The following is a 115,343-nucleotide window of genomic DNA, read 5'->3' as shown; positions in this document are numbered from 1 at the left end:
GGAGGGGACGAGGCCACCGTGGTGACGGAGGGGGCGAGGGCGCTGGAGCTGGCGCGCTCGCGGCGCTTCGACGTGCTCCTCACGGACATGAAGATGCCCGGCATGAGCGGGGCCGCCGCGGTGCACCACATCCGCCAGGTGGACCCGGGACTGGCCGCCGTGGTCATCACCGCCTACCCCGGCGAGGACGACCTGGAGACGGCCCGGCGCGAGGGGCTGCTCGCGGTGCTGCCCAAGCCCGTGCCCATCCCCACGCTCGTGTCGCTGCTGTCCGAGGCGCGCCGGGACGGGCTGGTGGCGCTCGTGGAGGATGACCTGGCCCTCAGCGACAACCTCACCGAGATGCTGCGCTCGCGCGGCTTCTCGTGCGTCACCGCGCGCTCGGTGCTGGACGCGGAGCAGCTGGCCTCGGTGCGGCCCTTCGCGGCGCTGGTGGACCTGCGGGTGCCGGGCGGCCCGGATGGCGAGGCCCTGCGCCGGTTGCGCGAGCGCTTCCCCGCGCTGCCGGTGTTCGTGATGACGGCCTTCCCGGAGGCCCTTCCGGGCGGAGAGCTGCCGGAGCACACGGGCATCTTCTCCAAACCCTTCGACTCCGCCGCGTTGCTGGACGTGCTGGAGCGCGTCCACGCCTCGCAGAGGAAGCAGGCCTCATGAGCGCTCCCTTCTCCAGCCGGCCCCGCGTGCTCGTCGTCGACGACAACGCGGCCTTCCTCGACAACCTCCAGGAGTTGCTCGGCGACGCGGGCTACGTGGTGGAGGGGGCGAGCAGCTGCCGCGAGGCCCGCGAGCGCGCCAGCTCGGGCTTCGACGTGGCTCTGGTGGATTTGCGGCTGCCGGACGGGGAGGGGACGGCGCTCGCGCGAGAGCTGAAGGAGAAGGTGCCCGAGTCCGAGGTGGTGCTGCTCACCGGCTTCGCCACGCTGGAGACGGCCGTGGCGGCGGTACGCGCGGGGGCGTGCGCCTACCTGATGAAGCCCTGCGCGCCCAACGAGCTGCTGCTCACGCTCGAGCAGGCCATGCGCCAGGTGCGCCTTCAGGCCGAGAAGCGCGAGCTGGCGCGCCGCGCGCAGGTGACGGAGAAGCTCGCCGCGGTGGGCACCATGACGGCGGGGCTCTCGCACGAAATCCGCAATCCGCTCAACGCCGCGGCCCTTCAGCTCTCGGTGCTGGAGCGGCGGGTGCGCCGGCTCTCCGAGGCGCTACAGCCCAACCTCCTCGAGCCGCTGCTGCTGGTGCGCGATGAGATCCGCCGGTTGGATCACATCCTCGAGGACTTCCTCCAGTTCGCCCGGCCGCGCGAGTTCCGTCCGGAGCCGCTGGAGGTGAGGATGCTGTTGCGGCGCGTGGTGGACCTGCTGGGCGGCCAGGCGGATGCGCGGCGGGTGCGGCTGGAGCTGGAGGGGGACGGGGGCGCGTCGGTGCTGGGCGAGGAGGAGCGGCTGCGCCAGGTGCTCATCAACCTGGCCATCAACGCCCTGGAGGCCACGCCGGCCGGAGGGCTCGTGCGCGTCTCCGCGGGCCGCGAGGCGGACATGGCGTGGATCACCGTGGACGACTCGGGTCCGGGCATCCCCGAGGAGATCCGCGACCGGCTCTTCGAGCCCTTCTTCACCACGAAGGCGGAGGGCTCGGGCCTGGGGCTGTCCATCGTCCACGCCATCGTGACGCAGCACGGGGGCACGCTGGAGGTGGGCAGCTCGCCGGAGGGCGGGGCACGGCTGCGCCTGCGCCTGCCCCTGGCCCGCTGAGTCAGGCCTCGGCCTCCGGGTTCTCCTCGTCCTCGCTCGGGGCCGGTGCGGGCTTGCCGGCCGCGGCCGCGCCGTACTCCTTGAGGCGGTACTGCACCTTGCGCACGCTGATGCCGAGGATCTCCGCCGCCCGCGTGGTGGAGCCCTGCACCATCTCCAGGGTGCGGAGGATGGCCTCGCGTTCGATCTGCGCCAGCGTGGCGCCCGGAATCAACGACGAGGACGACGAGCCGCTGGGCCGGGGCCCGCGCAGCACGGGCGGAAGGTCATCCGTCGTCAGCTCGTTGCCCGCGGCCAGCACCGCCGCGCGCTCCATGGCGTTCTCCAGCTCGCGGATGTTGCCCGGCCAGTCGTAGGCCAGCAGCGCCTGCAGCGTGCCCGGTGCCAGCCCTCGCACGTCCTTGCCGTACGCGTCGCTGTACTTCTCCAGGAAGTGGTTCACCAGCGCGGGGATGTCGCTCTTGCGCTCGCGCAGCGGCGGCAGCGTCACCGCCACCACGTTGAGCCGGTAGTAGAGGTCCTCGCGGAACCGGCCCGCCTTCACCTCGGCCGCCAGATCCCTGTGGGTGGCCGCGACAATGCGCACGTCCACCTTCAGCGACTGCGTGCCGCCCACGCGCTCGAACTCGCGCTGCTGCAGCACGCGCAGCAGCTTCACCTGCACCGCCGGGGAGATCTCGCCGATTTCGTCGAGGAAGAGGGTGCCTCCGTCGGCCAGCTCGAAGCGGCCCTCCTTGCGGGCCACCGCGCCGGTGAAGGAGCCCTTCTCGTGGCCGAACAGCTCGCTCTCCAGGAGGTTCTCGGAGAGGGCGGCGCAGTGCACCTTCACGAAGGGCTTGTCGCGCCGCTGCGACTCCTGGTGGATGGCCTGGGCGATCAGCTCCTTGCCGGTACCGGACTCACCGAGGATGAGCACCGTGGCCCGGGTGGTGGCCGCGCGCCGCACCACGTCGTAGACGCCCTGGAGCTGGGGGGCCTCGCCGATGATGTTGTGGAAGCGCGTGCGCTGGCGCACCTGCTCGCGCAGGTTCTCCGCCTCGCGCTCGAGGGCGCGCTTCTCCAGCGCCTTGCCCAGCACCACCAGCACCGCGTTGGCGTCCAGCGGCTTGACCAGGTAGTTCTCGGCGCCGGCGCGCATGGCCTCCACCGCCGTCTCCACGCTGGCGAAGGCGGTCATCACGATGAACGTGGCTTCCGAGCCCTGCTCGCGCGCCCTCTTCAGGAAGGTGAGCCCGTCCATCTTCGGCATGCGCACGTCGGTGAGGACGACGGCGGGCGAGACCTCGGCCAGGCGGGAGAGGGCCTCCTCGCCATTGGAGGCCTCGGTCACCTCATAGCCTTCCTCTCCGAGGATGGTGGCGATGGCGCGGCGGGCGTTGTCCTCGTCGTCGACGACCAGGATGCGTTGAGCGGACATGGTGTGAACGGTAACAAGCAATCGCCCGGGAGGGGCGGATTCTCGAGGCCGGGAAGCTTCCCCGTCCCACCCGTCCCGTCAAGGTTCGCGACCCGCCGCCCTCTCTCCCATGAAGCGCCAGGAGCGTCCGTAGAGGCGATCCTCCTCCAGCGCCGCCGCGTGCTGCTCGTCCCAGATGTCGATGATGGGCTCGATGCGGGGGGTGAGCCGCAGCATGGAGCTGGGGAAACAGCGCTCCGGCAGCGCGTCGAAGATGCGCCGCACGAGCATCGCCTCCCGCTCACCCCGCACGGCCACGTGGGGACGGACGATCAGGTCCGTGTAGTGCGGCAGTCCATCCGGCCCATCCACCCGGCGGGCCACCGCGGAGCTCTGGTAGAAAAGAACCTCCACATCCAGGGCACGCGCTTCCTCCAGGAAGGCCGACAAGGTGCGTCCCTCCACCGCCCCCACCAACAATGTCTCCGGGTTCCACTGCCCCTCCAGCTCGGAAGGCTGCCCGGCCAGGGGAATGGCGGGAGCCCGGTCTCCCGAGAGCAGAGCGCCACATCCCCTCTGCCAGTGGAGCCGTGTCTCGTACTCGGTGATGGCCACGTAGGTCACATCGCACCTCCGGGTGTTGCTACCCGGGAAGAAACCTTCAATGTGCGTGCCGTGTGGCCCCGGTCCCGGTGGGCAAAACCGTGAGACGGGCTTCAAGCCAGGGGGCTGATCGCCCGCCCGCTCACTGGGGCCGCACGAGGAGGACGGGCCGGGTGCTGTTCTGGAGGACCTCCTGGGCCACCGAGCCGACCAGCGCCTTGCTCAGCCCCGAACGCCCATGGGTGCCCAGGCAGACGACGTCACAGCCGAAGCGCTCGGCCGCCTGGTTGATGGCCTCGGAGATCTTCCGGCCGTGGACCACCTCCACCCGCGTGGAGATGCCGCGGACGGCCGCCTCGGGGGGGATGAGACCCCGCAGCTCCTCGGTGATGCGCTGCTGCTCGGGCGTGAGCGCCGGGGCCCCGTGGGGCGCGAGGTACTGGGCCTGGAGCGGAGAACTTCCGCCCAGGGGCTCGAGCACGTGCAGCAGGTAGACGGTGCCGCCGGCCGGGACAATCGAATAGGCGTGGCGGATGGCGTTGGTGCCCACCTCGGACAGGTCCGTGGGGGCGAGCACCCGGCGCACCTCGGGGATGGTGAGCGCGGTGGCGGCGCTGGCCGGCACGCACAGCACGGAGACGGGCGCCTCGTGGACGATCCGCTGGGACACCGAGCCGTACCACCACTTGCTCGCCCCGGTGCGCTGGTGGGTGCCCACCACGATCAAATCCGCCTCCTCCTTGCGCGACAGCGCCACCAGCGAGTCCGAGGGCCGTCCGAGGCCCGGATCCAGGTGCACCCAGACCGCCCCGGAGCCGGGCATGTCGCCCAGGCGGGCCGTCAAATCCCGGCGCAGGGCCTCCTCCACCTCGGGCGTCACCTCGGACTCGGGGGTGAGGGGCACGCCATAGCGCACGTGGGCATCGGCGCCCCAGTAGTGGTGGGCGGCCACCACCTCGCAATTGCCGAGCGTGCGCAGCTTGCGCACCCAGGCCACCGCCGCTTCCGAGGGCGGGGTGAAGTCCACGCCCAGCAGGATGCGCAGGCTGCGCTGCCCGCGGCTCCAGGCCTCCAGCGTGCCGGCCGAGCGGATGACGAGCACGGGGCACCGGGCCGCCTGCACCACGCGCTCGGCCACGTTGCCGATGCGCCAGCGCGGCGCCCGCTGCCCGTGGTGGGACATGACGAGGAGCGAGGCGTGGACGAGGGCCGCGTGCTCGACGAGCACCTCGTCCGGGGTGCCCTCCAGCAGGTGGAGCTCCACCTGCGTGTCTCCGGTGCGCAGCTCGGCGGCCTGGGCCTCCATGCGCGAGAGCACCTCGCGGCGCAGCGCCTCGTCCCCCGTGGCGCTGCGGCCCGTGCTGCCGTACTCGGTGACGTGCACCAGGTGGAGCACCTCGCCGCTTCGGCGGGCGAACGCGGCCGCCGCCCTGGCCGCCGTCATGGCCCGCTCCGAGAAGTCCGTTCCGAAGACGATCGACATGGTGCCCCCTGGGCTCTTTTTCATTCGTAGTCGGCGGCGAGGCTCCGGCGGTCCATGTCCTCGATGAGGTGCTGGGCGTAGCGGACCATGTCCGCCTCGGTGAGGATGCCGAGCAGCTCGCCGTCCGATCCCACGACGGGCAGGCAGCCGTACTTGTTGTTCAGCATCACCTTCAGCGCCTCTCGGCTGGGTGTGTTCGGGCCCACCGTCCTCACGTCGCGCACCATCACGTCCGAGGCCCACAGCGGCTGCTGGGCCGGATCCGCTCCGCCGCACAGCGCCGCGGCCTTGAGCAGATCCCGGTGGGTGACGAGCCCCACGAGCTTGCCGTCGCGGACCACCGGCAGGTGGCGGATGCGATGAAGGCGGAGCAGCTCCTGCGCCTGGGCGAGGTTCTGGGTCTCCGTGATGGTGACCAGGTCGCTACGGGTCATCAGCTCTCCGACAATCTGCATACGTGGCTCCGGTCCTCTGGGTGCTGGGTCCTGAAAGAAGCTATTGCAGGTTTGGTTCCAGCGCGGGGTTGCCTGGGGGCCCGCCACGTCGGCTGCCGCACGCACGCTCCGTATGACGCAACGTTTTCGTACCTCCGGGGGCTGTCCGCAGATGCTGCACCCGGCTCCCGTTCGCTTCCTGGAGGACAGGGGCCCTCCAGGCGGTTGAAGCCGGGCACCCCGTGCGCTACACCCTCGCCGTGTCGCTAGGGGTGCCCCCGGAGGGGCTGAGACGGCCGTGGAGCGGCCAACCCTTGGAACCTGAACCGGTTCGTACCGGCGGAGGGAAGCGGCGGGCGCTCCACGCCTCGCCTGTTCCTCTGTCCATGCGGAGGAGATGACGTGAGCGGAGCCTCGAAGAGCCTCAAGGTGGATGGAAAGGTGCTGGAGGGCATCAGCCGGGGGCCCCTGCCGGGCTCGCGCAAGGTGTACGTGCCCGGCGTGCTGCACCCGGAGCTCCGTGTGCCCATGCGGGAGATCAGCCAGACGCCCACCCGCCATGGCCATGGTCCGGACGCGAAGCAGACGCCCAACCCCTCCATCTTCGTCTACGACTCGAGCGGCCCGTACACGGACCCCGACGCCCCGATGGATCTCCGGCAGGGGCTGCCCGCCATCCGGGGCGAGTGGATCCACCGCCGCGGGGACGTGGAGGAGCTGCCGGGCATCACCTCCGAGTATGGCCGCACCCGCGAGGCGGACCCGCGCCTGACGGGGCTGCGCTTCGCCCACCGCCGCAAGCCACTGGTGGCGAAGCAGGGCGCCAACGTCACGCAGCTGCACTACGCGCGCAAGGGCATCATCACCCCCGAGATGGAGTACGTGGCCCTGCGCGAGAACCTCAAGCGCGAGGCCCTGGCCGCCGAGCTGACGAAGCAGCACCCGGGCCACTCCTGGGGCGCGGCGATTCCCCGGGAGATCACCCCCGGGTTCGTCCGGGACGAGGTGGCGCGCGGCCGGGCCATCATCCCGGCGAACATCAACCACCCGGAGCTGGAGCCGATGATCATCGGCCGCAACTTCCTGGTGAAGATCAACGCCAACATCGGCAACTCGGCCGTCACGTCCTCCATCGAGGAGGAGGTCGAGAAGATGGTGTGGTCCATCCGCTGGGGCGCGGACACGGTGATGGACCTGTCCACGGGCCGCAACATCCACGAGACGCGCGAGTGGATCCTGCGCAACGCCCCGGTGCCCATCGGCACGGTGCCCATCTACCAGGCGCTGGAGAAGGTGGGCGGCAAGGCCGAGGACCTCACCTGGGAGATCTACCGCGACACGCTGATCGAACAGTGCGAGCAGGGCGTGGACTACTTCACCATCCACGCGGGCGTGCTGCTGCGCTACATCCCGCTCACGGCCAGGCGCATGACGGGCATCGTCAGCCGGGGCGGCTCCATCCTGGCCAAGTGGTGCCTGGCCCACCACCAGGAGAACTTCCTCTACACGCACTTCGAGGAGATCTGCGAGATCCTCAAGGCGTACGACGTGAGCTTCAGCCTGGGTGACGGACTGCGGCCGGGCTCCATCGCGGACGCCAACGACGCGGCGCAGTTCGGCGAGCTGGAGACGCTCGGCGAGCTGACGAAGATCGCCTGGAAGCACGACGTGCAGGTGATGATCGAGGGCCCGGGCCACGTGCCCATGCACCTCATCCACGAGAACATGACGAAGCAGCTCGCGGTGTGCCACGAGGCGCCCTTCTACACGCTGGGGCCCCTCACCATGGACATCGCGCCGGGGTACGACCATTTCACCAGCGGCATCGGCGCGGCGATGATCGGCTGGTTCGGCACGGCGATGCTCTGCTACGTCACGCCCAAGGAGCACCTGGGCCTGCCCAACCGGGATGACGTGAAGGAGGGCGTCATCACCTACAAGATCGCCGCCCACGCCGCGGACCTGGCCAAGGGCCACCCGGGCGCCCAGGTGCGCGACAACGCCCTGTCCAAGGCCCGCTTCGAGTTCCGCTGGGATGATCAGTTCAACCTCTCCCTGGATCCCGAGCGCGCCCGCGCCTTCCACGACGAGACCCTGCCCGCCGAGGGCGCCAAGGTGGCCCACTTCTGCTCCATGTGCGGCCCTCAGTTCTGCTCGATGAAGATCACCCAGGACGTGCGCGACTACGCGGACAAGGTCGGGCTCAACGAGCAGAAGGCCCTCGAGACCGGCATGGCCGAGAAGAGTGAGGAGTTCAAGAAGACGGGCAGTGAGATCTACCGCTGAGCGCCCGCTGACTTTTCAGGTCTCCTCCCCCGACCCGACGCCCGGAACGTGACATTTCACCCGGGTCTGTCGGAAGATGGGGCCGAGGGGGCTCGGGTCACCACCCGCGCCCCTTTCGTCCCTGGAGGGGAGCGTTTCATGGATTGGCAGCAGCAACAGCAGCAGGCCGGCTTCATCACGGGTTCGCCGCTTCCCACGGCGCAGGAGCGGCAGTGGGCCATGTTGGCCCACCTGTCGACCCTGGCGCCGTACATCATCGCGCTGCCCTTCATCGGCTTCGCGGGACCGCTCGTCGTGCGGGCCACCAAGGGCCAGGAGTCGGCCTGGGTGGACAATCAAGCGAAGGAGGCGCTCAACTTCCAGCTCACCCTGCTGATCGGCTACGCCGTCGCGCTGGTGACCGCCTGCTTCGGCGTGGGCATCATCCTGGGCATCGGCCTGGCCGGGTTCGGCCTGGTGATGGCCATCATCGCCGGTATCAAGGCGAACAACGGAGAGGTGTACCGCTACCCGGCCACCCTCCGGTTGCTGAAGTAGCCCCTCAGCCGCCGATGCCCATCATGGACAGCAGCGAGGCCCCGGCGCCGGGCTCGGTGAAGCGGTGGCCCTCGGGCTTCTCCCCGAGCGCCCCGCGGATGGCCAGGGCGAGCTCCGTATCCGTGGCGCCGCCGCGGATGAGCGCGTGCAGGGGCGCCTGGGCCCGTCCGCCGAGGCAGCTGCGCAAGTCCCCGTTGGAGGCCACGCGCACGCGGTTGCACCCGCCGCAGAAGTTCTGGGTGAGGGGAGAGATGAAGCCCACCAGCCCCCGGGGGGCGCGCCAGTAGCGGGCCGGGCCGGCGGTGGCGGCGCTCTGCTGCTCCTCCTCGGCGGCGAGCTCGAGCCCCGTGGCCTGCAGCCGCTCCACCAGCTCCGCCGTGGGCACCGGCGTGCCCTGGCCGAAGGGCATCAGCTCGATGAACCGGGGCGTCATCCCCCGCGCGTGGGCGTAGGAGACGAGCGCCGGTACCTCGGCGTCGTTCACCCCGCGCATGACGACGACGTTGAGCTTCAGCGAGGCGTAGCCCGCCCCCGCCGCCGCGTCGATGCCCTTCAGGATGGACGCGAAGTCCCCCTGCTTGGAGATGCTCCGGAAGGTGGCCTCGGACAGCGTGTCCAGGCTGATGTTGAGCTGGCTCACCCCCGCCTCGCGCAGGGGCAGGGCCAGGCGCTCCAGGTGGCTCGCGTTGGTGGTGATGGCCACCCGCTCCACTCCGCTCACCGCGGCGATGCGTCCGGCCACCTCGAGGATGTCCGGGCGGATGAGGGGCTCGCCCCCGGTGAGGCGCACCCGGCGGATGCCCATGCGCGCGAAGACGGAGACGATGCGCTCGAACTCCCCGGGCTCCAGCAGATCCTTCTTGCCACCCCAGCTCGCCGGCGAGCAGTACGTGCACCGGAAGTTGCACCGGTCCGTCACGGACAGGCGCAGGTACGTCATGGTTCTCCCCTGGGCGTCCAACAGCGGCGGGGTCAGGGGATCCCTCGTTTGGGGGGCAGGGGTCATAAGGCGGCTCGACTCTTAACCACCATTACCCCCAACTCGCATCCCAATGGAGGCTCTTCTGCTCGGCGGGCGTACTTCGGGACGGTGGGCCGTCCCGAAGTGGACCTCATCAGTCGCGCGGATTGCCCTGGCGTCCGCCAGCCAGCACCGACAGGACCACGGGCTGCTGGGTCCCCGTCGAAGCCGCCGGGGTGGCGGGGGCCGCGGGGGCGGGAGTGGCGCCGCGAGGGCTCGGAGCCGGAGCGGGGTTGCCCGGGCCGGGGATGGTCTGGTCCATGTCGTCCAGATCATCGCTGAGCCGAGCGAGCGTGGCCTCGGCCTCCTGGGCCTGGGACTCGGCCTGCACCAGCGTCAGCTTCCGGTTGTGCATGTCCTCGCGAATCTTGATGAGGCCCTGCTCCCCGATGTCGAGGAAGGCCCGGACGACGTCGCGATCGAACTGGGTGCCGGCGCAGCGGGTGATCTCGGTGATGGCGTTGGCGAAGGTGGTGCCCTTGCGGTAGGGCCGGTCGCTCGTCATCGCGTCCAGGGTGTCCGCCACGGCGAAGATGCGCGCGCCGATGTGGATCTCCTGGCCCCGGAGGTTGCGCGGGTAGCCCTGGCCATCCACGCGCTCCTGGTGCGACAGGACGATCTGCGCCGGCGTGGCCAGGAAGGGGATGTTCTGGATCATCTGGAAGCCGATGTCCGGATGCTTGCGCATCTCCTGCCACTCCTCGGGCGTGAGCTTGCCCGGCTTGAGCAGCACGGCATCCGGCACGCCAATCTTGCCGATGTCGTGGAGGAGCGCGCCGCGGCCGATCTCCTCGAGCTCCTGGCCCTTGATGCTCAGGCGATCGGCGATGGCGTTGGTGTAGCGCACCACGCGCTGCGAGTGGTCCGAGGTCTCGTGCTCGCGGGCGTCCAGCGCCGCCACCAGGGCCAGCAGGGTGGCCTGGTAGGTGTTGGCGATGTCGCGCAGCGCGTTGCGCAGCTCGGTGGTGCGGTCCCGCACCTTGCGCTCGAGCTTCTTCTGGTAGCGCTTGCGCGCCAGCTCGATGCGGCGCTTGGCCAGCGCGCGCTCAATGGCCCGGATGAGATCCGTGAGTTTGGGCGGCTTGAGGAGGTAATCCACGGCGCCGCGGCGCAGGCAGTCCACCGCGGACTCGGTGTCGCCGTAGCCGGTGAGCATGATGACGGAGGTGTCCGGATAGCGCTCGCGCAGCTGCTCGAGCAGCCACAGGCCGTCCTTGCCCGGCATCTTCATGTCGCTGATGACCAGCGGCGTCTCTTCTTGACCGGCGATGTCCAGGGCCATCTCGGCGCCACTGGCCACGACGCAGTTGTATCCCTCCTCCCTGAGGAGGACGGAGATGACGTCGCGCACGGAATCGTCGTCGTCGACGATCAGGATCCGAGGAGGTACGGGAGGAATGGCTTCCACAGTGGGGGATTCTAGGAGGATCGGGCCGCGGAAGGCCAACCCGACGCGGTTTTTCGATTTTCCCGGCTGCCTGGCTGGGTTGTCCGGGGGGGGGAGCCCCCCTGGCGGCTCAGCGGCGGGGGAAGCGATCACAACGGAACGGTGTGAGGTCCACCAAGGGCTTTTCCCCGAGGACGGCCTGGGCCATGAGCTTCGCGGTGATGGGGGCCAGGAGGATGCCGTTGCGGAAGTGCCCGGTGGCCAGGAAGAGGCCGGGCAGGGGACTGGCGCCCAGGATGGGGAGGTGGTCCTCGGTATAGGGGCGAAGGCCCGCCCACGTCTCCTGCACGGGGGCCGAGCCCAGGGCGGGGCACAGCTGCATGGCCAGGGAGAGGATGCGGTGGAGGCCCTCGGCGGTGACGTGCTTCTCGAAGCCGGAGAACTCCAGGGTGCTGCCGGCAATCACCCGGCCATCGGCGCGGGGGATGATGTAGCCCTTGTCGGAGAAGATGACGTGCGAGAAGAGGGGCAGCCGCGTCTGGAACTGCACCATTTGTCCTCGTGCCGGCCGCACCACGCGTGGATCCAACGCGCTGCCCTGCACCAGGCCGGACCAGGAGCCGGCGGCGATGACCACGGCGTCGGCGCGCAGCGTCTCTCCGTCCAGGTCCACGCCCACCGCGCGGCCGCGCTCCTCCACCACCCCGCGCACGTAGCCGGTGCGGAAGGTGGCGCCCACCTTCGCCGCGGCCATGGTGAGGGCCCGCGTGAGCAGCCGGTTGTCCACCTGATGATCATCCGCGTACCGGACGGCGGCGAGCACGTGCGGGGAGAGTTGGGGCTCCAGGGCGCGGGCCTCGGCCGGGTTGAGCAGCTCCACGCGCAGGCCGAGGGAGCGCTGCCAGCCCACCGTCGCCTCCAGGCGCTGCATGCCGGCCTCGTCGAAGGCGAGCGACAGGACGCCACTGGGCAGGTAGTTCACGTTCACGCCGGTGAGCGCCTGCAACTCGGCGGCGAAGTCCGGGTACATGCCCCGGCTGCGCAGACACAGCTCGAGGAAGGGACCCGGGCCCTCGGCCTCGTGCTGGGGGGCGAGGATGCCACCGGCCGCGCTGGAGGCCTCGGCGCCTGGAATGGATCGCTCCAGCACCGTCACCCGCGCGCCGGCCTGGCGCAGTCGCAGGGCGATGCCACAGCCCATCACCCCACCGCCTACGACGACCACGTTGGAGTCACGCATCGGGTCGCTTGTGCTCGCTCCAGGGGGGCTTTGCAAGTGTCCTGAAGCCGGTTGGGTTGACGGGACGGGGGGATTTCCGCTACCTAATGTTCCCGTGCGTCTCGCGTCCCTCCACCATCACCCCGCGCATCATCATCGGCCCCCCGACGGGACCGCTCGCCGTGCGCATGCTTGGGTGAACGCGTAAGACGCCCCCCGATGCACCCGCCGCAGTGAACGGAAGCCCGTCCCACCCAGGACGGGCTTTTTTCGTTTCCGCGCCCGTCCCTCTCCCTCCCTCTCAGGTACCCCACGATGCTGAAGATCGCCCTCCCCAACAAAGGCCGCCTCTCCGAAGAGGTCCGCGAGCTGTTCAACGATGCCGGCCTGGAGGTGAAGATCCGGGGAGAGCGGGCCCTCACCGCGTCGCTCGGCGGCGAGTTCGAGGCCATCTTCGTCCGCGCCCAGGACATCCCCGAGTTCGTCGCCGATGGCGCCGCGGACGCCGGTGTCACCGGGTGGGATCTCGTCTGCGAGTCCGGCCGCGACCTGGAGCTGCTGATGGACCTGGAGTTCGGCAAGTGCCGGCTGGTGGTGGCCGCCCGTGAGGACAGCGGCATCCAGAAGCTCGAGGACATCCAGGACGGAGTGCGCGTGGCCTCGTCCTTCACGCGCCTGACGCAGGAGTTCTTCACCAAGCGAGGCCAGAAGGTGTCGGTGGTGCCGGTGTCGGGCGCCACGGAGATCGCCCCGCACCTGGGCATCGCGGACATCATCGTGGACCTGACCTCCACGGGCTCGACGCTGAAGATGAACGGGCTGCGTGAGGTGGGGACGGTGGTGCAGTCGAGCGCGCGTTTGATTGCCCGCAAGGGACACGCGCCCGAGGCGGCGGCGCAGCTGGAGGAGCTGCGGCAGGCGCTGGGCTCGGTGCTGGCGGCCCGGGGCAAGCGCTACCTGATGGCCAACGTGCCGCGCCGCGTGCTCAACGGCGTGCGCGAGGTGCTCCCAGGCCTCAACGGCCCCACCGTGGTGGACGTGCAGGGCGGGGACTTCGTGGCCGTGCACGCAGTGGTGCCCGCCAAGAGCATCTACCGCACCATCGCCGCCCTGAAGAACCTGGGCTGCGAGGGCATCCTCGTCACCCGTATCGAGAGGCTGATGCCGTGAGCCCCTCCTCCTCCACGCTCAAGTACCGGGGACGCCTCGCGGCGCTCTCCCCCGAGGCGCGCCGCCGCCTGTTGGACCGCTCGGGCGAGTCGGACTCGCGCGTGGCCCAGCGCACCGCGGACATCCTCGCCCGCGTGCGCCGGGATGGGGACAAGGCCCTGCGCGACCTGGCGCGCGAGTTCGACAAGGCGGAGCTCCAGTCGCTCGAGGTGCCGCGCTCGGTGTGCGAGGCGGCGCTGGCCTCGCTGGACCCGAAAGTGAAGGACGCGCTGGTCCGGGCGGCCCGCAACATCGCCAAGGCGCACACGGCGCAGAAGCCCCAGGCCACCGAGGTGGAGACGGAGCCGGGCATTTTCGTGGGCCGCCGGCCGGATCCGCTCGGGCGCGTGGGGGTGTACGCGCCGGGGGGCCGCGCCGTGTACCCGAGCAGCGTGCTGATGGGCGTGGTGCCCGCGAAGGTGGCCGGGGTGGGCGAGGTCATCGTCTGCTCTCCGCCGGGCCCGGATGGGAAGCCCTCGGCGACGGTGCTCGCGGCGGCGGTGCTGGCGGGCGCGGATCGCGTCTTCGCCCTCGGTGGCGCGGGCGCGGTGGCGGCCCTGGCCTACGGCACCGAGAGCGTGCCGCGCGTGGACCGCATCGTCGGCCCCGGCAATGCCTACGTGGCCGCGGCCAAGCTTCAGGTGGTGGACGCGGTGGCCATCGACGCGCCGGCCGGCCCGAGTGAGATTCTCGTGGTGGCCGATAGCTCGGCGGACCCGGAGGCGGTGGCTCGGGAGATGCTGGCCCAGGCCGAGCATGACCCCGATGCCTGCTGTGTGACGGTGGCGGTGGGCGATGTGCTGGCGCAGGCGGTGGCCTCGGCGGTGGAGCGTGCGGCGGCCCGGGCCAAGCGCCAGGAGATCGTCGCGAAGGCCCTGAGCGAGCGGGGCGCGGTGCTGAGCGTGGACTCGCTGGAGGAGGCCTGGCCCTTCGTGGCGGACTTCGCTCCCGAGCACCTGCTCATCGCCACCTCGTCGCCGATGCAGGATCTGCCCAAGGCGCGCAACGCGGGCACGGTGTTCGTGGGCCAGTTCGCCTCGGTGGCCTACGGCGACTACATGACGGGCGCCAACCACGTGCTGCCCACCGCGGGCCTGGCCCGGGCGTACTCGGGACTGAGCGTGCTCGACTTCTACCGGTGGACCACCTGGCAGCGCGTCACGCGCGACGCGGCCGCCCGGCTCGCCGACGACGTGGGCCTGCTGGCCGACAGCGAGGGCCTCTTCGCCCACGCGGATGCCGCTCGCGGCTGGAGGAAGTCATGAGCCTGCCCTCGCGTGCCTCGTACCGGGACATCCCGCTGTACTCGCCCTCGAAGGTGAGGTGCAGCATCGACCTGAGCGACAACACCAACCTCTTCGGCATGCCCCCGGCCGCCGAGCGCACCCTGCGCGAGACGGCCGCCTCCCAGGTGACCCGCTACCCCGTGGGCTACGCGCCGAACCTCAAGCAGGCCGTGGCCCACTACACGGGCGTGGACGTCTCGCGGGTGACGACCGGGTGCGGCTCGGACGACGTCATCGACAGCACCCTGCGCGCCTTCCTGGAGCCGGGCGAGCTCATCGCCTTCCCGGACCCCACCTTCGTGATGATGTCCTATTTCTCGAAGGTGAACGGGCTGCGCTTCGCGCCGGTGCCGCTGAAGGCCGACTTCGACATCGACGTGGACGGGCTGCTCGCCACGGGCGCGAAGCTCATCTACGTGTGCTCGCCCAACAACCCCACGGGCACGGTGGCCTCGCGCGCCGCGCTGGAGCGGCTGGTGGAGAACGCGCCCGGCATCGTCCTGCTCGACGAGGCCTACGCCGAGTTCGCCTGGGAGAGCCACCTGGACCTGGCCTCGCGGCCCAACGTGCTCGTGACGCGCACGCTGTCCAAGGCCTTCGGGCTGGCGGGCCTGCGGGTGGGCTACGCGGTGGGCAACCCCACGCTCATCGCCGAGGTGGAGAAGGCTCGCGGGCCCTACAAGGTGACGGGCCTGTCCGAGCGCATCGCCACCGCGGTGCTGTCCGAGGACGTGCCGTGGATGAAGTCGCTGGCGACCGAGTCCCTGTCCATCCGCGCCCGGCTGGTGGCCGAGCTACAGAATCTGGGGCTGAAGACGCTGCCCACCGAGGCCAACTTCGTGATGGTGCCGCTGCCGGGCGCCCCCGCGGTGGCCGAGCGGATGCGGCAGCGGGACGTGAACGTTCGTGCATTCCAGGGACTGAAGGTCGTCGGGGACGCGCTCCGCATCGGCTGCGGTCCCTGGAACCAGATGGAGGCGGCGCTCGGAGCGCTGCGGGAGGCTCTGCGGTGAGAGTGACGCTTTTCGATTACGGGGCGGGCAACCTGCACTCGCTGGCCAAGGCACTGGCCACCACGCCGGGCGTGGAGGTGCGCGTGCAGGAGGATCCCATTCGAGCGCTCGACACGGACGTCCTGGTGCTGCCGGGCGTGGGAGCCTTCGGCGCGGCGGCGGCGCGGCTGGCACCGGGGCGCGAGGAGATGCGCCGCGCGGTGGAAGCGGGCCTGCCGTTGCTGGGCATCTGCCTGGGCATGCAGCTCATGTTCGACACCAGCGAGGAGGGGGGCGGCCAGGGCCTGGGCCTCTTCCGCGGCCAGGTGACGAAGCTGCGCTCGCGGCGCGTGCCGCACATCGGGTGGAACTCGGTGGACGAGGACACGGCGCTGAAGAGCGCGAAGCCAGGCAGCGTCTACTACGCGCACAGCTTCGTCTGCCGCGCCGAGGAGCCCGGGGTGGTGGTGGGCTGGACGACGCACGAGGAGGACCGTTTCCCCGCGGCGGTGCGGCGCGGGAAGGTGCTCGGCGTGCAGTTCCACCCGGAGAAGAGCTCGGTGGCGGGCGTGCGCTTCGTGCAGGCTTTCCTCACGGAGGTGTGCACGTGATCGCCATCCCAGCCATCGACCTGCGCGAGGGCGCTTGCGTGCAGCTCGTGGGTGGCTCCTACGCCGACGAGCGGGTGCGCGTGAAGGATCCGCTCGACGCGCTCAAGCGCTGGCGCTCGCACGGCTTCAAGACCTTCCACGTGGTGGACCTGGACGCCGCGCTGGGCAAGGGCTCCAACGAGGGCCCCATCGGGAAGCTGCTGTCGTACGAGCCGGGCCTCACCTTCTCGGTGGGCGGCGGTGTGCGGAACACGGCCCGGGTGGAGGCGGTGCTCGCGCTGGGGGCCTCGTACGTGGTGGTGGGCACCAAGGCCATCGAGGACACGGCGTGGCTGCGCGACGTGGCCGAGCGCTTCCCGGGCCAGGTGGTGGTGGCCGCCGACGTGAAGGGCCGCGAGGTGGTGACGCGCGGCTGGACGGCCGGGAGCTCCCTGGACATCGCCCGCGTGCTGGAGACGCTCGAGCCCCTGCCCCTGGGCGGCCTGCTGGTGACGGCGGTGCACAAGGAAGGGCAGATGGACGGCGTGGATCTGCCGCTGATGGAGGAGGTGGCCCGCACCAGCCGCCACCCGCTGCTCGCTTCGGGCGGCGTGACGACGGTGGAGGACTTGCGGTCGCTCGGGCGCGTGGGCGCCCATGGGGCCGTCATCGGGATGGCGCTGTACACCGGCAAGCTGGACGCGGCCGACGTGTCGCGGGAGTTCGCATGACGACCATCGTTCGGGAGACGAAGGAGACGAAGATCACCGTGGACATCGCCATCGGCAAGGGCGTGGCCAGGGTGGACACGGGGCTGCCCTTCTTCGATCACATGCTGTCCACCTTCGCGCGCTACGCGGGCCTGGATTTGACGCTGCACGCTCGCGGCGACCTGCGGCACCACCTCATGGAGGACGTGGCCATCACCCTGGGCGCGGCCGTGCAGAAGGTGATTCCCGCCACCGCGGCCCGCTACGGCGAGCGCACCATCCCCATGGACGACGCGCTCGTGCAGGCCTGCATCGACGTGGGCGGGCGCTTCTATTACCGGGGCCCGCTGCGCAACAAGCTGTACGAGCACGTGATGCGCTCGTTCTGCGAGCACGCCCGGGTGACGCTGCACCTGCGGATTCTCCGCGGCAAGGACAGCCACCACGTGACGGAGGCCGCGTTCAAGGCGCTCGGCATGGCGCTGCGCGATGCCATGGTGGACTCGGGAGTGGTGTTCAGCACGAAGGGCGTGGTCGCCCTGGAGGTGAAGTGAGATGCTCACGCGGCGGCTGATCGTCTGTCTGGATGTGAAGGGCGGACGCGTGGTGAAGGGCGTCCAGTTCGAGGGCCTCCGGGACGTGGGCGACCCCGTCGAATTGGCCATGCGCTACGAGGAGGCGGGCGCCGACGAGGTGACGTTCCTCGACATCTCCGCGAGCAACGAGGAGCGCGGCACCCTGTGGGACCTGGTGCAGCGCACGGCCGAGCGGCTCTTCATCCCACTCACGGTGGGCGGTGGCGTGCGCACGGTGGACGACGTGGGCCGGGCGCTGCGGGCGGGCGCGGACAAGGTGAGCATCAACTCGGCGGCGGTGGCCCGTCCCGAGGTCCTCACCGAGTGCGCCGAGCGCTTCGGCGCCCAGTGCGTGGTGGCGAGCATCGACGCCAGGCGCGACGGGGACCGGTGGCGCGTCTACACCCACGGCGGCAAGAAGGCCACGGACCTGGACGCGGTGGGCTGGGCGCGCGAGTGCGTGAAGCGGGGAGCAGGTGAAATCCTCCTCACGAGCATCGACAGGGACGGGGCCCGTTCGGGGTATGACCTGGAGCTGACGCGGACGATCTCCGAGCAGGTGGACGTTCCGGTCATCGCCTCGGGTGGTGCGGGCAACGCGGAGCACGTGCTGGCCGCGTTGCGCGAGGGCAAGGCGGAGGCGGCGCTGGTGGCGGGCATCCTCCACGACGGCGTCACCACCGTCGGGGCGATCAAATCGCTGCTGAGGCAGAGCGGCCTCGGCATCAGGAGCCTCTGAATGGACGCGCAGTCGTTGATGCAGGCGGCGGAGGAGGTGGCGCGCAAGGCGGGCGATGTGGCGCTCGGCTTCTTCCGCCAGGGCATCCAGGTTCACACCAAGGGAGACGGCACGCCGGTGACGGTGGCGGACCAGACCGCCGAGCGCACCGCGCGCGAGTGGATCGAAGCCCACTTCCCCGACGACGGCATCCTCGGCGAGGAGTTCGGTGAGACGCGGCCCGGGGCGAAGCGCCGGTGGATCCTGGACCCCATCGACGGCACGAAGACGTTCATCCGCGGCGTGCCGCTGTGGGGCACGCTGGTGGCCATAGCCGAGGGCGAGCGGATTCTCGCGGGCGCGGCGTACTTCCCCCCGGTGGCGGACATGCTGGTGGCGGCGCCGGGGCAGGGGTGTTTCTGGAACGGGAAGCGGACGCGGGTGTCGGAGGAGGCGGACGTGTCGCGAGCGGTGGTGCTGTCCACGGACGAGCGCTTCCTCGTGCACCCGGACCGCGGCGCGAAGTGGCGGGCGCTGGCGGCCAAGGCGGCCATCTCGCGCACGTGGGGTGACTGCTACGGCTACCTGCTGGTGGCCACGGGGCGGGCGGAGGCGATGATCGACGAGGTGCTGTCGCCCTGGGACGCGGCGGCGCTACAGCCCATCATCGAGGAGGCGGGTGGAGTCTTCACGGACTGGACGGGGACGAGGACCTCGTTCGGCGGCAATGCGATCGCGACGAACGCGGCGCTGGCCAACCCGGTGCGCGAGCTGCTCGGCGCGGCGAAGAGGGGATGATGTTGGACTTGTCGAAGCTGGATTTCACCAAGGGCAATGGGCTGGTGACGGTGGTGGCGCAGGACGCGCACACCGGGGACCTGCTGATGGTGGCGCACGCGGACCGCGAGGCGTTGGAGAAGACGCTGGAGACGGGCGAGATGTACTACCGCTCGCGCACGCGGGGCCTGTGGCACAAGGGCGGCACGAGCGGCAACGTGCAGCGAGTGGTGTCGCTGACGGCGGACTGCGACGGCGATGCGGTGCTCGCGCGAGTGGAGAAGGCGGGCCCCGCGTGCCACACCGGCGCGGAGACGTGCTTCGGCATCGGCCCGGTGGACGCGCTCGTCGAGCTGGACCAGACCATCGCCCAGCGCGCGGCGCGGGCTCCGGCGCCCGGGGAGAAGCCGAGCTACACGCGGCGGCTCCTGGATGACCGCAACCTGCGCCTGAAGAAGATCGGCGAGGAGGGCGCGGAGCTGGTGACGGCGTGCGCGGACGGGGACAAGGAGCGCGCGACCGAGGAGGCCGCGGACGTGCTCTACCACCTGCTCGTGGCGGTGCGCCCGCTGGGCATCACCCTGGACGACGTGAAGGCCGTGCTCGCGCGCCGGGCCGGGAAGACGCCTCCGCCCTCCAACAAGGCGCAGGGGTAGGGCATGGAGGACATCGCTCCCAACCTGCTGCCCGTCGCGATCTCCCTGTTCCTGTGCATCTTCTCCTTCGCGGGCTCGCGGGCCTACGCCCGGGGCGCGCTGTCCGCCTTCATCGTCACGTTCGTGATGGCGATCCCTGCGGTCGCGCTCTCCGCCAGCGTGGGCTTCAGGAAGCTGGAGATGATGTTCATGCTCACCCTCCTGCTGGCCTTCGCGAGCGCCGGGGCCGGGCTCCTCGCCTTCATCCTGGGATACGCCTCGGCGTCGGGTACGACGGAGGACAAGGGGGAGGGGGCGGGGGTGGAGTAGCGTGCGGCCCTTCCCGAGTCGCGGTACGAGACGGTGTGCGCCATCAACGGGCCGCTGGGGTTCTGCATGCTGCTGTCCCTGGCCGCCTTCCTGCGGAGCCTCGCCAGGACATGGGGCGTGCTCTGGAAGCGCGTCTGGAGACGGCTCGTCTTCGCCGGCTCCATCAGCATGCTGCTCTACCTCTTCCACATCTACTTCGTGTCGGGCATGCGCCTGGCGCTGGAGCGCGTGTTCCCGGGGGCGCCGCTCTCGGTGCACCTGGTGCTCGGGGTGCTCGCGGGGTGCTCGGGTCCCTGGCTTCTGCTGCTCGCCTTCAAGGGGCTGCGGCCCTTCCGCTGGAGCATCGGGCTGTCCCGGCGGAATCTGGCGCCCATAATGGAGACACGGCGGGCACACGGCGCGATGTGAGTAGCCTCCCGCGCGTGCGGCTCACCCGGCGAGCGCGAGCTCCACGCGGCCGAGCTGTTCGTCGGTGGAGGCCACGCGCACGCGCAGCGGCATGCCGATGATGAAGGTGCGCGCGGGGCCCACGAGCGAAGTCTCTCGCGGATCGGGCTGGTAGGGCCCCTCGGGCAGCGAGTCCGCGGGGAGGTTGCACTCCACCAGCATGCCGTCGAGCTGGACGAGCAGGCCCGAGGGCCGCACCCGGGTAATGCGTCCCGAGAACTCGCGGCCCACGTGCGAGGCCATGACGCGGGCCTCGAGCACGCGGTGTCTGTCCTTCTCGGCGCGGCTGGAGGTACGGGAGCGCTCGTTGAGGTGCACCGCGAGCTGCTCGACGGAAGGGTCCTCGTGCACGAAGTCGCGCCGGCCCTGGAGGTACTGCTTGAGGGTGCGGTGGACAGAGAGGTCCGCGTAGCGCCGGATGGGCGAGGTGAAGTGCAGGTAGGCGCGCGCCGCGAGGCCGAAGTGCATGGCCGCCACCACGGTGTAGCGCGAGGGGCCCAGCGAGCGGCGCAGCACCGAGCGCAGCGCGGGCTCGGCGGTGCAGCCGGCGATCTGCCGGTCGAAGGCGGCGAGCGCCAGCGGGGTGAGCCTGCGGCCGAAGCCCGCCGCGAAGCCCGAGTGGTGCGCGAAGGCGGCGAGGTCGGCCACGCGCTGGGGAGCCGGCTCGTCCTGGACGCGGAAGAGGGAGGGCACGCCGCGATCGATGAGCCACCCGGCGATGGCCTCGTTGGCGGCCACCATGAAGCGCTCGACGAGCGTGTGCGCCGTCGTGGGCCGCACGGCCTCGATGCCGGAGACCTCGCCCGTCTCCTCGTCGAAGGTGAAGCGGGCCTCGTCGCGGGACATCTCGATGCCGCCGCGCCCCGCCCGGGCCACCGCCAGCCGGGCCGCCGCCGCGCGGAACCAGGGCATCGCGTCGCGCACGGCCCGCATCGGCTCGGACACCTCGTCCTTGTCGAGGTAGTCCGCCACCTCGGTGTAGCTCAGCTTCGCCCACGAGCGGATGAGGCTCTCGTAGACATCCGCCGCGGTGACGCGCCCCTCGGGGTCGATGCGCAACTCCACCGTGAGGCACAGCCGATCCTCGCCGGGCACCAGGCTGAGCCAGTTCGTCGAGAGCGCCTCGGGGAGCATGGGCAGCATGGCGCCCGCGAGGTACACGCTGGTGGCCCGCTCGCGCGCGGCACGGTCCAGGGCCGAGCCCTCGGTGACGAACCCGGCCGCGTCGGCGATGGAGACGAAGAGGCGCAGCGCGCCGTCCCCACCCGCGGGCAGCACGGAGATGGCGTCATCGATGACGCGCGTGGACGCCGAGTCCACGGTGACGGTGGGAATCTGGCGCAAGTCGCGTCGGCCCCCGAGCGCGTGGGGCACGGAGAGGACCTGCTCCACCTCGGCGTGCACCTGGGGGTCGAACTCCCGGCGAAGGCCGTGGCGCACGATGATGCGCTCGAGCGAGCGGTCCGTGCCCGGCTCGAGCTTGCGCAGCAGCCACGCCTTGCCGTCATCGACGCGCGCCACCACCGCGTCACCGGGTTGCACCTCGACGCCGGCCGTCTCCAGCGGCCATTCCCCGTTGCCCACGTCGCGATCGATGCGCAGGTGCGCCGAGCCCTTGCGCTGCACCACCTCGCCATAGACCTCCAGGCGCGGGCGCTCGAGGAGGGACAATCCGCTCGCGCTCCAGCGGCCATCGGCCGAGGCCGTCACGGTGGCGGAGACGACGTCGTCGGCGAGGTAGGGGTGGAGCTCGGGAGGAGGGATGAAGGCGGAGAGCACCTCGTCGGAGCCGGACGGGTGCACGACGAGGAAGCCGAAGCCACGAGGGTGGACGTCGATGTGGCCGGTGACGGTGCGCGAGGTGGCGGGCGGATTCATGGCGCGGGGATGCTACCCGCCTGGCGCGCGGGGACGAGCTTGTTTCCCTCGCGCCGCCAGGACTTCGGCAGGAGGGCGCGGACCTCCGCCGTGCCTCCGGGCTCCTGGCGCTCCACCCGCGTGGCCTGCTCCTCCGAGGTCACCTTCCAGAGCACTCCCGAGGGGCCTCGGGCTTCGCTCTCGGGCTGCGGCGAGGGCACAGGGGGCGGCTGCTTCGCGGTGCTCCAGGTACTGCCGCCGTCCCGGGTGGTGAGGGCCCGGGGTGGGGCGTTCTCCTCGTTCGTGTCCACCAGCCACACCGTGCCCTGCTGGCCGTCCTTCCAGGCCATCTGCTCGGGCCACTCGGACCAGACGGCCTTGGGCAGCTTGCTCCGGCGCTTCCACGAGGCCCCGCAGTCCGAGCTCGCGAACAGCGTCAGCTCTCCCGGGCCCTCCGTGGTCCAGCCCACCAGTGCGCGTCCCTGGCAGCCCGTGAAGTGCACGGAGAGCACCTCACTGTTCTCCATCTCGGGCAGTACTTCCGTCCAGTGGGCGCCGCCGTCGGTGCTGCGCAGCAGCAGCGCTCGCAAGGCATGCGAGGGAACGGACAAAGTGCCGAAGAGGTACAGGCCCGCCTCGGCCTTCGTGGGGGCCGCGAGCCCGCTGAGGTGCAGCTCGACTTCCTCATCGGGCTCGGCCATGCCCGCTCGCAGTGACAGCGGAGCAGGGGGCGTCGCGGCGAGCAGCGCGCAGAGCAACAGGGGGAGCATCGGGTCTCCTCGAGGTTGTAGAGGTCACGGCGTTCACATCCGCGCCACCACCGAGCTACCGCGTCCCGCGCGCCTCCACCTCGCTCACCGTGAGCTTGCCCTTGTCGGGGAACGCGCTGAGCGCCTCCACGTCCAGCAGCGGCGTCGGCAGCGTGCAGGTCTCCCACTGGCCGGTGCCCCGGAAGCGGCAGGCCACCGGGAGCACGAAGCTCGTCTTCGAGTCCGGATCATTCAGCCCCAGCTCGTCCGAGGTGCGGACGGCGGCGCGCAGGGTGCCCGGGCCACTGGCGCGCACCCGAAGCGCCGAGAGTCCCTGGATGGGCGGCTCGAAGACCGCGCTCAGGGCGCCGTCCTTCTCCCAGCGCGGCGGCGGAGTCTTCGCCGGGGCCAGCTCCACGCCCGTGGCCTCCTGTCCATCGAAGGCCTGCTCCGCGCCTTGCGGGCCCACGGTGCGGCTCGGCTTCAGCACGGTGGTCGTTCCGGCCGGCATCTGCTGGACGAGCTGCGCCAGCGCGGGCACGTCGCCCTGCACCACGGCCGCGTGCAGCACGTTCGCGGGGAGCCGTCCCGCATGAGCGCACGCCGGAGCGAGCTGGGCGAGCAGCTCCCTCTGCGGAACCGACAGCGGATCCGTGGCCAGCGCCGAGGGGGCCAGGAGGGATTGGGTGACCTCGGCGCAGGCGACGGGAGTTCCCGCCGGCCCGGCGTGTTCCAGGTGCCAGCGCACGTTGGCGGAGTCGGCGGGACGGCCCGCGCCCAGTCCCATCACCGCGCGTGTGACGAAGCCCGCACAGGGATTGGTTCCGGCCGGGCAGCGTTGACACAGTGCATCCAGCAGCTCGCGAAGCGGCGACGTGCCAGCGTCGAGCAGGGCACGGGCATCCAGCGCGGCGCCCAGCTCACAGGCGCGTGCCGGAGGCTCGGCGCAGGCGTCGAGCTGCTGCCGGGCCGTCGCGTTGGCGGTCGTATCGGCGGGGGCTTGGATCGCGCCTTCCAGGGCACGGTCCAGGGTGCGGCAGGCCTGGGCGCTCGTGGGGGAGACGGCCTCGTGGGGGGTGGGGGTCGTCTCGATGACCACCGGCTTCGAGGGGGCGGGACGCTCGGCCTGCCGGTGGGAGACGAAGTACAGACGGATGAAGGCCGCCAGGGCCAGCGCCATGAGAAGAAGCGTTCGGAGCGGGAAGCGTCGCAAGGTGCAAACTCCTTGATTCCGGCCGGGAGGGGTGGTTATCAGCGCCGCTCGGGTACATCCACTCCGGAGGCGTTCTTGGCTGAGAATTTCGACGTGGTGATCATCGGTTCGGGCCCCGGCGGGTATGTCGGCGCGATCCGGGCCGCGCAGCTGGGGCTGAAGACGGCCATTATCGAGAAGGACAAGCGTCTGGGTGGCACCTGCCTCCACCGCGGCTGCATCCCCACCAAGTCCCTCCTGTGGTCCGCGGCGCTGCTGCACCACATCCGTGAGGCCGCGGACTTCGGTATCGAGGTGCCTGCCCCGGTGGTCAACTGGGCCAAGGTCCAGGAGCACAAGCAGAAGGTGGTCACCAAGGGTGCCAACGGCATCGACTACCTGATGAAGAAGAACAAGATCACCGTCATCAAGGGCCACGGCCGCATCGCCGGCAAGGGCAAGGTCGACGTCGACCTCGAGGGCGGTGGCAAGCAGTCGCTGGAGACGAAGAACATCATCGTCGCGACGGGCTCGGTGCCCAAGTCGCTGCCGAACGTTCCGGTGGACCACAAGCGCATCCTCAACAGCGACTCCATCCTCACCCTCGACCGCATTCCCAAGAGCCTGATCGTCATCGGCGCGGGCGCGGTGGGCTGCGAGTTCGCTTCCGTCTTCAACCACATGGGCACCCAGGTCTCCATCGTGGAGTACATGCCCAACCTGCTGCCCATCGAGGACGTGGACTGCTCGAAGGAGCTGGAGAAGCACTTCAAGAAGCGGAAGATCGACCTGCACCTGGGCGCCAAGGTGGAGAAGGTGGAGAACACCGCCAGCGGCGTGAAGCTCACCATGACGGTGGGCAACGAGACGCGCGCCATCGAGGCGGAGCTGGTGCTGTCGGCGGTGGGCCGCGCGCCCGTGTCCGAGGACATCGGCCTGCAGCTCACGTCCATCAAGCCCGAGCGCGGCTTCATCAAGACGGACAACATGATGCGCACCACCGAGGCGAACGTGTACGCCATCGGTGACGTGATCCCCACGCCGATGCTCGCCCACGTGGCCAGCGCCGAGTGCGTGCTCGCCGTCGAGCACATCGCCGGGAAGAACCCCGCGCCCATCAACTACGATCTCACGCCGTCGGCCACCTACTGCTACCCCGAGGTGGCGTCGGTGGGCCTCACGGAGAAGAAGGCCAAGGAGCGCGGCTACGACGTGAAGGCCGCCATCTTCCCGTTCTCCGCCGTGACCAAGGCCTCCATCTCCAACGAGGCCTTCGGAATGATCAAGGTCGTCTCCGACAAGAAGTATGACGAGGTGCTCGGCGTGCACCTGGTGGGCCCGCACGCCACCGAGCTGCTCGCCGAGGCGTGCGTCGCCATGCGCCTGGAGATCACCACCGAGGAGCTCGCGCACACGATGCACGCGCACCCGACGCTCTCGGAGATCGTCAAGGAGGGCGCCGAGGCCACCCTGGGTCACCCGATCCACATCTGAGCCGCGGTTCTCTCTTCAGGTAGTGCTCAGGCCGTCCGGGACTCCTGTGTCTCGGGCGGCCTTCGCATGTCCGGGGGCGGGCGCACCTGCACGTGGCCGAGCAGCTCCGCCAGGTCGAACGCGTCGAGCAGTGCGTGCCCGTGCAGGTCGTTGTTGAAGTAGACCCACGCCGTGCGCCCCTTGCGCCGCCACCGGTCCAGGTCGACCGCCACTGGCCACATCGCCTCGCGGCCATAGCGCCCGGCGTAGCGCGAGCCAAACCCGTGGAAGCGCACGTAGCGGAAGCCTCCCGTGATACGCGGGGGAGGCACGGGGACGAGATCGTGCTCGCACACCGCCGCGCCCCAACGGTCCAGCACGTCCAGCACCTCGTCGTGGTACCAGACGGCGTCGCGGAACTCGAAGACGTACTGCACGCCGCGAGGCAGCGCCGCGAGGAAGCGATCCACCTTCGCCGGGTCCGGCTTCTTCATGTGCGGCGGCAGCTGCCACAGCACCGGGCCCAGCTTGGGACCCAGGCGCAGGATGACGCTGAAATAGCGCTCGAGGCCCTCGCCCACGTCCGTGAGCTTCTTCATGTGCGTGAGGTAGCGGCTGCCCTTGCACGCGAACTTGAAGCCCGCAGGAGTCTGCTCGCGCCAACCGTCCACCGCGTCCGCCGTGGGTAGCCGGTAGAAGGGCGCGTTGAGCTCCACCGTGGAGAAGACGCGGGCGTAATAGGGGAGCCAGCGGCTGGCTGGCAGCTTGGGTGGGTAGAAGAAGTCCTTCCAGTGCTTGTAGACGTAGCCGCTCGTCCCCAGGTGGATGGCCCGCATGCCCCTAGAATGGGCACTCCCGCCGTTCCAGGCGGCCGGGCGCCAGCTGCGTGGTCCACTCATCCTTCACGCAAGCTGGGCTTACGGGGCCCGCGAAGGCGCGGAGCCTGCGTGCTCGTGCCTCCGCTGCTCGCGCTGCTCGGAGCCGTTACAACGGGTGAAGTGTCTGGACTCCGGGGAGGGACTGACGCCTCGCGTCAGGGCTTCCCACTTGACCCTGCTTTCCACCCAACCGTAGAAGGCCGCGACCCATGGCTACTCCCGATCGTTTCCCCCTGCCGCAGGTAACCGAGACCACCCGGAAACCCGAGTGGCTGAAGGTGCGCCTCCCCCACGGAGAGGGGTACGAGCGGGTGAAATCCATCGTGCGCCGCACGAAGCTGGCCACGGTGTGCGAGGAGGCCCGTTGCCCCAACATCGCCGAGTGCTGGGGCGGTGGCACCGCCACGGTGATGCTCATGGGCGAGGTGTGCACCCGCGCGTGCCGCTTCTGCCACGTGAAGGTGGGCGCGCCCCCTCCGTTGGATCCCATGGAGCCCATCCACCTGGCCCAGGCGGTCAAGGAGATGGACCTCGAGTACATCGTGGTGACGTCGGTGAACCGCGATGACCGGCCCGATGGCGGCGCGAGTCACTTCGCCTCGGCCATCCGCGAGCTGCGCCAGCACTCGCCCAAGACGATCGTCGAGGTGCTCATCCCCGACTTCAAGGGCGTGGAGCGCGACCTGGCCACCGTGGCCGAGGCCCGCCCGCACGTGGTGGCCCACAACGTGGAGACGGTGGAGCGCCTCACCCCCACCGTGCGTGATCGCCGCGCCACCTACAAGCAGTCCATGAAGGTGCTCGAGTACCTCAAGCAGCGGCCGGAGAAGCTCTACACCAAGTCCTCCGTGATGGTGGGCCTGGGCGAGAGCGACGCCGAGCTGGAGCAGACCTTCAAGGATCTGCGCGCGGTGGGCGTGGACGTGCTGACGCTCGGCCAGTACCTGCAGCCGTCCCAGTACCACCTGCGCGTGGAGCGCTTCGTCACCCCGCAGCAGTTCGCGGACTACAAGGCGCTCGCCGAGTCCTACGGCTTCCTCTACGTCGCCTCCGGGCCGCTGGTGCGCTCGAGCTACCGCGCCGCCGAGTTCTTCATGAAGGGACTCATGGAGCGTGAGCGCCTGGGTCTCCCCGGCAACACCTGACGCCTTCTCAACCCCATCCCGAAACGGACCCCCCCCGACATGGCGATCTTCGAGTTCAAGCTGCCCGATCTTGGTGAAGGCGTGCAGGAGGGCGAGCTGGTCAAGTGGCACGTCAAGGCTGGCGACATGGTCAAGGAGGACCAGACGCTCGCCGAGGTCATGACGGACAAGGCCACGGTGACCGTGCCCAGCCCCAAGGCAGGCCGCGTCGTGCAGACGCACGGCAAGGAGGGCGAGATGGCCAAGGTCCATCAGCTCCTCGCCACCCTGGAGATCGAGGGCGCCGCGCCGGTCCAGGCCTCGGGCCATGGGGCTCCCGCCGCTCACGCGGCTCCGTCCGCTGCCCCCGCCACCGCCGGGGCGATCGCCGCCGCCGCTGCCCAGGGCAATGGCGCGCAGGCCGCCACCAAGGTGCTGGCCACGCCGCTCACCCGCCGCATGGCGGCCGAGCACGGGCTGAACCTCGCGGAGATTCCGGGCTCGGGTCCCCAGGGCCGCGTGATGAAGGCGGACGTGGTGGCGGCGCTCGAGGGTGGCCGCACCACGCGCAACGAGGTGGCTCCGGCCGCCGCTCCCGCCGCCCAGCAGGCCCGTCCGGCCGCTCCGTCCGTGGCCTCGGGCAAGGGTGACGAGCGCATCCCGCTGCGCGGCCTGCGCAAGAAGATCGCCGAGAAGATGGTGCGCTCGAAGTTCACCGCGCCCCACTTCGGCTTCGTCGAGGAAGTGGACTGCACGGCGATCGTCGCCCTGCGCAAGCGCCTCAACGAGACGCTGGTGAACGCCGGGGAGAAGACGAAGCTGTCCTTCCTGCCCTTCATCGTGAAGGCCGTCGTCGCCGCGATGAAGAAGTACCCGCACGTCAACGCCAACATGGACGAGGCCGCCCAGGAGCTCGTCGTGCGCGGCGAGTTCAACATCGGCATCGCCGTGGCCACCCCCGAGGGCCTCACCGTCCCCGTCATCAAGAACGCGGACCGGCTGAGCCTGCGCGAGCTGGCCGAGGAGATCGTCCGGCTGAGCACCGCGGCGAGGGATCGCAAGCTGAAGATGGAGGAGCTGACGGGTGGCACCTTCACCATCACCTCGCTGGGCCAGACGGGCGGCATCTTCGCCACGCCCATCATCAACCACCCCGAGGTGGCCATCATGGGCATCCACCGCATGCGCAAGCGCCCCGCGGTGGACAACAACGGCCAGGTGGTGGTGCGCGAGATGATGAACGTGTCCATCTCCGCCGATCACCGCGTCATCGATGGCCAGGTCGCCGCTGACTTCGTCTACGAGGTCATCAAGTACCTGGAGCATCCGGACATGCTGTTCCTGGCCATGGCCTGACGGCCGGGCCGCCTGCCGGGGGCGCGTGCCTCGCCGGGAGCGCTCGCGCACCGCGCTCCCGGCCTTCGAAGAGGTCAAGCTGCCCCATGGGAGATAACGTTCGCGAAGTCATCCGCGCCGCCCAGGCCGCGGAGCTCGGGGGAGACAAGCCCCGGGCCCTCGAGTTGCTCCGGCGCGCCGCCGACCTGTGCCGGCGCTCGGGCAACCTGCCTCGGGCCGAGCAGCTCCTGCGCTACGCCCTCCGGTTGGACCCTTCCCGCAAGGACCTGGAGGAGGAGCTCGTCCGGCTGACCTCGGCGCAGCAGGCCGAGCCGCCCGCCGTCTCCGAGCCACCCTCCGACTCCGACGAAGAGCCCGGGGTGTGGGTCCTCGAGGAGGACTCGTCGTCGACGCTGCGGGAGGCCCTGCGCGAGGCCGAGCTGGCGATGGATCGCCGACTCAATCCCGTGGCCGCGGCCACCGAGGTCATCCGGGCCGCCGTGCTCAGCGTGGATGTCTCCAGCGTGCAGGAGGCTCGGGCCGAGGCTCCCGTGGATGTCCGCGCTCCCGTGGAGACGCGTCCCGTGGAGGCGCCTCGGAAGGAAGAGCCTCGTCCCAGCGCGGAAGCGGGAGAGGGCGCCTTCATCGAGCGCGGGCCGACGCGGGCGGACCCTTCGCTCGACGCCTGGTGCTCCTTCTGCTGCCGCCCCCGCTCCGAGGTGGGGCCGCTCGTCGCCGGTCCCGCGGGCGCGTTCATCTGCTCGGCCTGCATCGGTGAGTCGGGCGCGCTGCTTGGCGGTGTGGTTCCCATGGCCTCGGCCGCGCGCCGGGCCTCGGCCTCGCGGCGTCCCGTCTCCTTCGAGCTGGTGGGGCAGGAATCGGCCCGCGAGCGTTTCGAGCACGGCCTGGAAGTGGGCGTGCGCCGCGTGCTGCTGCTCGGGCCCGAGGGCTCCGGAAAGAGCACCTGGATGCGCGCGCTCGTGGAGCAGGGGAGGGGCGTGCTCGTCACTCCCGATGCCCTCGACCGCGCTCCGGTGGACGCCATGCTGCTCGTGGAGGACGTGGACCGGCTTCCTCCCGCCGAGCAGACAGTGCTGGCCGCCTTCCTGGCCCGTTACTCCGAGCGCACCGTGCTGATGACCTCCCGGGGTGAGCCGGCGGCTCCGGGGCCCGTGCTCCTGTCGGACTCGGGCCGTCTGCCCGTGACCACCACCGCCTCGCTCTCCGAGGCCGTGCGCGGCGCGCTGCCCGTCGTCCTGTTGGAGCAGGTGCAACTCCTCGTGGCGTTCGAGTCTCCGAGCGTCGAGGACCTGAAGGAGATCGCCCGGCACCGGCTCGCCTCGCGCGAGGACTGCGTGCTCTCGGACGAGGCGCTCACCGCGCTCGCCACCGAGGCCTCCCGCTCACAGCGCTCGGGGCATGAGTTGCAGGCCCTCCTGGCCCGTGTGCCCCCTGGCACCTGGCGCGTGGAGGTGAAGAAGAAGGGGAAGGCGAAGCCGGCCCGAAAGAGCCGGCGGAAGGGATCGTCGTGAACACGCTGACGGTGTACCGGTTCGGCCGGGTCGAATACGAGGATGGTCTCCAGCTCATGAAGCTCTTCGGCGAGGCTCGCCGCCAGGGCCTCTGCGGGGACGTCCTGCTGCTGCTCGAGCACCCGCCCGTGCTCACCCTGGGCCGTGCCGCCAGGCGCGCCAACATCATCGCCAGTGACGCGCGGCTCGCCTCCGAGGGCGTCGACATCTACGAGACCGACCGCGGTGGCGACGTCACCTACCACGGGCCCGGGCAGCTCGTGGGCTACCCCATCTTCCTCCTCCCCGAGGGCCGCCAGGACGTGCGCCGCTACGTGCGCGACGTCGAGCAGTGCGTCATCCGCACCGTGGCCGAGTACGGCATCACCTCGGGCACCATCCCCAAGTGGCCCGGGGTGTGGATCGGCCAGGAGGACTCGCCCGATGCGCGGAAGATCGCCGCCATCGGCGTGCACCTGGCGCGCTGGCTCACCAGTCACGGCTTCGCGCTCAACGTCAACACGCACCTGCCGCACTTCAACCTCATCGTCCCCTGCGGCATCAGCGAGGCGGGTGTCACCTCGTTGCAGAAGGAGCTCGGCCGCGCCGTGCCCATGGCCGAGGTCGAGGAGAAGGTGGCCCGGCACTTCGCCGACGTCTTCGGGCTCGAGCGCGTGGAGCCCGCGCCCCTCACGCGCACCGTGAGCGTCACGCTGGTGCGGGGCAGGGGACCCGAGGCCCGCGTGCTGCTGTTGCGCCGCCGTCCCGAGCGCGGAGGCTTCTGGCAGATCGTCACCGGCCGTCTGGAGCCCGGAGAGCAGCCGCGCGAGGCCGCCGCTCGCGAGCTATCCGAGGAGACGGGGCTGCGCACCGACGTGGTGGACCTGGAGTACCGCCACGCCTTCGCCGTGGGCGCCGTGGTGCCCCCGCGGCTCGTGGAGGAGAACGGCTTCGCCGCCCGGTGCACGGACGACTTCCAGGTCCGCCTCGGCGACGAGCACGACGCGCACGAGTGGGTGGATGTCCCGACGGCGCTCGCGCGGCTGCCGTTCCGCGGGTTGCGCGAGGGCGTGCAGCGCGCCATCAAGGCGTTGTCGGTGTAGGGGGCGCGTGAAGGGAGGGGCGGGCGAGGGGAGCACCCCCGCCCGAGGCCCGCTCAGACCTTCACGGTTTCCGTCTCGATGGCGGCGATCACATCGGGGCGGTGCTTGCGCACGCGCTCGACGAACTCGTCCATCGCGGCGTCATCGCGCGTGGTGTCGTGATGGAAGAGCACCAGCTTCTTCACCTTCGAGGCGTTGGCCGTCTCCACCGCCGACTCCCAGGTCGAGTGGCCCCAGCCAATCTTCGCGGCGCCCTTGCGGCCCCGGTACTCGTCCTCGGTGTACATCGCGTCGATGATGAGCATGTCCGCGTCCCGCGCGAACTCCACCAGCTGCTGGTCCTTCTCGCAGCCGTGCTCCACATCCGTCGCGTACACCACGGACTTGCCGTTGCACTCCACCCGGTAGCCCAGGTTGCCGCCCGGGTGGTTCAGATCCAGCGTGTGGATCCTCGCCGGGCCCAGCTCCAGCGTCTGGCCCGCGCTCAGATCCTTGTACGTCATCTGGGCCTTGAAGACCTGCTCCGCCGTCACCGGGAAGTAGGGCTGCACCATCTGCCCGGCCAGCACCTCCTTCACGCCCTTCCCATCCCGAGGCGCCCCGTACACCGTGAAGGCGTACTTCGGGATGAAGATGGGCGTGAAGAACGGCAGCCCCTGCAGGTGATCGTAGTGGTAGTGCGAAAGGAAGATGGAGGCGCGCGTCGGTCCACCCGTCGCGAGCAGCTCGTCGCCCAGGACACGCACGCCCGTTCCCAGGTCGAAGATGAACAACTCGTCCCCGCATCGGACCTCGACGCAGGGCGTGTTCCCTCCGTAGCGCTGCGTCTTCGGCCCCGGTACCGGGATCGAGCCGCGCACTCCCCAGAAACGTACGTGGAACGGGACTCGCGCCGAAGCGGTCCCCTCTTGTTCGTCCTCAGCCAACCTTTGCTTCCGTGTCGTCGTCGTCCTCGGCGAAGAGCTCAATCAGGTGCCCCGTCCGCTCGCGCTTCGTCCTCAGGTAGTCGACGTTATGCGGATTATGCTCCGTACGCGAGGGAATGCGTCGTCGTACCGGAATTCCTTCTTCCACCAGGCCTGCAATTTTCAGCGGATTGTTGGTGATCAGGTCCACCGAGCGCACTCCGAGCAGCCGCAGCATCTCGGCGGCGATGTCGTAGCTGCGCAAGTCATCCGGGAAGCCCAGCTTCCGGTTGGCCTCGTAGGTGTCCAGGCCCTCGGCCTGAAGCGCGTAGGCCTTGATCTTGTTCCCCAAGCCGATGCCCCGGCCCTCCTGACGGAGGTAGAGCACCACGCCGCACCCGTTCTGGGTGACGAAGTCCAGCGCCCGGTCGAGCTGCTCGCGGCAGTCGCACTTCAGGCTGCCGAACACCTCACTGGTCAGGCACTCGGAGTGCACGCGGACCGGCACGCCCTCCAACCCCTGCACCTGCCCCACCACGAGCGCCACGTGCTCGCGCCCATTGCGCTTCTCGCGGAAGACGACCGTGTGCAGCACACCCCGCCCCGTGGGGACGTCGGCCTCGGAGAACTTCTCCAGAAGAGAAGAGCCTTTGCGGGTCGGGAGAACCTGGGGCGTACGCGAATCGGACATGGATGTTCCCTTCTCTCGCACAACATCTCGGGGGCACAAAATAGATGCGGACCGCGGACGTTCGTTCCTCATGCCCCCCAGGACAGAGGAAGCAATTCCACGGTGTCACCAGTAGCCAGCCTACTGGACGAGCGGGGGAAATGAAGCAGGTGACTGGCCGAGGCCGCGGAGCGCAGCACGCCCGAGGTCTGGGTGGACAGGGGCCGGACCCACAGCTCACCGTCCCGCCAGGCGGACGTCACCCGGACGTAGTGGGCGAGGCCCTCGGGCTTGCGCAGCTCGCCCTCCAGCCGGCCGGACACGCGCGGCGGCTCCACGTCCGGGTGCCCCAGCATGCGGCGCAGGGCGGGGCGGACGAAGAGCTCGAAGGTGACGAGCGACGAGGTGGGGTTGCCCGGCAGTCCCATGTAGACGGTGCGCCCCTTGCGGCCCACGGCGAGCGGCTTGCCCGGCTTGAGGGCCACCCGCCAGAAGTCGCGCTCCACGCCCAGCTTCTCGAGGGCCTCGCGCACGAAGTCGTGCTCGCCCACGGACATGCCGGCGCTGGTGAGCACCAGGTCGTGGCCCTCGGCGGCCGCGAGGTGTTGGTACACGTCCTCCAGCGTGTCCCGGGCGATGCCGAGCACCGAGGGCACTCCGCCCGCGCGCAGCACGGCGAGGCTCAGCGCCGGGGCGTTGGCGTCCACGATGCGGCCCTCGGCGGGGGCGTCCGCCCGGCACAGCTCGTCCCCGGTGGAGAGGATGGCCACCCGGGGGCGGCGCGGCACCGGCACCGTCAGCATCCCCTGGCCCACCACCAGCCCCAGCTCCGGAATCCCCAGCGGCGTGCCCTTCGGCAGCAGCACCTCGCCCTGCCGCGCGTCCTCACCCCGGGGCCGCACGAAGTTTCCCGGTCCCACCGGCTCGAGGATCTCCACCGTGTCCCCACCGGGGGCCAGCCGCGTGCGCTCGCGCATCACCACCGCGTCCGCGCCCGCGGGCAGTGGGGCTCCCGTCATGATGCGCGCGCAGGTGCCCGGGCGGACCTCCTCGCGCGGCGTCTGGCCGGCATAGATGGTTTCTCCCACCCGGAGACGGAAGGGCGGGGTACCTGTCAGGTCGGCGCCGCGCACCGCGAAGCCGTCCATGGCCGAGTTGTCCCAGGGCGGCAGGGTCCGTTGTGCTCGCACGTCCTCGGCGAGGGCCCGCCCGAGGGCGTCCTCCAGCCGGACCCACTCGGGCGGCAGGGGCGTCACCAGGGCAAGCGTGCGGGCACGCGCATCCTCCACGGGCAGCAACGCGGCATCTTCCTTCATGGGTCGGGCTCCCTCGGGGTGATCTCACAGGGATGATCGGCTTTACCCCGGCAATGCGAAACAGGTGTGTAGCGACACGCTGTTTCTGGGATCAAAGTCCCTAGGAATTTCAAGACTTTGTTTGACACTCCTGCTGATCATCGTTACAAGCAAACGTGATCGCGAGGCCCGCATCCGGTCGGGAGCGGTGCGCCAACCCGTTGAGATGACACGGGAATTCTTCAAGGAGACAGCGTCGATGGCCAAGCCCAGGTCCGGGGCCAAGAAGGCGACTCCCGCTACCAAGAAGGTCAAGTCGACGAAACCCGGTGTCCTCAAGTCCGCTTCCAAGAGCGTGGCCAAGGCCGCCGCGAAGTTGGTGACGAAGGCGACCGGAAGCGCGAAGGCGGAGAAGAAGACACCAGCGGAGAAGACCGTCAAGCCCACCGCGAAGAAGACCGCCACCAAGGCCGTCGCCAAGGTCAAGGAAGCCGCCACCAAGGCCGTCGCCAAGGTCAAGGAAGCCGCCACCAAGGCGAAGGAAGCCGCCGCGCCCAAGGGCAAGGAGACTCCCGCCCCCAAGGGGAAGGAGGCCGCCGCGCCCAAGGGCAAGGAGACTCCCGCTCCCAAGGAGGCCGCCGCGCCCAAGGGCAAGGAGACTCCCGCCCCCAAGGGGAAGGAGGCCGCCGCGCCCAAGGGCAAGGAGACTCCCGCCCCCAAGGGCAAGGAGGCCGGGCCCAAGGGCAAGGAGCGGGCGGAGGCCGTGGCGGCAGCGCAGGCCGAGAAGCCGCGCCCCCGCGCCACCAAGCTGCCGCCCCTGGCCGAGCCGCTCAACAAGCGCGACCTGGAGCAGCTCCTCACCGCCGGCACCGGCCGCGGCGTGGTGGGCGAGGGCAGCCTCAAGGGCCGCCTCACGGTGATCGACGGCCTGCCCGGCCTCGTGGTGGTGGGCCGCGACAAGCGCGAGCTGACCTTCATCCTCCAGGGGCCGGATCAGGAAGTTCTGCCGGCGTACCTGGACCACAAGGTGTCCGTCAGTGGTCTCATCAAGAAGACCACCAACTACGGCGGCACCGTGGACGTGCGGAAGTTCTCCGCCAAGAAGCCCGAGGTCGAGGAGCCCACGCCCGAGCCCGTCGAGAACGAGCCCCGGCTGCGCTACCTGTCCCCCGGCGAGGTGTCCCAGGTGATTTCCGCCGGCATGGGCGCGGGCATGAAGGGCTTCGCCTCGCTGCGCGGCAACCTGGAGATGACCGGCGACGAGTTCGTGCTGGTGGTCTCCAACGCGGGCACCCGGCAGCAGGTGTCCTACATCCTCGAGGGCAAGGGCGCCAAGGGTCTGCGCAGGCACCTGGGCCAGACGCTCGCCGTCACCGGCGTGGTGGACAAGTCCTCGGGCTGGGGCGGCCGCATCGACGTGGAGAACGTGGAGCCGCGTCCCTCCGAGGCCCGGCTCACCTCCCGTGAGGGCCTCGAGTCGGTGAACGTGGAGGGCGAGCAGCCAGCCAGCATCGAGGTGAAGCTCAACCACGCCTTCACCGTGCGCCTGCAGGAGCAGCCGGGCTTCACCTGGGCCATCGAGCCCACGGCGGCCAAGCGCTTGGGTCTGCGTGAGGCCAACTTCGAGCCCGGCCCCGAGGGCACCGCCACCCGCGAGTTCTTCTTCACCCCTCGCAACCCCGGCGCCTCCGAGGTCGAGTTCTTCCTCGCCAAGGCCTTCAATCCGGGTCAGGTGGAGCGCTCGTTCAAGCTCACCGTGACCGTCAAGCCCTGAGGGCCTTTCTGGCGCTCCGAGTCACCTACTTCTTCCAGCTCTTCCGCCCGGGGGTCCCCAGTGGGACCTGCCGGGCTTATTTTTTTCAGGGCCCGCCGGGTCCCCCTCTTTGGGAACTCTCGTGACCGACCTTCTTCAAGACGTGCGGCGACACCTCGCCGAGTCCAAGCAGCCCCTCGGCATCAAGGAACTGCTCCGGCTCACCCACCTGCATCCTGGTCAACAGACCCAGCTCAAGCGCACCCTCCGGGACATGGTCCGCCGGGGCGAGCTGACCAAGGAGGGCAAGCGCTTCAGCCTGCAGAGAGAGCGGCCAGCCTCCCAGGGTCCGGCGTCGGACGGTGAGGGCCGGGCGCAACCGCCCCACGTCCGGCGCGGGGGCGAGGAGCAGGCGCCCGGTGGCTGGCGCGGCCGGGAGCGCGATGGCCGTCCGCAGGGCGCCGGGCGCGAGGAGCGCGACGAGCGCCAGCCCGGAGGTCCGCAGGAGGAGGCCCGGCCCGAGCGCGATGCGCGCTTCGCTCCCCGGGGACGGTTCGCGCGGGAGGAGCGTCCCTCGCCTCGGGGCCGTTTCGTGCGCGAGGGCCGCATGGAGTCCGGTGGCCGCTCCGAGCCTCGGGGCGCCGAGCCCAAGGGTCGCATCGAGGAGCCGGGTGGGCCTCCGGCACGTGGCCGCTTCGAGCAGCAGCGGGGCGGGCCTCCGGCACGCGGCCGCATCGAGGAGCGTGGCGGGACTCCGTCGCGTGGCCGCTTCGAGCAGCAGCGGGGTGGGCCTCCGTCGCGCGGCCGTTCCGAGCAGCGGGGTCCCGAGCCCCGGGGCCGCTTCGCGCGGGACGAGCGCCGGCCCGATACCGGGGGCCGTGGTGGTTTCGCGCAGGATCGCCGCTCCGGGCGCGGGGGACCCCCCGGCCGTGAGGAGCGCTTCGATCCCCGGAGCCGTGGCGGACGGGGTGGCCGTGGCGGACGCGCTTCCGGCGAGGGGGTGGAGACCGCCACCGTGGAGGGCATCCTCCACGTGCACCGCGACGGTTACGGCTTCGTCCACCCCAGCTCGGGCGAGGGCGACAACATCTTCCTGCCGCCCCAGGAGGCGGCGCGGGCGCTCGACAATGACCGGGTGCTCGTGGAGTCGTGGGGCCGCCCCGGGCGCATGGAAGGGCGCCTCCTCCGGGTGGTGGATCGCACGCGGCAGCTCGCCGTCGGCACGTACATGGAGCGCGGCCGGCGCGATGCCCTCGTCGTCCCCCACGACAAGAACCTTCAGACCCAGGGCCCCATCCGCGTGCCGCCCACCCAGATGGCGCGCGACGGGGACGTGGTGAAGGTGCGCCTGGGCATTGGCGCGGAATTGCTCGAGCCCGGCGAGGGCCTCTTCGGCGAGGTGGCCGGCTCCATCGGCAAGCCGGGAGACCCGAGCACCGAGGTGCTCTCCATCGCCTACTCGCAGGGCTTCTCCGACGAGTTCCCCCCCGAGGTCATGGACGAGGCGGACGCCATCCGCCCCGTCGTCTCCGAGGAGGAGGCCCGCGGCGAGGGCCGGAGAGATCTGCGGCAGATGGCGCTCGTCACCATCGACGGCGAGGACGCCCGCGACTTCGACGACGCCGTCTACGTCGAGCCCCACCCCCAGGGCTGGCGGCTCGTGGTGGCCATCGCCGACGTGACGCATTACGTGCGCGAGGGCGCCGCGCTCGACGCCGAGGCCCTGCGCCGCGCCACCTCCGTCTACCTGCCGGACCGCGTGCTGCCCATGCTCCCCGAGCGGCTCAGCAACGGCATCTGCTCGCTGCGCCCCGACGAGGACCGGCTGTGCATGGTCGCCGACATGGTGCTCGATATGAGCGGGCGGCTGCTCTCCAGCGAGATCTACCCGGGCGTCATGCGCAGCCACGCCCGCTGCACCTACAACGAGGTGCAGGACGTGCTGGACGGCAAGGACGTCCCGCACCGCAACGCCTTCAAGCCGCACTTCGAGCGGCTCATGACCCTGGCCCGCGTGCTCATGAAGATGCGCAAGGAGCGCGGCGCCATCGACTTCAACATCCCCGAGCACAAGGTCGTCATGGGCGAGGATGGCCTCCCCGCCCGCATGGAGCGCCGCGAGCGCAAGGACAGCCACCGGCTGATTGAAGAGTGCATGCTCGCCGCCAACGAGGCGGTGGCGAAGTTCTTCGCCGACCTGGGCCTGCCCAGCGTCTACCGCTACCACGGTGAGCCCGACCAGGAGAAGCTGGCCATCTTCGCCCAGCTCGCCCAGGCCTACGGCTTCCGCCTCCAGTCCGAGGAGCTCTCCCCGAAGGACCTCAACGCCTTCATGGCCCAGCTGCAGGGCCACCCCGAGGAGCGCGCCCTCAACCAGCTGCTGCTGCGCTCGATGATGCAGGCCGTCTACACGGCCTCGGACATCGGCCACTACGGCCTGGCCGCCGAGTACTACCTGCACTTCACCTCGCCCATCCGCCGCTACCCGGACCTGCTCGTCCACCGGCTGCTCAAGGCGCACTGGGCCCGCGATGGCCAGGAGCGCTCCCCGGCCCAGCTCGAGCGCGAGGAGCAGCGCCTGGAGGACATGGCCTCGCAGAGCTCCGAGCGCGAGCGCGCCGCCATGCAGGTGGAGCGCGAGGTCGTCTCCTACTACGCCGCCCTGATGATGAAGGACCGGCTCGGCGAGGAGTTCGCCGCCACCGTCGCCGGCCTCGTCGAGTTCGGCTTCTTCGTGGAACTCGACGAGGTGCACATCGAGGGGCTCGTGCGCGCCGACTCGCTCGGCTTCGGGACCAAATTCGACAAGACCCTGCACTCGTTCACGCTGCCCGGTGGCTTCCGCGTCCGCGTCGGACAGAAGGCCCGGGTGCGGCTCGTCAACGTGAACCTGGCCCTGCGGCGCATTGAATTCGAGGCCCTGGAGGTTGGCGGCAGGTCCGTGGGCGCCATCGAGGCCGTGGATCGCGAGGAGCAGAAGGCGCAGAAGCACCAGCTGCGCGAGGGGCGCAAGACTGCCGCCCGGGCCGCGCGCGAGCGCGAGCGTCAGGATCGCCATGGCCGTCCCGAGCTCAAGGTGGAGGCGCAGGAGCTCTCCATGGCCGAGGCCGAGGAGCAGCGCCGCCGGGCCGCCGAGGAGACGGCTCCCGCCGCGCGGGTGGAGGCCGAGCAGGTGGCGCCTCCCGCCGTGGCCCGCCGCACCGAGGCTCGCGAGCAGCTCGAGGGGCGCGCCGCCGCTCCGGAGCCCACGGTCGCCGATCGCATCCGTGCCCTCGCCGCGCAAGGCGAGCGGGAAGGGGGCGGGGCGGTCGCACCGGTCAAGGCCGTGCCTCCTACGCGCCGCGGGAAGGCCGCCGCCGTCGAGGAGAAGCCCGCGCGTGCGAACAAGCGGGCCGCCGCCGCGAAGAAGGCTCCCGCCGCGAAGAAGGCTCCCGCCGCGAAGAAGGCTCCCGCCGTGAAGAAGGCCGCCGCGAAGAAGGCCGCCTCGGGCGGGGCAGGGGGCAAGAAGAAGGCCCCTGCCGCGAAGAAGACGGCGCGGGCTCCGGCCGTGAAGAAGGCCCCTGCCGCGAAGAAGACGGCGCGGGCTCCGGCCGTGAAGAAGGCCGCGGCTCCGAAGACGCGCGCTCCGGCCTCCAAGGCCCGCTCCACGGGTGGCACCAAGAGCGGCGCGAAGAAGAAGACCGCTTCCTCGCGCAACGCGAAGAAGCGATAGGGCAGGGCGGTTGAGACCGCCCGTGTCCTAGCTGGTGTCGCGGGGCCTCGGCGGAGTCGTGGCGCGATGAGGCGGACCGCCTGGAGAGCGAAGGGCCGGGCAAGGGGTGCCACGGCCATTCTCCACTCCAGTCGCCGCTCGGGCCAGCGAGCCACGCTGACGCGGGGACGGGGGAACGCTCGACCCAGCACCAGCCGTTCAGCTACCCACCGCTTCAAGCGGGGTAGGTTTCGTGGCCGCGCCTTTGTTCAATGGCCTGGCGGAAAGCCCCGCGAGCAGAAGCCCGGGGCCGGGCTGGGGGACCTTCCACGCATGTTGCAGATCCAGGGCTACACACTCCGGGGCGCCATCAAGGCCACGGGGGCGAACCTCCTGTTCCATGCGGTGCGGGACGTGGATGGCCTGCCCCTCATCCTCAAGACGCCCAGGGCCTCCTCTCCGGGCCCTCGTGAGAGCGAGCGCTACCAGCGGGAGTTCGCCATCCTCCAGCGGCTCCGGGGCGTGGGGGGCGTCACCCGCCCTCACGCCTGTGAGCGGGTCCAGGAGCGCCCGGTGCTCCTGCTGGAGACGATGGAAGGACTCCCCCTGTCCGAGCTCACCGGCGCGCCCCTCGAGCCTTCTCGCGTCCTGAAGCTGGCCATCTCCCTGGCCTCGACCCTGGCGGAGCTGCATCGGCGCGGCGTCATCCACAAGGACATCAAACCCTCCAACATCATCCTCACGCCCACGGGCGAGGCGTACCTCATCGACTTCGGCTCGGCCTCCCTGCACCTCGTGGAGCACGTGGACGCGGGCCCCGCCCCGCTGCTCGAAGGCACCCTGGCGTACATGTCCCCCGAGCAGACCGGGCGGATGAACCGCTCGGTGGACTACCGCACCGACTTCTATTCGCTGGGCGTCACCCTCTACGAGCTGCTCACCGGCAGCCGCCCCTTCCACGGGCGTGATGCGCTCGAGTGGTTCCACGCCCATATGGCCCTGGTCCCCCCCTCTCCGCTGGAGCGGGTGCCGGGCCTGCCCCCCGTGCTGTGCGCCCTCGTGATGAAGCTGCTGGCCAAGGTCGCCGAGGAGCGCTACCAGAGCGCCGACGGACTCAAGGCCGACCTCGAGCGGTGCCAGGCGGACCTGCCGCGGGGCGTGCACGAGGACTTCCCCCTCGGGGTGAACGACTACCCCAGCCGCTTCCAGCTCCCCCAGCGGCTCTACGGGCGGGCCGCGCACGCCGCGGAGCTGCTCCAGGGCTTCGAGCGGGTGGCCCGCGGCGGCCGGCCCGAGCTCATCCTCGTCCGGGGCTACTCGGGCATCGGCAAGTCCTCGGTGGTGCACGAGCTGTACAAGCCCGTGGTGCGCCAGCGCGGCTTCTTCCTCAGCGGCAAGTTCGACCAGTTCCAGCAGGACATCCCCTACGCCACCCTGGCGCATGCCATCCGCGGGCTGACGCAGCAGCTGCTGTCGGGCACCGACGCGGAGCTGACCCGCTCGCGCGCGCAGCTGCTCGAGGCCTGGGGGACGGAGGGGCAGCTCCTCGTGGACGTGGTGCCCCAGCTCGAGCTCATCGCGGGCCGGCAGCCCGAGGTGCTGGAGCTGCCCGCCTCCGAGGCGCAGCAGCGCTTCAACCGGGTGTTCCGCAAGTTCCTCGGCGTGTTCTCCACCCCGGAGCACCCCCTCGTCCTCTTCCTGGATGACCTGCAGTGGGCGGATGCGGCCAGCCTCCGGCTCCTCAAGCACCTGCTCACCCACCCGGAGACGCCCCCGGTGCTGCTCATCGGGGCCTATCGCGACAACGAGGTCAGCCCCTCCCACCCGCTGGCGCTCGCGCTGGAGGAGCTTCGCAAGGCGGGCGCCCGGCTCGCCGAGCTGCAGCTCGAGCCGCTGCGCATGGAGGAGCTCCAGCAGCTCGTCGCCGATACGCTGCCCGGTGCGGACGCGGGGCTCGTCCAGCCGCTCGCGGCGCTCGTCCACGAGAAGACCGGCGGCAACCCCTTCTTCGTCCTGCAGTTCATGCGGACGCTCCACCAGGATGGCCTGCTGGTGCGCACGCCCCAGGGCCCGTGGCACTGGGACGCGGAGGGCGTCCGGGCCAGGGGCTACTCGGACAACGTCGTCGAGTTCATGGTGGGCAAGCTGCGCCAGCTGCCCGGCGAGACGCAGCAGCTGTTGCGCCTGGCGGCGTGCGTGGGCAACACCGTCTCCACCGCGATGCTGGTCCTCATCTCCGATCTGGACGAGCCCGCCGAGGTGGAGCGGGGCCTGGAGCCCGCGTTGCAGGAGGGCCTGCTGATGCGCGCCGGCCCGGAGCACTACCGCTTCCTGCATGACCGTATCCAGCAGGCGGCCCAGGCCGTCATCCCCGAGCAGGAGCGCAAGGCCATCCACCTGCGCATCGGCCGGCTGATGCTCGCGAGCCTGTCCCCGGAGGAGGTGCACCAGAAGATTTTCGACGTGGTGGGCCAGCTCAATGCCGGGGTGGAGCTGATCCACGACTCCGAGGAGTGCCGCCGTGCCGCGCGTCTGAACGCCGAGGCGGGGGCGAGGGCGCGCAGCTCGACGGCGTTCCCCTCGGCCGCCGCCTACTTCGCCGCGGCCTTCCAGCACCTCTCCGAGGACCCCTGGGCGCTGGAGCCCGCTCTGGCCTTCGAGGTCCGGCTGGCCCAGGCGGGCTGCGAGTTCATGAGCGGCAACTCCGCCGCGGCCCGCCGCCTGGTGGCGGAGCTCCTGCCCCGGGCCCGCAACCGGACGGAGCTGGCGGCCGTCCACCAGCTCAAGGGGGAGATCCACGTCATCGCCAATGAGATGCAGGAGGCCGCCACCTGCCTGCTGGAATGCCTGGAGCGCATGGGCATGCCGATGCCGCTGCACCCCACCTGGGAGGAGGTGGAGCAGGCCAACGCGGACGTGTGGCGCCAGCTGGGGGAGCGTCCCATCGCGAGTCTCCTCGAGCTGCCCCTGGTGGATGCTCCGGACGTGGAGGCGCTGATGAACGTGCTCGGCGCCTTGTTCGTCCCGGCGTACTTCCTCAGCCCCCAGCTGCTCATCCTCCACCTCAGCCGGATGGTCTCCATCAGCCTGACGCGCGGCCACACCCCGGCGTCCGTCCATGGCTACTCCTGGTACGGGATGGTGGTGGGCTCCACCTTCAAGAAGTACCGGGAGGGCCATGCCTTCGCCCAGCTCGCCCATGGGATCGTGGAGCGCTACGACCTGACGGCCCTGCGAGGCAAGGCGCTGCTCACGCTGGAGATGACCAGTTGCTGGACCGAGCCCCTTCCGCTCTCGATGGAGCTGGCCCAGGAGACCTTCCAACATTCGCTCCGGGCCAGTGACGTCCAGAGCGCCTGTTTCGCCGCCTCCCACCTCGTCACCAACGCCCTGGCCCTGGGGCGCCCGCTGGACGAGGTCTACCAGGAGTCGGTCGCGCGCCTGGACTTCGTGAGCAAGGCGGGCCACCTGGGAATCAGGGACCTGCTCCACGTCGCCCAGCGCCACATCCAGCAGCTGCGGGGCCTCGCGCCCACGTTCGGCTCGCTGAACGGTGAGGGTTTCGACGAGGAGGCCTTCGAGGCCGGGCTGCCCTCCAACCTGCCCACCACGCAGTGCTGTTACTGGCTCACCAAGGCGCAGACGCGCTTCCTGTGTGGCGCGTCCCCGCAGGCGCTCGAGGCCATCGAGAAGTCCTTCGCGCTGGCTGGGACCGTGATGGGCCAGCTGCAGAGCCTGGACCTGCACTTCTACCGCGCGCTGATCCTCGCCGCCTGCCACGGGGAGCTGACCCCCGAGCGGCAGCGCCAGGCGCTCGAGTCCATTCGCGTCCACCAGCAGCAGCTCGCGGAGTGGGCGGCCCACTGCCCCTCGACGTTCCTGGCCCCCGAGCGGCTGGTGTCCGCGGAGCTCGCCCGGCTCATGGGCCACGAGGGGGAGGCCCTGCGCGCCTACGAGCAGTCCTTCCGGGCCGCGCGCGAGCACGGCTTCGTGCAGGTGGCGGCCCTGGCGGGTGAGCTGGCCGCCCGCTTCTGGCGCGAGCGCGACGTGGCCACCCTCGCCGAGGCCTACGCCCGCAAGGCCCGCGACGCCTACGTGCGCTGGGGGGCCCACGCCAAGGTCGAGCACCTGGACTGGCACTGGCCGCTGCGCGCCTCCTCCGAGGGCTCCGAGACGGCGGACTCGGACACGAGCTCGTCACGGGTGGACATCCTCACCCTGGTGAAGGCCCAGCAGGCCATCTCCGGGGAGATCGTCCTCGAGCGGCTGGCCACCACGCTCTTGAGCGTCGCCATCCAGAACGCCGGCGCCCAGCGCGGCGCCCTGTTGCTGCAGCAGGACGACACGCTCCAGGTCGTGGCGCTCTCGGGCCTCGCCTCCGAGGGCTCCACCTCCTCCTCGGACGAGACGCACCTGCCCTGGTCCCTCCTCTCCTACGTCAAGCGGACGCGCGAGCACGTGCTCATCGGCGACGCCTCCCAGCCCCACCCGTTCGTGGCCGATCCCTGGCTCGCGCGGGGCCGCGCCCGCTCGGTGCTGTGCCTGCCGCTGCTGCTGCAGGAGGAGTTCCGCGGCGTGCTGTACCTGGAGAACGAGCTCGCCCCCGATGCCTTCACGCCGGCCCGCATCTCCCTGCTCGGCCACCTCGCCTCACAGGCCGCCATCTCCGTGGAGAACGCGCGGCTGTACGCCGACGTGCAGCGCGCCAGGACGGCCCTGCGCCGCGCCAACGACGAGCTGGAGAAGCGGGTGGAGGAGCGCACGCGGGAGCTCAAGCAGACCCAGGCCCGGCTGGTGGACTCGGCCCGCGCGGCGGGCATGGCCGAGGTGGCCGCCAACGTGCTGCACAACGTGGGCAACGTCCTCACCAGCGCCGTCATCAACCACCAGGTGCTGCGCCAGACGGTGGGCGCCTCGCGCGTGGGGCGGTTGAAGCAGGCCACCAGCCTGCTCGTGGAACACCGCGACGGGCTGGCGGACTTCCTCTCGAGGGATCCGCGCGGCACCCGGCTGTTGGACTACCTGCCCGGACTCGCCGACGAGCTGCTGCGCGAGCACGCGGCGCTGCGCGAGGGGCTGGAGTCGATGGGCATGCACATCGAGCACATCCGCGCCATCGTGCAGATCCAGCAGAACTACGCCAGCACCACCCTCGTCACCGAGGAGTGTGAGCTCTCGGGGCTCGTCCAGGATGCCCTGAGCATCCTCATGCCCGCGCTGCGGCGCCATGGCATCACCATCACCCAGGCGCTCACCGCGCTGCCGCCGGTGCGCGTGGACAAGCACAAGGTGCTGCAGATCCTCATCAACTTCCTCGACAACGCGAAGAAGGCCGTGAAGGGGCTCCCGGAGGAACAGCGGCGCGTGCACGTGCGGCTCGAGGCCACGGGCGGCATGGCGCGCATCCTCGTGGTGGACAACGGCGCCGGAATCGCCCCCGAGAACCGCGAGCGGCTCTTCTCCCAGGGCTTCACCACGCGCGAGGGCGGCCATGGCCTGGGCCTGCACTCCAGCGCGCTGGCGGCGAGGACGCTCGGAGGCCGGGTCAGCCTGGAGAGCGAAGGGCCGGGCAGGGGAGCCACGGCCATTCTCGAACTGCCGCTCGGCGCCAGCGAGCCGCGCTGACGCAGCTCGCTACCGCTCGAAGAACGACACCTGCTGGAAGCGCAGGCCCGCCAGGATCTGCTCCACCCGCGTGGCGGACAGCGAGCCGATCCGTTCACCCAGGCGGGCCTTGTCGACCGAGGAGATCTGCGACACGACCACGACGCTCTGCTTGGGAAGGTTCCCCTCGCCCACCTCGAGCAGGACATTCCCCGGCTCGCTCGCCCGGTGCAGGTTCGACGTCAAGGCGCACACCACCACGGTCGTGATGCGCGAGTGGTTGAAGACGTCGTCCTGTACCACCACGTGGGGATGGGAGTAGCTCGGGACAGGCCCTCGCGAGTCATCGGGCCCGAGCCAGAACACGTCTCCACGGTTGATCCGCGCTGGACGTGTGCCCGTGGGTTCTCCGGTGTCCGTCGTCATGTGCGTTCGCTCGCTGGGCCCGGAGGATGCCACGTGGCGCGCTACCGCGCCTCCAGGCAACCTTCTCATGGCGCGGGGGGCTCGGGGCGTGACTCGAGCGAACGCCGTGAGGCCGACAGGGTGAGGCCGAGCGCCTGTCCGGCGTCGAGGGGTTGGAACCACGGACAAAACCCCTCGCCCTCCGGGAGAGGGACGGGGTGAGGGTACGGGGGCCCCGGGTTGAGCCCACCTCGAGTGACTGCCAACGTGCTTCCTCGACGACACCGAGGTGACCTATTGGCCTTCCAGCTCGGGCGGCTCGCCCGCAGAGGTGCGGCAATGTCTAGCCATTCCGTGGAGACTCGCCCCATGGCAGCACGGCGGCCCGTGCGCGTGGGGGCGCTGGCCCTGGCGGCGTTGATGCTGGCAACAGCGTGCGCCACCGGGGGCCCTGTGGGCCGAGCGCATCATTGTCTCGGTGCCCGAGGGCTCCATCCGCCTCGTGTTGGCGCCTCCGGCGGTGGCCATGGCCTCCAGGGGTGTTGCCGCGGGGAGTCCCGCGCCGGGTCGGGGCAAGCTCCTCCCCAACGGGCACAGGGCGTGGAAGTCGTTCAGTGGCTTCAAGTCGGCCATGGGCCCAGCGGGGCCGGGGAAGCAGTGGCATCACATCATCGAGCAGACCCCCGGCAACGTGAAGCGGTTTGGAGGCGAGGCCCTACAGAATACCGAGAACATCACCGCGCTGGACAAGACTCTACACACCAATGTCAGCCGTCTTTACTCAGGGATTCGCTTGAGAATTACCGGTTCTAGCACAATGACCGTGCGACAGTGGCTTGGCACTCAATCTTACGAAGCGCAGCGCGCATTTGGTCTGCGGGCGATTACCAATGTGAGGAATGGAGCATGGTGAAAAGTCTTGAAAAGCTCGTTGAGGAGTTTGCCTATCATACACAGGCTCAGACCAGAGAGATTTTTGGGGGAGACGCGAAGACCGGAAACAAACACGCAAAGAAGGCCATTGCAGCGTTCATGGAATTGCGCTCCAGAGGTGATGCGGGGCGGGATGCGCTCGCTGTGCTTTTCACGCATCCGAGCATGGACGTGCGGACGGCTGCGGCTGCGGTTCTGCTCCGGCATCGGACGGCAGAAGCCAAGGCAGTTTTAGAGGAGGCTGCAAAGGGTAAAGGACTGATTCCCTTTGAGGCTTCCGAGGCCCTGAAACGCTGGGAGGAAGGCACTTGGGCCCTGGACCCTGCCGAGGATGCCGCGGGGCAGCCGGAAGCCCCCCGTCCGGCACCGCCCAGCAGGCGCAGTCGCTCACGCACGGAGCGCGCTTCTACGGATGGACGGAAAAGGAACAAGCGGGACAAGCCCGGCGGTTGATGTTGATCTTGGGCGAGACGCGCGGGAGCACGGCAACCGCAACCGAGCCAATCCCCAGGACTTACGGGCCGTTACGCCGGTGCAGGACTTGGCGCAGCCCCGAGGATCGGGCCGCCCGACTGACATCACCTGATAAGTTCTCCAACTTTGAAGGACGTTTGACGTAGTATACGCGCGCCGGGCTTCCACCGATGCCACCTGGGCGTGGTAGGGAAGCACGAAGGAGGACAGCGAATGACGTCCACGGAGAAGAAGAAGGGCAGGAGGTTGGGGTCGCTCCAACTCGGCAGACAGTGCAAGCACGCGTCTGTGGAACTGGGCCCCATCCACGAGGCGCGCAACGTCGAGACGGGTGCCTCGGCCCTGGTCATGACGCCTGGGACCGGGTCCTCCTGGCCCAAGAAGAACTGGCAGGTGCGCGTCTCGTTTCAGGTCATGCCGCCCTTCCTCTCGGTGGAAGTGGAGCAGGCGCCGGCCTCGGGCAGGTTGGTGGAGTTGGCCAACGTGCTGGTCCTGGTGCTCGCGGCGCTCGATGCCGTGGGGAGCAGTGCCCGGATGCGTGCCCACCTGACCCGCGAGCCCGTGGGCCGGTGGATGAGGCACCCTCCGGTGATAGCCCTGGCGGCAGTGACCCTTGTCGCGCTCGTGCTGGGCGGGGGCCTCTGGTGGGGCCTGGGAACCCGTGTGGCGAGTGTTTCCACGCCGCAACAGCCGGTTCCAGTCGTGAGTGAGTCAGCGGATGCCGGGTTCTCGTACTCATTTTTGGTGGACAGTGCGGTTCGGAGCCCGCTCGGTATTGCCTACCCGCTCCCCGACAAGCCCGCCTCGAACCAGGCCAGGCCGCCCTGCATCACCGAGCGGGACGAGGTTGCGATCAACGGTGGCTGCTGGGTGGAACTCGCACGCCGTCCGCCGTGCCACAAGGAGCAGGCCGAGTACCAGGGCAAGTGCTATCTGCCAGTATCCTTGAGGAGTCCACTGCCTCAATCCCTCTCACCGTGAATCATTCCGGTTCATCTTGCACTGAGAGGTTGTTGAAGTGGGCGGGCTTATCGCATCGCAGTTCGTTGAATGCTGCTGATGCTGCACGAGCGCGATGGGCAGCGAGTCACTGTTCACGGCTGAAGCAAGGGGGAGGGGTGCGAGCGATTTTGGAGCACCTGGGACTGCCCACGGCACCTGTGAGGTTGGCCCCGGCAAAAGAGCCACCCCAGGCCGCGTGGTGTTGAGGCTCAAGCCGTCACAGCCAACAGGCCCAGGCATGTGCCGCGCCACATTGGAGGGCAGCGTGGGCAGGCGTGTGCCCAAAGGGGGCTATACGGCCTCTCCACCGACCGGGCGCACTGCTCGGGCGGTCCCTGTCAGCGGCCATCCTCGGCCCCTCCGCTCCACCCGGCCACCCTTCAACAGGCCTTCCATCCTTCCTATACTCCGACTACTCCGACTACTCCGACGAAAGGTCAGGTGTGGAATGCCACTATTCGACAACGGCGCCTTCGACGGTGATCTCGCCGAGCTGATCCAGCGCTGCATGCAGTTCGTGCCTGCTCCAGAGCGGCTCGCCGAAGCAGACCGGTGGCTGGCGAGTCTGGAGGAGGACGGCCGGCTTCTCCCGGTGCGCAAGTTCGCCGAACGCCCCACCCGCGGCGAGTTCTTTGCGGTCGGCCGTCGCCGCTTCGTCCCGATCGACAACGAGACCCTCACGCACCTCTACCGGGAACTGCTGGAAGGGAGCGTGCCGGAGGGGGACCTCGAGGACCTGTACCGACGCGGTGTGCTCACCGTCTCTTGGAAGTTGGACACCGAGACATCCGCCCTGGGAAGCCGGATTCGAAAGGGGCAGGTCGCGGCGCCCTTCCGGGAGGAAGGGCTCAAGCTCGCGCACCTCATCGACGCTGCGCGGGGACTCGCGAGCGAAACCGAAGCGGATCTGGTCCAGCGCTTCCGATTGACTCTGAACCCGCTCAACTGCTTCCCGTTCCCGAGCCCGAAGCGGTACCAGTTCGAGCCTGTGCGCGGCTACTCCGATCCGGGAGAGGCGCCGCACGTTCAGGCGCTCCTGGCCGCCGCGCTCGACGAGCATGTCGGGGCGCCGTTCCTCGCTTATCGCGCTCGGGTTGGAGGGAATCGCGAGCCGTTGCCGAGCCCGTGGAGGGAGTTGGCGCGCGACATCCGCGTCCGGTTCACGTTGCGTAAGAGTCAGGCTCGACCGGCGTTCGTCAAGGCCTCCGCACAAGGGGGTCGTCCCGAGCTGGACTCGCGGGGAGTGATCGATTCGGACGTGGACGCGATCACGCCCCGCGGAAGCCCTCTACGCTTCGTGAATCTGGCCGCACTGATGGATGCGCTCCGCGAGTGGCGGCGTGAGTGTCCGGACGCCAAGCGCCTCCACGGACACCGTACGTTCTTGAAGACGGATCGCCGGACCGGAAGACAAACGATCAGTTCCAGTGATCCGAAAGCGTACGTCTACTTCCACATCACACCGAAATGCGTGCCAGGCGCTCCTGACCATGTGCTCCGTGAGTGGCACTTGAACGGAGATACCAGCGTGAGCGCGATCGAAGAGCTGATGGGCCTGTACGAAGCGCAGGACCAATTTGACGCAATCTTCGTGTTCAAACCAGTGAAGACGCAGGACAAGCTGATGTTGCAGGGGAACGAGAGGTCGAACGGGCTCTACTGTTATGGCTGAGCGCCCACGCTCCGGTAGCGTGGAGGTCACGATGGCACGGTCACGACAGGTCGTAAAGTCAGTATCTACCTGCCCCTCTCCCGAGGGGAGAGGGGTTGTGTCCGTGGTTCTGGCGCGACTGTGTTCTGTGCGCCCTCGCGCTCACGCCCGGAGGGCCACCACCGTCACTCCGTCGCCGCCCTCGTGGTTCTCTCCCGGCCGGAACATCCGGATGTACGGTGAGGCCGCCAGGTAGTCGCGGATGGCCTGCCGCAGCGCTCCCGTCCCGTGCCCGTGGATGATCAGCGCCGATTCCTCTCCGCTTCTCATGCCCCGGTCCAGGAAGGACTCCAGCTCCGACAGCGCGTCCTCGGCCCTCATGCCTCGCACGTCGCAGCGGTAGTTCGTCGCCTCCACCGCCTCGGGTGCCGCCGCCTTCGCCCGCTGGAGCTGCTGCGTCTGCTTGTTGCGCTCGGGGAACTTCGCGTCCTTCGGCTTCCCCGTCCTCGTCCCCGACAGCTCCGACACCGGCACGCGCATCTTCATGATGCCCGCCGCCACCAGCGCCTGCTCCCCACTCAGCTCGAGGATCTCCACGTCCTTGTTCAGCCCCGAGTGCCTCGCCCACGCGCCCACCCGCAGATCCGCCGGCGCCGGGGCCTCCACCTGGAACAGCTCCGCCCTCGCCGCCTTCGCCCGCTGGTTCGCATCCTCCATCCGCTGCAGCAGCTGCGTTCTCGCCTCCGACGCCGCCTTCTCGTTCGCCTGCGCCCTCAGCACCTTCAGCAGCTCCTGCACCTCCGCCGCCGCCTGCTCCGTCGCCGCCGCCACTTCCTCGTTGAAGCGCATCAGCCGCGCCTTGCGCTCGCGCTCGAACTGCTGCTTCTGCTCCTCCAGCGTCTTGCGCAGCCGCTCGGCCTCCTCCGCCTCCGCCTTCGCCCGCTCCAGCTCGTCCTGCAGCTTGCGCTGCTGCTCCTCCGCCGCCGCCAGCGCCTTCGCCAGCGCGCCTCCCGCGTTCATCGCCAGGTCTCGCGCTCGCGTGCAGATGTGCTCCGGCAGCCCCATCCGCGCCGCCACCTCGATGGCCGACGATGCTCCCGCCGCGCCCAGCTGCAGCTTGTACGTGGGCGCCATCTTCTTCACGTCGAAGCCCACCCGCGCGTTGAGGAAGCGCGGATCCAGGTGCGCCAGCGCCTTGAGCTCCTCCAGGTGCGTGGTCACCAGCACCACCGCCCCCTTCGTCAGCAGCTCCTCGAGCACCGCGATCGCGATCGCCGCGCCCTCGCGAGGATCCGTGTCCGCCGCGATCTCGTCGATGAGCACCAGCGAGTTCTTCCCCACCGACAGGGAGATGTCGCGCAGCATCACCACGTGCGCGCTGAACGTCGACAGGCCCTGCGACAGATCCTGCGCGTCACCCACCGTGGAGTGCACCGAGCGGTACAGCGGCATCCGCGAGCCCTCGCCCGCGGGGATCGGCAGGCCCGCCCGCAGCATCAGCGCGCACAGGCCCACCGCCGTCAGCGTCACCGTCTTACCGCCCGCGTTCGGACCCGACACCACCAGCGCCCGCGCCTCGCCCATCATCTCCACGTCGTTGGGCACCACCTCGGTGTCGCGCAGCACCAGCCGCGGATGGCGCAGCCGCAGCAGTGCCATGCTGTCCACGCCCCGGAACTCGGGAGCGTAGGCGCGCAGGTCACCGGCCAGCACCGCCGCCGCCTCCACCTCGTCCAGCTCCGCCACCGCGGCAATGCCCTCGAGCACCTTCGCCGACTCGCGCCCGAGCTGGTTCGTCAGCTCCTGCAGAATCCGCCGCTCCTCCTCCGCCACCACCGACTGCGCGATGGCCAGGTCGTTGCCCATGCCCACCATGGCCTCGGGCTCCACGAAGAGCGTCTGGCCCGTCTGGCTCGCGTTGTGGACGATGCCCGGCACCTCGCCCCGGTAGTTGGACACCACCGGCACCACGTACCGCCCGTTGCGGATGGTGTAGTAGTTCTCCCGGAGCTTCGGCAGGAAGTTCTCGTCGTGGAGCATCTCCTCCAGCTGGCTCTTGATGCGCCGGTGCAGCCCGCGCACGCGATCCCGCGCCTCACGCAGCTCGGGACTCGCGCGGTCGGAAATCTCCCCGTCCGCCTCGAAGCTCCGGTCGATGCGCACCGCCAGCTGCTCGAGCATCGGCAGCCGCCGGGAGATGGCCGCCAGCCGGGGCACCACGTGCTGTCGCTCCTCGAGCGCCTCGCGGGTGCGCACGAAGGCGAACAAGAGCTGCGCCGAGGCGATGAGCTGCCGGGGCTCCAGCAGGCCTGCCTTGGACGCCAGCTCCAGCGCGCTGCGCAGGTCCGTCACCCCGCCGAGCGGCAGGGAAAACTGCTCCTGGGCCAGCCGCCGCGCCTCGGCGACGAGCTCCAGGGCTTCGGTGACCTGGTCCTCGTCATCGAGGAACGGCCGGGCGAGCGCGCGCTCCCTCCCGGGTTCGGTCCGGCAACGGTGGGCCAGTGCGCGGAGCACATCCGCGAAGCCAAGGTCCTCGAGCGTTCTCTGAGCAATCTGCACGGTCATGGGTTTCATGCGCGGCCGGTCGGCCGTCAAGAGGAAGGTAAGTTTTGTAAGAGCCGGGAGGGCTCTGCTATCTGCCGGCCATGCTCTGGCTACTGGTGGCGGGCACGCTCGTGGCGGCCATGGACGCGCCCGTTCCCGGGGACCTGACGGCGGCCCTGGCCCGGGAGGCCTCGGGGGACAGCGCCGGGGCCCTGGAGGGCGTCCAGGCCGTCATCCGGGTCTGGCCCGCCGAGGCCCTCCCCCGGGTGGAAGCGGCCCGCCTGCTGCTCAAGCTGGGGGGAAACCTGGACGAGGCCGAGGCCGACCTCGACGTCGCCGCCGCCGTGGCCCCCGAGAACCCCCGGGTCCACTACCTCCGAGGCCTCCTCTGGGAGGAGCGCGGCCAACCTCTCAAAGCGGCCCGGGCCTACGAGGTGGCCCTTTATTATCGAGGCTCCTACGAGGATGCCCGTTTCCGGCTCGCCGGCCTCTGGGCCTCCCTGGGCGACTGGCTCAAGGCCGAGCTGCATTACCGCCTGCTCAGCCGCCAGCATCCCGAGTGGATCCAGGTACGCCTCCAGCTCGTCCGGGTCCTGGAGGAGCAGGGGCGGGTGGGGGACGCGGAGAAGGAGCTCCTCCAGTTGAAGAGCGAGCAGCCAACCAACGCCCTGGTCCTCCGCCGTCTGGCCGAATTCTACGAGCGCACGGGGCGCCCCAGGCTGGCGGCGAAGCTGCGAGCGAGCCTGGAGCCGCCCGCTCCCCCCAAGAAGATGCGGCCCCTGCGCCCGTCCCGCCGGTAGGGAACCTTTCATTCCCTGTCCGATTGCTTCGAGGGCGCCACTGCATACACTGCGCCCGCATTGAAGACCGCCAACCTCGCCATCGTTTTCACCGACATCAAGGGCTTCACCGAGCGCACCAGCCGGCAGACCCACGAGGAGAACCAGCGTCTTCTCAAGGCGCACCATGATCTCCTGGCGCCCGTCTTCAAGGCCTTCGGGGGGCGCATCCTCAAGTCCATTGGCGACGCCTTCCTGGTGACCTTCGAGTCGCCTACCCAGGCCGTCCTCGGCGGCATGGCCATCCAGGACCGGCTGTGGAACTACAACCGGGGCGTGCCCGACGCCGAGCGGCTCGACGTGCGCGTGGCCGTCAACGTGGGCGAGGTCCGGGTCGAGTCCAACGACGTCTTCGGCGAGCCCGTCAACATCGCCTCGCGCGTGGAGTCCATCGCCGAGGCCGGCGAGGTCTACTTCACCGAGGCCGTCTACCTGGCCATGAACAAGGCCGAGGTGCCCTCGCAGGAGGTGGGCGCCTTCGAGCTCAAGGGCATCCCCGGCAAGATTCGCGTCTTCCGCGTGCCCCGCGCGCCGTACCGGGTGGACACGCCCTCCGTGGTGCACGTGTCGCCCGCCGCCGAATCGCCGCTCTCCCACGAGCAGCCGCCCTTCGGCAACCTGGCCCTCTCGCGCATCCCCGACTCCCAGCTCGCGCCGGGTACGGACTTCGCCGCCACCGCGGCCGCCTTCGGCAACCGTGCGGCCACCGTCGGCGGGCAGTGGGTGGAGCGCACCCGCACGGCCCTCCAATCGGTGAGGACGGGAGGGCGCCGGCTGCCCGTCTCGCCCCGGATGCTGGTGGGGGGCGGCGCACTGGTGCTGCTGCTCGGCATCGGCTTCGTCGCGCTGCGCGGCAGCCCGGCCGAGTCCGCCATCAAGGACGTGGCCAAGGCCAGCGAGCCCCTCGAGAAGGCCGAGCGGGTGGTGATCGCCCGCAAGCGCATCTCCGAGGTGAAGGACTCCGAGGGGAAGCGGGACTGGCTGTACGGGCAGCTGTTCGAGGCGCTGGAGGCGCCCGGCAAGGCGGTGGACCATTACCGCACCGCGGTGAAGGCCGGCAGTGATGACGCCGAGGATCGGCTCATCGAGTTGTTGGAGCACCCCGAGTGCCGCGTGCGGGAGAAGGCCGCGGATGCGCTGGGCGATCTCAAGGTGACGTCCGCGCGCGGCGAGCTCGAGGACCTGGCCGAGGACGGGGGTCCGGGCGAGCAGCCGGACGTGCCGCTCCTCGGGTGCAACTCGCGCGAGGCGGCGCAGAAGGCGCTGAAGCAGCTCGGACATTGAACGTCGTGGGGGCAGACATGAAACAGGTGAAGACGGGACTGGATGTCTGGGTGGAGCAGGGCTTCGCGCCGCTGAAGGGCAAGCGGGTGGGGGCCATCGTCAATCCCACCAGCGTGGACTCGAACTTCCGCCACCTGGCGGATCTGCTGGTGCAGGCGCCCGGCGTGAAGCTGGGGGCGCTCTTCGGCCCCGAGCACGGCGTGCGCGGCGAGGCCCAGTACATGGTCGCCGTGGGCGATGCGCGCGACCGGCGCACCGGTGTCCCCGTGCACAGCCTCTACGGCTCCACCTTCGAGTCGCTCTCGCCCCGCCCCGAGTGGCTCCAGGGCCTGGACGCGCTCGTCTTCGACATCCAGGACGTGGGCAGCCGCTACTACACCTACGTCTACACCATGGCCCTGGCCATGCAGGCCGCTGGCAAGGCGAAGGTGCCCTTCTACGTGCTGGATAGGCCCAACCCGCTCAACGGCGTCGCCATCGAGGGCAACCTCGTGGGCGAGCGCTACCGCTCCTTCGTGGGCCTGTACTCCATCCCCAACCGGCACGGCATGACGGCCGGCGAGCTGGCCCGCCTCTTCAACGACGAGCAGGGCTTCGGGTGCGAGCTGATCGTGGTCCCCATGGAGGGCTGGCGCCGCGAGGACTTCTGGTCCGACACCGGGCTGCCCTTCATTTCGCCCTCGCCGAACATGCCCACCCCGGACACCGCGCTCGTCTACCCGGGCATGTGCCAGGGCGAGGGCACCAACGTCTCCGAGGGCCGCGGTACCTGCCGTCCCTTCGAGCAGTTCGGGGCCCCCTGGGTGGACTCGGACGCGCTGATTGCCCGCCTGGAGCGCGAGAAGCTTCCCGGCGTCCGCTTCCGCGCCGTGGGCTTCACCCCCACCTTCGACAAGTACAAGGGTGAGTCCTGCAACGGGGCCTTCATCCACGTCACCGACCGCAAGGCCTTCCTCCCGCTGCGCACCGGCCTGGCCATCTTCCAGGCCCTCTATGAGCTGGGGAAGGGCAAGGGGTTCGCCTGGCGCGAGGATGCCTATGAGTTCGTCGACGACGTGCCCGCCTTCGACCTGCTCTGCGGCACGGACCAGGTCCGCAAGGGGATGGAGGCCGGCTGGCCCCTGGACCGTCTGATGGAGGGCTTCGAGGCCCAGGCCCGGGACTTCGCCAAGCGGAGGGAGCGTCACCTGCTGTACGCTCAAGGGTCGTGAGCCAAGACTCCATCGGAATCCTGTCCGACAGCCATGGGGATCTGGCCGCTTTCGAGGCGGCCTACGAGCTGTTGCGGGGCAAGGGCGCCCAGCGCTTCATCTTCCTCGGGGGCCGCTACACCGACCTGGACGAGTGGATCCTCGACCGGCGCGAGCGCAGCCGGGGTGGGCGCGAGTACTCGGGTGCGGACTTCATCGAGGACGTGGCCAAATGGCTGGCCGTCACCGAGCAGAAGCCCCGCCCGCGCTCGCTCTCCGTCCCGGATGGGGCGCTCAAGGAACTGGAGGACGATCCCCTCCTGGTGCGCGAGCACTTCCTGCGCACCCCCGAGCGCGACTCCATCCAGTACCGCGACCCGTCCGTCCCCCGGAAGGTGCTGGACATGGTGGGGGACTCGCTCGTGTGCCTCTGCCACGACAAGAACGACCTGTCGCGCGATGACCTGGTGAACGCGGTCATCTTCATCCACGGCAAGGAGTCCGAGCCGAAGATGGTGCAGATCGGTCCGCGCTACTTCCTCACGCCGGGCCGGCTGGCCGGGGCCGCCGAGCAGACGTGCGCCCTGCTGGAGCGCGAGGACTCGGAGCTGCGCTTCTCCGCATGGCGGCTGGATGGGAAGGCCGTCATCGAGCCGAAGCCGCTGGTGGTGGATCGCCGCTCGAAGCTGTCCGTCAAGTGAGGCCCCCCGTGCAGGTCGCGCTCCTCGGAGGCTCCTTCAATCCGCCCCACGTGGGCCATCTGCTGGCGGCCCACTACGTGCGCGCCACCCAGGGCGTGGACGAGGTGTGGCTCATGCCCACGTTCCGCCATCCCTTCGGCAAGCGCTCCGAGGACTTCGAGCACCGCGTGCGCATGTGCGAGCTGCTGTGCGAGGACGCCGCGGGCTGGATGAGGACCTCGCGGGTGGAGAGCGAGGTGGGCAAGGACGGGCGCACCGTGGACACGCTGGAGTTCCTCCAGGCGCGCCACCCGGAGCACCGCTACTCGCTCATCATCGGCTCGGACATCCTGAAGGACCTGCCGCACTGGAAGGACTTCGATCGCATCCAGCGGATGGCGCGCGTGGTGGTGCTGTACCGCGCGGGCTACCCGGCCGAGGGCACCGTGGGGCCGCCGCTGGCGGTGGTGTCCTCCACGGACATCCGCGAGCGGCTGGCCCGGCGCGAGCCGCCCTCGGAGCTGGTGCCGGCCCGGGTGCTCGCCTATCTGCGCGAGCACCACCTCTACGGGCTGTGAGCCGGAGGGGCTCGCGCGGCTCAGACTCGACTTTCGCCATTTTTGACCGGCTCCCTCTGACTTCCCTCTGGGAAGGCGCCTCGTTCTTCCCTCTGGGGCGCCCAAAATGGCGAAAGTCGAGTCAGAGGTGGAAGTGCCCCGCGGCCTCAACGGCCCTTCGGAAGAGGCCCGTCCTCGCAGGGGTTGGCCCGTGAGGGGCCCGCGTTGCACGGCAGGCCAACGGCATCGCGCTCGACGCGGAGCGATGCCCCTCACAGGGGATGGGTCATGTCTTCGTTGCCACCGTCTGGGAAGGATGTGTCCGGGAAGATGCTCTCGCTCGCCTTCGTGGCCGTCGTGGGCAGCTTCCTCGTGACGAATTTCGTCGTTCAACGCTCCTCGGCGGCGGTCGGTGCGCTGTCCGAGAGCATCATCTACAACGCGGCCCCGAGCATCGAGCACCTGGCGCTCGTTCGCAGGTCCGTTCTGGAGACGGAGCTGGCCCTCTCGCGTTTCATCCACGAGCCCTCGCTCCGGCCCGAGCTGGGAGCGGCCCTGGAGGCCTCGCTGAAGCGCGTGAAGACGGGGACGCACGAGTACTTGAGTCTCCCGTCCTACCCCGGCGAGCGGACCCTGTGGCTGAACGTGCAGGAGTCCTGGTTTCACTTCGACCATGAAGTCCAACACGTGCGCGGGCTCGTGGAGTCGGGCGCGAATGCCGAAGCGGGCGCGGCGTTCAGCCAGAAGGTCGAACCCGCGGCGCAGCGCATCCTCGAGGACGTCACGCGCGCCATTGAACACAATGCCGTGCGAGGCCGGGAGCTGGCGGCGGACATCCACGAAACCCGCCGCCGGACCCTCTGGCTCTCCATTGGTCTCACCGCGTTCTGTGGCCTCCTGTCCGTGGTGGTGGTGCGGCTGCTGCATCGCCAGACAGGTGCCCGCCGCGCCCTCTTCGACGCGCATACACAGGCTCTCGAGGCGCGGGCCGCGGAGTTGGAGCAGTTCTCGGGCCGTGTCGCCCACGACATCCGCAATCCACTCTCCGCCGCCCGGATGGCCGCCGAGCTGGCGCTTCGAAAGAGCTCCGACGAACCGGCGCGCGAGTCCATCCAGCGCATCATCCGGGGTCTGTCGAGAGCGGATGAGATCACCACCGCGCTCCTCGACTTCGCCCGGTCCGGAGCGAAGCCGGACCCCGGTGCCCGGACCGAGCCACGCGCGGTCATCGGCGATGTGGTGGGAGGGTTCGCGGCCGAAGTGGAGCGGGCCGGGATCGACCTGCATTATGAGCCGATTCCCCCCGTCCTGGTCGCTTGCAGTACGGGGGTCTACCTGAGCCTGATCGGCAACCTGGTCCGCAATGCGATCAAGTACATGGGCGATGTGCCGACGCGGCGGATCACCCTCCGGCTGAGAGAGGAGGGGCCCTTCATCCGCACCGAGGTCAGCGACACGGGACCGGGGATTGCCCCGGAGCTGTTGCCCTCCCTGTTCGAACCGTACTTCCGCGGACAGCGCGGCGGTCCCGACGGGCTCGGACTGGGACTCGCCACGGTCAAGAAGCTGGCGGAAGGACACGGCGGCCGCGTGGGCGTCACGTCCGAGCGAGGGAAGGGAAGCACGTTCTGGTTCGAGCTCCATCGCGCGGGCTCCTCCTGGGAACCGGCCGCCAGTGGCGAGAGCGCTCCGCCACCACCGCGGCCGGAACCCCGGCATTGAGCACCTCGGGGTAGGCGCGACGCCTGTCCGGCGGCTCCGAGGGCCTGCCTCCCAGCCCGTGGGCCTGCGGGACGGCCAGGCTCGACCCGAGGACCCGATGACTGGCTGGCCGTGCGGCCACATGCGGTTTCGGTTTTCTCGAAGAGTCCAGGCCAGATTTTCTTTTGGCCAAGGCCTGGCGCGCTCCCCAGATTCTCTCCGAGGAGCGCCCCATGAACTCGCCCCAGAGTGACTCTCCGACAGTGGTGTCCCCCCAGGGCCAACCCTGGCACGCGCTGCCCCCCGAGGTGGCGCTCACGGCCATTCAGAGCAGCCCCGGGGGCCTCTCCGACACCGAGGCCCGCGCCCGGCTCGAACGCCACGGCCCCAACGTGCTGCAACGCGTGGCCGGCGAGGGCCCGCTCACGCTGCTGTGGCGCCAGGTGAACAACCCCCTCATCTGGGTGCTGCTCGCCTCGGCGGGCCTGGCTGTCGTGCTGGGCAAGGTGGCCGATGGGCTCATCGTGCTCGCGGTGGTGGTGCTCAACACGCTCATCGGCTTCGTGCAGGAGTTCCGCGCGGGCAAGGCCATCGAGGCGCTCACGCAGATGGTGCCGGAGAACGCCACCGCGTTGCGCGAGGGCCACAAGGTGACGGTGCCCTCCGCGCAGCTGGTGCCCGGGGACGTGGTGCTGCTGGCCTCGGGCGACAAGGTGCCCGCGGACGTGCGGCTGCTCGCCGGGCGCAACCTCCAGGTGGAGGAGGCGGCGCTCACGGGCGAGTCCGTCCCCTCGGAGAAGCGCGTGGAGCCCGTGGAGGCGAACGCGGGCATCGGCGACCGGACGAGCATGGCCTTCGGTGGCACGCACGTCACCTATGGCACGGCCACCGCCGTGGTGGTGGCCACCGGTGGGGCCACGGAGCTCGGCCGCATCTCCCAGCTGCTGCGCGAGACGGTGGACCTGCAGACGCCGCTGACGAAGGCGCTCGCCGTCATCGGCCGCTACCTCACCCTCGCCATCCTCGTCATCTCCGCCGTGCTGCTGGGCGTGGGCCTGCTGCGCGGGTACGGCGTGGCCGACTCGCTCATGGCCGCCCTCACGCTCGCCGTGGCCGCCATCCCCGAGGGCCTTCCCGCCATCGTCACCATCGCGCTGGCCGTCGGCGTGCAGTACATGGCCGCCCGCCGCGCCATCATCCGCAAGCTGCCCGCCGTGGAGACGCTGGGCAGCACCACCGTCATCTGCTCCGACAAGACGGGCACGCTCACCCGCAACGAGATGACGGTGCAGGCGCTGTGGACGCCCTCGGGCAGTTACTCGCTCTCGGGCGTGGGCTACGCGCCCCAGGGCGAGCTGCGCCGCGGCGAGCAGACCCTCGGCTCCCCGCCCGGGGATGCCCGCGAGCTGCTCGTGGCCGGGGCGCTCTGCACTGACGCCGCGGTGCTCGCGAAGGACGGCACCTGGGCGCTGACGGGAGACCCCACCGAGGGCGCGCTCATCGTCGCCGCGGAGAAGGCGGGCCTGAAGGTCGAGGAGCTGCGCACCCGCCATGCCCGCGTGGACGCCATCCCCTTCGAGTCCGAGCACCAGTTCATGGCCACGCTCAACGAAGACGGGCAGGGGGGCCGGAAGCTCTACCTCAAGGGCGCTCCCGAGGTGGTGCTGCGCCGCTGCGATGTCGAACCCGGCACGGTGCTCGCCGAGGTGGAGCGTCTGGCTTCGCGCGGGATGCGCGTGCTGGCCGTGGCGAGCAGGGACCTCCCGGCCTCGCACGAGGGGCTCCGGATGGAGGACATGTCCGGAGGCTTCCGGCTCCTGGGGCTCGAGGGGATGATCGACCCGCCACGCGAGGAGGCCATCAGCGCGGTGAGGACCTGCCACACCGCGGGCATCACGGTGAAGATGATCACCGGAGACCACGCGAAGACGGCGGAGGCCATTGGCGCGCAGCTCGGCATCCTCGAGGGAGGCCAGGTGGTGACGGGCGCGCAGCTCGCGGAGCTGGACGAGGCTCGGCTGCGCGTGGCGGCCACGAGCGCCAACGTGTTCGCCCGCGTGGCGCCCGAGCACAAGCTGCGCCTGGTGCGCGCCCTCCAGAAGGAAGGGCAGGTGGTGGCCATGACGGGTGATGGCGTCAACGACGCGCCCGCGCTCAAGCAGGCCAACATCGGCGTGGCCATGGGCATCACCGGCACCGCCGTGTCCAAGGAGGCCGCGGACATCATCCTCACCGACGACAACTTCGCCTCCATCGCCGCCGCGGTGGAGGAGGGCCGGCGCGTCTATGACAACCTCGTCAAGTCGCTCGCCTTCGTGCTGCCCACCAACCTGGGACTGGCCCTCATCCTCGTCGTCGGCGTGGCCTTCTTCCCCATCCTGCACATCGCCGGTGAGCGCGAGCCCCTCCTGGCCATGCTCCCCACCCAGCTCCTGTGGATCAACCTGGTGGCCACCGTGGCGCTCGCGCTGCCGCTGGCCTTCGAGGCCCGCGAGCCGGACGTGATGAAGCGCGCTCCCCGCCATCCGGACGCGCCCGTGCTCAGCCGCTTCGTGGTGATGCGCACCCTGCTCGTGGCGGCGTTGATGTGCGCGGGCGCCACCGGGCTCTTCCTCTGGGAGTACACCCACGAGGCGGCGCGCTCGGGCCATGAGATCGCCATCCGCGAGGCGCAGACCATGGCCGTCACCACGGTCATCATGTTCCAGATCTTCTACCTGCTGAACTGCCGCTCCCTGCGCGACTCGTCCTTGCGCATCGGCCTCTTCAGCAACCCCTTCGTCTACCTCGGCATCGGGGCGCTGGTGCTGCTGCAACTGGGCTTCATCTACCTGCCCTTCATGCAGGAGGTGTTCGACACCGCGCCGCTGACGCTCGAGGCGCTGGGCCTGTGCGCGCTGGTGGGGGCCATCGTCCTGCCCGTCATCAGCGTGGAGAAGGGGTTGCGCTCGCGCCGCGCGCGGCGGGAGCAGGGCGCCGGGACGCGGCGGCCCCTGCGGCTGCCCCGGCGCGCGACGGTGGGGTAGGGGCGGGGCCCAGCCGAGCTGTGCCAGTCGGTGAGGGAAGCGGACAAGCGCGGTGCGGAGCGCGAGCCCTGACGGGGTGGTAGAAGCACGGGCATGTCCATCCTCATCGTCGAAGATGAGCTGCGGGTCCGGGCCTTCCTCGCTCGCGGTCTGACCGAGGAGGGCTTTCGTGTCCGTGAGAGCGCGGAGGGGGTGGAGGCGGCGGAGTTGCTGCGGCATGAGCGCTTCGAGCTCGTCCTCCTCGATTGGATGCTCCCGGGAATGCCGGGGTTGGATGTACTCCGGGGGATGCGCGCCCGGCGGGACATCACCCCGGTCATCATGCTCACGGCCCGGGACGAGGTGGCGGACCGCATCGCGGCCCTCAACGCCGGAGCGGATGATTACCTCGTCAAACCCTTCGCCTTCGAGGAACTGCTCGCGCGCATCCGTGCCGTGCTTCGCCGCGTGTCCGGCCGGGCCAGCCCCCTGCTGAGCCATGCGGACCTGACGTTGGATCCGCTCACGCGCAAGGTGGTGCGGGCGGGGGTGGAGCTCTCCCTCACCGCGCGCGAGTACGCCCTGCTCCAATTCCTCCTCGAGCACGCGGGTGAAGTCGTCTCCCGGACCCGGATCGTCCAGACCGTCTGGGACCACGACTTCGAGACCTTCTCCAACGTCGTCGAGGTCTACATCCGCTACCTCCGCGCCAAGGTAGACGAGCCCTTTGGCGTCAAGCTCATCCACACGGTGCGGGGCGTGGGTTATGTGCTCCGGGGCGGACCATGAGGCCGCTCGGGACGCTGCGCGACCGCCTGACGCTCTTCTTCGCCGGCGCGGTCCTGACCACCATCCTCCTCTTTGGTGGATTGGTGGCGGCGGTGCTCGTCACGCAAGAGTGGTTGGAGCGGCGCGACTCCGGCCCGGTGCCCGAGGCGGAGGGCCTCTTCGATGAGGTGTGGCCGGTGCTCGGGGCCATGGCGTTCGCGGCTCCCGTCGCGGTGCTCGGGGCCGGGGCCCTGGGCCGCGCGCTCGCCCGCCGGGCCCTGGCTCCCATGCGAGAGGCCAGCACCCGGGCCCGGGCCGCGCGAGCCTCGGAGCTGGATTTGAGTCTCCCGGTGCGCGGTACCGGGGATGAGTGGGACGAGCTCGCGTCCACGCTCAACGCGCTCCTCACCGACGCGCGCGGCTCGGTCGAACGCATCCACCACTTCACCGCGGATGCCGCGCACGAGCTGCGCACGCCCCTGACCGTCATCATCGGCGAGACCGAGGTGGTGCTGCGCCGCGAGCGCCCGGCGGAAGACTATCGCCGCGCGCTGGAGATCGTTCTCACTGAGAGCCGTGGGCTCGCGGCGCTGGTGGACACGCTGCTGCTGCTGGCTCGCGCGGATGCCGGCAGGCTCGTGAGGGCAGGGGAGTCCGTGGACCTGCTCCTGCTCGCGCGTGACGCCACCCAGCGGGCCGAGCGCCTCATGGAAGTCCGCACGCGCTCCGTGCGAATCGAGCTCTCCGGCGAGTCCACCCTCGTTCGCGGCGATCCCATGCTCCTCGCACGCGTCCTGGACAACCTCTTGTCCAATGCGCTCCGCCACGGCCGGGAGCGGGTCCGGGTCGAGGTCCGCGCGACGCCCGAGGGAGCCCGCGCGAGCGTGGCGGACGACGGTGCGGGCGTGGAGCCCTCGTTCGAGCCCAGGCTCTTCCAGCGGTTCGCGCGAGCCGACAGCGCACGCGGTGGGGAGGGCACGGGGCTCGGGCTCGCCATCTCGCGCGCCATCGTCGAGGCCCACGGCGGGGTGCTCACCTATGCCCGCGCCTCGCCGGGAGAGAGCCTGTTCACGTTCCTGCTGCCGGCTCTCCGGGAGTGAGGCCGCGCGAAGGCTCGGGGGCCCGTTCCGACAGGTGCCAGCGCTGGCAGTACCAGAGTTGATAGGTCGTCACGGGCCGCTCACCCCGGTGCACCGTCACCGGGGGGAGCTCGCGCACTCCCTCGCAGTGGGTCTGGAGGTGCGCCGGCGCGTCGTGCAGCGGCTGCCGTGCGTCCGACACGATGATCGCATCCGTCCCGTCATGCACGCGGTCCAGCCAGAAGTCATAGGCCAGCCCCGGGCTCCCCAGCGCCCCGTCCGACTGCGTCTCGGGGTGGCCGGGCAGGTAGAAGGCCAGCTCACTCGCTGTCTTGTAGCCCCAGCCCACCACCAGCGGCTCCGGAGTGCGGGCCTTCGCCTGCTCGCGGAAGCGCTGCACGTGCCCGGCCAGCTCCTTCCAGCCGCTCACCAGGTTGTCCCGCTCGCTGAAGGGAATGAACGGACACAGGGGCATCAGGTACATGCCCACCACCAGGAGCGCGCCGGTACCCACGGAGAGCAGCCCGTACACCTTGCCCCAGCGCCTGTGCCACAGCTCGCCCCCCGCGGCCGCGACCGCCACGAGCACCCCGAGATAGGCGGGGGCCACCCAGTTCATCTTCACCCAGTGCCACGGGCTCACCAGTGAGAAGAGCACGAGCCCCGGCACGCTCGCGAGGCACAACAGCAGGGCGCGCGGGTCTCCCCGCAGCGAGCGCCGGATGAGGAGGACCGCCGCGGCGAGGAGGGCCAGGTAGAGCAGCGGTCCCACCGCTACCGCTTGCAGGCCGACGTACCGGCCCACCAGGAAGGGGCGCAACCCGTGCACGGACTCCAGCCGCCCCTGCGTCTGGAAGGCGAAGGACGCCCAGTCATGCCGCGCGTTCCAGATGAGCACGGGCGAGAAGACGGCGAGGCTCAGCGCGAGCGCCAGGTAGGGATGGGGCGTGCGCAGGGCGGCACGGCCCCGGGGAAGCAGCAGCGCCGTCGCGAGGATTTGAGGCGGGAGCAGGGCGGCGGTGTACTTCGACAGCATCGCGAGCCCGCAGAGCAGCCCCAGGAGGTACCAGCGGAACCCGCCCCGGCCCGGCCCCTTCCCGTCCGGGAGCACCAGCTCGCAGAGGACCCGGAGCGCCGCCGCCCAGAACAGCACGAGCGGCACGTCCGGGGTCATCACCACCGCGCCCAACCCGAAGAGCACCGTGGTGTTGGCGGCGAGCGCCGCGAGCGCTCCCACGGCCGGTGAGTACAGGCGTGCCCCGAGCGAGTAGAGCAGCCACGTGAGCACCGCGGCCGAGAGCACCGCCGGGAGGCGGATGCCCAGCTCGCCCACCCCGACGAGCCGCACGGACAAGGCAATCAGCCACGCGCACATCGGCGGATGGTCGAAGTACGACAGGTCCAGGTGGCGGGCGTATTGCCAGTAGTACGCCTCCTGCGGGGCGAGCTCCACCCGGGTCGCGTAGAACAGCCGGAGCACGGCCAGCACGACGCTCGCGAGCAGCACGATGCGTCCCCAGTGGACCTCCGCCGAACGGGGCTCGGAGCGCCGGGCCGGTTGGGTGACTGCCTTCATCGCGTGCGCCTCCTCCGGGCGCCTCGACTCGAGCGGCCTGGCCCGGGATGGAACCCTCCCGTTGATGCCCGACGCTGGCATTGCACGCCATGGGCACCCGGCCAGATGAGGAACTTCTCATCCAGTCTTCAGGTTCGGGCTCCGGTGCGCCCCGCGCGCTGGCGCACCAGAATGTAGGCCGACGGCAACCCCAGGAGCACCACGAGCGTGGAGAGGGACAGCCCCCCGAGCACGGTGATGGCGAGGGGGCGTTGCAGCTCCGAGCCCTCGCCCAGCCCGAGCGCCAGCGGCACGAGTCCCAGCAACGTGGCCAGTGTCGTCATCAGGATGGGGCGCAGCCGCACGGCCGCCGCGCGCTCGACGGACTCCCTCGCTCCGAGCCCTTCCTCGAGTCCTTCCTCGGCCCGGTCGAGCAGGAGGATTCCATTCTTCACCACGAGGCCCACCAGCAGGATGCAGCCCATCAGCGAGGAGACGTTGAGGGGCACGCCCGTCACGCGGAGGATGGCGAGCCCCGCGACGATGGCGACCGGTGCCGCCCCCAGGATGAGCAGCGGCAGGACGACGCTGCGGAAGTGGAACGCCAGCACGAGGAACACGCCGAGGGTGGCCAGGGTGAGCACGAGCACCAACTGCTGGAAGGATTGGCGCTGACTGTCACGCTGGCCTCCCAGGCGCAGGTCCACGCCCTCGGGCGGCTTCAGCTCCGCCAGGCGCGCCTCCACGTCCGCCGTCACGCTTCCCAAGTCCCGCGCCTCCAGCCGCCCCGTCACCGCCACCAGGGGACGCAGGCCGTCGGAGAGCAGCTCCGCGGCCAGGCACTCGCGCCGGAACCGGGCCACCTGCGCCAGCGGAACGGTGGCCCCCGCGGGCGTGCGCAGCCGCAGCCGCTCGAGCACCTGCGCGTCGAACCGGTCCGCGTCACGCAGGCGCACGCGGACGTCCACCAGTCGGCCCGCGCGCGGCACCTGGCCCACCACCTGCCCCAGCAGGGCGGTACGCACCTGGGCCGCCACGTCCTGCGCGGTGAGCCCCAGCCGGCCGGCCACCGCCGGCTCGACGTCCAGGTGGACCTCCGGCGCGCACCCAGCGACTCCGTCGTACAGGTCCACCAGCCCGGGAATGTCTTTCAGGCGCTCGGCCACCTGGGGCGCGAACGCCCGGAGCGCGTCGACGTCCGGCCCCTGGAGCTTGACCTCGATGGGATCGGGGTTTCCCTCCAGGTCGGAGAGGATGTCCTGGAGCATCTCGATGAACTCCAGCCGGAGTCCGGGGAGCGCCGTCTCCACCCGGGCGCGCGCCTCCTCGATGACCTCGGGCCCCGAGCGCTCCCGGTTGGGCTCGAGGGCCACCGTCATGTCGCCCCGGAAGGACTCGGTCGCCGCGGGCGGGCCCAGCTCCGCGCCGAGGCGCCGGCTCGTGCCCGCCACCTCCGGCAGCACCGCGATGGCCGCTTCGAGCTGCCGCCCCATCCGGTCCGCCTCGTCGATCGAGGTGCCCGTGGGCGCGAAGTAGTCCACCACGAAGGAACCCTCGTCGAGCTCGGGAAGGAAGCCGGTGCCCACGCCGCTGGCCCACGCGGCGAGCAGCACGGTCCCGAGCCCCACCGCCCCCATCGTCCACCACGGCCGGGCGCTCGTGCGCGCAAGCCACCGCTCATACAGGCCCACGGCCGGCGTCACGTGCGCGCCCGCTGGCTGAAGCAGCCAGCCACACAGCAGCGGCGTCACCGTGAGCGCCACCGCGAGGGAGATCAGCACCGAGGCGCAGAGCGTGAAGGCGAGCGCGGCGAAGAACTGGCCGGAGACGCCGGAGAGCAGCGACAGCGGCGCGAACACCACCACCGTGGTGAGCGTGGAGTTGGTGACGGGCCAGGCGATCTCCCGGAGGGCCTCGGCCGTCGCGCTCCAGCGCTCCATGCCATGGGCGACGCGGCGGTACACGGCCTCGACCACGACGACAGCGTCATCCACGACGAGCCCGATCGCCACGGCGAGCCCGCCGAGTGACATGAGATTCATCGACCCGCCCGAGAGCCGGAGGGCTCCGAACGTCATCAGCAGGGTGGCGGGGAGCGCGGCCGCGGCGGCCAGCATCGCCCGCCAGGAGCGCAGGAAGGCGCCCACCACCAGCAGCGTGAGCAGGCCTCCCACCGCCACGGCGTCGCGGACATTCGTGACGGAGCGGGCGATGAGCCCCGCCTGGTCATACGAGACGAGCACCTCGATGCCGGGTGGCAAGCCGGCGCGCAGGCTCGCCAGCTCCGCGTCGACGTCCCGGGCCAGGGCCAGCGCGTCCGCTCCGGGCCTGCGGCCGATGTTCACCAGCGCCGCGGGCCTTCCGTTGGCGTAGGTGCGGGACAAGCGGTCGGCGTGCCCCTCCTCCACGCGCGCCACGTCTCCGAGCAGCACCGGTGACTCGGGCGTGCCACCCACCACGGTGCCGGACAGCCGCGCCAGGTTCTCCACCGGCCCCCGTACCACCACCAACTCCTGCTGGTAGTGGACGTCCACCCGGCCGGCCGGCTCGAGCTCGAGCGCGTCGCCCACCGCGGTGGCCAGCCGGGGCAGGTCCAGCTTCGCCTGCTCCAGGCGGGCCGGATCCACCACCACCTCCACCTCGCGCACGTCGCCGCCCACCACGTCCACGCGGCCCACACCCGGCAGTCCCGCCATCCGGGGGCGCAGGGTATAGAGGGCGAAGTCGCGCAGCTGGACCGGCTCCACCGAGCCCGTGACGGCCAGCGTCCGGATGGGGAACGAGGAGGCGGTCAGCCGCTCCGCGGTGAGGGCCGCGTCCCGAGGCAGCACGCCGCGCAACTCGGCGAGCCGCGAGTTGACGAGTCCCAGCGCTTTGTCCATGTCGGCGTCGGGCTCGAACCAGAGCGACACCTCGGCCGCGGCGCGGATGGTTCTCGAGCGGACCCGGCGCATGCCCAGGACCGTGGACAGCCCCTCCTCCATCGGACGCGTCACCGACAGCTGCATCGTCTGGGCACTGGCCCCGGGCAGCGTCGCGGCGATGACGATGCGCGGAAAGGACACCTCCGGATAGAGGCCACCCGGGAGCTTCAACAGCGCGAAGAAGCCGAAGGCGCACAGGGCCACCACCAGGGCGATCAACCCGGACGCGTGCCTGCGCAGGAACGCCACCGGGGTCAACGCACCACCTCCACGTCGCTCCCCTCGGGAAGGGAGTAGCCCCCCTCCACGATGACGCTCTCCCCGCCCTCGAGCGCCCCCTGGACCACCGCCTGGCCCTCCTCCTCGAAGAGCGCCGTCACCGGCAGGCCGCGCACCTTGCCCCCTTCGACGACGGCCACGCCGAGCCCACCGTCCCCCAACGGAAGCAGCGCGGAGGACGGCAGCTTCACCGCCGAGCCCTCCTGGCTCGTGACGATTCGCGCCCGGCCGATGCCTCCGGGCCGCAGCTCTCCCTCGGGGTTGGGGAAGCGGATGCGCACCAGCACGTTGCCGCTCTGCGCATCCACGGAGGGGGAGACCATGACGGCCTCACCGGAGCGGGTGCCCTTCACCCCCTCGACGAGCAGCGTCGCCTGCATGCCGGAGTGGAGCCGCGCCGCCTCCGCCTGCGTCACGAAGGCACGCAGCTCCAGGGGATCCGTCGCCGCGAGCTCCACCACGGGCTGGCCGCTGCCATCCACCGACTCGCCCTGCCGGATGAACACGGCCACCACGATTCCATCGAAGGGGGCCTGGAGCTCGCTGCGGCGAACCTTGCGCCGGGCGAGCTCGACCGCCGCCCGGGCACGCTGCTCGGCGGCCAGCGCGGCCGCCTCGGCACTGCGATCCTGCTCCGCGTCCTGGCGCGCCGCGACCCCATGTTCCACGAGCACCTCGGTCCTCGCTCGCCGGGCCTCCGCCGCCCGCGCGGCCGATCCGGCCTCTCGCGCCGTCGCCTCCGCTTGCTGGAGCTCGTCGGACGCGGGGCCGGTCTCCACTTCGCCCAGCACCTGACCGGCCCGCACCCGCTCCCCCTCGGAGACGAGGAGACGGGCAAGCCGTCCCGGCACCAGGGGCGCCAGCTTGACGTCCCGGCCCGGGGGCGCGGTGAGCACTCCGGTGACCGTCAGGGTCCGCGCGGCGGGGCCCACCCGCACCTGGACCACACGCACTCGCGGGAGCGGAGGCGCCTTCTCCTCCGGCGCAGAGGACTTGCAGGCGGCAACGGCCAGGCAGAGGCAGAGGCAGAGCGCGAGGCTATTTTTCATCGAGCGCGACTCCAGCGGCGAGCTCCAGTGCGGCGAAGGCCGCTTGCGCGGCGAGGGCCGCATCGGCGGCCTGGGCCCGGAGGTCCGTGGCCGCCCGCCGGGCGTCATTGAGGGAGGCCAGCGCGCTGCGCCCGGCGCGGTAGGACTCGAGCGCCATCCGCTCCGACGTCTCCGCGGCGGGGAGGATTTCCTTCGGAAACCGTTGCAGCGCCGCGAGGGCCGCGGAGAGCCGCCGGTGGGCCGCGACGAGCTCCGCGAGCCGGCGCCGGCGATCCTCGTCCGCGAGGGCCCCGGCCAGATGCAACGAAGCCGTCGCGCGATCCACCTCTCCCCGCCCGAGGCCCGGCAGCGGCACGTCCAGGTCGAGTGAGCCCCGGAGGGACACCATCGCGCCTCGAGGCCCATCTCCTTCCACCGCGACGCCCACGATGGGGACGGGCCAGCGCTCCCTCCGCGCGGCCCGGAGCGTGGCGTCCGCGGCGGCCAGGTCCGCCTGCCGTGCCTGCGCGAGCGGTGCCTGTCCGGCCCGCATGAGCAGTTCCTCCAGCGGGGGGAGGGGGGGCGGCCCGGAGTCGGTGGGATCCAACGGACGGAGCGGTTCCCGCCCGAGGAGGAGGGCCAGCTCGGCGCAGAGCGCGGCCTGCTCTCCTTGCTGGGTCAGCAGCTGAGCCTCGGCGGAGGCGCGGGCGAGCCCCGCCTGCACCACGTCCAGCTCCGGGGCGGCGCCCGTTTCGAAGCGCAGCCGGGCCGCCGCCTCGGATTCCCGGGCGATCTCCAGGGCCCGGGTGGCGGTCGCGACGAGCTGCTTCGCATGGACCAGGGAGAAGTACGCCCGTCGCGCTTCAGCGCGGACGCTGGCCTCGTTCGCGCGCCGTTCCCCCTCGGCGGCGAGAACGCCCTGCTCGGCGGCGAGCACCCGGGCCCCGCGCGCTCCAGGGGCCGGCAAGCGTTGGGCGAGGCCCACCGACCAGCGGGGATCATTCCACCCGCCCCCCAACGACACGGCGAGAGGCGCCACCGTGCGGGCCAGCTCCACTTCCCCCCGGGCGAGGGCTTCCCGGGCGTGGGCTCCGGCGATTCCAGGTGCACGGGCGGTGGCCTCGGCGAGCGCTGCCTCCAGGGTCACTGTTTCGGGTGCCTGTGCTGGCGCTCCGCCGTTGAGAACGAGGAGCAGTGCCACGGTGACAGGGAGCATCGGGCGGCTCTTGGGTGATGGACGCGCCGATGCTTACCACGCGGCCTTCTCCCTACCCGCCAGATGAGAAACTTCTCATCTACTGCTCAGCACTCCGCCGGCCACAGCCGCCGCGCGAGCTGCTGCGCGGTGAGGATGCCGAAGGACAGGCTGGGGCGATCGGCCATCGACAGCAGGCGCTTGTCCTTGCTCACCAGCCACGTGGCCCCCACGCGCGCGGCGAGCACGAGGAACTTCTGGTCGTCCCGGTCCCGGCAGCGGGGCAGGGGAGGCAGGGGCGTCGCGGGCGCTCCGGTGACCACGCGCACGAGGCTCCGGTAGCGCTCGGAGGCCGCGCGCCGGGCCGCTTCGTCCAGTCCGAAGGTGGGGTAGGCGAGGACGTAGTCCAGCTCTCCCAGCGTGTCCCCATCCGCCCAGGCGAGGACCTCGCCCGCCACGAGCGCCCGCATGAGGGGACGCACGGCGGGGTCGTCGAACACGAGCATGTCCAGCACCACGTTGGTGTCGAGCACCAGCGGCAGCGGAGGAGGAAGCGGCGCGGAGGAAGGGTTGGACATGGCGGCTCGTGCAGCGCGTCAGTGCAAGGAGACCCCGGAGCGTGGCGCTTCGGCCGTGACGCCCTCCATCCACGCTCGCAGCGCCTCTGGCTCCGAGGGCAGATTGTCCGGCCACTCCCGGATGCTGCCGTCCTGGCCCGAGGAGACGAGGGCGTGGCCGTTCGGAAAGAAGGCCACGGTGCCCACCTGTCCGACGTGGCCCCGCAACGCCCGGCTCTCACCGGTGGCCACGTCCCACACCCGCACCGTGTTGTCGATGCTCGCCGAGGCCAGCCGCGTCCCGTCGGGTGAGAAGGCGAGGTCCAGCACCTCTCCCTGATGGCCGTCGAGCACGTGGACGTCTCGGGGCTCACCCGTCCGGCCGTCCCATAGCATCACACGGTTATCCTTGTAGCTCCGGCTGGCCACGACGTCGCCCCTGGGGGAGTAGATGACCTGCAGGACACCCGCGCCGCTCGTGTTCTGGCGCTGGAGCTGGCTGCCCGTCTTCAGGTCCCAGAAGCGCAGGGTGTGATCCCAACTGCCCGTGACGAGCCGCCCGCTGTCCGGGGAGAAGGCCAGGGTGGTGACGGCATCCTCGTGGCTCCCCAGCACCCGGGGCTCGCCCGTGGCCACGTTCCACACCCGCACCGTCCTGTCACTGCTCACCGAGGCGAGCCAGGCGCCATCCGGCGAGAAGGCGAGCTGGTTCACCTGCTTCTCGTGACCGGCGAGGACCCGGGAGGTCCCGGAGGCCAGGTCCCACAGGCGCACGTCACCGGCTTCGTCTCCGGTGGCGAGCCACTTGTCGTCACCGGAGAAGGTGAGGGTGAGGATGCGCCGGGTGTGTCCCTCGAGGATGCGCTCCGGGTGTCCGGTGGTGGCGTCCCACAGGCGCACGCGTCCATCGGTCCCGCTGGCGGCCAACCACCGGCTGTCCGGGGAGAAGGCCATCGCTTTCGGGCTCGGGTAGAGGTCGCGTTGCTCCACGAGAGAAGCGCCCGAGGAGGCATCGAGCAGATGGAGCGCTCCGTTCGACAGGCCGACCAGGCGCTTGCCATCGGGAGAGAGCACCAGGGCGCGCAAGGTGGCGGGAACGCGGGAGAGGACGCGTTGGAGCTCCGTCTCCACGGAGAACAGACGCAGCGCTCCATTCGCGGTGGCCACCGCCAGGCTCCGGCCATCCGGGGAGAAGAGGACGGAGTGGGTCTGCGAGTGGCCCCCGGACAGGACGCGGGGCTCTTTGGTGGAGAGGTTCCACAGCCGCGCGGTGCGATCGGCGCTGCCGGAGGCGAGGGAGTGGCCATCCCTGCTGGTGCACAGAGTTGTGATCCGTCCTTCGTGGGCGCCCTCCAGCGCGAGCACCTGTCCGGTGGCGAAATCCCAGAGCCGCACCTTTCCGTCCTGATCGCCGATGGCCAGTTGCGTGCCGCCGGGTATGGCGACGAGGGCCGTGATGGTGCCCAGCCCCTCCGCGAGCAGCCGCCGCTTCCCGCTCCCTGGCTCCCAGGCGAACAGGTGCCCGGAGGTGTCTCCCAGGAAGAGGACCCCGTTGGGAGCGAACGCGTCCGCCCAGATGATCTCGTTCTCCGTCAGGCTCTGGAAGGTGCCTTGCTCCAGGTCTCCGATCGCCGTCTGGCTTCCCTGGTAGCCCCGCAGGAAGACATGCCGGCCATCCGGTGACGGCAACACCTCCTCGATGGTCTTGAGGCCCGTGACGAACGTGCGCGACTCGCCCGTGTCCAGGTTCCACTGGTGGAGCACTCCGTCCCCGCGGCTGCCGGCGAGCAGGCATTGGTCCGCACACGCCAGGGCGATCCCCGAGACGGGACCCGGCAGCGTCGCGAAGACCCTGCTCTCGCCCGTGTCCAGGTTCCATTGGCGGAGGGAGCCATCCTTGCTGCTGGTCAGCAGACCGCGGCCCCCGGGCAGGAGCAGGAGCCGCCAGACCTCGTCGGTGTGCCCGGAGAGGGTGCGGCTCCCGCCCCGTTCCACGTCCCAGATGCGCACGTCGTGGTCGTCACTGCCGGAGAGCAGGTATTTGCCGTCGGGGGTGAAGAGGGTGGCGTTGATCGCCGTCGAGTGGCCCTGCAGCACGGTGGCGAAACCATGGGCCTGGGCATCCGCGGCGATCGTCCGCACCTGCGACCACTGGCCGAAGCCGGACGAGAGCTTCCGGAGCCAGGAGATGGCCTGGTTGGGGTCCCGCTCCACGGCGTCGCGGGCCTGCATCAGGCGGAGTTTATCCGCCTCGGTCTCCGCCTGCTGCCGCTCGGCCACGACGCGGCGGAAGCTCACCACGCCCAGGGTGACGAGCAGGAGCGCGGCCACCGCCGCGACGCTCACCACGGCCCGGTAGCGCCGGACGAAGCGGCGCAGCAGCTCCATCCGCGAGTACTGGTACGCCCCGACGATCTGTCCCGTCTGGAAGCGGCGCAGGTCCTCGGCGAGCTCGCGCGCGGTGGCGTAGCGCTCGGAGGGCTCGCGCGCCATGGCCTTGGTGACGATGGCCAGCAGATCCACCGGGATGTACTTCTGCCGCTGCGAGAGCGGGGGCGGCGGGCCCTCCACCACCCGCTGGAGCACCTGCTCCGAGGTTCTTCCGTCGTAGGGCCGCGTGCCCGCCAGCAGGTGGTAGAGGATGGCGCCCAGGGCGTAGACGTCGGCGCGCTCGTCCACGGGTCTGCCCGCGGCCTGCTCCGGGGGCATGTACGCCGGCGTCCCCATCACCGCGCCCACGTGGGTGAGCGCTCCGTCCAGGGCGGCGGTGGTGGCCGGGGCCTCGCCGGGCTCGGGGCCCTGCTCGCGCGAGAGCTCCTTGGCCAGTCCCCAGTCGATGACGACGGTCTCTCCGAAGTCCCCCACCAGCACGTTGGCGGGCTTGAGGTCGCGGTGGATGATGTGCTCGGAGTGCGCGTACGCCATGGCCTCGGCCACCGCGAGCACGTGCGGCAGCAGCGCCAGCCGTTCCTCCAGCGTCTTGCGCTCGGCGATGGCCTCCGCCAGCGAGCGGCCGGAAACGAGCTTCATGGAATAGAAGGGCTCGCCTCCGGGCCAGCGCCCCGCCTCGTACACGGGCACGATGGAGGGGTGCTGCAGGCGCGCGGTGACGAGCGCCTCGGCCACGAAGCGGGGCTCGGTGCTTGGGGCCGGCGCGAGCAGCTCCTTGATGGCCACCGGCCGGTCGAGCCTCAAATCCCTCGCGCGCAGGATGCGGCCGATGCCCCCATGGGCCAGCTCTCCGGCGATGGCATAACGGGACGGGTCCACCACCGGCAGCGTGTGGGCCGAGGCCGTCCCGGCAGCCGACGCGTGGGGGGTGACCGTGGTGTCGGTGCCGGGGTTGGGCGCCTCCGGCCCGGCGCCGGGCTCACGCGCGGGAGGGAGGGTGAGGGTACTGTCACTGTCGGCAGCGTTGGGCCTGGACTGGCTCATGAATGCCCTCCGCGGGTGGCTCCTGGGCCTGGCTCGCCAGTCTACGGCATGCGCTCGTCGTCAGCCTCACCGAGTCGGGGGGCGCCTGCTCCCATGGCCACCCGGCGCACCAGGGGAACCGGATCCTCCCGCAGCGAGGCGAGGAGCCCTTCCTCCACCTCTCCGGCGAGCAGTAGCGCCCAGCACCGGATGGCGGCGGAGCGGTCGCGCAGGGCGGGGGCGAGCTCCGTTCCCGGAAGGTCTCGGACTCCCGCGGACCAGAGCGTCCGCGCGGCGGTGAGGCGCAGCTCGAGGCGTTCCCGCACGTCCAGGAGGAGCTCCACCAGCGAGTGGAGGGCGGGCGAATCGGGTCCAGGCGCGATGCGGCCGACGGCCTGTATCCAACCACTCCGCTGGTACAGGGAGGCGCTTCGATCGGCGATGAGCCGCTGGAGCAGCAGGAGCAGGCCCGCGTACTCGGGCCCCGCGAGCTCGAAGAAGCAGGAGGAGAGGGAGTCCCGGGGCTCCTTCCTCGCATGCCGCAGGAGCCAGGCGCGCAGGCGGGGCGAGTCCTGGTGCTGTTTCACCAGGAGCTCGGCGAGGAAGGGCGGCTTGTCCTCGGTGTCCTCGAGCAGCACGGTGAGCAGCTCGGCCGGTTCGGGCAGGGAGGGGAAGAGCGCCTGCCGCGACGCGGGGGGCAGCCGGCTCATGAGCCAGATGAGGGCCTGGCGCTCCTCGGGAGTGCGCGCTTCGCTCGCCAACCGCTGACACCGGTCGCGGAGTGGAAGGGCTCCGCCATCACCTCTCTCCTCCAGAAGGCAGGCGAGGACGCGGAGGACCTCCAGGCGCTTCTCGAGAGGCCCGGTGTCGAGCCACCACTGCGCGAGCGTGAGGAGCTCGGGGGCCGGTGTCCCCATCCGAGCCAGGGCCAGGAGGGGCGGCAGCGCGGTGTCATGGGTCTCCGCCCGTCCGAGGAGCTCGAGCACCACGGGGCGCGCGCTCGCGGCCGGCTCGCCCAGGGCGGCGAGGAACCAGCACAGCTTCTGCCGGTGCGGGCGGCGCTCCACGAGGGCCGCGCTCAGCAGGGGCACCACCTCGTCCGCGAGGCCGAGTGCACCCACGAGGCTCGCGGTCACGTTCGCCGAGGACGCTCGGGGTGAGGCGGCGATGCGCCGGACGACGGTCTCGAGCTCCGTCGCTCCACACCGGGCGAGCGCCAGGAACAGCCGTTGTTCCACCTCGCGGCGTGTCTTCCCGTGGAGGAGGGGTTCTTCGTCGAGGGCGTACCGGAGCGCGTCCAGCGCCCGCCGCACGCGTGCCTCCTCTCCGCTTCGGAGGACGGGGACGCACCAGTCGAGCACTTCCGGGAGGGCGTTCCCGGCCTCGGACAGCTTGCGGATGGCCACCTCGGCCACGTCCTTGTTGGGGTGGAGGATGAGCGCGAGCAGCGCCTTGACGGGGAGCGCGAAGGCGGGCCGCAGCAGGCTCCACTCGCACAGGGCCTCGCGTTGCCGCAGCGCGTCCCGGGTGGCCTCGTCCGCCCGCTCCAGGTAATAGCGCGTGGCCACCGTCAGCCCCCGCTCCCACTCCGGTGTCCAGCGCAGCTCCCTCTCGCCGAGGAACTCACAGGCATCCGCTGTCCCCAGCCGCCGCTCGAGGTCCCAGGAGAACACCTCCCAGCGGAAGCGGCCGCGCGTCCACTCATCGAGCGCCGCGTCGATCTCGAGGATGGACGTCTCGGTGACGCAGGCGATCAGCTCCACCGACAGGCGCTCGATGAAGGTCGACTCCTCCATCATTCCCGACACGAGGCTCCTCCAGTTCTCCTGGGGCCGCAGGTACTCGGGGAAGAACCGGTCGGGCTCGAGCGTGTCGCCGCACTCCAGACACCGCCGTCCCGAGGCCCGCCCGCATCGGTCGCACACGTTGCGGCCGCAGCCGGGGCAGCCGAACCAGTGGCCGGCGGTGAGCTCCGGCACGGGGCTCTCCTCGCGCTGGAAGGAGAGGAATCTGCGGCACAGGGGGCAGCTGTGGACCAAGGCACCTCCTGTCGGGCGGTGAGCGGAAGAAGTATCCGAATTATCGCAGTATCCCGGGCCGGCGTTGAACGGCTCGGAGGCCCTGGCCGAAGCTCAAGGTACTCAACCGGACAGGGGGACGACGATGGGCCAGGGTCCACGCGCATGGTTCGTGGAGAAGTTGGATGGCTTTTTGTCGGAGTCCTTGTGCCGGGCCTGCCCACTGGAGCTCGCCCGGGCCCGGCTGCTCGCCGGGGTGTGCCTGGGGTTGCTCGCGTGTGACGTGCTGCTCCTCTCCCAGGTGCTGCACCACCCGAGCCCGCTGAGCCTGGCCGCGGTGGGCGGGGCGAGCGCGCTGGGCTTCGGGGGCGCACTGGTGCTGCTGCGCCGCCTGCCGTCGACCCGGCCCGTGGCGCTGTTGTTGTGCTCGGTGCTGACCGCGGCGACGGTGATGAGCACCGTGCACCACCCGGAGCTGGTGGTGGCCACGCACGCCTCGCTCATGCTCGTTCCGGTGGTGTCGGTCTATCTGTTGGGGTGGCGCCTGGGTCTGCTGTTCTCCCTGATCGCCAGCGTGAACGTGGGGCTCGTCTTCCCGCTGCGTACCTGGGGCACGCTGTCGGGGGGCGACCTGATGCCGTGCTTCTTCGCGGCCCTCTATGTGATGTGCGCCTGGGCGGTGGGCTGGCTGTTCATCTCCGCGCGGGACGAGGCGCAGGCCCGGGTCGAGCGCACCCTGCGCACGCTGCGCGAGGGCGAGGGCCAGCTCGTCAGCCTCATCGAGAGCACGGATGATCTGGTGATCTCCCTGGACGCCGAGGGGCGGGTGCTCACCGCCAACGCGGCGGCGAGGCAGCTCTTCCGGCGGGTGGTGGGCCGGGAGCTGCGCGAGGACGAGCCGGCCTTCGGCGAGTTCCCTTCGCCGGAGCGGGAGCGGTGGCTCGGGTTCATGGCCCGGGCGCTGCACGGCGAGCGGGTGAGGGAGGCGCTGATCCTCCCGTCGAAGCCGCGCACGCTCACGGTGGAGCTGACCGTCAGCCCGGTGCGGGGGGAGGGCGGGCGCGTGGTGGGGACGACGCTCTTCGGGCGGGACATCACCGCGCACAAGGAGTCGGAGGCGCGGCTGAGCGAGATGCACCGCAACCTGCTGGACGTGTCGAGGCAGGCGGGCATGGCGGAGATCGCCACGGGGGTGCTCCACAACGTGGGCAACGCGCTCAACAGCGTGAACGTGTCGGTGGGCGTGGTGACCGAGCGGGTGCACGGCCTGCACGTGTCCGGCCTGAGCCGGGCGGCGGCGCTGCTGGGCGAGCACACGGCGGACCTGGCCGGCTTCCTCACCGTGGATCCCCGGGGGCGGCAGCTGCCGGCCTACCTGACGGCGCTGGCGCGGCGGCTCACGGAGGAGCGCGACGAGGTGATGGAGGAGATGCGCACGCTGAGCCAGTGCGTGGACCACATCAAGGAAGTGGTGAGCATGCAGCAGGAGCACGCGCGCGGCGCGGGGATGGTGGAGCTGCTGCCGGTGGCGGAGCTGCTCGACGATGCGCTGCGCCTGCACGCCCTGTCCTTCGAGCGCGTGGGCATCCAGGTGCGGCGCGAGTACGCCCGCGTGCCGCGAGTCTGGGTGGACCGGCACAAGCTGTTGCAGATCCTCCTCAACCTCTTGAGCAACGCCAAGCACGCGCTGCTGGAGACGGGGCGCGAGGACAAGGTGCTCACGCTACGCGTCGGGCCCGGGGAGGGCGGGCGCCTGCGCCTCGCGGTGACGGACAACGGGGTGGGCGTCGCTCCGGAGAACATGTCGCGCCTGTTCACCCAGGGCTTCACGACGAAGCGCGAGGGGCACGGTTTCGGGCTGCACATCAGCGCCCTGGCCGCCGAGGAGCTGCACGGTGTGCTCTCGTGCTCCAGCGCCGGGCGGGGCCAGGGCGCCACCTTCACCCTCGAGCTGCCCACCTCGCCTCCAGCCTCGGTGGGGGAGGTGAGGGCCTCGCCCGAGCGCGGTGAGGCCATGGCCCTGGCCTGACCCGGGTGGAAACACGAAGGGCCCGGTACCGAAGGCACCGGGCCCCGTGTGACCGCGGACGGCGGACTTCGGACTACTTGAGCACCTTGTCCAGCGGCTTCGCCTCGGTGGTGGCCTGCTCCTTCGTCCAGTCGATGACCGGCGTCTGCCACGACATGCCCGTCTCGCCCGGCTCCGGATCCAGCTTCTCGAACTCGAAGCCGTCACCGCCGAAGTAGAGGTACTCGACCGTCGCGACCTTGTACTCCTTCTTCGGATCCAGCGGCTTGCCCTTGGCGTCCTTGAACTTGCCCTTGCCCGCCGCCGTGAAGCCCGAGAACACCGCCTCGGGGTTGGCCAGCTGGCGCGCCAGCTCCTCGCCCTTCACCTTCACCACCATCAGCGAGTTCTCGAACGGCAGCACCGAGTACACGCTGCCCTTGGTCACCGGACCGGCCTTCAGGCCCTCGCGCAGGCCCTTGCGGTTGAGCACCACCGCGTCCGTCTGGAGCTGTGTCCGGATGGCGCCCGTCACCCAGCCGGCCAGCTGCTTGGAGTCCTTGTCGAAGGCCTTCTTCGTGAAGCCGATCTGCTCGCCCAGGGCGGTGTCCAGCCGGGCCTTGTAGTCGGCGATCTGCTTGGAGAGCGCGGCGTCCGCGGCCGGAGCGCCCTCGCCCCCCGTCACGTCCACCAGCGACGTCTCCACGCCCGTCACCTGCTCACCCTCGGGCTTCGAGCCGTCGAAGGAGTAGGCCGCGCGCAGGTACTGGTCGAAGCCCTTGCCCAGCGACACGTAGGTGGTGGTGCCCTCCTTCGTGTTCACCGGCTGCGGGCAGCGGCCACCGGCCACCAGCGACACCTTCCACTCGGGGTGCTTGTCCACCACGGGCTTGAGGTCGCTCGGGCACGTGTCGGCGAGCACCACCACGGTGTCCGCCCCGGCCTTCTGGGCGTCGGCCACCGCGCTCGTCAGGGCCTGCTCCTCGGGGACCACTTCCAGGCCCGCGGCGCGCCCGGCCATCGCCGTCGTCACCGTCTTGGGCGAGGTGAGGCCCACCACGCCCATCTTCAGGCCCTGGCGCTCGAACACCTTGAAGGCCGGGAGATCCCAACCCTTGGCCAGTGAGGCGTCCTTCACCTTGAGGTTGGCCGCGAGGAAGGGGAAGCCGCCCGCCTGCTGGTTCTTCTGGAACTGCTCGTGCCCGAAGTCCAGCTCGTGGTTGCCCAGGGACGAGGCGGAGAAGCCCATGCGGCCCATCACCGTGGCGGTGGGCTCGCCGTAGAAGAACGAGGAGATGGCCGGGCCGTTCCACGCATCGCCAATGGTCAGCGCCAGCGTGGAGGCGTCCTTGCACGGCGCCTGGCCGTCCTTCACCTGGCCCGCGCAGTGCTTCTCCTTGGCCTCCCACCAGCCGAGCAGCTCGGCGGCACCGATGGTGGACTTCTCGCCCTCGGTGCTGGTGGGCAGCAGCTGACCGTTGACGCTGCCCGTGACGAGCACCGTCACCGTGGTCGGCTTGGGCGCGGGAGGTTGGGCCGCGGGGGCTTGCGCGGGCTGGGCCGTCTGGGCGGGCTTGTTTTCAGAGGAATTCTTGTCGCAGCCGGTGAGCGCGCCCAGCAGGGCGAAGGCCACCACACCGGAAGCGCGGCGCCACGGGTTCACTCCACCCGGCGCCGGCTTGGAATCGGACTCTTGATGCATGAGGGCTCCGAATTGTTGGCGATACGGACCGCGCGAATAGCACACCTCCCCACCCGGGTCGTCAAAAAGGGCGGCTCCCGCCCCTCCCGGCCCGCCGTGGTAGCGTCCCGGGCGTGCAGAGCCAGCAGAACGAGGTCCCGCCCCCGTCTCGCGAGGGGCAGGGGGGGTGGAGCGAGGTACCCGGGCCGGAATCCGCTCGAGGGCGGATGCTCTGGCGGGTGTGGGACGACGTGCGTCGTGGCGCGGCGCACTTCCACCAGCGAAACGTTCCGTTGCCGGTGAACCGGTTGGAGCAGTTCGTCCACGGCCTGTGTCTGCCCTTCCATGTGGCGCGAGTGCTGTGGGCGGAGAGGGCCACCCGGCGGCGCTACCTGACGGTGAGCCTGGCCCAGGTGGCCGTCATCGTGGCGCTGGGGGTGGTGATCACGGGCAAGGGCCAGGAGGTCGTCGAGACCGTCGGGCCCGAGGAGTGGAGCGAGGCGCAGGAGGAGGAGCTCGCGGCCCGGGTGGAGGCGGTCCAGAAGGACCAGGAGGAGGAGCTCCAGCACACGGCCGAGCAGCTCGAGAAGGCGGCGGTGCTCGCCGAGCGGATGGGGGTGGATCCGGCCGAGGTGCGCGCGAAGCAGAAGGCGGCCCTGCGCGAGATCGAGAAGAAGGCCCGGGAGGAGCGGCGTGACGCGCTGAAGACGGCGGGCCCTCGCAAGCGCAAGGTGCACCGGGTGGTGTACTGGGCGGCGCTCTTCTCCTCGCTGAACCTCGCCCAGTGGCTCGTCATCGCCCTGTCGCGCGACTACCACACGGTGCTGATGCGCGAGGCGAGCGTGCTCACCGGGCTGCCGCCCGAGGACGAGCCCATTTCCCCCCGGGTCCGGCTCAACCCGCAGTGGCTGCGCAAGGAGCTCAAGCAGCACTGGCGGGGCATGCTGGTGTTCTCCTCCGGGGTGCCGCTGTGCTGGCTCTCCAAGAAGCTGGTGCACTGGGGAGGCGGCGGCGAGCTGATGGCCGACGGTGTCTACGTGATGATGCTGTCCGCGTGGGGCGCCTGGTGGTTCGTGGTCTACACCGCGGGCAAGAGCTCGCTGGCCTGGCGCGAGCAGGAGCCCCGCGAGCCCTGGTACCTGCGCGGATTGAAGTGGCTCACCGCGCGCGCCGTGCCCCTCCGCCCGGTGATGGGTACCTACGGCTCTCTCTGGACGAAGTTCACCCGCGAGATGTTCTCTCCGGCCGCCAGCGTGGAGCGGCAGCCCTGGAGCCTGGGCGGGCTCGCCGTGGCGCGCACGCTCGCGTCGATCCCGCTGGTGAAGTGCTTCCTGCGCCCCATCATCCCCGTGGCCGTCTCGCACCTGCTCGTGGCGGGGGCGGCCAGCGAGGGGGAGGGCGTCAGCCCGCGGCCTTCTGCTCCGGAGGAGGAGGCGGCTGCTCCTCCTGGGGCCCAGGCAGCTCCACCACCTCGCCCGCCTGCCGCGTCTCGGACGCCTTGATGAGCTCCCGGAGCTGCTGGCTCACCGCGCGGAAGAAGCCGGTCAGCAGCTCGGGGCGGTCCGCCAGCAGATCCAGGAAGTCGCGCCGGTCGATGACGAGCACCCGCGTGTCCTCCACCGCGAAGGTGTCGTTGGGGCGGGGGGCGCCATCCAGCAGGCTCACGTCGCCGAAGGTGTCCTTGGCGCGCATGCGCAGCACGTGCTCGCCATTGCTCAGGGCATCCACCGAGCCCTCGACGATGACGTAGAGCGCGTCGCCCGGGTCTCCCTGGCTGTAGATGCGCTCGCCCTTGCGGAAGCGCGCCTCGCGGGCGATGGCCGCCACCGCCGCCACGTCGTCCACATCGCTCTGCGAGAAGACGTGCACCTCCTCGAGGAGGAACAGCTTCTGCACCGTCGCCTGACTCATGTCACCCTCCTGCGGCGGCGGCAGATCCAAGCCGATCCGGCCCGCCACGTAGCGCGCGCAGCCGCGCAGCACCACATCCTCGCTGCGGCTCAGCCACGCGAGGTGCGCTTCCAATTGTCCCGTCGCGCCCGGAGGCAAGTCCCGGTGGTGCGCCTCCACCTGCTCGCGCACCAGGGCCCGCTCCTCCTCGTCCGTCAGCGTCTCCAGCAGCTCCAGCGCGTACGCCCGGCGCCGCGCGTCCTGTCCCGCCACCTGCTGGTGCACGCGCCGCATCACCTGGGGCGGGTAGAGCAGGCCGAGCAGGAAGAAGGACAGCTCGAGGGCCTGATCCAACCGGTCGCCCACCACGCGCGTGAGCAGCGAGTGGTCTCCCAGCTCCGTGCGCAGATCGCGGTAGGGCTCCAGCAGGGCGCGGTACACCTCGCGCCGCCGGCCGAGGGCCTCGCGCACGCGGTCCTTGTCCACCGGGTGCTCGGGGTGCTCGTCGCGCAGGCGGGACAGCTCCGCGCCGATGCGGAAGTGCAGCCGGGCGTCGTCGCGCACGTTGGAGAAGAGCAGGGCGTGCAGCGCCGCCGGTGTGCCGATGTGGCGCAGCACGCGCGGCACCTGCAGCCGCATGGCCAGGGGCGCGGACAGATCGTTGAGCGTCGTCTCCAGCAGCGGCGTCACCTCGTCGCCGAGCGCGGCCAGGGCCTCGCGGGCCTCGCGCCGCTCCTCGCGCCAGGTGAGGAAGGTGAGCAGCCGGGGCGCCAGCTTCACGTAGCCGCCCTCGCCCACGGAGCGCACCGCCACGCGCCGCACCGAGCTGTCCGGATCGCCCAGGAAGGACGTCAGCATGGGCGTGTAGCTCGGGTCCTTCAGCCGGCCGAACAGCCGGGCCACCTCGCGGCGATCCGCCACCGGTGCCTGCGCGCCCTGGGCCGTCAGCGCTCCCAGGACCACCTGGGCCGCCGCGCGCCACTGGGTGCTCAGCAGCGCCCCAATGGCCGAGCACCGCAGCCCCACGTCCGGGTTCTGCAGCAGCGGCGGCAGCAGCACCTCCGCGCGCTCCGGCGCCAGCTTCGCCAGGGCCCACACCGCGCTGTCCCTCGGGCGGCGGTTGCCCTGCGTCACCAGCTGCTCCAGCAGCGGGGCCGTCTCGGTGGCCTCCAGCTCCAGCGCGAGGGAGACGGCCCGCTCCTGCACCCGCTCGTGCGTGTGGCGCAGCAGCACGGACAGGTGGGGGCGCAGCGGCAGCCCCTCCTCGGCCATCAAGTCCAGCGCGTGCAGCACCCGCTCCGGAGAGCTCGAGCCGAGCGCCTCCACCAGCAGCCTGCGGTCCTCGCGGCCCAGGGCCTCGTCGTCCTCGGAGGTGGCGCCCACCTGCTCACCCAGCGCCTCCACGTAGGCCGGCCGCAGGCGCAGCAGCAGCACGCCGAGCAACCCGCACAGCCCCACCACCGCCAGCGCCATGGAGATGCCGTTGGCCGAGCGCCCCGCGCCGATCAGCAGCACGCCCGCGAGCACCGTGCCGCCCTTGCGCAGCAGCCCTTCCACCGCGCCGCGCAGCGCCTCGCGCTCCTCGTCCGGCACGGCCGCGTACAACAGCTGCACGCCCACCGGCAGCAGCGAGTAGTTCACCGCGTTCTCCAGCAGCCGCAGCAGGTGGACCGGCCACAGCTCCCTCGTCACCAGCGAGGCCACGGCCAGCGGCGCCATGGCCCCGGGCAGCAGCGCCAGGTAGCGCAGCAGCCCGAGCCGCTTGAGCAGCCGCTCGGCCAGCAGCAACTGGAAGATGACGCACACCAGGCCAATCCACAGCTGGAGCGAGCCGAAGAGCGCCGCCAGCCCGTCCTCGCTCAGCGTGTTCTCCACGCGCAGGCGGAAGAGGTAGTCGACGAAGGAGGAGAGCACCGCGAAGCTCACGCCCAGGGCCGCGAGCACCCGGGCGTAGCTGCTGGTGGAGAGGTACTCCCAGGCCGCCAGGGGCCGGGCGAGGTGGCGGGGACGCGCGGGCTGCGGCGCCTCGCTGTGGTGGTAGTGGAAGGCCACGCCCGCGCAGAAGAGCGCCAGCGCTCCACTCACCACGATGGCGGCGGTGCCGAGCCGCTCGGCCAGTCCCTGCACCAGGAGGCCTCCCAGCATGCCTCCCGCCATGCCCACCCCGTTGAGCGCGGTGAAGGCCCGCCGCGCCTCCCGCGCGTCGAAGGCCGACGCCATCCGCCCCCAGAAGCGCAGGGAGATGACCGTCGTGAAGGCGTCCACGAAGAGGTACAGCACCAGGGCCGGAATCCTCTGGCCCGTGTACACGCCCGCCGCCAGCCCCACCACCATCAGCCCGCCCACGCCGGTGAGCACGCTGAGCGACTCGCTCCTCGCGCCGGGCTCGCGGCGCGGCAGCAGCGTCAGCGTCGCCACCAGCAATGCGCCCACCAGGTACAGGTAGGGCATCAGGTGCGACTCGAAGCGCGACAACACGAGCGCGTTGGCAGCCGTCTTCAGCTGCGTCACGCCAGCGATGAGGGCGAACTGGAACGTCGCCGCGGGCCACAGGCGGTGGCCCCAGGACTGCGACTCTTGGACTGCCACGGGCCGGTGATTCTACCTGTCGAAAACCGGAATATCCAGGACGAAGCAGGCTTGACCGGCGAGCGAGCGGGCACTCGAGCCTTGGGCCCGTGCGCCGCGCTCCCGCCGCAAGTGCGTCAATCCTTCTTCGCGCCGCCGAGAATCCACGAGCGGATGCGCACCAGCTCGTCCGGGTGGGCCTCGAAGTAGGTGGGGTTGTTGCGCGGCATCCGGCTGCCGCACGCCGTGCCCGACAGCTTCATCACGAGCGCCGAGGCGTCCGGCTTGCCGGGGTCCACGCGCGGGAAGCTGTTACAGGCCTTCGTCTCCGCCCGCACGCCCACGAGCGCCGGGTGGCTCTTGCCCACGGCGAGCTCCAACCCGCCGCTCTGGCCGTGACACCCGGTGCACAGCGAGTCCCAGAGACCCTGGATGTCCTCGGCGTAGCGGGGCAGCCGCACCGGCACCGTCACCGTCCGGCGCACCGGGGCCCCGTGCCCATCGGACACGAGCACCTCGAGGGAGAAGGCCGTCTCGGCGCCCACCGCTGGCGAGTACCAGGTGACGCTCTCCCCGTCCGCGCTCGACACGAAGGTGCCTCGCGGGGCGGGGCCGACCTGGTGCCAGAGGTAGGTGAGCGCGTCCCCGTCCGGATCCCTCGCGTGGACGGAGAACGTGAGGGTGTCTCCGGCCCTGGGCAGCGAGGGCGAGACGACCGGCGCCCCGGCGAGCACCGGTGCGCGGTTGCTGCGCTTCGCGGGCGGCTGCACCGTCACCTTCACCTCGCCCTGGGTGGTGGCCCCGGTGGTGTCCGTCACGGTGACCTGGAGGGTGAAGATCGTTGCTGACTTCACAACCGGCGCCAGCCAGGTGGGATTGGACGAAGTGGGCTCGCTGAAGGTTCCCCCGGGCGAGGCGGGCACCTGCTGCCAGGTGTAGGTGAGCGCTCCTCCGGAAGGGTCCACCGCCTGGAGGGAAAGCTTCACCGGGAGTGGGCCCTCGACGAGCGAGGGCGAGGCGGCGGGCCCTCGCAGGACGACCGGAGCACCACACGCACAGAGCAAAAGAAGACTGGTCAACAGGAGCCGCGTGACTCCACGCGTCCGGACGAAAGACAGCATGGCCTCCCCCCCCCTCTCCGCTACGGCCATCGAAAGCTAGTCAGTGATATCCACCGTGCATGAGGCCAACTCATGGTTGCCTGCCACCCTGGGGCTGTTTGAGTATGTGACGTGTTGGTCCTACGCTGGGGGCGTCATGATCACCGCCGTGCTTATTGCCCTTCTTTGTTCGGCTCCAGATGCGGCCGGCGCGACGCTGTCGCCCGACGCGCTGGGTTCTCCTCCTCAGTCGGATGAATCCCCGACGGCCTGGGCCTGCACCGTGGAGACACTGAGATCCGGCCGCGAATGTGTCTTCGAGGCCGAGGTCACCTCCTCCACGGACGTGCACGCCCAGGCGTCGAGCAACGTGCGCACGCTCAAGGAAATCGGACACACGCTGTGCCTGCAGGCCGCGAAGCCGCCCTCGGGAGTGGCGCCGGACAAGAACCTGGTGGCCAACTGCGAGCGCAAGTACGCCGACGCCGCGGAGGATGCGTGCGGCCTGGACGGCAAGGTGCCCATCATCGACGCCAAGGGCCGCTTCGCGCCCGCCGCGCGGGCCTGCTACCGCCAGCTGTCGTCGGTGCTGCAGGACATCTCGATGATGGCGACGGTGGCCTCGGCGTGCTGCCAGTGCGCCGAGAAGCGCGGCTGCCCGGGCGCGGGCGAGCGCTGCCACGAGGACGTGTCGCACCAGGAGCTGGGGGCGACGGCGCTCGCGTGCCTGTCCAGCCAGTGCGGCGAGGCGTGCGCCCTGATGATGCCGGCCCCCCAGACCCCGTCCAGCGATTTGCATCCAGCCAGGCGCGCCCGGCAGCAGTCGGCCCGGGCCACGGGGTCGCTGTAATGGCCCCCGGCGGGATGGAGCGAGGAATCATGTCTGCCTTCCAGAAGAGGACGAGGACGGCCGCGCGCTCGGGTGCGGCCCTGTTGTGCGCGATGGCCGTGGCGGGGTGTGGCTCGGCGAGGCACACGCACTCGGTGGAGTCGCGCGAGCCGTCGCGGCTCGTGGCCGAGGAGCGGCCGGCCCCCGTGCCCCGTGCCGAGGTGGCCCCCGAGCCCGCGCGGCCGTCGGAGAAGGCCTTCGGCGCCCGCTACGCGACGCCGGCCCAGTGCGAGCTGGCGGCGCGCAGGCTGCAGGCCACGTCGCGAGACGAGGCCTGGGCGGCGCTGAAGTCGTGCGTGGAGCGCATGCACTTCACGCTGCTCAACGCACTGCTGAGCGACGCGTGGGCCGAGGAGCTGCGGGTGCGGCCGGACGCGGCGCAGGTGCTGGCGCAGGTGGTGGCCAAGCGCGGCGGCAGCGTGCCGGGCGAGCTGAAGCTGCTGCACGAGCGCAAGGTGCCCATCTTCGCGCTGTCGGCGGCCATCGCGCAGCCGGACATCTACAAGGGCCGCTACCTGCTGCTGCGCGCCCAGGTGGCGGACGTGCGCAGCGAGGGCGACAAGCCCACGGTGTGGCTCGTCGAGCAGGAGCTGGGCTCGGTGGAGAGCGATCAGCCGGTGGGGTATGCGACGCGCAGGGACTCGGTGAAGGTGCACTCGGGCGCGGTGAACGGTGACGTGGGGATGCTGGGCCGCGCCAACCTGGGCGGGCAGCTCTCCACCAGCGAGAGCGAGCTGAGCGGGGCCACGGTGCGGCGCTTCGACAACGTGTCCGGAGAGTCGGGCCGCGAGGCGCTCGGCCGTCTGGCGAAGGTGGATCCCTTCTTCGCGCCGGGCAGGGACTTCGTGGTGCTCGCGCGCTTCGACGGGCTGCGCACCACGTCGGGCGGAAGCGAGGACGACGAGGACGCGCCCCAGCTCCCGGTCCTCACCATCGTGAACTACTACGAGCCGCACCCGCTCATCGTGTACTGAGGCTCGCGGCACGGAGCCGCGCGGTGTCCGCCCCCCGTTCCTCGCTTCCGCAAGCCCGGACGCGAGCGGGGGGCGGTCTCGTTTCCAGCGCCCGCGAGGTCGTCCAGACGCTCGGAGCCGACTTCACTGGTAGACGTCTACCAGTGATGTGGGATGAAGGGCGATACCGCTTGTAGACGTCTACAAGCGAAGCGCGCTGGAGCTCCGTCGCCGCCGCACCCGGTCCGCGGAGAACCTGCTGCGTCCTGCGTTGGCGTTCCTATCCGTTGGATTGACGTGCACCTCCGCACTCCCGTCGACTCCGGGACCGCCGGAGTGCGGCCCATGCGGTCCGCTGGAGGTGCACCATGTCTCGCTGTCAGCTCGGAGTGGTCCCGCTGGCCCTGGCCCTGCTCGTGCTGCTCAATGGGTGTGCCACGGGTTACCCGCGCGGGAGCCTGACCCATGGCATCGGGCTTCATTCGCGGACCCTCTCGTTGCGCTACGACGCCGAGGCTCGGCGGCCAGCGGACCCGCCCGTGACAGGGGAGGAGGGAAGCGCGGGCGGTTTCCCCGAATCGGCGGCGGACCTCTTCCAGGGGGTGCAGGAGGCCAGCGGCCTCGCGGAAGAGGCCTGGCACCCGCGGGGTGCGGCGCTCTACCAGGAGCAGGCGCGTGAGCTGCTGGGCCGGCTGGCGAAGACGCGCGCGACGCCCCAGAGCTTCGCCCCGCGCCGGCTGCTGTTCTGGCTGCTGCGTGAGGTGCTCGCGGGCGGCGAATGCGTGGAGTACGCCGATTTGAAGTGGCGTGCCGAGCGCTTTGGCTTCCTCGTGATGGTGCGCCCGGACGGCTACCTGGTGTCAGCGCTCAGCGGTACCCCGCTCCAGCGCATGGGGGCCCTGGAGCTCGCGGGGGGCGAGTGGAAGGTGGGCCAGCTCTGGGTGGGCGACTGCTACTTCTCCCACGGGGGCGTCCTCTACCCGGTGACGCAGGCCCTGCGGCGCGCGGAGGGCCCGCCCGTGGCCGAGCTCAGCCTGGGACGCGATCCACTCAACGCCGCGCTCGACGGCGGGCAGCAAGCCCTGACGGAGATGGCCGTGGCGCTGGCCAGCACCCTCCTCCACCCCATCCGCACCCTGGAGGACCTGGGGCAACTGCCCACCACGGCGGCACTGCTCATCGCCTCCTCGCCCGAATACTTCGCGCACTACGGCACCCTGTCCCACGAGGACCAGATACGCGAGGCGGCGCGCCTGTCCACGCACGTGCTCGCGCTGCTCGGGGGCGCACAGGCCGCGGTGGGCGGCATTACTGGATTGGGAGCCGAGCTGCCGGTGGTGTCGCTCACGGCAGAGGGCGAGCTGGTGCTGGGCCGGGTGGTGGTGGCGCAAGGCACGGCGGCTACCACGGTGAGCGTGGACCTCGGCGCCCTCTCCGTCCTGCACATGGCGGGCAAGGGTCAGGGAAAGAGCAGCGGCGCGAGCGGCAAGGCGGGCAAGTCCACCCCGAAGGCTTCACCGAAAGGGCCCGGCCAGTGGAAGTACAAGAAGCCCACCACGAAATCCAAACGGGCCCTGGACTTTCAGGAGCAGGTATCGGGACGGCCCGCCTGGTGGGTGTACCTGATTGGGAAGCTGGAGTTCGACGGCTTCAATGGCAAGGCGCTGCTGGAAGCCAAGGGCCCCGGTTACTGCTCCTTCTTCAACCCGGATGGCACGCCCAGGTACTGGTACGTGAAGTCCGGCAAGTTCAAGCAGATGATGGAACAAGCCGAAAGACAGTCGAGGGCGGCCGAACAGTTGGGATTTCCGGTCGTCTGGCATGTCGCCGACACTGAGGTCGCGAAGTTCCTTCGTATGGAATTCAAGGAGAGAAACTTGAACAACACCACCGTCCAACATACAGCAGCGCGGTAGAGGAGGACACATGCCGGAAGGCCCTGAGAGCTATTACGTGGGGGCGTACTGGGGTCCGCGCAAGGAGACGGCGCTGGAGTGTGCCCGGCGCGCGGAGCTCTTCTTCCACATGCTGGCGCGGTGTGACCCGTCCTTCACCCACTGGTACCACGCGGGCCGTGGCAGCCCCCGCGAGCTGCCGGGCTGGCCTGTCCGCACGGAGGTGGAGGAACTGGAGAAATTCTTCCTGAAGGGCAGCAACCGCACGGATGTGGGCAGGGAGATCATTGAGGATCTGGGCTTCATGCAGATGATGTGGAATGAGAAGAAGGAGGCCACCAGACTCGACCTTCGCTGTGGCAAATACTCCCCCTGGGGTGGCCCCAATTATTGCCTGCTCAAACCGCACAGGCAGGGTGTGGTGCGGGAGCGGCTCTTGCGCGTGCCGGTACTGACGGAGGTGCTCACCAGCATGGCCACCGCCTGGGACCCCGACTACGCCATGGCCAGCTCGAACGAGATGGTGGACCTCGTGGAGAAGGAGGGCGGGGAAGTGCGGGTGGGCTGGCTGACGTACCTCTCTCGCCGCCTGGGGACGCTGCCGCCGCTGCCCGCCCCCGTGCGCATCGAGCCGGTGGGCGCACTGGGCTGGCTCCTCGTCCTCTCCCCCGAGCCCATGACGGCGAGCAACCCCGAGCACGTGGCCTTCACCGTGCGGGTGCGCGAGCTGCTCGACCGCGCGGGGCTCATCGCGCGCCCGAAGGCCGAGCCCCTCCGCGGGTGACCCGACGCCGGGCCCCACGCGCCAGGGGTTCGAATTCGAACGCCTCGTGGACACATCGCCTGTCGGCCTCCCAACTCCGGAGTGTGCGCGCGTTCACGGTGTGACGTCACATCGTACCCCCGTCGGATCCGGGTCGGTCCCCTGTGGTGCAATCCTCCACGTCCGCTGGAAGGGGGGTGGCCGTGCCCGTGCGCTTCGCCTCGAGATTGATGCTCGTCCTGGCCCTGGTGGGCGTGGTGCCCGTGTTGCTGCTCGGCGGGCTGGCCTTCCGCTCCAACCGCGATGAGCTGCACCGTCTGGTCGGCGGGCTCCAGACCCAGGCCGCCACGGACCTCGCGCGCTCCTGCCGCCAGCTCGTCCTCACCGGCGTGGACAACCTCAGCCTCGCCGCCGAGTACCTCCCGTTCGACGACCTCGGGCCCCAGGACAAGGACGCCTCCCAGGTGCTGAGCATCCCCCTGCGCCAGCTCGGCACGCTCAACCTGATCGTGCTGGTGGACGCGCAGGGCCACGCCATCGCCCCGGCCGTCTTCTTCCCCGAGGGCAACGGCGTCCGGCAGCGCGTCACCGATGGCTCCATGGCCCTCTTCTCGCGCCAGGCCCCCATCCGGGACGCCCTGTCCACCGGCGCGGCCATCGGCGCTCCGTACCGCGTCCCCGAGGCCCCCGGCGGCCGCGTGGCGCTCGCGGTGCGCGCGGGCGGCGACTCCTCCCGTCTCCTGCTCGCGGAGCTGTCGCTCGCCGAGCTGGGCCACCGTGTGGAGGAGCTGGCCCTCGAGGGCGGCCTGGCCTTCATCGTGGACGCCCAGGGCGAGCCCGTGGCCTCCGCGTCCGGCCATGGCGCGCTGAGCGAGGAGGAGCGCTCCCTGGTGTCCGACGGGCTCTCCCTGGGCGAGCCCGTGGTGCGCACCGTGCGCGGCCTGGATGGGGTCGAGTACCTCGCCGCCTTCGCTCCCGTGCGGGATCTCGGTTGGGGCGCGGTGGTGGGGCGCAGGGCGAGCACCGCCTTCGCTCCCGCCGAGCACGTGCGGCGCTCCACCTTCTTCTGGGCCCTCATGGCACTGGCGGCCACCGGGGTGCTCGGCGTCGTGCTCTCCCGGGGCGTGAGCCAGCCCGTCGCCCAGCTCTCCGAGGGTGTGGCCGCGCTCGCCGAGGGCCGCTACGACCAGCGCGTCCCCGAGGAGGGCCGCGATGAGCTCGGCCTGCTCGCGCGCTCCTTCAACCACATGGCCGGCGAGCTGCAACGCCGTGACGCCGAGCTGCGGTGCTGGAGCCAGGAGCTTCAGCAGCGCGTGGAGCTGGGCACCCGGCAGCTGCGCGAGGCGCAGGATCAGATCGCCCGCACGCGCCGCCTGGCCGCGCTCGGTTCGCTCAGCGCGGGCATCGCCCACGAGCTCAACAACCCGCTCACGGGCATCCTCGGCTTGCTGTCGCTGGCGAGCGATGAAGTGCCCGCCCAATCGCCCCTGCACCAGAACCTGACGATGGCGCTCGAGCAGGCCCGCCGCATGGCCCACATCATCCGGGAGCTGCGCCAGCTGGCCGAGCAGGAGCGCGCGGGGGCGGGCTGTCCGCTGGACTTCCTCCAGCCGGTACGGGCCGCGCTCCACGAGCTGCGCGACGAGCTGCAGTCACGTGGCGTCACGGTGTCCTGTGAGCTGAGCGAGCCGGTGCCACGGGTGCTCGGACACGCGGATCAGCTCCAGAAGGTCGTGACGAGCCTGCTGCAGAACGCGCTCACCGCGATGCCCTCGGGCGGTGCGCTCTCGGTGGGGCTCGCGGCGGTGGAGGGCGACGCGGTGTGCCTGTCGGTGAAGGACACCGGCAAGGGCATCCCCGAGGCGATGCGCGAGCGCATCTTCGATCCCTTCTTCACCACCAAGGACGAGCCCGGGCGCGTGGGCCTGGGGCTGTCGGTGGCGCACCGCATCGTCGAGGCCCACTACGGCCGCATCCGGGTGGAGAGCGCCGAGGGGCAGGGAACCACCATCACCGTCATCCTTCCCGCGGCCGGCGGGGAGGCCCATCTCTCGTGAGGCTCCCATGCGAGAGGAAAACGCAGGGAAAGGGGAGCCAAGGGGATCGGTCGTGAAACCGTCGCGGGATTCGTTCGGCCGGGCGCTGGCGCTCGGGTTGGTGTTGGTGGCGCTGTTGGCGCTGGGCGGCTGGCTCTTCTTCGAGCGTTTCGGGGCCGGCGCGCCGCCGCGGGTGGCGGCCGCCGTGTCCACGCTCGCGGGCTCCCGGCCCGTGCCGGCCGTGGTGCAGGACGTGCGCGCCACCGTCGTCGAGGTGACGGGCTCGGTGGAGTGGGCCCATGGCGAGGCGTGGAAGGCGCTGCGCGAGGGCGATGAGCTGTCCCCGGATGACGCCGTGCGCACGGGCCCCGGTGCCCGGGTGGACCTGCGGGTGGGGGACGAGACCTCGCGCCTGTCCCTCCCCGAGCGCTCCGAGGTGCGCGTGGGCGAGGTGACGCGCGCCGTCCACAACATCCGCCTGGAGCGGGGCCGCATCGACGTGGACTACCGCGGCAAGCAGGATCGCGTGCTGCGCGTGTTGAGCGAGAGCGGCACGGTGGCCGAGACGCACGAGGCACGCTTCACCATGCTGCGCAACGGGGCCATGGTGGCGGTGGCCACGCGGGGCGGCTCGGTGAAGCTGTCCTCCGCGGGCGTCTCCGTGGACGTGGGCGCCGGGCAGCAGTCGGTGGTGTTCGATGGGGCCCAGCCGCTCGCCGCCGAGCCCATCCCGCTGCAGGTGCTGTTGAAGGTCGCGGCGAAGGCCTCGGCCGCCGAGTCCCTGTGCGTGTCGCTCTCCGGCAAGGTGCGCGTGGGGACGGAGGTGTTCGTCGAGGGCGAGCCCGCGCGGGTGGCTCGCGACGGCTCCTTCCACGCGGACGTCCCGCGCCGCCAGGGCCTCTCCCAGGTGAAGGTGGTGGCGAGGGAGCCCGGTGGGGAGATGAGCGAGACGCTGTTCGCCTGCCGCCCTCGCGGTGGCCCTCCCCGGACGGAGTCGGTGAAGTTCCGCTGGAAAGAGACGAACTGACGCCATGGGTCCGCGCCGGGTGCCTCTCCTGCTGCTCGCGGGGCTGTTGACGTGGGGATGGCCCCTGCTGGCGGCCGGAGCGGAGGCCGCGCGTGCTTCCTCCGCCTCGGCGGGGGGCATCCACATCCGGTGCGACCCCGAGCACCTGCTGCTCGGCGCGAGTCGCGAGGCGGAAGTGCGCATCGAGTTGGACCCCGAGGCCACCGGGCTCGAGCTGTTCGTCAGCCGGGGCGAGGTGGGTCCGCTGACACGGGTGGAGCGGGGCGTCTTCCGCACCACCTACGTGCCCCCGCGGCAGAGTCTTCCCCTGGAGGTCATCCTCGTCGCGCTGGCGAAAGGGCCTCGGGGAACGCTCGAGGGCTGGTCGGTGCTTCCGCTCTGGGGCCAGGGCCAGGCCGAGGTGCGCACCCGCGCCGGAACGCCCGTCACGCTGCGCGTGGGCGAGGAGACCTTCGGGCCCATCCAGGCGGATGCCACGGGCCTGGCGCGCATCCCCGTGGTGGTGCCGCCCGGCGTGCACGAGGCCTTCTTCGGGCGCAGGCGCATCGATCTCGGGCTGCCGCCGCGCTCGTGGCTCCACGCCGTCGCCAGCCGCGGCGAGGTGCGGGCCGACCGCGAGGAGACGGTGGAGCTCCGCCTCTACACCTTGAAGACGGAGAAGAAGGAGGGCCCGCCTCCGCGTCCCGGTGCCTTCTCCTTCTCCGTGTCGCGCGGGAGCGTGAGCGAGGTGAGCGAGCGCGAGCCGGGCGTGTACCTCCTGCGGTGGACGGTGCCGCCCGGGCCCGCCGGAGGCCTGGAGCTGAAGGGCTCGGTGGGCGGGGATCGGCGGGGCTCGGTGGTGGTGAAGCTGGCGGCGGTGTCCGGCCCGGCCCAGCGCTTCGAGCTGCGTGTGGATCGCGACGAGCTCGTGGCCTCCGAGGACGCCCGGGTCGCGGTGGACGTCTCCGTGCGCGACGCCGTGGGCAACCCGGCGCACGGAGTGCTGCGGCTCGAGTCCAGCCTCGGAGGCAGCGGGGTCCTCACCGAGCGCCAGGCGGGAGAGTACGTGGGGGCGCTCGGCATTCCGCCCCATTTCGCCGGGCGCGAGCGGGTGGAGCTGCGGCTGTTCGCCGAAGGCGTCTCCGAGCCCGTGGCGACGCGCACCCTGGGGCTGCGCGCCTCCTCGCCCGAGCGCGTCGTGGTGGAGCCGCTGCAGTCGGTGCTCGTGGCGGATGGCCGCTCGGAGTCGGCCTGGCGCATCTCGGTGGCGGATCGTTTCGGCAACCCGGTGCGAGAGCCCTGGCCCGAGGCCGTGCTCGCCAAGGGGACCGCCAGCACGCTGCTGTCGAAGGCGCCGGGCTGCTACGAGCTGCGGTACGTGCCGCCCGAGGCACGTGCGGACCACGTCTCCGAGTTGGAGGTGCGGGTGGGAGAGGTGCGCGGGAAGGGAGCGCTCCCGCTGTTGCGCCGCCGGCCCGTGCTGCTGGTGTCTCCACGCGTGGGCCTGACGACGAACCTCGCGGATGTGACGGCGCCGTCCGCGGGAGCGCGGCTGGAGCTGTGGCCGGTGCGCTCGTGGCCGGCGCTCGGGCTGTTGCTCGACACCGGCTACCTGCGGTTCTCGCGAGCGGGCGGCGGAGCGGTGCCGGGCTTCACGGGCGTCAACGAGTGGTTCGACACCACCGTGGCGGTGGGCGTGCGCACCCTGAAGGAGCAGGGGCTCCAGGGGTGGGTGGCGGCGGGTCCCTCGTTGGCCCGGGTGCGAGGCCGCGTGTCCCTGGGTGGGGGGCCGGTGGTGGACGAGGGCGCGTGGGTGCCCGGGGCGCAGGCGATGGTGGGAGCGGGCCTGCGGCTCGGTCCGGGGCAGCCCTTCGTCGAGGCGCGGTTGTGCTGGTTCGATGATCCGTCCTTGCGCGTGCTGCGCGGCGCGCTGCGGGGCGGCGGTCTCCACCTGGGGTATCGCCTTGAGCTCTTCTGATTCCCGGCTCCCGCGGCTGCGTCTGTGGCTCACCCTCTGCGTCCTCGGGGCCGCGTGCGCGCGGGCGCCGGGCTCCGAGATGGATCCCCATCCCCAGCGCCTGGTTCCGGCCTGGGGGTTGAACGCGAACGCCGTGCCCGTGCGCATCGAGGGCGAGAATTTCCTGGCGCTTCCCACCCAGCACATCGGCGGCGAGGAGCCGGTGACGGTGGATGCCCGCTTCGAGGCCTTCCTCGACGACGTGGCGCTCGAGGACGTCACCCTGGAGGACTCGCGGACGCTGCGGGCGACGGTGCCGGTGGGGCTCGCGCCCGGCTGGCACTCGCTGGAAGTGGTGGGGCCGCTGGGGCGGCGCGTGGAGCTGCCGAGGGCGTATTACGCCTCGGATCGTCCGCTCGCGGTGCTGGGGGCCCGGGCCTCGTTGGAGCGGGACAAGGTGTCCGTGGGCGAGCGGACGTGGTTGGTGCTGACGGTGGAGAACTCGGGAGGCACGTCGGCGCTCGCCGTCACTCCGCGGCTGAGCCCGGTGGGCGAGGGACAGGTGAAGCTGATCTCCCAGCCCGCGCCCGCGGACATTCCACCGGGCACGAGCGCGTCCTTCTCGTGGGAGCTCGGCGCCGTCGCGCCGGGAGACCTGCGCTTCCTGCTGGAGGCCGGGGGAATCGAGTCGCAGGCCAGAGTGGAGCTCCAGGCTCCCGGCGTGGAGATGGGGCCACTGCGGATGCGCAACCGCGCGGCGCTCACCTCCTCGCTCACGGTGTCGCCAGCGGTGGTGAACGCGGGCCAGTGGATGACGCTCACGTTGCGCCTGACGAATCCGGGGGAGATCGCGGTGCTCGGGGTGGTGCCCGGTACGCCGGTGGTGTCGGGGAGCCTGGCGGTGCCCAACTCCGGGCCGGAGCCGGAGAGCGTGGACATTCCCGCCGGAGAGAGCCGCGAGCTCACGTGGACCTATGTCGCCGGGCCCGAGGGCACCCTGGCCTTCCAGGTGGGAGCGGTGGGCCGGGATGGCTTCAGCGGCGTCGAGGTACTGGCTCCGGAGGCCCGCTCCCCCGACGTCACCGTGCAGGTGCCTGGAGCGCTGTCGTCACGCTTCACCTCGGTGCCCATGAGCGTCAACGTGGGGCAGTTGTTCGACGTCGAGCTGGAGGTGCGCAACCCGGGGGACGCGACGGTGCTCGGGGCGAAGCTCGAGGGGATGGGGTGCACGTCGCAGGTGGTGCTCGTGTCCGGGCCGGAGCCGGCGAGCGTGGACATTCCCGGCGGGGACAGCAGGCTGTTCCGCGCGCGTCTGGCGGGCGCGGGCGAGGGCTCGTGCGCCATCGGCGTGGTGGCCAGTGGGGTGGATCAGACGAGTGGGGCGGTGGTGAAGTCCCCGTCCGTCACCTCTCCGTTGAACGTGCGGCGGCCCGCCCAGCTCGCCCTCGCGTTCTCGGCGCCCTCGCGGGTCGCGCCGGGGCGTGCCTTCAAGGTGAGCCTCGCGGTGACCAACACCGGGAGCTCCATGGCCCAGGGCGTGCTGCCCGGCCCTCCGGTGGCGAGCAGCTCCGTGGCGGTGTTCGGCGGTGCCGACAGCACCTCGCCGGTGGACCTCGCGGGCGGGGCCTCCGCCACCTTCTCCTGGAACTACCGCGCCGACCACGTGGGCCAGGTGTTCTTCACCGGGGGCGTCAGCGGAATCGATGGAACCTCGGGCGCGGAGGTGGCCTCCGGGAACGCCACCTCGGGCAACGTGCGTGTCGTGGAGGCGGAGCAGCTCATCTCCAATCCTCTCGGGGATGGCTCTCCCTTCGCCCAGGTGGTCGACTACAACGGCCGCCTCCATGTCGGCCCCAACCGCAACGGCACCGGGGGCGTGAGCCTGGACCTGGACGGGCTCGGGGGCCGCAGCTTCGGCTTCTTCCTGTACAAGGACACGGCGGGGAGCAACCTCAGCCAGAACACCTCCGCGTCATCGACCTACTCCTCCGTCGGCGCGACGGGCTGCGCGGCCAATACGGCCGCGTGCGGCCCGGACAACGAGGATGGCCGTGGCTTCTTCTTCTCCGGCCGGGTGGGCACGCAGCCGTGGCTGGGCATCGGTGGAGCCCGGAGCGGGGGAGACCTGGACTACGTGTACCTCGGCCAGGACACGGATGACCTCGGCACCATGTACCTGCGCTACCTGGACCTCTCGCTCCTGCTCGGAGGCCAGACGAAGGGCTTCTCCGCGGCCCTCTTCTTCCAGGACCGCCTCTACCTCGGCTTCCCGGACGGGGGCGGAAGCCGGCCCTACCTCGTCGTCGCCAAACGCCTCCCCACCGCGGACCCGGGGCTCGACGCCTCCGTGGGCGTCGATGCCGAGAACCTCCAGGCGGACAAGATGCCCGGCGTCGGCTCGGGTGGATCGCCGTCGAACAAGGCCAGCGTGCAGATGATCGACACCCTGACCGCCTTCAATGATCGCCTCTACGTGGCGAACAACGGCGGCTGTATGCGCTCGACGAGCCCCACGCCTCGCGCCTACGGAACCGCCCCGGCGGACTGGGCCTCCTGCACGCCGTCGCTCTCGGCGTGGAGCTCGCTCACCAGCAAGACGACCCCCAGGACGGCGGACCTCGAGCCGGCGGACAGGGCCGTGCCGGGGATGGCCGTGTTCCAGGGGCGGCTCTACCTGGCGCGCAACACCACCGTGGGGCCCCAGCTCTTCATGTGCACGCCGGGGACGTCGGGCTCCACCACGGATTGCGATCCGGGGGACTGGTCGCTCGTGGCCGCCAACTCCACGGGGAACACGCAGCTCACCCAGTTCGACGAGCCGGGGAACACGGCCCTCTCGCTGCTGATGGCCACGTCGCGCTCGCTCTTCGTGGGCTTCAACAATGGCACGAAGGGCGCGGTGGTCCTGCGCTCCTCCGGCGCCCCCCCCATTCCCACCGCCAGCGCCGACTTCGTGGGGAAGGAAGGGTGCTCCGCCGCGCAGCTGGCCGCGGGGTGCGAGGGCGTGGGCGGCAACGGGCTGGGGGCGGGGGCCACGCGCCTCTTCGACGGCGTGGTGGCCGGCGCCGCCGGCTCCGAGTCCCTCTACCTCACCGCCGGCGATGGCACGGGGCCGGTGGGGCTCTACCGTCTGCCGGACTGAGCGGCCTCAGGAAACGGCGGCGCTCACCACCGGCTCCGCGGGCCTCGTGGCGCGCGAGGAGCGCACGTGCGGGGGCAGCGACAGGCGGAACGTGGTGCCCACGCCGGGGCGGCTGTCCACGGTGATGGTGCCTTCGAAGGACTCGACGATGGACTTGCAGATGAAGAGGCCCAGCCCCGTGCCCTCGCCCGAGGGCTTGGTGGTGAAGAAGGGCTCGAAGAGGTGCGCCATGTTCTCGGCGGGGATGCCCATGCCCGTGTCGCCCACCTCGGCGCAGGCCTCGCCGTTGGGGCCCGTCCACAGCCGGACGCGGATTTCGTGGTCGCCCCCGTCCTCGGGGATGGCCTGGGCCGCGTTCACCACCAGGTTGAGGAACACCTGCGCCAGGCGGGCCTCGTTGGCCAGCACCAACGGCACGTCCTGGTAGTCGCGCACCACGCGGGCCCGGTAGCGGATGTGCACCAGCGCCATCTTCAGCGCCGCGTCGAGCACCTCGCGCAGGTCCACCAGCTGGCTCGCGTCACCCGGATCCCTCGCGAAGGCCTTCACGTCCCGGGCGATGTGGCGCACGCGCTCGGCGCCCTCGCGGATGTCGCGCATGGTGGACTCCAGCCCCGCCATGCGCTCGGCGAGCGACGCGAGCTCCTTGCCCGCGTGCTTCTGGCCCTCGAGCGCCTTGCGCAGCGACGGCAGCTCCTCGTCGATCCAGTCCAGGTTGGAGAGGATGTAGGCCAGGGGCGTGTTCACCTCGTGCACCACGCCGGCGGCGAGCAGGCCCAGGGACGCGAGCCGGTCCGCCTGCACGAGCATGGCCTGCATGCGCTCGTGCTCCTGGCGCATGCGGTACTGCTGCAGGGCCAGCTTGAGGCGGTGCTCGAGCGCGTCCACCTCGAAGGGCTTGAGCAGGTAGTCGAAGGCGCCCAGGCGCAGCGCCTCGATGGCGCTGTCCACGTTGCCGTAGGCGGTGACGATGAGGGCGTTGCACCCGGGCTGCACCGAGCGCAGCCACTTGAGGAAGTCCAGGCCGTTCTCGCCCGGCAGGTTCTTGTCGATGAGCGCGCAGGCGAAGGTGTGCTTCGCGGCGAGCTGGCGCGCGGTGGCCGCGTCCGGCGCCACCACCGGCACGGCTCCGACGCGCTGCACGATGAAGGACAGGATGGTCCGCAGGGACGGCTCGTCGTCGACGATCAGCACGGACTCGGGAGCGGCGTTGGCACTCGTTCTCATCCGCGGAACCTCCAGCGGTAGTCACCCTCCTGTGCCGACGCTCCACCCCGGTGCTGACCTCCCACCCTGGAGCGGCTTCTCAAGAGATGCGACAAGCTGCGATCTCCTCCCCTGGGATGCAAGGGATCGGGCACAATCCGACCTTCAGGACATTCACGGGAACGCCGGAAGGGTTGGGTGCTGGATGAAGGGCTCGTTCCCCAGGGCACAGCCCACGTCGCCCTACAGGGAGAGCCCCACCAGGTGCAGGTCCCCGAGCCCGTCATCGAAGCGCCGGGCGTACTGGTAGAACAAGGAGAGGCTGGCGGCCTGGCCGAAGGTGGTGCGCAGGAAGAGCGCGCCGCCGGCGGCCCGGTGGTTGTCGCGCAGGTCCGTGCGCGCCCAGGAGCCGAAGCCCTCGAGCTCCACCTGGCTGATGAAGAAGGAGGGCCCCAGCCAGAAGAAGGAGCTCCAGCCGTAGTCGATGATGATGCGGTAGCGGTAGCGCGCGTTGGCGATGAGGACGTTGCGCGCGCTGAGGGCGAAGTCCTCGTAGCCGCGCAGGTACTCGGTGAAGGTGGTGCCCGGCTGCAGGCGCAGGGGCACGGTGCGCGAGTCCTCGGGGCCCTGGCGGAGCTGGAAGAAGGGGGTGCCGAACTGGAGGCCGCCCACCTGCAAGAGGCCCTCGGGGGCGTTGGGCAGGTAGCGGGCGATGGCGGTGAACTGGAGGTTGTCGCGCTTGAGCAGCGGCAGGCCCGGCAGGTAGCCGTCGACCTGGGCGCGCAGGTCTCCGAAGGGGCTCGCGTCGTCGAAGGCGAGCGGGTACGCGCCCGCGGCCAGCGACAGGCCCACGCCCCGCTGCGTGCCACCGTAGGAGGTGCTCTCGCCCGCGAAATAGGAGAGGGCGGCCTCCGGGCCGATGAGCGAGGTGCGTATCCCGGAGTGGTTGGAGGTGACGTACCAGTCGCGGCGCAGCGCCAGGAGGTTGAAGCTCACGGGCGTGGTCCAGAATTCGCGGGACATGGAGAGCGAGGCCTGCAAATCCCTCCGGTCGTCCCGCGCGATGCGAGCCGCGGACAGCTCCACGTACCAGGGCGCGGTGAGCGCGGTGCCGTAGCTGAAGGAGGCGCTGGGAGAGCGCACCTTCGTGTCGGCCTCCACCAGGAGCGCGTATTGGTGGCGGCCCAGGCGATCCTGCCCGGCCAGCGCCACTCCGGCGTAGCCGACGATCTGGTTGGACGAGGGGTCCGCGTCCGGCAGCGCGTAGACGTAGGGGGCGCGCAGCTCGGGGAGGAAGAAGTGCTCCAGCGGCGAGTACGGCTCGTCGGAGAGGATGTCCAACGTGTGCCCCTGGTACGGGGCCGCCGCCTGCGAGGGGGCCGCCACGGGTGAGGGGGACGGGGCGGGAGTGGGGGAGGGGGCCTGCGCGACGGCCTCGGGAGCCGCGGCCACGGGGATGAGGGGAGCGCGGTCCACCGAGAAGTCGAAGCCCTCGCGGTTGAGGAAGACCACGTCCGAGCCGCCGAGCGGCGCCACGTCCATGACGAGGTGCGGCGCGTCGGTGATGCGCACGGGCTCGCCGCCGGCCAGGTCGAGCACATGGGCCTGCCAGCGGCCCTCGAACTCGCGCACGAAGACGATGCGGTCCGGGTCCAGCCAGCGGGGGGCGTAGTTGAAGTGCGCGTCGTCGGTGAGCGCGCGCACGGTGCCATCGGTCTCGCGCAGCGCGAGGTTCCAGCCGTGCTCCGTCACCCGGGGGAAGACGATGCGCCCGTCCGCGGCCACGGCGGGGGGCCCGAGCGACACGCTGCCCTCGAAGTGGGTGAGGGGCGTGCGCTCGCCGGTGGCGAGGTCCAGGCGCTGGAGGTTGGCGGTGTCGGCGGAGACGTGGACGAAGACGTAGGCGCTGCCATCCGGGGTGACGCCGCCGCCCATGCCTTCGATGCCCTCCCAGGTCTTCACCACCTCACCGGTGCGCGCGTCCACCTGCCACACGCGCGCGAGCGAGCTGCCCAGCGCGTCGATGTCCGAGGCGGTGAGGAACAGGAAGCGCCCCTCGGAGGTGAAGGACAGCCCGCTCATGTTGAGCGGATGGGTGGAGATCCACCGGCGCGCGGGGAGGAACTGGGTGAGGGGGCGGCTGAAGCGCGAGGAGCCATCGCGCTCGCGCACGGTGAGGCGGGCGACCTCCTCGCGTCCCACCTCCACGGTGGCGATGGCGCCGTCGGCGGGCGAGGCCGCGAGCCGGGCGAAGTTGCCGATCTCCGGGGCGAGCACCTGCTGGGAGCTGGGGCGCTCGCGCCGCTGCTGCTGCGTCATGAGCTCCAGGGAGAACTGGTGGAAGAGGTCGCCGAGATCCCTGCCGTACACGTCCGCGAAGCGCAGCGTCACCGCGATGGGCGGAATCACCGTGGTGCCCTGCACCTCCACCAGCTTCCACAGCCGGTCCTCGCCGTAGCGCTCGGCGAGCCACCGCACGAAGTTGCTGCCGGTCAGGTAGTTGCCGCCGAAGGGCTCCATCCGCCGGTGCTCGGGCGAGAGGTAGCCGGGGTGCAGGTCTCCGCCGAGCTCCGCGTTGGCCGCCTCGAAGAAGCCGCGCCACACCGGGCTGTGCGGCCGCCCCTGGTGGGTGCCCAGCCGCCCCTCGTAGAAGGTGGCGAGTCCCTCGAGGAACCACGACTCGGTGAAGGTGTTGGGCTGGAAGAGGCCGCCGGTGACGGTGTTCACCGCGCCCCACAGGCCGTCCGTCTGTTGCAGTTGCACATAGTGGACGGACTCGTGGCAGCCCACCGCGCCGAGCTCCGCCGGGCCGAAGCCCAGCAGGTTGAAGAGCTCCAGCGTCGTGTGCACCGGCAGCACCATCTGCTGGGGGAGGCTGGAGTAGTCGGGGAGGACATACGCGTTGTTGAAGTCCGCGCCCGTCAGGTAGACGAGCGCCCGGGCGCGGGGCCGGGGGCTCTTCGTGAGGGTGTGCAGGCGCTCGATACAGTCCTCGAGCCGGGCCGCGATGCGCAGGGCGGAGGGGCGCAGGCGGGCGGGGTAGTAGAGCTCCAGCGAGCGCGTGGAAAGCTTGCGCACCTCCTCCCGGGCGAAGTCCGTCTGGACGTTCTGGGGGAAGCGGGGTGTGACGAAGGCGCACCCGGCGAGGGAGAGCAGGAGCAACAGGAGGGGGGGTAGGCGGCGCGGCATGCGCTTCCCATCCTAGGGGGCGGCGACAAATCGTGGCGATGAACTTGGTTTTCGGGGTAAGGGGACGACCGATTTTCCGTCACGATCGCGTCCCCGGAACAGGAATCGTCCATGGCCCATCCCGCCCCTCCGCATGTCCAATCCGCCCAGGCCCAGGTCGCCGCCGCCCTCCAGCAGGTCGAAGGCAAGCCGGTGGATCTCCTCACGGCCCCCTGGACGGAGGTGGAAGTGTCCGTCCCCAAGCTGCTCGGTGGGGCCTTCCAGCCCGACAACCAGAACCACCAGGTGCTCGCGCTGGGCCTGGCCGGTGCCTTCGCCGAGCGCCTCGCCGGTGAGCACGGCGCCTTCTGGTTCCTCAACCGCGAGTCTCCCGAGGGCGCCTCGGTGGGCTTCCCGGACGCGCTGCTCGTCATCTCCCCCTTCAACGAGGTGATGACCGCGCTGGTGCAGGGCAAGCTCGCGCGGCTGGAGGACGTGGCCGGAGGTATCCGCCGCCGTCTGGGCGAGGTGCGCTTCGGGGCGGGCCCCGGCGGCGTCGCGCAGAAGCTCGGGCCCATGGAGTACCAGCGGCTCATCGACCCCGGCTTCATGCAGTTCCTGGTGATGGACATGGCGAAGGTGCAGAAGACCTTCGACTCCAAGCCGGACGTGCTGCATCGCGAGATTCGTGACGCGCTCGGCCGCACGCAGCTGCCGCCCGAGGTGCGCCAGCAGTTCGAGGGCCAGGTGCTCTCGGTGCTGCCGCAGCTGGATCCGAACAAGACGATGGCGGATCAGGTGGAAGCGGCCCCGCGGATCGTCGAGCTGATGGCCCACTTGTTCGGCACCGTGGCCAGCACCGGCGCGGCGCAGAACGAGTTCTGGGGCCACCTCATCCTCCCCATGCTCTTCATCGGCGCGCCGCAGGGCTTCCCGCCGGTGGACGAGGAGGAGATTGGCGCCTTCAACCAGGGCGTGGCGCCGATGGAGCTCTTCGTGGACGTGGTGCCGCACTCGGTGCAGGCCCCCGAGGAGGGGCTGCTGGGCGCCTTTGATCGCAGCGAGGTGAGCCCCATCCACCCGGCCTTCCAGCGCTCGCGGGCCCCGCTGCACCTGCTGCGCGTGGACATCACGCGCCTCAAGCCGCTGCTGGAGCGCTTCGACGCCAACCAGATGGTGGACGCGGTGCGCCGCTTCACCCAGTACATGGAGGAGAAGGCCGGCAAGGGCGCTCCCCCCAACCCGCAGAACGAGGAGATGCTCAAGGCGGCCACGGTGCTGCTCACGGACCTCAAGAAAGCGGTGGGCGAGGGCAAGGGCCAGCTGTGCCTGCGCCAGATGACCGAGGGCGACGCCATGTCCGAGCAGGTGATGACGGTGGTCCGCCAGGCGCTCAACGCGCCGCGCATCATCCTGGCCTGAGCGGCTGAACCCGCTTCCGGGCAAGCGAGGGGTTCACGGGAAATCCCGTGGGCCCCTTCTGCTTTTCCTGGGCTTCTCACTCGTCGAGAACCCCCATTTGAAGTCAGGGCCGGTGCGCCATTACAGTGTCGCCGCTTTGACACCCAGAAGGGGGAGTCTTTGACTTTCCGTAAGCGTGCAATCGTTGGTTTGTCGATCTGCCTCGGCGTCTCCGCCGTGGCGGTGCCGACGGGGGTGAGTGCGTACAAGCGGTGGCGTGATGCCAACCGCCGCGCCACCCTCCAGGATTATCTGCAGAGCTCGGATCCGGAAGCGCAGTGGAAGCTGACGGAGGAGGCCGAGGAGGAACGGGAGGAGAACAAGGGCGAAGGTCCCATGGACGAGGAGTGGGACGAGCCCTTCATGCGTGCCATCGCGTGGCGCGGCTTCTACGGCCAGCCCACGCCGGAGCTGACGGCACGCTGGGCGCAGATCGCGAACGACGAGTCGCGCAAGTGGGCCGACCTGATGCCCGGTGCGAAGCGCCGCTCGGCCGCGCTCAACGGCCTGTCCTGGGTGAACCTGGGCCCCACCGACGCGAAGTTCCAGTTCAACGGGACGCGCTACACGCAGGTGGACTCGGGCCGTCCCACGTCCATCGTGGTGCACCCCTCCAACCCGGACATCGTCTACGTGGCGACCTCGGGCGGTGGCGTGTGGAAGACGTTCGACTTCAGCTCGGCGGATCCGGTGTGGTTCCCGGTGACGGAGACGATCGGCAACCTGGCCACCGGCGGTCTGGCCATGGATCCGAAGCACCCGGAGACGCTGTACCTCGGCCTGGGTGACTCGTTCGACGTGGCGGGCGGCCAGGTGCTCAAGACGACGGACGGCGGCGCCACCTGGTCCGCGCCCGTCACCCTCACGGGCACCTACGATCTGGGCACCGCGGTGCTCAACGTGACGGCGCTGCGCATCCGCACCGTGCAGGTGGACCCGAACAACACGAACATCGTGTTCGTCGGCTCCAACGTGGGCCTCTTCCGCTCCACGGACGGCGGGCAGAGCTTCTCGCTGGTGGATCTGCCCAACTCGGGCGCCAACAAGCTGGCCGAGAGCGTGTGGAGCATCGTCTACACCGGCCAGGTGGGCGGCGTGAGCCGGTGGGCGCTCAGCGGCGTGTACGCGTCCGCCGTGGGCGCGCTGCCGCCGGACGCGGGCCAGGGCACCTCGGCCACCCCCGGTGACATCTGGGTGTCCACGGACGCGGGCGCCTCGTGGAGCTCGCGCAAGGCGGCGGGCTCGCTGCCTGGCACGTCGGTGGGCCGCATCGACCTGGCGGCGGGCACTCCGTCCGCGGCGGATGGGGTGACGACGGTCGTCTACGCGCAGCTGGCGGCGGCCTCCGAGACGGCCAGCGCCGGCTACTGGCGCTCCATGAACTCGGGCCAGAGCTTCTCGCTCATGGCGGGTACCATGGGCAACCCCACCACCACGAGCACCAACTGCCAGAACCCGAACACCAGCGGCGCCCAGGCCTACTACGGCCAGGCGATCGCGGTGGATCCGGCCAACAACGACAACGTCATCGTGGGCGGCGTGTACTGCGGCTTGCGGACCCGTAACGGCACGGCGTCCACTCCCCTGTGGGAGAACGTGGCGCACTGGCTGCCCACGGGCGGTGGCGGTGACACGGCGACGGGCCGGCTGCCGTACGTCCACGCCGACTGGCACACGATGACCTTCGTGCGCACGGCCAAGGGCTACACGGTGCTGGCGGGCACGGACGGCGGCATCTTCGCCTCCACCGACGTCTTCGACGGCAGCCCCGCCAACGACACGACCATCACCTGGCGCTTCCCCAACCGCGGCATCGTGACGCACCTGTTCTACTCGGTGTCGTCGGGTGACGAGACCACGGGCAACGCGTTCGTGGCCTACGGCGGCCTGCAGGACAACGGCACGCGCTTCCGCGACTCGAAGACCGCCTCCACCACCTTCAACCAGGTCGTCGGCGGCGACGGCATCGGCTCCGCGGTGGTGCAGGTGCCCGGAGACACCACGTACTGGGCCTCGGTGCAGTTCAGCCCGCGCCTGTGCGATCCGGACCAGTACGACTGCAACGTGGGCAGCAACTGGTTCCGCTACGATCCGACCCTGGACGGCCCGCTGGCGTGCGCCGGTGACTCCGTGCCCTTCCTCGTCCACCTGGCGAACGTGCCCACGGCGACTGCCTCGACCGGCGCCGGCGTGCTGCTCTCCACCACCCTGGGCGTGTACCGCTACAAGGGCGATCCCTTCGTCAGCCCGGATCCGTGGGAGGAGCTGGGGAGCAGGACCAAGACGGACGGCACCGGCGTGTGCGCCCCCACTGGCTCGTCGCAGCGCAACTTCCTGCTGCCCTCGGCCACGGTGGACGGCGTCTACGGCGTGCCCATGAGCGGCGGCCGCTTCCGCGTGACGAGCAACTGCACCATGAGCACGCCGGGCAACCAGTGCGTGTGGAGCGTCACCAACGTGCTGGGCGTGGACCTCAACGGCAACGGCACGGTCGAGACCAGCGAGCGCGTGCTCAACACGGCCTATATCGACTTCCCGCCCGGCCCCACGGCCGAGGCCGCGGGCAAGGTCTTCGTGGTGACCAGCACGGCGCCCAGCGCCGCCTCGGGCGGGCCGGTGCCGGACGCCCTGGGCCACGTGTTCATCACCCGCGATGGCGGCCTGACGTGGAGCGTCCTCAAGGGCAACGGCACGGGCTTCGATCTGCCCAACGTCCCCGTCAGCGTCATCCGCTTCGATCCGGGTGACCTCACCAACAACACCCTCTACGCCGGCACGGACATCGGCATGTACCGCACGACGGACGGTGGCCAGACGTGGCAGCGCTTCGGCTACGGCCTGCCGATGGTGAAGGTGACGGACATCTTCGTGAGCCGCACGGGTGCGTTCCTGCGCATCTCCACGTACGGCCGCGGTCTGTGGGAGATCCACCCGTCCGCCACGGCCGACAAGGGCGTGAACGGCAACGGTGACTTCGACCGCAACCAGCAGATCGACTTCGTGGACCTGCTGTCCACGGCCAACCGCCTGGGCACCACGCCGGTCACTGGCGCGGCGCCCTTCTATGACTGGAACCAGGACCAGACGGGCTCGGTGAACGCCATCGACGACGCTGACCTGTCGCAGCTGCTGACGCGCTACGGGGGTCGCCCGTAATGCGCACCATGTCCCTGTCTCGGGAGTACACCTTGAACATGCGTCATCTCTTCTTCCTCGCCCTGGCGGGGCTCACGGCCCTGGTGGGCTGCGGAGGCGGAGACAAGCCGGTTGTCGCCAGGCTCGTCTTCACCCAGCAGCCCGTGGGGACCACCGCGGGCGCCTCGCTGGCGGCCATCCAGGTGACCGCCCAGGACTCCACCGGCAAGGTGGTGGAGCAGGACGGCACCGTGCAGCTGGTGCTGGCGGCGGGCCCGGCGGGCGCCACGCTCGCGCCCGTGGAGGCGCAGCTGGACGACGGCGTCGCCACCTTCGAGGGCCTCAAGCTGACGAAGGCCGGCACGGGCTATGCCTTCGACGCGAGCATGGGCTCGTTCACCGCGCGCAGTGATGCCTTCGCCATCGCGGCCGGGGCCCCCGGCAAGCTGGTGGTGACGGCGGAGCCGGCCGAGGAGTCCGTCGCGGGTGAGGCCATCGCCCCGGCCATCCAGGTGGTCGTGCGTGACGCCTACGACAACGCCGTGGCCAGCCCGGGCGGCGAGGTCAACGTGTCGCTGGTGGGCGAGGGCGCCACGCTGTCGGGCACCCTGTCGGCGCGGGTGTCGCAGGGCGTGGCCACGTTCGCGGACCTGTCCGTGGACAAGGTGGGCGCGTACAACCTGCAGTTCCACTTCGGCGACAAGGTGACGGCGCAGAGCCGTCAGCTGAAGATCAAGCCCGGCGCCCGCACGGCGCTGGCCTTCACGGTGCAGCCCTCGGCGGTGGTGGCGGGCGTGAACATCGCCCCGGCCGTCGCGGTGTCCATCGTGGACAAGAAGGGCAACGTGGTGCCGGATGCGACGGACACCATCACCCTGGCGCTCGCGGACAACCCGGGTGGCGCCACGCTGAACGGCACGTTGACGGCGGCCGCGGTGTCCGGTGTGGCCACGTTCGGCAACCTGTCGCTGAAGAAGGCCGCCGGGGGCTACACCCTCCAGGCCTCCTCGGGCTCCCTGACGGCGGTGAAGAGCGGTGCCTTCGCCGTGACGGCGGCGGCTCCCGCGAAGCTGGCCTTCGGGCAGCAGCCGGCCAACGGCACGGCGGGCCAGGCGCTCAACCCCGCGGTGACGGTGCGCCTGCTGGACGTGTTCGACAACCTGACGGCGGGCACGGATGAGGTGACGCTGGCGCTGGGCAGCAACCCTGGCAACGACACGCTGTCGGGCACCACCCAGGTGGCGGCGGTGGCGGGCGTGGCCTCGTTCCCGGGCCTGTCGCTGAAGAAGGCCGCCTCGGGCTACACCCTGGTGGCCTCCGCGGGCTCGTTCGCGAGCTCCACCAGCTCCGGCTTCGACATTGATCCGGCGGCCGCCGCGTCGCTGGTGTTCGTGTCCCAGCCGGCCAACACCACGGCCGGCCTCAAGGTGGCCACGGTGACCGTGGCCCTCGAGGACGCGTTCGGCAACCGGGCGACCACCTCCACGCGGAGCGTCTTCGTGGAGCTCAATGGTGGCGCTGCGCTGCTCGGCACGAAGACGGTGGACACGGTGGCGGGCGTCGCCAGCTTCTCCGACCTGATCGTCCAGAAGGCCGGTACGGGCTACACGCTGCGCGCGTTCGTGACGGACTCTCCGGCGCTGACGGAGGCGGCCAGCTCCGCTTTCGACATCTCGGCGGCGGCCGCCGCGAAGCTCGCCTTCGCCCAGCAGCCGACGGACGTCGTCGCGGGCAAGGCGATTGCCCCGGCGGTGACGGTGGCGGTGCAGGACGCGTTCGGCAACACGGTGGGCTCCACGGCGAGCATCACCCTGGCGCTGAAGGCCAATCCGGGCGGCAGCACCCTGTCGGGCACCAAGACGGTGAGTGCGGTGGGCGGGATCGCCACGTTCGGCGACCTGTCGCTGCAGAAGGCCGAGGAGGGCTACACCCTGCAGGCCTCCTCCGGTGCCCTGACGGTGGCGACGAGCGGTGGCTTCGCCGTGACGGCGGCGGCTCCCGCGAAGCTCATTTTCGCCCAGCAGCCGGCCAACGGCACCGCGGGCGAGGCGCTCGGCACGGTGTCCGTGAAGCAGGTGGACGCGTTCGACAACGTGACCACGGGCACGGATGAGGTGACGCTGGCGGTGGGCAACAACCCGGGCGACGACACGCTGTCGGGCACCACCCAGGTGGCCGCGGTGGCGGGTACGGCCACGTTCACGGGCCTGTCGCTGAAGAAGGCCGCCACGGGTTACACCCTGATGGCTTCCTCGGGCTCGCTCACGGGCTCCACCAGCTCCAGCTTCAACATCGTCCCGGCGGCCCCGATGGCGCTGGTGTTCGCCTCGCAGCCCACCGACACCACGGCCGGCGTCAAGGTGGCCAAGGTGAACGTGGCGATCGAGGACGCGTTCGGCAACAAGGCCACCAACGCCTCCACGCGCAGCATCGCCGTGGAGCTGAAGACCACCACCGAGGGTGCCTCGCTGCTCGGCACGCAGACGGTGGACACGGTGGCCGGCGTCGCGAGCTTCTCCGACCTGATCATCCAGAAGGCCGCCACGGGCTACTCACTGCGCGCGTACGTGACGGACGCTCCCGCGCTGACGGAGGCGGTCAGCTCCGTTTTCGACATCACGGCGGCCGCGGGCGCGAAGCTCGTCTTCGCCCAGCAGCCGACGGACGTCGTCGCGGGCAAGGCGATTGCTCCGGCGGTGTCTGTGAACGTGCTGGACGCGTTCGGCAACCAGGCCACCTCCACGGCGAGCATCACCGTGGCGCTCGCCAGCAACCCGGGCGGCAGCACCCTGTCGGGCACCAAGACGGTGAGCGCGGTGGCCGGCGTGGCCACGTTCGGGGACCTGTCTCTGCAGAAGGCCGCCGGGGGCTACACCCTGAAGGTCTCGTCCGGCACCCTCACCACGGCCACCAGCGACGCTTTCGCCGTGATGGCGGCGGCTCCCGCGAAGCTGGCCTTCGCCCAGCAGCCGGCCAACGGCACGGCGGGCGAGGTGCTCAGCCCCGCGGTGACGGTGAACCTGCTGGACATGTTCGACAACGCGACGGCGGGCACGGATGACGTGACTCTTGCGCTGGGCAGCAACCCTGGCGGCGACTCGCTGTCCGGCACCACGACGGTGGCGGCGGTGGCGGGCGTGGCCACGTTCTCGAACGTGAAGCTGCAGAAGGCCGCCACGGGCTACACCCTGACGGCCTCCTCGGGCACGCTCGCGAGCGACACCAGCACCAGCTTCGACATCGCTCCGGGCGCCGTGGCCTCGCTGACGTTCGTCACCCAGCCGGTCAGCACCACGGCGGGCGTCACGCTGGCCCCGGTGAGCCTGTCCCTCCAGGACGCGTTCGGCAACAAGGCCACCAACTCCACGAAGACCATCTCCGTGGAGCTGAAGTCCGCCACGCTGCTCGGCACGCTGACGGTGAACCCGGTGGCGGGCGACGTCAGCTTCTCCGACCTGGTCATCCAGAAGGCCGGCACGGGCTACACGCTGCGCGCGTACGTGACGGACGCATCCACGGTGGAGGCGGTCAGCACCGCCTTCAACATCACCGCGGCCGCGGGCGCGAAGCTCGCCTTCGCCCAGCAGCCGACGGACGTCGTCGCGGGCAAGCCCATTGCCCCGGCGGTGACGGTGGCGGTGCAGGACGCGTTCGGCAACACGGCGAGCTCCACGGCGAGCATCACCCTGACGCTGAAGACCAACCCGGGCAGCAGCACCTTCTCGGGCACCCGGACGGTGTCCGCGGTGGGCGGTATCGCCACGTTCAGCACCCTGAGCCTCAACAAGGCGGGGACGGGCTACAGCCTCAACGCTGCCGCCACGGGGCTCACGGCGGGTGTCAGCTCGACCTTCGCTGTCGCGCCGAGCACCCCGACGCTGCTGATCTTCCGGGCGGAGCCGGCCAGCACCACGGCGGGCACCACCCTGGCGGTGACGAAGGTGGAGGCGCAGGATGCCTTCGCCAACATCGCCACCACCTCGACGATCAGCGTCAACCTGGCGCTGGCCAACAACACCGCGGGCGCGGTGCTCGAGGGCACCACCTCCGTGGCGCTCGTGAACGGCACGGCCACCTTCGACGCGCTGACGGTGAAGCGCGTGGGCAAGAACCTCTCGCTCGTGGCCACCGCCACGGGCGTGACCCGCGGCGCCGTGGGCACTCCGTTCAACGTCTCGGCGGGTCCGGCGGCGAAGCTCGCCTTCACCACGCAGCCCGGCCGCGGTCTCACGGGCGTGCCGCTGGCGCCCGCGCCGGTGCTGGCGGTGCAGGACGCCTACGGCAACCCCACGGCCTACAACGGCCCGGTGACGGTGTCGCTCGGCAACAACCCCACGGGCGCCAACCTGGGGGGCATGACCACGGTCAACGCCAAGGCTGGCGTCGCCAGCTTCTTCGTGAACGTGGACACCGAGGGCACGGGCTACACGCTGGTGGCCGCCGGTGACACGTTCTCCGGCGTGCAGAGCAACCCGTTCGATGTCGCGACGCGCACCGTCGGCCTCGTCTACACCAACCCGGCGGGCGGCAAGGTGTCGCTGCAGCGCAACCCGGCCGCCTCCACCGACACCAGGGTCGTCCTGGACCTGGTCGCCATGGAGAACCTGACGGGCTACGGCGTGGGCTTCAACCTGCCTGTGGACACCTCGCGTGCGCTGCTCAACCCCGCGGGCCTGATGGCGGGCGGCATCCTCAATCCGGGCTCCAACCCGGCGGCCGTCATGGCGGTGCTGCCCACCTCGGGCCCCATGGCTGGCGTGCTCAGCTCGGCGCAGAGCCAGAAGGCGTCCGGCGAGGGTTCGGTGACCACCGACACCTTCATCCCGGCGGGCTCGGTGCTGTACTCGGTGCAGATCGACCTGGCGGGCTCGGCCACGCCGGGCGTCGTGTTCGACGGCACCACGCTGCCGGCGGCCTTCAACGGCGCGCTGCGTGACCGTCAGGGCAACAACGTGGTGAGCCGCAACGAGTTCGCCATCGGCCGGCTCGAGATCCAGTAACCGGACTCCGAGTCGTCAGGAGCTCCGGCTCCAGGAGGGGGTGCACTGCCACACGCGGTGCACCCCCTTTGTCATTCGAGCAGCTTCGCCAGGGCGGCGCGGGCCTCGGGCGTGAGCCGGTGTCCCACGAGCTCCAGGCCGCGCTTCGAGAGCGGCCGGTAGACGGCCCGGGCCTCGGAGGGGAGTGCCGCGAGGTGGGCCGCCACCACGCCCGAGTCTCCCCGGGCGATGGGTCCGGTGTACCCGGCCGCCAGTCCCCGGGCCTCCACGCCGCGCAGGGCCGAGCGCGTCAGGGGCAGCAGCGCGGCGAGCGCGTCCTCCTCGGAGATGCCAGCGGTGCGGAAGGCCTCCACCGCGGCGGAGAGGGCGGCCACCACGCCCCCCGCGCTCAGCACGGCCCCGGCATGGTAGGCGGCGCGGTGCTTCTCCGGCACGCGCAGGGCGCGCAGGCCCGAGTCCTTCGCCATCCGCTCCAGCACCTCGCGCAGCCAGCGCGAGCGCGTGCTGAGCGCCACCGAGTTACCGGCCAGCGAGTCGCGAGGATCCGACACCGCGACCAGCGGGTGGAACGAGCCCAACACCCGTCCGCGCGCAGGGCCCAGGGCCTCCAACGAAAGTGCGCCCGCGCAGTGCACCAGGGCCGCGCCGCGCGCCAGTTGGGGCTCGAGCTCCTCGGCCACGGAGGGCACGGCCTTGTCCGGCACGCACAGCAGGCACACCCGGGCCCGGGCTACGTCCCGAGCGGTGGCGGGCTTCAAGCCCAGCTCGAGCACGCGCCGACGGGACTCCTCGGAGCGCGCCAGCACGCGCACGGGCCAGCGCTTCGCCGCGAGCGCGAGGGCCAATGCACCGCCCAGCCGGCCCGCGCCCACCACCACCACGCTCGGGCGATTGGGACGCGCGGGGCTCACGGGCTCAGCGGCTCTCGCGCAGGAACTGCAGCTCTCCGCCCTGCACGGCCACCCGCACCCGGTCTCCCGCCATGAACTCGCCGGCCAGGATCCGCTCGGCCAGGGGAGCCTCCACCAGCCGCTGCATCACCTGGCGCATGGGCCGGGCGCCCAGCTTCGGATCGAACCCGCCCGACCTCATGAGCAGCTCCACCACCTCCGCGGCGGCCACGTATTCGATGCCCTTCTCCGTGGCGAGCCGCTTGCTGCTCTCCTCCAGCAGCAGCGTGGCGATGCGCGCCACCTGCGCCTCGACGAGGGGACGGAAGGGGAGCCGCTCGTCGATGCGGTTCCACAGCTCGGGCGGCATGGCCTGGCGCGCGGCGTTGCTGGCCGCGTCCATGTCGTTCGGGCCACCGCCGCCCTCGCTCGAGGCGCTCCCGAAGCCCAGCGTGCGGCTGGTGCGGTGGAAGGCCTCCGCGCCCAGGTTCGTCGTGAGGATGATGACGGTGTTGGAGAAGTCGATGTGCCGGCCCTTGCCGTCGGTGAGGCGGCCCTCCTCCAGTACCTGCAAGAGGAGCAGCTGCACCTCGCGGTGGGCCTTTTCAATCTCGTCCAGCACCACCACGCACGAGGGGCGGCGGCGCACCGGCTCGGTGAGCTGGCCCCCATCGCCGTAGCCCACGTAGCCCGCGGGCGAGCCGATGAGGCGGGACACGCCGTGGCTCTCGGACATCTCGCTCATGTCCAGGCGCACCAGCAGCTCCTTGCTGCCGAAGAGCACCTCGGCCAGGGCGCGCGCCATCTCCGTCTTGCCCACGCCCGTGGGGCCCAGGAAGAGGAAGGAGCCCATGGGCCGGCGCGAGGCGAAGCCCGCGTAGTTGCGGCGGATGACGCGGGAGATGCGGCTGATGGCCTCCTCGTGGCCGATGACGCGCTCGCCCAGGTCCGCCTCCAGCCGGAGCAGCCGCGCCGAGTCCGTCATCAGCAGGCGCTCCTCGGGGATGCCGGCGATCTTCGCCACCACGCGCGCCACGTCCGAGGCCTCCACGATGTCCTTGCCCTCGCGGCGGCTGCGCGAGCCGGCCAGGTCCACCACGGAGATGGCCTTGTCCGGCATGAAGCGGTCCGTCACGTAGCGCGAGGCCAGGGACGCGGCGGCCTCCAGCGCCTCGGGGGAGTAGCGCAGGCCGTGGTGGTCCGCGTAGCGGCCGATGATGCCCTGGAGGATCTCCACCGTCTCCGGCACGGAGGGCTCGTGCACCACCACGGGGGTGAAGCGCCGCTCGAGCGCGGGGTCCTGCGAGATGAACTTGCGGTACTCGTCGTGCGTGGTGGCGCCGATGCAGGGGAACTCGCCGCGCGCCATGGCCGTCTTCAGCTCGTTGGCGGCGTCCTGGGGGCCCTCGCCGGTGGAGCCCGCGCCCACCAGCGTGTGGATTTCGTCGATGAAGACGACCACGCGCCCATCCGCGCGCCGCACCTCGTCCTTGAGGGCGTTGAGCTTCTCGGAGAAGGCGCCGCGCAGCTGGGTGCCGGCCACCAGCGTGGCCATGTCCAGCTCGAGGAGGATCTTCTCGGCCAGGGTGCCGCGCAGCTCCAGCAGGCGCTGGGCCACGCCCTCGACCACGGCCGTCTTGCCCACGCCCGCCTCGCCCAGCAGGCACGGGTTGTTGGTGCGCCGCTTGCCGAGGATGTCGATGACCTCCTCTATCTCCTTGGCGCGGCCCACCACGGGGTCCAACTTGCCCTCCTGGGCGAGCCGGCTCAGGTTGCGGCCCAGCGAGGTGAGCATGGGGAAGCGCTTCTCGTCGAGCACCAGCGAGGGCGCGGGGCGGGCCGGGGCGGGAGCCGGGCGCGGCGCGGGGGTGGGCGCGGGCGGGGCGGGGGAGGGGGCCGGAGGAGCCACCACGGCGGTCTTCCCCACGCCCGGCTCGCCCACCAGGCACGGATTGTTGGTGCGCCGCTTGCCGAGGATGTCGATGACCTC

At 70.8% G+C, this 115,343-nt stretch carries 78 protein-coding genes and 1 riboswitch (1 of these 79 running past the window's edge); of the genes, 48 read left to right on the top strand and 30 right to left on the bottom strand.

Annotated elements, in window-relative coordinates; translation table 11 throughout:
• Positions 1-654 carry the 3' portion of a response regulator gene (locus ACJ8AN_RS39355; protein WP_407760769.1) on the top strand. It extends 69 nt beyond the left edge of the window, so the window shows 654 of its 723 coding nt (coding positions 70-723); its start codon lies beyond the left edge, outside the window; the stop codon is at positions 652-654.
• On the top strand, positions 651-1,748 hold the full coding sequence (locus ACJ8AN_RS39350) for a sensor histidine kinase (protein WP_407760768.1): 1,098 nt from the start codon (positions 651-653) through the stop codon (positions 1,746-1,748). The genes ACJ8AN_RS39355 and ACJ8AN_RS39350 overlap by 4 nt, the downstream gene beginning before the upstream one ends.
• A gap of 1 nt (position 1,749) precedes the next feature.
• On the opposite strand, the gene ACJ8AN_RS39345 is transcribed toward ACJ8AN_RS39350, so the two are convergent.
• The 4 genes from ACJ8AN_RS39345 to ACJ8AN_RS39330 form a co-directional block, all read right to left on the bottom strand.
• Positions 1,750-3,165, bottom strand: a complete 1,416-nt coding sequence (locus ACJ8AN_RS39345) for a sigma-54-dependent transcriptional regulator (protein ID WP_407760767.1) — start codon at positions 3,163-3,165, stop codon at positions 1,750-1,752.
• Between the two features lie 78 nt (positions 3,166-3,243).
• Positions 3,244-3,768, bottom strand: coding sequence for an OsmC family protein (locus tag ACJ8AN_RS39340; protein ID WP_407760766.1), 525 nt, complete (start codon positions 3,766-3,768; stop codon positions 3,244-3,246).
• 121 nt (positions 3,769-3,889) lie between these two features.
• Positions 3,890-5,230, bottom strand: a complete 1,341-nt coding sequence (locus ACJ8AN_RS39335; protein ID WP_407760765.1) for a universal stress protein — start codon at positions 5,228-5,230, stop codon at positions 3,890-3,892.
• Between the two features lie 20 nt (positions 5,231-5,250).
• Positions 5,251-5,685 carry a CBS domain-containing protein gene (locus ACJ8AN_RS39330; RefSeq protein WP_407760764.1) on the bottom strand — a complete coding sequence of 145 codons (435 nt, stop codon included), beginning with the start codon at positions 5,683-5,685 and terminating at the stop codon, positions 5,251-5,253.
• 237 nt (positions 5,686-5,922) lie between these two features.
• A riboswitch (TPP riboswitch) is annotated at positions 5,923-6,029 on the top strand.
• A 37-nt stretch (positions 6,030-6,066) separates the two neighbouring features.
• Between ACJ8AN_RS39330 and thiC the strand changes: the two genes are divergently transcribed.
• Complete coding sequence (gene thiC / locus ACJ8AN_RS39325) at positions 6,067-7,950, top strand: phosphomethylpyrimidine synthase ThiC (RefSeq protein ID WP_407760763.1); 1,884 nt, start codon at positions 6,067-6,069, stop codon at positions 7,948-7,950.
• 138 nt (positions 7,951-8,088) lie between these two features.
• The gene (locus ACJ8AN_RS39320; RefSeq protein WP_407760762.1) at positions 8,089-8,487 is read left to right on the top strand and encodes a DUF4870 domain-containing protein; all 399 of its coding nucleotides are present in this window, start codon (positions 8,089-8,091) and stop codon (positions 8,485-8,487) included.
• Positions 8,488-8,491: 4 nt separating this feature from the next.
• Here ACJ8AN_RS39320 and moaA read toward each other — a convergent pair whose 3' ends face one another.
• The 3 genes from moaA to thiO all read right to left on the bottom strand — a co-directional run bounded on the left by moaA (position 8,492) and on the right by thiO (position 12,135).
• Complete coding sequence (gene moaA / locus ACJ8AN_RS39315) at positions 8,492-9,493, bottom strand: GTP 3',8-cyclase MoaA (protein ID WP_407760761.1); 1,002 nt, start codon at positions 9,491-9,493, stop codon at positions 8,492-8,494.
• Positions 9,494-9,602: 109 nt separating this feature from the next.
• Positions 9,603-10,916, bottom strand: coding sequence for an HD-GYP domain-containing protein (locus tag ACJ8AN_RS39310; protein WP_407760760.1), 1,314 nt, complete (start codon positions 10,914-10,916; stop codon positions 9,603-9,605).
• A gap of 109 nt (positions 10,917-11,025) precedes the next feature.
• Positions 11,026-12,135 carry a glycine oxidase ThiO gene (gene thiO, locus ACJ8AN_RS39305; RefSeq protein WP_407760759.1) on the bottom strand — a complete coding sequence of 370 codons (1,110 nt, stop codon included), beginning with the start codon at positions 12,133-12,135 and terminating at the stop codon, positions 11,026-11,028.
• 294 nt (positions 12,136-12,429) lie between these two features.
• Here thiO and hisG point away from each other — a divergent pair, with 294 nt between their 5' ends.
• The 11 genes from hisG to ACJ8AN_RS39250 all read left to right on the top strand — a co-directional run bounded on the left by hisG (position 12,430) and on the right by ACJ8AN_RS39250 (position 20,344).
• Positions 12,430-13,284 (top strand): ATP phosphoribosyltransferase, encoded by an 855-nt coding sequence (hisG, locus tag ACJ8AN_RS39300; RefSeq protein WP_407760758.1) that lies wholly within the window; start codon positions 12,430-12,432, stop codon positions 13,282-13,284.
• Positions 13,281-14,588, top strand: coding sequence for a histidinol dehydrogenase (gene hisD / locus ACJ8AN_RS39295; RefSeq protein ID WP_407760757.1), 1,308 nt, complete (start codon positions 13,281-13,283; stop codon positions 14,586-14,588). The genes hisG and hisD overlap by 4 nt, the downstream gene beginning before the upstream one ends.
• Entirely contained in the window at positions 14,585-15,622 is a 1,038-nt protein-coding gene (locus ACJ8AN_RS39290; protein WP_407760756.1) for a pyridoxal phosphate-dependent aminotransferase, read from the top strand. Before hisD ends, ACJ8AN_RS39290 begins: the two co-directional genes overlap by 4 nt.
• Complete coding sequence (gene hisH, locus ACJ8AN_RS39285; protein ID WP_407760755.1) at positions 15,619-16,212, top strand: imidazole glycerol phosphate synthase subunit HisH; 594 nt, start codon at positions 15,619-15,621, stop codon at positions 16,210-16,212. The genes ACJ8AN_RS39290 and hisH overlap by 4 nt, the downstream gene beginning before the upstream one ends.
• Positions 16,209-16,922, top strand: a complete 714-nt coding sequence (locus tag ACJ8AN_RS39280) for a HisA/HisF-related TIM barrel protein (protein WP_407760754.1) — start codon at positions 16,209-16,211, stop codon at positions 16,920-16,922. The genes hisH and ACJ8AN_RS39280 overlap by 4 nt, the downstream gene beginning before the upstream one ends.
• Positions 16,919-17,455, top strand: a complete 537-nt coding sequence (locus ACJ8AN_RS39275; RefSeq protein WP_407760753.1) for an imidazoleglycerol-phosphate dehydratase — start codon at positions 16,919-16,921, stop codon at positions 17,453-17,455. Before ACJ8AN_RS39280 ends, ACJ8AN_RS39275 begins: the two co-directional genes overlap by 4 nt.
• A 1-nt stretch (position 17,456) precedes the next feature.
• Complete coding sequence (gene hisF / locus ACJ8AN_RS39270; RefSeq protein ID WP_407760752.1) at positions 17,457-18,215, top strand: imidazole glycerol phosphate synthase subunit HisF; 759 nt, start codon at positions 17,457-17,459, stop codon at positions 18,213-18,215.
• Positions 18,216-18,992 carry a histidinol-phosphatase gene (gene hisN / locus ACJ8AN_RS39265; RefSeq protein WP_407760751.1) on the top strand — a complete coding sequence of 259 codons (777 nt, stop codon included), beginning with the start codon at positions 18,216-18,218 and terminating at the stop codon, positions 18,990-18,992.
• Complete coding sequence (hisIE, locus tag ACJ8AN_RS39260; RefSeq protein ID WP_407760750.1) at positions 18,992-19,627, top strand: bifunctional phosphoribosyl-AMP cyclohydrolase/phosphoribosyl-ATP diphosphatase HisIE; 636 nt, start codon at positions 18,992-18,994, stop codon at positions 19,625-19,627. The genes hisN and hisIE overlap by 1 nt, the downstream gene beginning before the upstream one ends.
• 3 nt (positions 19,628-19,630) lie before the next feature.
• Positions 19,631-19,936 carry a hypothetical protein gene (locus ACJ8AN_RS39255; protein WP_407760749.1) on the top strand — a complete coding sequence of 102 codons (306 nt, stop codon included), beginning with the start codon at positions 19,631-19,633 and terminating at the stop codon, positions 19,934-19,936.
• Between the two features lie 66 nt (positions 19,937-20,002).
• Entirely contained in the window at positions 20,003-20,344 is a 342-nt protein-coding gene (locus ACJ8AN_RS39250) for a hypothetical protein (protein ID WP_407760748.1), read from the top strand.
• Positions 20,345-20,365: 21 nt separating this feature from the next.
• On the opposite strand, the gene ACJ8AN_RS39245 is transcribed toward ACJ8AN_RS39250, so the two are convergent.
• The 3 genes from ACJ8AN_RS39245 to ACJ8AN_RS39235 are packed head-to-tail and all read right to left on the bottom strand — an operon-like array spanning position 20,366 to position 24,169.
• Positions 20,366-22,261, bottom strand: a complete 1,896-nt coding sequence (locus tag ACJ8AN_RS39245) for a ribonuclease R family protein (RefSeq protein ID WP_407760747.1) — start codon at positions 22,259-22,261, stop codon at positions 20,366-20,368.
• Positions 22,258-23,010 (bottom strand): WD40/YVTN/BNR-like repeat-containing protein, encoded by a 753-nt coding sequence (locus ACJ8AN_RS39240; RefSeq protein ID WP_407760746.1) that lies wholly within the window; start codon positions 23,008-23,010, stop codon positions 22,258-22,260. The genes ACJ8AN_RS39245 and ACJ8AN_RS39240 overlap by 4 nt, the downstream gene beginning before the upstream one ends.
• Positions 23,011-23,065: 55 nt before the next feature.
• Entirely contained in the window at positions 23,066-24,169 is a 1,104-nt protein-coding gene (locus ACJ8AN_RS39235; protein ID WP_407760745.1) for a hypothetical protein, read from the bottom strand.
• Positions 24,170-24,277: 108 nt separating this feature from the next.
• Between ACJ8AN_RS39235 and lpdA the strand changes: the two genes are divergently transcribed.
• On the top strand, positions 24,278-25,675 hold the full coding sequence (gene lpdA / locus ACJ8AN_RS39230; protein WP_407760744.1) for a dihydrolipoyl dehydrogenase: 1,398 nt from the start codon (positions 24,278-24,280) through the stop codon (positions 25,673-25,675).
• A gap of 26 nt (positions 25,676-25,701) precedes the next feature.
• On the opposite strand, the gene ACJ8AN_RS39225 is transcribed toward lpdA, so the two are convergent.
• Positions 25,702-26,490 carry a DUF72 domain-containing protein gene (locus ACJ8AN_RS39225; RefSeq protein WP_407760743.1) on the bottom strand — a complete coding sequence of 263 codons (789 nt, stop codon included), beginning with the start codon at positions 26,488-26,490 and terminating at the stop codon, positions 25,702-25,704.
• Positions 26,491-26,741: 251 nt separating this feature from the next.
• Between ACJ8AN_RS39225 and lipA the strand changes: the two genes are divergently transcribed.
• The 4 genes from lipA to lipB all read left to right on the top strand — a co-directional run bounded on the left by lipA (position 26,742) and on the right by lipB (position 31,605).
• Positions 26,742-27,677, top strand: a complete 936-nt coding sequence (lipA, locus tag ACJ8AN_RS39220) for a lipoyl synthase (protein WP_407760742.1) — start codon at positions 26,742-26,744, stop codon at positions 27,675-27,677.
• A 39-nt stretch (positions 27,678-27,716) separates the two neighbouring features.
• The gene (locus ACJ8AN_RS39215; protein ID WP_407760741.1) at positions 27,717-29,012 is read left to right on the top strand and encodes a dihydrolipoamide acetyltransferase family protein; all 1,296 of its coding nucleotides are present in this window, start codon (positions 27,717-27,719) and stop codon (positions 29,010-29,012) included.
• 86 nt (positions 29,013-29,098) lie between these two features.
• On the top strand, positions 29,099-30,523 hold the full coding sequence (locus ACJ8AN_RS39210) for a ClpX C4-type zinc finger protein (RefSeq protein ID WP_407760740.1): 1,425 nt from the start codon (positions 29,099-29,101) through the stop codon (positions 30,521-30,523).
• Entirely contained in the window at positions 30,520-31,605 is a 1,086-nt protein-coding gene (gene lipB / locus ACJ8AN_RS39205; protein WP_407760739.1) for a lipoyl(octanoyl) transferase LipB, read from the top strand. The genes ACJ8AN_RS39210 and lipB overlap by 4 nt, the downstream gene beginning before the upstream one ends.
• 53 nt (positions 31,606-31,658) lie before the next feature.
• Here the strand turns inward: lipB and ACJ8AN_RS39200 are convergent, their stop codons facing one another.
• From ACJ8AN_RS39200 to glp, 3 genes are all read right to left on the bottom strand, one after another.
• Positions 31,659-32,465, bottom strand: a complete 807-nt coding sequence (locus ACJ8AN_RS39200; RefSeq protein ID WP_407760738.1) for an MBL fold metallo-hydrolase — start codon at positions 32,463-32,465, stop codon at positions 31,659-31,661.
• A 58-nt stretch (positions 32,466-32,523) separates the two neighbouring features.
• On the bottom strand, positions 32,524-33,201 hold the full coding sequence (ribA, locus tag ACJ8AN_RS39195; RefSeq protein WP_407760737.1) for a GTP cyclohydrolase II: 678 nt from the start codon (positions 33,199-33,201) through the stop codon (positions 32,524-32,526).
• Between the two features lie 68 nt (positions 33,202-33,269).
• Positions 33,270-34,496 (bottom strand): gephyrin-like molybdotransferase Glp, encoded by a 1,227-nt coding sequence (gene glp / locus ACJ8AN_RS39190; protein ID WP_407760736.1) that lies wholly within the window; start codon positions 34,494-34,496, stop codon positions 33,270-33,272.
• A 238-nt stretch (positions 34,497-34,734) separates the two neighbouring features.
• On the opposite strand from glp, the gene ACJ8AN_RS39185 reads away from it, so the two are divergent.
• The 3 genes from ACJ8AN_RS39185 to ACJ8AN_RS39175 all read left to right on the top strand — a co-directional run bounded on the left by ACJ8AN_RS39185 (position 34,735) and on the right by ACJ8AN_RS39175 (position 45,544).
• The gene (locus ACJ8AN_RS39185) at positions 34,735-36,249 is read left to right on the top strand and encodes a transcriptional regulator (protein WP_407760735.1); all 1,515 of its coding nucleotides are present in this window, start codon (positions 34,735-34,737) and stop codon (positions 36,247-36,249) included.
• Positions 36,250-36,370: 121 nt separating this feature from the next.
• A complete protein-coding gene (gene rnr, locus ACJ8AN_RS39180) occupies positions 36,371-39,940 on the top strand; it encodes a ribonuclease R (RefSeq protein WP_407760734.1) in 3,570 nt (1,189 codons plus the stop codon).
• A 312-nt stretch (positions 39,941-40,252) separates the two neighbouring features.
• On the top strand, positions 40,253-45,544 hold the full coding sequence (locus ACJ8AN_RS39175) for an AAA family ATPase (protein WP_407760733.1): 5,292 nt from the start codon (positions 40,253-40,255) through the stop codon (positions 45,542-45,544).
• A gap of 9 nt (positions 45,545-45,553) precedes the next feature.
• Here the strand turns inward: ACJ8AN_RS39175 and ACJ8AN_RS39170 are convergent, their stop codons facing one another.
• Positions 45,554-45,949: a type II toxin-antitoxin system PemK/MazF family toxin gene (locus ACJ8AN_RS39170; RefSeq protein WP_407760732.1), complete on the bottom strand. Its 396-nt coding sequence runs from the start codon at positions 45,947-45,949 to the stop codon at positions 45,554-45,556.
• A gap of 885 nt (positions 45,950-46,834) precedes the next feature.
• On the opposite strand from ACJ8AN_RS39170, the gene ACJ8AN_RS39165 reads away from it, so the two are divergent.
• The 3 genes from ACJ8AN_RS39165 to ACJ8AN_RS39155 all read left to right on the top strand — a co-directional run bounded on the left by ACJ8AN_RS39165 (position 46,835) and on the right by ACJ8AN_RS39155 (position 50,009).
• Positions 46,835-47,314 (top strand): DUF2019 domain-containing protein, encoded by a 480-nt coding sequence (locus ACJ8AN_RS39165; protein ID WP_407760731.1) that lies wholly within the window; start codon positions 46,835-46,837, stop codon positions 47,312-47,314.
• 234 nt (positions 47,315-47,548) lie between these two features.
• Positions 47,549-48,316, top strand: coding sequence for a hypothetical protein (locus tag ACJ8AN_RS39160; protein ID WP_407760730.1), 768 nt, complete (start codon positions 47,549-47,551; stop codon positions 48,314-48,316).
• Positions 48,317-48,785: 469 nt separating this feature from the next.
• Positions 48,786-50,009 (top strand): hypothetical protein, encoded by a 1,224-nt coding sequence (locus tag ACJ8AN_RS39155; protein WP_407760729.1) that lies wholly within the window; start codon positions 48,786-48,788, stop codon positions 50,007-50,009.
• Positions 50,010-50,150: 141 nt separating this feature from the next.
• Here ACJ8AN_RS39155 and ACJ8AN_RS39150 read toward each other — a convergent pair whose 3' ends face one another.
• Positions 50,151-52,553, bottom strand: coding sequence for an endonuclease MutS2 (locus tag ACJ8AN_RS39150; RefSeq protein ID WP_407760778.1), 2,403 nt, complete (start codon positions 52,551-52,553; stop codon positions 50,151-50,153).
• Positions 52,554-52,633: 80 nt separating this feature from the next.
• Between ACJ8AN_RS39150 and ACJ8AN_RS39145 the strand changes: the two genes are divergently transcribed.
• The 9 genes from ACJ8AN_RS39145 (at position 52,634) to ACJ8AN_RS39105 (ending at position 63,656) form a co-directional block, all read left to right on the top strand.
• Positions 52,634-53,332, top strand: a complete 699-nt coding sequence (locus ACJ8AN_RS39145; protein WP_407760728.1) for a tetratricopeptide repeat protein — start codon at positions 52,634-52,636, stop codon at positions 53,330-53,332.
• A 60-nt stretch (positions 53,333-53,392) separates the two neighbouring features.
• Positions 53,393-54,655, top strand: coding sequence for an adenylate/guanylate cyclase domain-containing protein (locus tag ACJ8AN_RS39140; RefSeq protein ID WP_407760727.1), 1,263 nt, complete (start codon positions 53,393-53,395; stop codon positions 54,653-54,655).
• 17 nt (positions 54,656-54,672) lie between these two features.
• Complete coding sequence (locus ACJ8AN_RS39135; RefSeq protein WP_407760726.1) at positions 54,673-55,866, top strand: exo-beta-N-acetylmuramidase NamZ domain-containing protein; 1,194 nt, start codon at positions 54,673-54,675, stop codon at positions 55,864-55,866.
• Complete coding sequence (locus ACJ8AN_RS39130) at positions 55,863-56,546, top strand: hypothetical protein (RefSeq protein ID WP_407760725.1); 684 nt, start codon at positions 55,863-55,865, stop codon at positions 56,544-56,546. Before ACJ8AN_RS39135 ends, ACJ8AN_RS39130 begins: the two co-directional genes overlap by 4 nt.
• On the top strand, positions 56,543-57,103 hold the full coding sequence (gene nadD, locus ACJ8AN_RS39125) for a nicotinate (nicotinamide) nucleotide adenylyltransferase (protein WP_407760724.1): 561 nt from the start codon (positions 56,543-56,545) through the stop codon (positions 57,101-57,103). Before ACJ8AN_RS39130 ends, nadD begins: the two co-directional genes overlap by 4 nt.
• A gap of 267 nt (positions 57,104-57,370) precedes the next feature.
• Complete coding sequence (locus ACJ8AN_RS39120; protein WP_407760723.1) at positions 57,371-58,804, top strand: ATP-binding protein; 1,434 nt, start codon at positions 57,371-57,373, stop codon at positions 58,802-58,804.
• 212 nt (positions 58,805-59,016) lie between these two features.
• Positions 59,017-61,809 carry a cation-translocating P-type ATPase gene (locus tag ACJ8AN_RS39115; protein WP_407760722.1) on the top strand — a complete coding sequence of 931 codons (2,793 nt, stop codon included), beginning with the start codon at positions 59,017-59,019 and terminating at the stop codon, positions 61,807-61,809.
• A gap of 93 nt (positions 61,810-61,902) precedes the next feature.
• Positions 61,903-62,577 (top strand): response regulator, encoded by a 675-nt coding sequence (locus ACJ8AN_RS39110; RefSeq protein ID WP_407760721.1) that lies wholly within the window; start codon positions 61,903-61,905, stop codon positions 62,575-62,577.
• Entirely contained in the window at positions 62,574-63,656 is a 1,083-nt protein-coding gene (locus ACJ8AN_RS39105; RefSeq protein ID WP_407760720.1) for a sensor histidine kinase, read from the top strand. Before ACJ8AN_RS39110 ends, ACJ8AN_RS39105 begins: the two co-directional genes overlap by 4 nt.
• Here the strand turns inward: ACJ8AN_RS39105 and ACJ8AN_RS39100 are convergent.
• The 7 genes from ACJ8AN_RS39100 to ACJ8AN_RS39070 form a co-directional block, all read right to left on the bottom strand.
• The gene (locus tag ACJ8AN_RS39100; protein ID WP_407760719.1) at positions 63,625-65,211 is read right to left on the bottom strand and encodes a glycosyltransferase family 39 protein; all 1,587 of its coding nucleotides are present in this window, start codon (positions 65,209-65,211) and stop codon (positions 63,625-63,627) included. The two genes, ACJ8AN_RS39105 and ACJ8AN_RS39100, sit on opposite strands and share 32 nt — an antisense overlap.
• Before the next feature lie 128 nt (positions 65,212-65,339).
• Positions 65,340-68,363: an efflux RND transporter permease subunit gene (locus tag ACJ8AN_RS39095; protein ID WP_407760777.1), complete on the bottom strand. Its 3,024-nt coding sequence runs from the start codon at positions 68,361-68,363 to the stop codon at positions 65,340-65,342.
• A gap of 5 nt (positions 68,364-68,368) precedes the next feature.
• Positions 68,369-69,442 (bottom strand): efflux RND transporter periplasmic adaptor subunit, encoded by a 1,074-nt coding sequence (locus ACJ8AN_RS39090; protein WP_407760718.1) that lies wholly within the window; start codon positions 69,440-69,442, stop codon positions 68,369-68,371.
• On the bottom strand, positions 69,432-70,637 hold the full coding sequence (locus ACJ8AN_RS39085) for a TolC family protein (RefSeq protein ID WP_407760717.1): 1,206 nt from the start codon (positions 70,635-70,637) through the stop codon (positions 69,432-69,434). Before ACJ8AN_RS39085 ends, ACJ8AN_RS39090 begins: the two co-directional genes overlap by 11 nt.
• A gap of 86 nt (positions 70,638-70,723) precedes the next feature.
• Positions 70,724-71,194, bottom strand: coding sequence for a putative toxin-antitoxin system toxin component, PIN family (locus ACJ8AN_RS39080; RefSeq protein WP_407760716.1), 471 nt, complete (start codon positions 71,192-71,194; stop codon positions 70,724-70,726).
• Between the two features lie 18 nt (positions 71,195-71,212).
• Entirely contained in the window at positions 71,213-74,608 is a 3,396-nt protein-coding gene (locus tag ACJ8AN_RS39075) for a protein kinase domain-containing protein (protein WP_407760715.1), read from the bottom strand.
• Between the two features lie 41 nt (positions 74,609-74,649).
• Complete coding sequence (locus ACJ8AN_RS39070) at positions 74,650-76,626, bottom strand: hypothetical protein (protein WP_407760714.1); 1,977 nt, start codon at positions 76,624-76,626, stop codon at positions 74,650-74,652.
• Between the two features lie 124 nt (positions 76,627-76,750).
• Between ACJ8AN_RS39070 and ACJ8AN_RS39065 the strand changes: the two genes are divergently transcribed.
• Positions 76,751-78,634 (top strand): ATP-binding protein, encoded by a 1,884-nt coding sequence (locus ACJ8AN_RS39065; protein ID WP_407760713.1) that lies wholly within the window; start codon positions 76,751-76,753, stop codon positions 78,632-78,634.
• Positions 78,635-78,707: 73 nt separating this feature from the next.
• On the opposite strand, the gene ACJ8AN_RS39060 is transcribed toward ACJ8AN_RS39065, so the two are convergent.
• The gene (locus ACJ8AN_RS39060) at positions 78,708-80,315 is read right to left on the bottom strand and encodes a bifunctional metallophosphatase/5'-nucleotidase (RefSeq protein ID WP_407760712.1); all 1,608 of its coding nucleotides are present in this window, start codon (positions 80,313-80,315) and stop codon (positions 78,708-78,710) included.
• Between the two features lie 206 nt (positions 80,316-80,521).
• On the opposite strand from ACJ8AN_RS39060, the gene ACJ8AN_RS39055 reads away from it, so the two are divergent.
• The gene (locus ACJ8AN_RS39055) at positions 80,522-81,796 is read left to right on the top strand and encodes a hypothetical protein (RefSeq protein ID WP_407760711.1); all 1,275 of its coding nucleotides are present in this window, start codon (positions 80,522-80,524) and stop codon (positions 81,794-81,796) included.
• Here ACJ8AN_RS39055 and ACJ8AN_RS39050 read toward each other — a convergent pair.
• Together ACJ8AN_RS39050 and ACJ8AN_RS39045 are read right to left on the bottom strand one after the other, a co-directional pair.
• Positions 81,696-84,773, bottom strand: a complete 3,078-nt coding sequence (locus tag ACJ8AN_RS39050) for a cyclic nucleotide-binding domain-containing protein (protein WP_407760710.1) — start codon at positions 84,771-84,773, stop codon at positions 81,696-81,698. The two genes, ACJ8AN_RS39055 and ACJ8AN_RS39050, sit on opposite strands and share 101 nt — an antisense overlap.
• A 116-nt stretch (positions 84,774-84,889) precedes the next feature.
• Positions 84,890-85,873 (bottom strand): Ig-like domain-containing protein, encoded by a 984-nt coding sequence (locus tag ACJ8AN_RS39045; RefSeq protein WP_407760709.1) that lies wholly within the window; start codon positions 85,871-85,873, stop codon positions 84,890-84,892.
• A gap of 262 nt (positions 85,874-86,135) precedes the next feature.
• Between ACJ8AN_RS39045 and ACJ8AN_RS39040 the strand changes: the two genes are divergently transcribed.
• The 8 genes from ACJ8AN_RS39040 to ACJ8AN_RS39005 all read left to right on the top strand — a co-directional run bounded on the left by ACJ8AN_RS39040 (position 86,136) and on the right by ACJ8AN_RS39005 (position 98,493).
• A complete protein-coding gene (locus ACJ8AN_RS39040; RefSeq protein ID WP_407760708.1) occupies positions 86,136-86,702 on the top strand; it encodes a hypothetical protein in 567 nt (188 codons plus the stop codon).
• A 29-nt stretch (positions 86,703-86,731) separates the two neighbouring features.
• Complete coding sequence (locus ACJ8AN_RS39035; RefSeq protein ID WP_407760707.1) at positions 86,732-87,715, top strand: hypothetical protein; 984 nt, start codon at positions 86,732-86,734, stop codon at positions 87,713-87,715.
• Between the two features lie 347 nt (positions 87,716-88,062).
• Positions 88,063-89,610 carry a Tox-REase-5 domain-containing protein gene (locus ACJ8AN_RS39030; RefSeq protein WP_407760706.1) on the top strand — a complete coding sequence of 516 codons (1,548 nt, stop codon included), beginning with the start codon at positions 88,063-88,065 and terminating at the stop codon, positions 89,608-89,610.
• A 10-nt stretch (positions 89,611-89,620) separates the two neighbouring features.
• A complete protein-coding gene (locus tag ACJ8AN_RS39025; protein ID WP_407760705.1) occupies positions 89,621-90,373 on the top strand; it encodes an Imm52 family immunity protein in 753 nt (250 codons plus the stop codon).
• 176 nt (positions 90,374-90,549) lie between these two features.
• On the top strand, positions 90,550-92,409 hold the full coding sequence (locus ACJ8AN_RS39020; RefSeq protein WP_407760704.1) for an ATP-binding protein: 1,860 nt from the start codon (positions 90,550-90,552) through the stop codon (positions 92,407-92,409).
• A gap of 52 nt (positions 92,410-92,461) precedes the next feature.
• On the top strand, positions 92,462-93,415 hold the full coding sequence (locus ACJ8AN_RS39015) for a FecR domain-containing protein (RefSeq protein WP_407760703.1): 954 nt from the start codon (positions 92,462-92,464) through the stop codon (positions 93,413-93,415).
• Positions 93,416-93,419: 4 nt separating this feature from the next.
• The gene (locus ACJ8AN_RS39010; protein ID WP_407760702.1) at positions 93,420-95,372 is read left to right on the top strand and encodes a hypothetical protein; all 1,953 of its coding nucleotides are present in this window, start codon (positions 93,420-93,422) and stop codon (positions 95,370-95,372) included.
• Positions 95,359-98,493, top strand: coding sequence for a hypothetical protein (locus tag ACJ8AN_RS39005; RefSeq protein ID WP_407760701.1), 3,135 nt, complete (start codon positions 95,359-95,361; stop codon positions 98,491-98,493). The genes ACJ8AN_RS39010 and ACJ8AN_RS39005 overlap by 14 nt, the downstream gene beginning before the upstream one ends.
• 6 nt (positions 98,494-98,499) lie before the next feature.
• Here ACJ8AN_RS39005 and ACJ8AN_RS39000 read toward each other — a convergent pair whose 3' ends face one another.
• Together ACJ8AN_RS39000 and ACJ8AN_RS38995 are read right to left on the bottom strand one after the other, a co-directional pair.
• Complete coding sequence (locus tag ACJ8AN_RS39000) at positions 98,500-99,720, bottom strand: sensor histidine kinase (RefSeq protein ID WP_407760700.1); 1,221 nt, start codon at positions 99,718-99,720, stop codon at positions 98,500-98,502.
• Positions 99,721-99,942: 222 nt separating this feature from the next.
• Positions 99,943-102,888: a hypothetical protein gene (locus ACJ8AN_RS38995; RefSeq protein ID WP_407760699.1), complete on the bottom strand. Its 2,946-nt coding sequence runs from the start codon at positions 102,886-102,888 to the stop codon at positions 99,943-99,945.
• A gap of 111 nt (positions 102,889-102,999) precedes the next feature.
• Here ACJ8AN_RS38995 and ACJ8AN_RS38990 point away from each other — a divergent pair, with 111 nt between their 5' ends.
• The 3 genes from ACJ8AN_RS38990 to ACJ8AN_RS38980 all read left to right on the top strand — a co-directional run bounded on the left by ACJ8AN_RS38990 (position 103,000) and on the right by ACJ8AN_RS38980 (position 112,463).
• On the top strand, positions 103,000-104,289 hold the full coding sequence (locus ACJ8AN_RS38990; protein WP_407760698.1) for a hypothetical protein: 1,290 nt from the start codon (positions 103,000-103,002) through the stop codon (positions 104,287-104,289).
• Positions 104,290-104,478: 189 nt separating this feature from the next.
• Positions 104,479-107,484 carry a hypothetical protein gene (locus tag ACJ8AN_RS38985; protein WP_407760697.1) on the top strand — a complete coding sequence of 1,002 codons (3,006 nt, stop codon included), beginning with the start codon at positions 104,479-104,481 and terminating at the stop codon, positions 107,482-107,484.
• A gap of 32 nt (positions 107,485-107,516) precedes the next feature.
• Positions 107,517-112,463 carry a beta strand repeat-containing protein gene (locus ACJ8AN_RS38980; protein ID WP_407760696.1) on the top strand — a complete coding sequence of 1,649 codons (4,947 nt, stop codon included), beginning with the start codon at positions 107,517-107,519 and terminating at the stop codon, positions 112,461-112,463.
• Positions 112,464-112,534: 71 nt separating this feature from the next.
• On the opposite strand, the gene ACJ8AN_RS38975 is transcribed toward ACJ8AN_RS38980, so the two are convergent.
• Together ACJ8AN_RS38975 and ACJ8AN_RS38970 are read right to left on the bottom strand one after the other, a co-directional pair.
• The gene (locus tag ACJ8AN_RS38975) at positions 112,535-113,374 is read right to left on the bottom strand and encodes a DUF2520 domain-containing protein (RefSeq protein WP_407760695.1); all 840 of its coding nucleotides are present in this window, start codon (positions 113,372-113,374) and stop codon (positions 112,535-112,537) included.
• A gap of 4 nt (positions 113,375-113,378) precedes the next feature.
• The coding region (locus tag ACJ8AN_RS38970) for an AAA family ATPase (protein WP_407760694.1) at positions 113,379-115,343 on the bottom strand (1,965 nt) is incomplete at its 5' end.

This window comes from Archangium sp. (genome assembly GCF_045802675.1).
Classification (GTDB): domain Bacteria; phylum Myxococcota; class Myxococcia; order Myxococcales; family Myxococcaceae; genus Archangium.
Note: the sequence above shows the minus strand (reverse complement) of the source record. Positions and strands in the feature narration are given on the sequence as shown.

What these genes read in the sequence shown, in the direction of transcription:
- ACJ8AN_RS39350 (WP_407760768.1), top strand. Translation starts at nt 651, where the DNA reads ATGAGCGCTCCCTTCTCCAGCCGGCCCCGCGTGCTCGTCGTCGACGAC.
- ACJ8AN_RS39345 (WP_407760767.1), bottom strand. Translation starts at nt 3,165, where the DNA reads ATGTCCGCTCAACGCATCCTGGTCGTCGACGACGAGGACAACGCCCGC.
- ACJ8AN_RS39335 (WP_407760765.1), bottom strand. Translation starts at nt 5,230, where the DNA reads ATGTCGATCGTCTTCGGAACGGACTTCTCGGAGCGGGCCATGACGGCG.
- ACJ8AN_RS39330 (WP_407760764.1), bottom strand. Translation starts at nt 5,685, where the DNA reads ATGCAGATTGTCGGAGAGCTGATGACCCGTAGCGACCTGGTCACCATC.
- ACJ8AN_RS39320 (WP_407760762.1), top strand. Translation starts at nt 8,089, where the DNA reads ATGGATTGGCAGCAGCAACAGCAGCAGGCCGGCTTCATCACGGGTTCG.
- moaA (WP_407760761.1), bottom strand. Translation starts at nt 9,493, where the DNA reads ATGACCCCTGCCCCCCAAACGAGGGATCCCCTGACCCCGCCGCTGTTG.
- thiO (WP_407760759.1), bottom strand. Translation starts at nt 12,135, where the DNA reads ATGCGTGACTCCAACGTGGTCGTCGTAGGCGGTGGGGTGATGGGCTGT.
- hisG (WP_407760758.1), top strand. Translation starts at nt 12,430, where the DNA reads ATGCTGAAGATCGCCCTCCCCAACAAAGGCCGCCTCTCCGAAGAGGTC.
- ACJ8AN_RS39290 (WP_407760756.1), top strand. Translation starts at nt 14,585, where the DNA reads ATGAGCCTGCCCTCGCGTGCCTCGTACCGGGACATCCCGCTGTACTCG.
- ACJ8AN_RS39275 (WP_407760753.1), top strand. Translation starts at nt 16,919, where the DNA reads ATGACGACCATCGTTCGGGAGACGAAGGAGACGAAGATCACCGTGGAC.
- hisF (WP_407760752.1), top strand. Translation starts at nt 17,457, where the DNA reads ATGCTCACGCGGCGGCTGATCGTCTGTCTGGATGTGAAGGGCGGACGC.
- hisN (WP_407760751.1), top strand. Translation starts at nt 18,216, where the DNA reads ATGGACGCGCAGTCGTTGATGCAGGCGGCGGAGGAGGTGGCGCGCAAG.
- hisIE (WP_407760750.1), top strand. Translation starts at nt 18,992, where the DNA reads ATGTTGGACTTGTCGAAGCTGGATTTCACCAAGGGCAATGGGCTGGTG.
- ACJ8AN_RS39255 (WP_407760749.1), top strand. Translation starts at nt 19,631, where the DNA reads ATGGAGGACATCGCTCCCAACCTGCTGCCCGTCGCGATCTCCCTGTTC.
- ACJ8AN_RS39250 (WP_407760748.1), top strand. Translation starts at nt 20,003, where the DNA reads ATGCTGCTGTCCCTGGCCGCCTTCCTGCGGAGCCTCGCCAGGACATGG.
- ACJ8AN_RS39245 (WP_407760747.1), bottom strand. Translation starts at nt 22,261, where the DNA reads ATGAATCCGCCCGCCACCTCGCGCACCGTCACCGGCCACATCGACGTC.
- ACJ8AN_RS39240 (WP_407760746.1), bottom strand. Translation starts at nt 23,010, where the DNA reads ATGCTCCCCCTGTTGCTCTGCGCGCTGCTCGCCGCGACGCCCCCTGCT.
- ACJ8AN_RS39235 (WP_407760745.1), bottom strand. Translation starts at nt 24,169, where the DNA reads ATGGCGCTGGCCCTGGCGGCCTTCATCCGTCTGTACTTCGTCTCCCAC.
- ACJ8AN_RS39225 (WP_407760743.1), bottom strand. Translation starts at nt 26,490, where the DNA reads ATGCGGGCCATCCACCTGGGGACGAGCGGCTACGTCTACAAGCACTGG.
- lipA (WP_407760742.1), top strand. Translation starts at nt 26,742, where the DNA reads ATGGCTACTCCCGATCGTTTCCCCCTGCCGCAGGTAACCGAGACCACC.
- ACJ8AN_RS39215 (WP_407760741.1), top strand. Translation starts at nt 27,717, where the DNA reads ATGGCGATCTTCGAGTTCAAGCTGCCCGATCTTGGTGAAGGCGTGCAG.
- ACJ8AN_RS39210 (WP_407760740.1), top strand. Translation starts at nt 29,099, where the DNA reads ATGGGAGATAACGTTCGCGAAGTCATCCGCGCCGCCCAGGCCGCGGAG.
- ribA (WP_407760737.1), bottom strand. Translation starts at nt 33,201, where the DNA reads ATGTCCGATTCGCGTACGCCCCAGGTTCTCCCGACCCGCAAAGGCTCT.
- glp (WP_407760736.1), bottom strand. Translation starts at nt 34,496, where the DNA reads ATGAAGGAAGATGCCGCGTTGCTGCCCGTGGAGGATGCGCGTGCCCGC.
- ACJ8AN_RS39185 (WP_407760735.1), top strand. Translation starts at nt 34,735, where the DNA reads ATGGCCAAGCCCAGGTCCGGGGCCAAGAAGGCGACTCCCGCTACCAAG.
- ACJ8AN_RS39175 (WP_407760733.1), top strand. Translation starts at nt 40,253, where the DNA reads ATGTTGCAGATCCAGGGCTACACACTCCGGGGCGCCATCAAGGCCACG.
- ACJ8AN_RS39170 (WP_407760732.1), bottom strand. Translation starts at nt 45,949, where the DNA reads ATGACGACGGACACCGGAGAACCCACGGGCACACGTCCAGCGCGGATC.
- ACJ8AN_RS39165 (WP_407760731.1), top strand. Translation starts at nt 46,835, where the DNA reads ATGGTGAAAAGTCTTGAAAAGCTCGTTGAGGAGTTTGCCTATCATACA.
- ACJ8AN_RS39160 (WP_407760730.1), top strand. Translation starts at nt 47,549, where the DNA reads ATGACGTCCACGGAGAAGAAGAAGGGCAGGAGGTTGGGGTCGCTCCAA.
- ACJ8AN_RS39155 (WP_407760729.1), top strand. Translation starts at nt 48,786, where the DNA reads ATGCCACTATTCGACAACGGCGCCTTCGACGGTGATCTCGCCGAGCTG.
- ACJ8AN_RS39150 (WP_407760778.1), bottom strand. Translation starts at nt 52,553, where the DNA reads ATGACCGTGCAGATTGCTCAGAGAACGCTCGAGGACCTTGGCTTCGCG.
- ACJ8AN_RS39145 (WP_407760728.1), top strand. Translation starts at nt 52,634, where the DNA reads ATGCTCTGGCTACTGGTGGCGGGCACGCTCGTGGCGGCCATGGACGCG.
- ACJ8AN_RS39135 (WP_407760726.1), top strand. Translation starts at nt 54,673, where the DNA reads ATGAAACAGGTGAAGACGGGACTGGATGTCTGGGTGGAGCAGGGCTTC.
- ACJ8AN_RS39120 (WP_407760723.1), top strand. Translation starts at nt 57,371, where the DNA reads ATGTCTTCGTTGCCACCGTCTGGGAAGGATGTGTCCGGGAAGATGCTC.
- ACJ8AN_RS39115 (WP_407760722.1), top strand. Translation starts at nt 59,017, where the DNA reads ATGAACTCGCCCCAGAGTGACTCTCCGACAGTGGTGTCCCCCCAGGGC.
- ACJ8AN_RS39110 (WP_407760721.1), top strand. Translation starts at nt 61,903, where the DNA reads ATGTCCATCCTCATCGTCGAAGATGAGCTGCGGGTCCGGGCCTTCCTC.
- ACJ8AN_RS39105 (WP_407760720.1), top strand. Translation starts at nt 62,574, where the DNA reads ATGAGGCCGCTCGGGACGCTGCGCGACCGCCTGACGCTCTTCTTCGCC.
- ACJ8AN_RS39100 (WP_407760719.1), bottom strand. Translation starts at nt 65,211, where the DNA reads ATGAAGGCAGTCACCCAACCGGCCCGGCGCTCCGAGCCCCGTTCGGCG.
- ACJ8AN_RS39090 (WP_407760718.1), bottom strand. Translation starts at nt 69,442, where the DNA reads ATGAAAAATAGCCTCGCGCTCTGCCTCTGCCTCTGCCTGGCCGTTGCC.
- ACJ8AN_RS39085 (WP_407760717.1), bottom strand. Translation starts at nt 70,637, where the DNA reads ATGCTCCCTGTCACCGTGGCACTGCTCCTCGTTCTCAACGGCGGAGCG.
- ACJ8AN_RS39080 (WP_407760716.1), bottom strand. Translation starts at nt 71,194, where the DNA reads ATGTCCAACCCTTCCTCCGCGCCGCTTCCTCCTCCGCTGCCGCTGGTG.
- ACJ8AN_RS39075 (WP_407760715.1), bottom strand. Translation starts at nt 74,608, where the DNA reads ATGAGCCAGTCCAGGCCCAACGCTGCCGACAGTGACAGTACCCTCACC.
- ACJ8AN_RS39065 (WP_407760713.1), top strand. Translation starts at nt 76,751, where the DNA reads ATGGGCCAGGGTCCACGCGCATGGTTCGTGGAGAAGTTGGATGGCTTT.
- ACJ8AN_RS39060 (WP_407760712.1), bottom strand. Translation starts at nt 80,315, where the DNA reads ATGCATCAAGAGTCCGATTCCAAGCCGGCGCCGGGTGGAGTGAACCCG.
- ACJ8AN_RS39055 (WP_407760711.1), top strand. Translation starts at nt 80,522, where the DNA reads ATGCTCTGGCGGGTGTGGGACGACGTGCGTCGTGGCGCGGCGCACTTC.
- ACJ8AN_RS39045 (WP_407760709.1), bottom strand. Translation starts at nt 85,873, where the DNA reads ATGCTGTCTTTCGTCCGGACGCGTGGAGTCACGCGGCTCCTGTTGACC.
- ACJ8AN_RS39035 (WP_407760707.1), top strand. Translation starts at nt 86,732, where the DNA reads ATGTCTGCCTTCCAGAAGAGGACGAGGACGGCCGCGCGCTCGGGTGCG.
- ACJ8AN_RS39030 (WP_407760706.1), top strand. Translation starts at nt 88,063, where the DNA reads ATGTCTCGCTGTCAGCTCGGAGTGGTCCCGCTGGCCCTGGCCCTGCTC.
- ACJ8AN_RS39025 (WP_407760705.1), top strand. Translation starts at nt 89,621, where the DNA reads ATGCCGGAAGGCCCTGAGAGCTATTACGTGGGGGCGTACTGGGGTCCG.
- ACJ8AN_RS39010 (WP_407760702.1), top strand. Translation starts at nt 93,420, where the DNA reads ATGGGTCCGCGCCGGGTGCCTCTCCTGCTGCTCGCGGGGCTGTTGACG.
- ACJ8AN_RS39000 (WP_407760700.1), bottom strand. Translation starts at nt 99,720, where the DNA reads ATGAGAACGAGTGCCAACGCCGCTCCCGAGTCCGTGCTGATCGTCGAC.
- ACJ8AN_RS38995 (WP_407760699.1), bottom strand. Translation starts at nt 102,888, where the DNA reads ATGCCGCGCCGCCTACCCCCCCTCCTGTTGCTCCTGCTCTCCCTCGCC.
- ACJ8AN_RS38990 (WP_407760698.1), top strand. Translation starts at nt 103,000, where the DNA reads ATGGCCCATCCCGCCCCTCCGCATGTCCAATCCGCCCAGGCCCAGGTC.